At 53.1% G+C, this 115,343-nt stretch carries 90 protein-coding genes, 17 tRNA genes and 1 pseudogene (2 of these 108 cut by a window edge); 46 read left to right on the top strand and 62 right to left on the bottom strand.

All coding sequences use genetic code 11. From position 1 onward, the window contains the following. Positions 1-1,716, bottom strand: the 5' portion of a protein-coding gene (locus tag ACO0K9_RS10785; protein ID WP_422984638.1) for a sulfatase-like hydrolase/transferase. 78 nt of this gene lie to the left of the window's left edge; 1,716 of the gene's 1,794 nt are visible here — the first part of the coding sequence; the start codon lies at positions 1,714-1,716; its stop codon lies beyond the left edge, outside the window. Positions 1,717-1,842: 126 nt separating this feature from the next. Here ACO0K9_RS10785 and ACO0K9_RS10780 point away from each other — a divergent pair, with 126 nt between their 5' ends. The 4 genes and pseudogenes from ACO0K9_RS10780 to ACO0K9_RS10765 all read left to right on the top strand — a co-directional run. Next, positions 1,843-2,736: a LysR family transcriptional regulator gene (locus tag ACO0K9_RS10780; protein WP_422984636.1), complete on the top strand. Its 894-nt coding sequence runs from the start codon at positions 1,843-1,845 to the stop codon at positions 2,734-2,736. Between the two features lie 178 nt (positions 2,737-2,914). Beyond that, positions 2,915-4,090 (top strand): acetyl-CoA C-acetyltransferase, encoded by a 1,176-nt coding sequence (locus ACO0K9_RS10775; protein ID WP_422984634.1) that lies wholly within the window; start codon positions 2,915-2,917, stop codon positions 4,088-4,090. Between the two features lie 166 nt (positions 4,091-4,256). Next, positions 4,257-5,720, top strand: a complete 1,464-nt coding sequence (locus ACO0K9_RS10770; protein WP_422984632.1) for a serine hydrolase — start codon at positions 4,257-4,259, stop codon at positions 5,718-5,720. A gap of 180 nt (positions 5,721-5,900) precedes the next feature. Then, positions 5,901-6,455: pseudogene (locus ACO0K9_RS10765) on the top strand (acetyl-CoA C-acyltransferase); the annotation flags it as partial. A gap of 342 nt (positions 6,456-6,797) precedes the next feature. Here the strand turns inward: ACO0K9_RS10765 and ACO0K9_RS10760 are convergent. After that, the gene (locus ACO0K9_RS10760) at positions 6,798-7,331 is read right to left on the bottom strand and encodes a MarR family winged helix-turn-helix transcriptional regulator (protein ID WP_422984630.1); all 534 of its coding nucleotides are present in this window, start codon (positions 7,329-7,331) and stop codon (positions 6,798-6,800) included. Between the two features lie 161 nt (positions 7,332-7,492). Between ACO0K9_RS10760 and ACO0K9_RS10755 the strand changes: the two genes are divergently transcribed. The 5 genes from ACO0K9_RS10755 to ACO0K9_RS10735 all read left to right on the top strand — a co-directional run bounded on the left by ACO0K9_RS10755 (position 7,493) and on the right by ACO0K9_RS10735 (position 12,904). Then, positions 7,493-8,293, top strand: coding sequence for an SDR family NAD(P)-dependent oxidoreductase (locus ACO0K9_RS10755; RefSeq protein WP_422984628.1), 801 nt, complete (start codon positions 7,493-7,495; stop codon positions 8,291-8,293). A gap of 64 nt (positions 8,294-8,357) precedes the next feature. Beyond that, the gene (locus ACO0K9_RS10750) at positions 8,358-9,452 is read left to right on the top strand and encodes an alkene reductase (RefSeq protein ID WP_422984626.1); all 1,095 of its coding nucleotides are present in this window, start codon (positions 8,358-8,360) and stop codon (positions 9,450-9,452) included. 53 nt (positions 9,453-9,505) lie between these two features. Then, positions 9,506-10,390 (top strand): type 1 glutamine amidotransferase domain-containing protein, encoded by an 885-nt coding sequence (locus tag ACO0K9_RS10745; RefSeq protein WP_422984624.1) that lies wholly within the window; start codon positions 9,506-9,508, stop codon positions 10,388-10,390. Positions 10,391-10,570: 180 nt separating this feature from the next. Next, the gene (locus ACO0K9_RS10740; protein ID WP_422984622.1) at positions 10,571-11,227 is read left to right on the top strand and encodes a flavin reductase family protein; all 657 of its coding nucleotides are present in this window, start codon (positions 10,571-10,573) and stop codon (positions 11,225-11,227) included. A gap of 261 nt (positions 11,228-11,488) precedes the next feature. After that, entirely contained in the window at positions 11,489-12,904 is a 1,416-nt protein-coding gene (locus ACO0K9_RS10735) for an RtcB family protein (RefSeq protein WP_422984620.1), read from the top strand. A gap of 18 nt (positions 12,905-12,922) precedes the next feature. Here the strand turns inward: ACO0K9_RS10735 and ACO0K9_RS10730 are convergent, their stop codons facing one another. From ACO0K9_RS10730 to ACO0K9_RS10710, 5 genes are all read right to left on the bottom strand, one after another. Further along, positions 12,923-13,780 (bottom strand): ABC transporter ATP-binding protein, encoded by an 858-nt coding sequence (locus ACO0K9_RS10730; RefSeq protein ID WP_422984618.1) that lies wholly within the window; start codon positions 13,778-13,780, stop codon positions 12,923-12,925. Positions 13,781-13,804: 24 nt separating this feature from the next. After that, positions 13,805-14,590, bottom strand: a complete 786-nt coding sequence (locus tag ACO0K9_RS10725) for an ABC transporter permease (RefSeq protein WP_422984616.1) — start codon at positions 14,588-14,590, stop codon at positions 13,805-13,807. Positions 14,591-14,707: 117 nt separating this feature from the next. Beyond that, entirely contained in the window at positions 14,708-16,498 is a 1,791-nt protein-coding gene (locus ACO0K9_RS10720; protein WP_422984614.1) for an OmpA family protein, read from the bottom strand. Positions 16,499-16,618: 120 nt separating this feature from the next. Continuing rightward, on the bottom strand, positions 16,619-17,674 hold the full coding sequence (locus ACO0K9_RS10715) for a hypothetical protein (RefSeq protein WP_422984612.1): 1,056 nt from the start codon (positions 17,672-17,674) through the stop codon (positions 16,619-16,621). A 45-nt stretch (positions 17,675-17,719) separates the two neighbouring features. Next, positions 17,720-18,460, bottom strand: a complete 741-nt coding sequence (locus ACO0K9_RS10710; RefSeq protein ID WP_422984610.1) for a hypothetical protein — start codon at positions 18,458-18,460, stop codon at positions 17,720-17,722. 208 nt (positions 18,461-18,668) lie between these two features. Here ACO0K9_RS10710 and ACO0K9_RS10705 point away from each other — a divergent pair, with 208 nt between their 5' ends. Further along, the gene (locus ACO0K9_RS10705; RefSeq protein ID WP_422984608.1) at positions 18,669-20,963 is read left to right on the top strand and encodes an ATP-binding protein; all 2,295 of its coding nucleotides are present in this window, start codon (positions 18,669-18,671) and stop codon (positions 20,961-20,963) included. A gap of 31 nt (positions 20,964-20,994) precedes the next feature. Continuing rightward, on the top strand, positions 20,995-21,687 hold the full coding sequence (kdpE, locus tag ACO0K9_RS10700; protein WP_422984606.1) for a two-component system response regulator KdpE: 693 nt from the start codon (positions 20,995-20,997) through the stop codon (positions 21,685-21,687). A 56-nt stretch (positions 21,688-21,743) separates the two neighbouring features. On the opposite strand, the gene ACO0K9_RS10695 is transcribed toward kdpE, so the two are convergent. After that, on the bottom strand, positions 21,744-23,273 hold the full coding sequence (locus ACO0K9_RS10695; RefSeq protein ID WP_422984604.1) for a peptide MFS transporter: 1,530 nt from the start codon (positions 23,271-23,273) through the stop codon (positions 21,744-21,746). A gap of 549 nt (positions 23,274-23,822) precedes the next feature. On the opposite strand from ACO0K9_RS10695, the gene ACO0K9_RS10690 reads away from it, so the two are divergent. The 8 genes from ACO0K9_RS10690 (at position 23,823) to ACO0K9_RS10655 (ending at position 33,280) form a co-directional block, all read left to right on the top strand. After that, positions 23,823-25,160, top strand: coding sequence for a M16 family metallopeptidase (locus ACO0K9_RS10690; protein WP_422984602.1), 1,338 nt, complete (start codon positions 23,823-23,825; stop codon positions 25,158-25,160). 4 nt (positions 25,161-25,164) lie between these two features. Beyond that, positions 25,165-26,574, top strand: coding sequence for a M16 family metallopeptidase (locus ACO0K9_RS10685; RefSeq protein ID WP_422984600.1), 1,410 nt, complete (start codon positions 25,165-25,167; stop codon positions 26,572-26,574). A 174-nt stretch (positions 26,575-26,748) separates the two neighbouring features. Further along, a complete protein-coding gene (locus tag ACO0K9_RS10680) occupies positions 26,749-29,217 on the top strand; it encodes a S9 family peptidase (RefSeq protein WP_422984598.1) in 2,469 nt (822 codons plus the stop codon). A gap of 125 nt (positions 29,218-29,342) precedes the next feature. Then, positions 29,343-29,762 (top strand): ANTAR domain-containing response regulator, encoded by a 420-nt coding sequence (locus ACO0K9_RS10675; protein ID WP_422984596.1) that lies wholly within the window; start codon positions 29,343-29,345, stop codon positions 29,760-29,762. 110 nt (positions 29,763-29,872) lie between these two features. Then, the gene (locus ACO0K9_RS10670; RefSeq protein ID WP_422984594.1) at positions 29,873-31,252 is read left to right on the top strand and encodes a sensor histidine kinase; all 1,380 of its coding nucleotides are present in this window, start codon (positions 29,873-29,875) and stop codon (positions 31,250-31,252) included. Positions 31,253-31,272: 20 nt separating this feature from the next. Further along, a complete protein-coding gene (locus tag ACO0K9_RS10665) occupies positions 31,273-32,028 on the top strand; it encodes a LytR/AlgR family response regulator transcription factor (protein WP_422984592.1) in 756 nt (251 codons plus the stop codon). Positions 32,029-32,189: 161 nt separating this feature from the next. Next, entirely contained in the window at positions 32,190-32,492 is a 303-nt protein-coding gene (locus ACO0K9_RS10660) for a hypothetical protein (RefSeq protein WP_422984590.1), read from the top strand. Further along, on the top strand, positions 32,471-33,280 hold the full coding sequence (locus ACO0K9_RS10655) for a TatD family hydrolase (RefSeq protein WP_422984588.1): 810 nt from the start codon (positions 32,471-32,473) through the stop codon (positions 33,278-33,280). The genes ACO0K9_RS10660 and ACO0K9_RS10655 overlap by 22 nt, the downstream gene beginning before the upstream one ends. Here the strand turns inward: ACO0K9_RS10655 and ACO0K9_RS10650 are convergent. Then, entirely contained in the window at positions 33,277-33,882 is a 606-nt protein-coding gene (locus ACO0K9_RS10650) for a hypothetical protein (protein ID WP_422984586.1), read from the bottom strand. The two genes, ACO0K9_RS10655 and ACO0K9_RS10650, sit on opposite strands and share 4 nt — an antisense overlap. A 139-nt stretch (positions 33,883-34,021) precedes the next feature. Then, on the bottom strand, positions 34,022-35,752 hold the full coding sequence (locus ACO0K9_RS10645; RefSeq protein WP_422984584.1) for a rhamnogalacturonan lyase B N-terminal domain-containing protein: 1,731 nt from the start codon (positions 35,750-35,752) through the stop codon (positions 34,022-34,024). A gap of 613 nt (positions 35,753-36,365) precedes the next feature. On the opposite strand from ACO0K9_RS10645, the gene ACO0K9_RS10640 reads away from it, so the two are divergent. After that, positions 36,366-37,238, top strand: coding sequence for a DMT family transporter (locus ACO0K9_RS10640; protein WP_422984582.1), 873 nt, complete (start codon positions 36,366-36,368; stop codon positions 37,236-37,238). Between the two features lie 57 nt (positions 37,239-37,295). Here ACO0K9_RS10640 and ACO0K9_RS10635 read toward each other — a convergent pair whose 3' ends face one another. Continuing rightward, positions 37,296-39,317 (bottom strand): CocE/NonD family hydrolase, encoded by a 2,022-nt coding sequence (locus tag ACO0K9_RS10635; RefSeq protein WP_422984580.1) that lies wholly within the window; start codon positions 39,315-39,317, stop codon positions 37,296-37,298. An 82-nt stretch (positions 39,318-39,399) separates the two neighbouring features. Beyond that, positions 39,400-40,062, bottom strand: coding sequence for a GGDEF domain-containing protein (locus ACO0K9_RS10630; RefSeq protein WP_422984578.1), 663 nt, complete (start codon positions 40,060-40,062; stop codon positions 39,400-39,402). A gap of 112 nt (positions 40,063-40,174) precedes the next feature. On the opposite strand from ACO0K9_RS10630, the gene ACO0K9_RS10625 reads away from it, so the two are divergent. Together ACO0K9_RS10625 and ACO0K9_RS10620 are read left to right on the top strand one after the other, a co-directional pair. Continuing rightward, positions 40,175-41,038, top strand: coding sequence for a 1-aminocyclopropane-1-carboxylate deaminase/D-cysteine desulfhydrase (locus ACO0K9_RS10625; protein WP_422984576.1), 864 nt, complete (start codon positions 40,175-40,177; stop codon positions 41,036-41,038). 13 nt (positions 41,039-41,051) lie between these two features. Beyond that, entirely contained in the window at positions 41,052-41,873 is an 822-nt protein-coding gene (locus ACO0K9_RS10620; protein WP_422984574.1) for a substrate-binding periplasmic protein, read from the top strand. A gap of 549 nt (positions 41,874-42,422) precedes the next feature. Here ACO0K9_RS10620 and ACO0K9_RS10615 read toward each other — a convergent pair. The 6 genes from ACO0K9_RS10615 to ACO0K9_RS10590 form a co-directional block, all read right to left on the bottom strand. Then, the gene (locus ACO0K9_RS10615; protein ID WP_422984572.1) at positions 42,423-42,728 is read right to left on the bottom strand and encodes an NIPSNAP family protein; all 306 of its coding nucleotides are present in this window, start codon (positions 42,726-42,728) and stop codon (positions 42,423-42,425) included. A gap of 79 nt (positions 42,729-42,807) precedes the next feature. Further along, complete coding sequence (locus tag ACO0K9_RS10610; protein ID WP_422984570.1) at positions 42,808-43,917, bottom strand: HAF repeat-containing protein; 1,110 nt, start codon at positions 43,915-43,917, stop codon at positions 42,808-42,810. A gap of 168 nt (positions 43,918-44,085) precedes the next feature. After that, positions 44,086-45,144, bottom strand: coding sequence for a TIGR00266 family protein (locus tag ACO0K9_RS10605; RefSeq protein WP_422984568.1), 1,059 nt, complete (start codon positions 45,142-45,144; stop codon positions 44,086-44,088). 14 nt (positions 45,145-45,158) lie between these two features. Continuing rightward, positions 45,159-45,839, bottom strand: coding sequence for a TIGR00266 family protein (locus ACO0K9_RS10600; protein ID WP_422984566.1), 681 nt, complete (start codon positions 45,837-45,839; stop codon positions 45,159-45,161). Positions 45,840-45,851: 12 nt separating this feature from the next. Further along, entirely contained in the window at positions 45,852-46,511 is a 660-nt protein-coding gene (locus ACO0K9_RS10595; protein ID WP_422984564.1) for a TIGR00266 family protein, read from the bottom strand. 21 nt (positions 46,512-46,532) lie between these two features. Continuing rightward, positions 46,533-47,762, bottom strand: coding sequence for a M48 family metallopeptidase (locus ACO0K9_RS10590; RefSeq protein ID WP_422984562.1), 1,230 nt, complete (start codon positions 47,760-47,762; stop codon positions 46,533-46,535). A 462-nt stretch (positions 47,763-48,224) separates the two neighbouring features. Between ACO0K9_RS10590 and ACO0K9_RS10585 the strand changes: the two genes are divergently transcribed. After that, positions 48,225-50,582 (top strand): DEAD/DEAH box helicase, encoded by a 2,358-nt coding sequence (locus ACO0K9_RS10585; protein WP_422984560.1) that lies wholly within the window; start codon positions 48,225-48,227, stop codon positions 50,580-50,582. A gap of 75 nt (positions 50,583-50,657) precedes the next feature. On the opposite strand, the gene ACO0K9_RS10580 is transcribed toward ACO0K9_RS10585, so the two are convergent. Together ACO0K9_RS10580 and ACO0K9_RS10575 are read right to left on the bottom strand one after the other, a co-directional pair. After that, positions 50,658-52,844, bottom strand: coding sequence for a C1 family peptidase (locus ACO0K9_RS10580; protein ID WP_422984558.1), 2,187 nt, complete (start codon positions 52,842-52,844; stop codon positions 50,658-50,660). 232 nt (positions 52,845-53,076) lie between these two features. Next, positions 53,077-54,069 carry a peptidylprolyl isomerase gene (locus ACO0K9_RS10575; RefSeq protein ID WP_422984556.1) on the bottom strand — a complete coding sequence of 331 codons (993 nt, stop codon included), beginning with the start codon at positions 54,067-54,069 and terminating at the stop codon, positions 53,077-53,079. A gap of 440 nt (positions 54,070-54,509) precedes the next feature. Here ACO0K9_RS10575 and ACO0K9_RS10570 point away from each other — a divergent pair, with 440 nt between their 5' ends. From ACO0K9_RS10570 to ACO0K9_RS10560, 3 genes are all read left to right on the top strand, one after another. Further along, positions 54,510-56,180: a M20/M25/M40 family metallo-hydrolase gene (locus tag ACO0K9_RS10570; RefSeq protein WP_422984554.1), complete on the top strand. Its 1,671-nt coding sequence runs from the start codon at positions 54,510-54,512 to the stop codon at positions 56,178-56,180. 96 nt (positions 56,181-56,276) lie between these two features. Next, complete coding sequence (locus tag ACO0K9_RS10565; RefSeq protein WP_422984552.1) at positions 56,277-56,804, top strand: hypothetical protein; 528 nt, start codon at positions 56,277-56,279, stop codon at positions 56,802-56,804. Between the two features lie 22 nt (positions 56,805-56,826). Further along, entirely contained in the window at positions 56,827-57,579 is a 753-nt protein-coding gene (locus ACO0K9_RS10560) for a hypothetical protein (RefSeq protein WP_422984550.1), read from the top strand. A 20-nt stretch (positions 57,580-57,599) separates the two neighbouring features. On the opposite strand, the gene ACO0K9_RS10555 is transcribed toward ACO0K9_RS10560, so the two are convergent. Then, positions 57,600-58,856, bottom strand: coding sequence for a TonB family protein (locus ACO0K9_RS10555; RefSeq protein WP_422984548.1), 1,257 nt, complete (start codon positions 58,854-58,856; stop codon positions 57,600-57,602). A 376-nt stretch (positions 58,857-59,232) separates the two neighbouring features. On the opposite strand from ACO0K9_RS10555, the gene ACO0K9_RS10550 reads away from it, so the two are divergent. Then, positions 59,233-63,993 carry an NAD-glutamate dehydrogenase gene (locus tag ACO0K9_RS10550; protein WP_422984546.1) on the top strand — a complete coding sequence of 1,587 codons (4,761 nt, stop codon included), beginning with the start codon at positions 59,233-59,235 and terminating at the stop codon, positions 63,991-63,993. Positions 63,994-64,321: 328 nt separating this feature from the next. After that, entirely contained in the window at positions 64,322-66,400 is a 2,079-nt protein-coding gene (locus ACO0K9_RS10545; RefSeq protein WP_422984544.1) for a M13 family metallopeptidase, read from the top strand. 22 nt (positions 66,401-66,422) lie between these two features. Here ACO0K9_RS10545 and ACO0K9_RS10540 read toward each other — a convergent pair whose 3' ends face one another. Next, positions 66,423-67,277, bottom strand: a complete 855-nt coding sequence (locus ACO0K9_RS10540; protein WP_422984542.1) for a LytR/AlgR family response regulator transcription factor — start codon at positions 67,275-67,277, stop codon at positions 66,423-66,425. Continuing rightward, positions 67,274-68,473: a sensor histidine kinase gene (locus ACO0K9_RS10535; protein ID WP_422984540.1), complete on the bottom strand. Its 1,200-nt coding sequence runs from the start codon at positions 68,471-68,473 to the stop codon at positions 67,274-67,276. The genes ACO0K9_RS10540 and ACO0K9_RS10535 overlap by 4 nt, the downstream gene beginning before the upstream one ends. A 143-nt stretch (positions 68,474-68,616) precedes the next feature. On the opposite strand from ACO0K9_RS10535, the gene ACO0K9_RS10530 reads away from it, so the two are divergent. From ACO0K9_RS10530 to ACO0K9_RS10515, 4 genes are all read left to right on the top strand, one after another. After that, positions 68,617-69,096 (top strand): (2Fe-2S)-binding protein, encoded by a 480-nt coding sequence (locus ACO0K9_RS10530; protein ID WP_422984797.1) that lies wholly within the window; start codon positions 68,617-68,619, stop codon positions 69,094-69,096. Further along, positions 69,093-71,276 (top strand): molybdopterin cofactor-binding domain-containing protein, encoded by a 2,184-nt coding sequence (locus tag ACO0K9_RS10525; protein ID WP_422984538.1) that lies wholly within the window; start codon positions 69,093-69,095, stop codon positions 71,274-71,276. Before ACO0K9_RS10530 ends, ACO0K9_RS10525 begins: the two co-directional genes overlap by 4 nt. A gap of 22 nt (positions 71,277-71,298) precedes the next feature. Continuing rightward, positions 71,299-71,670, top strand: coding sequence for a hypothetical protein (locus tag ACO0K9_RS10520; RefSeq protein ID WP_422984536.1), 372 nt, complete (start codon positions 71,299-71,301; stop codon positions 71,668-71,670). A 198-nt stretch (positions 71,671-71,868) separates the two neighbouring features. After that, positions 71,869-72,261: an MAPEG family protein gene (locus ACO0K9_RS10515; protein WP_422984534.1), complete on the top strand. Its 393-nt coding sequence runs from the start codon at positions 71,869-71,871 to the stop codon at positions 72,259-72,261. Positions 72,262-72,270: 9 nt separating this feature from the next. Here ACO0K9_RS10515 and ACO0K9_RS10510 read toward each other — a convergent pair whose 3' ends face one another. Further along, on the bottom strand, positions 72,271-73,794 hold the full coding sequence (locus ACO0K9_RS10510; protein ID WP_422984532.1) for a tetratricopeptide repeat protein: 1,524 nt from the start codon (positions 73,792-73,794) through the stop codon (positions 72,271-72,273). A 58-nt stretch (positions 73,795-73,852) separates the two neighbouring features. Between ACO0K9_RS10510 and ACO0K9_RS10505 the strand changes: the two genes are divergently transcribed. Further along, the gene (locus tag ACO0K9_RS10505) at positions 73,853-74,110 is read left to right on the top strand and encodes a hypothetical protein (protein ID WP_422984530.1); all 258 of its coding nucleotides are present in this window, start codon (positions 73,853-73,855) and stop codon (positions 74,108-74,110) included. 31 nt (positions 74,111-74,141) lie between these two features. Here ACO0K9_RS10505 and ACO0K9_RS10500 read toward each other — a convergent pair whose 3' ends face one another. Next, positions 74,142-74,690, bottom strand: coding sequence for a GNAT family N-acetyltransferase (locus ACO0K9_RS10500; protein ID WP_422984528.1), 549 nt, complete (start codon positions 74,688-74,690; stop codon positions 74,142-74,144). 165 nt (positions 74,691-74,855) lie between these two features. Here ACO0K9_RS10500 and ACO0K9_RS10495 point away from each other — a divergent pair, with 165 nt between their 5' ends. From ACO0K9_RS10495 to ACO0K9_RS10475, 5 genes are all read left to right on the top strand, one after another. Beyond that, a complete protein-coding gene (locus ACO0K9_RS10495; RefSeq protein WP_422984526.1) occupies positions 74,856-75,356 on the top strand; it encodes a low molecular weight protein-tyrosine-phosphatase in 501 nt (166 codons plus the stop codon). Positions 75,357-75,372: 16 nt separating this feature from the next. After that, positions 75,373-75,600 carry a hypothetical protein gene (locus ACO0K9_RS10490; protein WP_422984524.1) on the top strand — a complete coding sequence of 76 codons (228 nt, stop codon included), beginning with the start codon at positions 75,373-75,375 and terminating at the stop codon, positions 75,598-75,600. Between the two features lie 12 nt (positions 75,601-75,612). Beyond that, entirely contained in the window at positions 75,613-76,569 is a 957-nt protein-coding gene (locus ACO0K9_RS10485) for a M23 family metallopeptidase (protein WP_422984522.1), read from the top strand. 420 nt (positions 76,570-76,989) lie between these two features. Beyond that, positions 76,990-78,162, top strand: coding sequence for an efflux RND transporter periplasmic adaptor subunit (locus ACO0K9_RS10480; protein ID WP_422984520.1), 1,173 nt, complete (start codon positions 76,990-76,992; stop codon positions 78,160-78,162). A 2-nt stretch (positions 78,163-78,164) separates the two neighbouring features. Continuing rightward, positions 78,165-81,404, top strand: a complete 3,240-nt coding sequence (locus tag ACO0K9_RS10475; protein ID WP_422984518.1) for an efflux RND transporter permease subunit — start codon at positions 78,165-78,167, stop codon at positions 81,402-81,404. A gap of 348 nt (positions 81,405-81,752) precedes the next feature. Here ACO0K9_RS10475 and ACO0K9_RS10470 read toward each other — a convergent pair whose 3' ends face one another. Together ACO0K9_RS10470 and ACO0K9_RS10465 are read right to left on the bottom strand one after the other, a co-directional pair. Next, positions 81,753-82,757, bottom strand: a complete 1,005-nt coding sequence (locus ACO0K9_RS10470; RefSeq protein ID WP_422984515.1) for an LLM class flavin-dependent oxidoreductase — start codon at positions 82,755-82,757, stop codon at positions 81,753-81,755. 111 nt (positions 82,758-82,868) lie between these two features. Then, a complete protein-coding gene (locus ACO0K9_RS10465; protein WP_422984513.1) occupies positions 82,869-83,681 on the bottom strand; it encodes a nucleotidyltransferase domain-containing protein in 813 nt (270 codons plus the stop codon). Positions 83,682-84,019: 338 nt separating this feature from the next. On the opposite strand from ACO0K9_RS10465, the gene ACO0K9_RS10460 reads away from it, so the two are divergent. After that, the gene (locus ACO0K9_RS10460) at positions 84,020-85,390 is read left to right on the top strand and encodes a hypothetical protein (protein WP_422984511.1); all 1,371 of its coding nucleotides are present in this window, start codon (positions 84,020-84,022) and stop codon (positions 85,388-85,390) included. 167 nt (positions 85,391-85,557) lie between these two features. Here ACO0K9_RS10460 and ACO0K9_RS10455 read toward each other — a convergent pair whose 3' ends face one another. From ACO0K9_RS10455 to ACO0K9_RS10355, 21 genes are all read right to left on the bottom strand, one after another. After that, positions 85,558-86,973, bottom strand: coding sequence for a family 43 glycosylhydrolase (locus ACO0K9_RS10455; RefSeq protein ID WP_422984509.1), 1,416 nt, complete (start codon positions 86,971-86,973; stop codon positions 85,558-85,560). Between the two features lie 16 nt (positions 86,974-86,989). After that, positions 86,990-88,039: a hypothetical protein gene (locus ACO0K9_RS10450; protein WP_422984507.1), complete on the bottom strand. Its 1,050-nt coding sequence runs from the start codon at positions 88,037-88,039 to the stop codon at positions 86,990-86,992. A gap of 9 nt (positions 88,040-88,048) precedes the next feature. Further along, the gene (locus tag ACO0K9_RS10445) at positions 88,049-89,077 is read right to left on the bottom strand and encodes an RNA ligase (ATP) (RefSeq protein ID WP_422984505.1); all 1,029 of its coding nucleotides are present in this window, start codon (positions 89,075-89,077) and stop codon (positions 88,049-88,051) included. A 126-nt stretch (positions 89,078-89,203) separates the two neighbouring features. After that, a tRNA-Val gene (locus ACO0K9_RS10440) sits at positions 89,204-89,279 on the bottom strand. Between the two features lie 74 nt (positions 89,280-89,353). Then, positions 89,354-89,422: transfer RNA gene (locus tag ACO0K9_RS10435), tRNA-Arg, on the bottom strand. A 4-nt stretch (positions 89,423-89,426) separates the two neighbouring features. Then, a tRNA-Ser gene (locus tag ACO0K9_RS10430) sits at positions 89,427-89,514 on the bottom strand. Positions 89,515-89,519: 5 nt separating this feature from the next. Next, positions 89,520-89,595: transfer RNA gene (locus tag ACO0K9_RS10425), tRNA-Thr, on the bottom strand. A 9-nt stretch (positions 89,596-89,604) separates the two neighbouring features. Further along, positions 89,605-89,679: transfer RNA gene (locus ACO0K9_RS10420), tRNA-Asp, on the bottom strand. Positions 89,680-89,684: 5 nt separating this feature from the next. Continuing rightward, a tRNA-Ser gene (locus tag ACO0K9_RS10415) sits at positions 89,685-89,774 on the bottom strand. A gap of 362 nt (positions 89,775-90,136) precedes the next feature. Then, a tRNA-Arg gene (locus ACO0K9_RS10410) sits at positions 90,137-90,212 on the bottom strand. Between the two features lie 7 nt (positions 90,213-90,219). Continuing rightward, positions 90,220-90,295, bottom strand: a tRNA-Trp gene (locus ACO0K9_RS10405). A gap of 57 nt (positions 90,296-90,352) precedes the next feature. After that, positions 90,353-90,429: transfer RNA gene (locus tag ACO0K9_RS10400), tRNA-Ile, on the bottom strand. Between the two features lie 10 nt (positions 90,430-90,439). Then, positions 90,440-90,514 (bottom strand) — tRNA-Ile (locus tag ACO0K9_RS10395). 10 nt (positions 90,515-90,524) lie between these two features. Then, positions 90,525-90,601, bottom strand: a tRNA-Gln gene (locus tag ACO0K9_RS10390). Positions 90,602-90,615: 14 nt separating this feature from the next. After that, a tRNA-Asn gene (locus ACO0K9_RS10385) sits at positions 90,616-90,691 on the bottom strand. 65 nt (positions 90,692-90,756) lie between these two features. Beyond that, a tRNA-Lys gene (locus tag ACO0K9_RS10380) sits at positions 90,757-90,830 on the bottom strand. A gap of 79 nt (positions 90,831-90,909) precedes the next feature. After that, positions 90,910-90,985, bottom strand: a tRNA-Ala gene (locus ACO0K9_RS10375). A 44-nt stretch (positions 90,986-91,029) separates the two neighbouring features. Continuing rightward, a tRNA-Phe gene (locus tag ACO0K9_RS10370) sits at positions 91,030-91,105 on the bottom strand. 6 nt (positions 91,106-91,111) lie between these two features. After that, a tRNA-Ala gene (locus tag ACO0K9_RS10365) sits at positions 91,112-91,187 on the bottom strand. Positions 91,188-91,204: 17 nt separating this feature from the next. Beyond that, positions 91,205-91,279: transfer RNA gene (locus ACO0K9_RS10360), tRNA-Glu, on the bottom strand. Positions 91,280-91,816: 537 nt separating this feature from the next. Next, positions 91,817-92,062 carry a hypothetical protein gene (locus tag ACO0K9_RS10355; RefSeq protein WP_422984503.1) on the bottom strand — a complete coding sequence of 82 codons (246 nt, stop codon included), beginning with the start codon at positions 92,060-92,062 and terminating at the stop codon, positions 91,817-91,819. A 175-nt stretch (positions 92,063-92,237) separates the two neighbouring features. On the opposite strand from ACO0K9_RS10355, the gene ACO0K9_RS10350 reads away from it, so the two are divergent. Next, positions 92,238-92,543 carry a helix-turn-helix domain-containing protein gene (locus ACO0K9_RS10350; RefSeq protein ID WP_422984501.1) on the top strand — a complete coding sequence of 102 codons (306 nt, stop codon included), beginning with the start codon at positions 92,238-92,240 and terminating at the stop codon, positions 92,541-92,543. Positions 92,544-92,629: 86 nt separating this feature from the next. Here ACO0K9_RS10350 and ACO0K9_RS10345 read toward each other — a convergent pair whose 3' ends face one another. The 5 genes from ACO0K9_RS10345 to ACO0K9_RS10325 all read right to left on the bottom strand — a co-directional run bounded on the left by ACO0K9_RS10345 (position 92,630) and on the right by ACO0K9_RS10325 (position 100,258). Then, a complete protein-coding gene (locus ACO0K9_RS10345) occupies positions 92,630-92,935 on the bottom strand; it encodes a high-potential iron-sulfur protein (protein ID WP_422984499.1) in 306 nt (101 codons plus the stop codon). Between the two features lie 71 nt (positions 92,936-93,006). Next, positions 93,007-94,314: a hypothetical protein gene (locus ACO0K9_RS10340; RefSeq protein ID WP_422984497.1), complete on the bottom strand. Its 1,308-nt coding sequence runs from the start codon at positions 94,312-94,314 to the stop codon at positions 93,007-93,009. Then, positions 94,311-94,913, bottom strand: a complete 603-nt coding sequence (locus tag ACO0K9_RS10335; protein WP_422984495.1) for a sigma-70 family RNA polymerase sigma factor — start codon at positions 94,911-94,913, stop codon at positions 94,311-94,313. Before ACO0K9_RS10335 ends, ACO0K9_RS10340 begins: the two co-directional genes overlap by 4 nt. Positions 94,914-95,056: 143 nt before the next feature. Next, on the bottom strand, positions 95,057-99,427 hold the full coding sequence (locus tag ACO0K9_RS10330; protein ID WP_422984493.1) for an MG2 domain-containing protein: 4,371 nt from the start codon (positions 99,425-99,427) through the stop codon (positions 95,057-95,059). Positions 99,428-99,484: 57 nt separating this feature from the next. Continuing rightward, complete coding sequence (locus ACO0K9_RS10325) at positions 99,485-100,258, bottom strand: hypothetical protein (RefSeq protein WP_422984491.1); 774 nt, start codon at positions 100,256-100,258, stop codon at positions 99,485-99,487. Positions 100,259-100,462: 204 nt separating this feature from the next. On the opposite strand from ACO0K9_RS10325, the gene ACO0K9_RS10320 reads away from it, so the two are divergent. Next, on the top strand, positions 100,463-101,164 hold the full coding sequence (locus ACO0K9_RS10320) for a YceH family protein (protein ID WP_422984489.1): 702 nt from the start codon (positions 100,463-100,465) through the stop codon (positions 101,162-101,164). 166 nt (positions 101,165-101,330) lie between these two features. Here ACO0K9_RS10320 and ACO0K9_RS10315 read toward each other — a convergent pair whose 3' ends face one another. The 3 genes from ACO0K9_RS10315 to ACO0K9_RS10305 all read right to left on the bottom strand — a co-directional run bounded on the left by ACO0K9_RS10315 (position 101,331) and on the right by ACO0K9_RS10305 (position 104,303). After that, the gene (locus ACO0K9_RS10315; RefSeq protein ID WP_422984487.1) at positions 101,331-102,413 is read right to left on the bottom strand and encodes a hypothetical protein; all 1,083 of its coding nucleotides are present in this window, start codon (positions 102,411-102,413) and stop codon (positions 101,331-101,333) included. Between the two features lie 74 nt (positions 102,414-102,487). Continuing rightward, positions 102,488-103,642, bottom strand: a complete 1,155-nt coding sequence (locus tag ACO0K9_RS10310; RefSeq protein WP_422984485.1) for an SPFH domain-containing protein — start codon at positions 103,640-103,642, stop codon at positions 102,488-102,490. Positions 103,643-103,847: 205 nt separating this feature from the next. Beyond that, entirely contained in the window at positions 103,848-104,303 is a 456-nt protein-coding gene (locus ACO0K9_RS10305) for a very short patch repair endonuclease (RefSeq protein WP_422984483.1), read from the bottom strand. A gap of 195 nt (positions 104,304-104,498) precedes the next feature. Here ACO0K9_RS10305 and dcm point away from each other — a divergent pair, with 195 nt between their 5' ends. From dcm to ACO0K9_RS10285, 4 genes are all read left to right on the top strand, one after another. After that, on the top strand, positions 104,499-105,740 hold the full coding sequence (gene dcm, locus ACO0K9_RS10300) for a DNA (cytosine-5-)-methyltransferase (protein ID WP_422984795.1): 1,242 nt from the start codon (positions 104,499-104,501) through the stop codon (positions 105,738-105,740). A gap of 11 nt (positions 105,741-105,751) precedes the next feature. Then, complete coding sequence (locus ACO0K9_RS10295) at positions 105,752-106,036, top strand: hypothetical protein (RefSeq protein WP_422984481.1); 285 nt, start codon at positions 105,752-105,754, stop codon at positions 106,034-106,036. 42 nt (positions 106,037-106,078) lie between these two features. Continuing rightward, positions 106,079-107,359, top strand: a complete 1,281-nt coding sequence (locus ACO0K9_RS10290) for a type II restriction endonuclease (RefSeq protein WP_422984479.1) — start codon at positions 106,079-106,081, stop codon at positions 107,357-107,359. 131 nt (positions 107,360-107,490) lie between these two features. Then, a complete protein-coding gene (locus ACO0K9_RS10285; RefSeq protein WP_422984477.1) occupies positions 107,491-108,231 on the top strand; it encodes an HNH endonuclease in 741 nt (246 codons plus the stop codon). Here the strand turns inward: ACO0K9_RS10285 and ACO0K9_RS10280 are convergent. The 4 genes from ACO0K9_RS10280 to ACO0K9_RS10265 all read right to left on the bottom strand — a co-directional run bounded on the left by ACO0K9_RS10280 (position 108,226) and on the right by ACO0K9_RS10265 (position 112,640). After that, entirely contained in the window at positions 108,226-109,479 is a 1,254-nt protein-coding gene (locus ACO0K9_RS10280; protein ID WP_422984475.1) for a type II toxin-antitoxin system HipA family toxin, read from the bottom strand. The two genes, ACO0K9_RS10285 and ACO0K9_RS10280, sit on opposite strands and share 6 nt — an antisense overlap. Then, complete coding sequence (locus ACO0K9_RS10275; protein ID WP_422984473.1) at positions 109,476-109,793, bottom strand: helix-turn-helix domain-containing protein; 318 nt, start codon at positions 109,791-109,793, stop codon at positions 109,476-109,478. The genes ACO0K9_RS10280 and ACO0K9_RS10275 overlap by 4 nt, the downstream gene beginning before the upstream one ends. A 134-nt stretch (positions 109,794-109,927) precedes the next feature. Continuing rightward, positions 109,928-110,977, bottom strand: a complete 1,050-nt coding sequence (locus ACO0K9_RS10270) for a hypothetical protein (protein WP_422984471.1) — start codon at positions 110,975-110,977, stop codon at positions 109,928-109,930. Positions 110,978-111,104: 127 nt separating this feature from the next. Next, complete coding sequence (locus tag ACO0K9_RS10265; RefSeq protein WP_422984469.1) at positions 111,105-112,640, bottom strand: glycine betaine ABC transporter substrate-binding protein; 1,536 nt, start codon at positions 112,638-112,640, stop codon at positions 111,105-111,107. A 222-nt stretch (positions 112,641-112,862) separates the two neighbouring features. On the opposite strand from ACO0K9_RS10265, the gene ACO0K9_RS10260 reads away from it, so the two are divergent. Next, complete coding sequence (locus tag ACO0K9_RS10260; RefSeq protein WP_422984793.1) at positions 112,863-113,696, top strand: dienelactone hydrolase family protein; 834 nt, start codon at positions 112,863-112,865, stop codon at positions 113,694-113,696. A 65-nt stretch (positions 113,697-113,761) separates the two neighbouring features. Here ACO0K9_RS10260 and ACO0K9_RS10255 read toward each other — a convergent pair whose 3' ends face one another. Beyond that, entirely contained in the window at positions 113,762-114,826 is a 1,065-nt protein-coding gene (locus tag ACO0K9_RS10255) for an alkene reductase (RefSeq protein ID WP_422984467.1), read from the bottom strand. A gap of 238 nt (positions 114,827-115,064) precedes the next feature. Continuing rightward, on the bottom strand, positions 115,065-115,343 hold the 3' portion of the coding sequence (locus ACO0K9_RS10250) for a TetR/AcrR family transcriptional regulator (protein WP_422984465.1). Its footprint extends 309 nt past the window's final position; the window shows 279 of its 588 coding nt (coding positions 310-588); the start codon falls outside the window, past its right edge — the gene reads right to left on this strand; the stop codon is at positions 115,065-115,067.

Here is a 115,343-nt window from a genome sequence, read left to right as displayed (position 1 = left end):
GATCAGTGTATTCAATCTGTGGTTCAAGTCCAATAGCAAATCTTTATGTTGTTCCGGCTTGGCTGCCAGGTTGGTGATTTCATTCGGGTCTGTATGCGTATCGTAAAGCTCCAGCTGATTGCGGGTGGTCAGATTGTGCCAGTCGCGTGGCTGGTGGTGATCGGCGGGTTTGAAATAGCGGGCAAATTTATAGCGGCCATCATGGATGCCGCGGAACAGGGCCGGATTTTCCAGGCTGGGTAAGAATTGTCCGCTTTGAAAACCGACGAACAGCGAGCTCAGCTTGCTATAGGTCTTGCCGGTTTTTGCCCCCTTGCGGGTGAATTCCGGGTCCATATACAGGGGCACGCCATAATTGAACAAGATACCTTTCCTGTCCCTTTCTGTGCTTGCGCCTGCCGTGGTGATGGCGGCGCTGATATCCATACCCTTCAGGTAAGGGTATTTTTCTGCCGTAGCACGGGCATCCACACCGGCCATGCCCAGAATGGTCGGGAGCAGGTCGATATGTGAACCCAGTGCATTGCTTATCCTGCCGCCTGCCACATCCGGGTGGCGTACGATGAAGGGCAGGCGCATGTTTTCCTTGTACATGAAGGGCCCTTTCTGGCGCAGCTTATGTGCACCGGCCATTTCGCCATGGTCTGAGGTATAGATGACGATGGTGTCCTTGTCCATTCCCAGTTTTTTCAATGCCTGTAATACGGTCAGGGCATGGCTGTCAACATCGCGCACGCAATTCAAGTAATAGCTTTGATAGGCACGCCAGGCGGCTTCATCGTTCGGGTCTATCTGGCCGTACAGCCAGTTGCACATCTCCATGTAGGAAGTCGTGGCCCAGGGTTTGTCGCTTAATTTGTCCTGGTAATAACTGTCTGGCAGCGGCAGATCCCAGTTTTTGTCATAGAAGCCACCGGTCGGCGGCGAGGACAGGGGTGACAGCATATTGCGCTGCTGCCGGCTGGCTACTTGTTTATCGCCGGTGCTGACGTACATGACATCATGCGGATTGACGAAATTCACAGCCAGAAACCAGGGCTGCTTGCCACGCATCTCGCGTCCCTTGCTGCCCAGCCATTGCACGGCATTGCTGGCGATCTGCCCGTCATAACGATAACCGGTCCAGGTCGAACCATGCGGGTCGCCATCGGCGTTATAGTCAGAAAAACCAAAAGGTTCCAGCGCGTTTTCGGTCGTCGGGTAAGGTCCGTACACCAGACCGGGGTCGGCGCGCAGATGGCTCAAGTGCCATTTGCCCTTGTAGGCAGTGTAGTAACCCTGTGCTCTTAACAAATGCCCAAGACTGGGCAAACCATCCGCCAGTTGCGGGAAGGACGGTGGCGCATCCACATTTGCCGTCATCTGCGTGTGCTGGGTATGCTGACCGAAATACATATTCGAGCGTGAAGGCGAGCAGGGCGTGGTATTCGCATGGAAATTCGTCATGCCTATGCCCTGCTCCAGCAGCATCTCATGTGCTGACAGACCCAGGCCAGACGGCAGGTCTTGCCAGTGGCGCAACTGGTCATTCACGATCAGCAAGATATTCGGTCGCCGCTGGCGCAGGCCTGCCGCAGACATCGCCCCTGGCACATTGGGTATGCTGCGCGGCCTCAGATGCTTGTCAGCCGCACCGCCTATGGCGGCCCCAAGACCCACGCCTGCCATCGCTGCCAGCACTTTTCTGCGACTGATCTTGCTTTCCTGGTTTGCCATAGGGTCTCCACCTGAGCTTGCAACTGCCATTGATACAGGCAGTGTGGGATACTTGGGTGCATACGTCCAATGCATTATAATTATTATCTCAATGCTTAAAAAGTATGGCGTGACCATGCACTTGCGATGAACCTGAACAAGCTCAAACATGCGGTTGTACTGGCAGAGCAAGGCAATTTTGCCCGCGCGGCAGACAAGCTCAATCTCAGCCAGCCAGCATTAAGCCGCAGTATTTCTGGTCTGGAAGATGAACTGGGCATGCGCCTGTTTGACCGCGACCAGGCGGGTGCCACGGTGACCGCTGCTGGCCGGCAACTGGTCACACGTGCGCGCGATTTGCTGCATGCCGCGAATAGCCTGAAGCAAGAGATGACACAACTGCGCGATTGCGAAAGTGGCCAGATCAGCTTCGGGGCCGGGCCTTTCCCGGCGGGCAGCTTTCTGCCAGCAGTGCTGACGGAGTTGGCGGTCACTTACCCACGGATGCGCACGGTGCTGGAAGTGAATAACAGCGATACCCTGATGGAACACCTGCTGGCCGAGAAGCTGGAATTTTTCATCGCCGATACCCGCACCCTGAACCCCAACAAGCGTGTCAAAACCCGGCACCTGACGCGTCAGTTTGGCGGCTTGTATTGTCGCAGTGGGCACCCACTGATAGCAAGAAATATGCTGAGCGTGCATGATCTGCAAAGTGCCAGCTATGCCAGCGTGTACCTGGCAGATATTTTCCTGCCACCCCTGCGCAAGGCACTGGGGCTGGAACCGGGTCAGGATCTGCCGCTGGTGACCACTTGCGACAATATCCATGTCTTGAAACAGGTGGTCATGCATAGCGATGCCATCCTCTTATGCACCCATGCAGCGGTGGCAAAAGAGCTGGAAAATGCTGAGCTGGTCGAGCTGAAAGTAGATGGCTGGCAAGCCATTCATGCCGAAATAGGTGTGGTCAGCCTGGAACGGCGCAGCCTGTCCCCGATGGCGGAATTGGTACTGGCCACAGTGGCGGAACATATATAAGAGCCGTTGTTCTGATACACATCAAGCCAGCTTCATGGCAAAACACCATCTTTTTTAAAGTGCGCCACCTCCTGCAAGCGCGAGCAATGGTAAGCTAGAGGATGTATTCTATAGGCAGGACTAGCAGCATTCGTTTGACCATCCCAATACCCTCAGAGGTAAAACCAGGAGAATTCACATGCAAGACGTGGTAATCGTAGCTGCAGGCCGTACTGCAGTAGGTAAATTTGGCGGCTCTTTGGCAAAAACGGCTGCTTCCGAACTGGGTGCCCATGTCATCAAGGCCTTGCTGGCAAAGACCGGCATCAGTGGCGATCTGATCAATGAAGTCATCCTCGGTCAGGTGTTGACTGCCGGTGTCGGCCAGAATGCGGCACGGCAGGCGGTCATCAAGGCGGGTTTGCCAGACATGGTGCCAGCCTTCACCATCAACAAGGTATGCGGCAGTGGTTTGAAAGCAACGCATCTGGCGGCGCAAGCCATCAAGGCCGGTGATGCCAACATCATCATCGCCGGTGGCCAGGAAAACATGAGTGCTTCCCCTCATGTATTGAACGGTTCCCGAGACGGTTTCCGTATGGGCGACGCCAAGCTGGTCGATACCATGATCGTCGACGGTCTGTGGGACGTGTATAACCAGTACCACATGGGTATCACTGCCGAAAACGTCGCCAAAAAATTTGGCGTCACCCGTGAAGAGCAAGACTTGTTTGCCTTGGCATCCCAAAACAAGGCAGAAGCTGCGCAAAAGGCCGGCAAGTTCAAGGATGAAATCATTCCTTTTGAACTGGTCAGCAAAAAAGGCACGACCGTATTTGACAGCGATGAATTCATCAAGCACGGCACCACGCTGGAATCGCTGGCTTCGCTGCGTCCGGCTTTCGACAAGAATGGCACGGTCACTGCCGGTAATGCATCCGGCCTCAACGATGGTGCTGCTGCCGTCATCATGATGTCCGCCAAACAAGCGGACGAGCTGGGTTTGCCAGTGCTGGCCCGCATCAAGGCCTATTCTTCTGCCGGTATTGATCCAACCATCATGGGCATGGGCCCGGTCCCTGCCGCCAAGTTGTGTCTGAAGAAAGCGGGCTGGACGCATCAGGACCTGGACCTGATGGAAATCAATGAAGCCTTTGCAGCACAAGCCATAGGCGTCAATAAGGAAATGGGCTGGGACACCAGCAAGATCAACGTCAACGGCGGTGCGATTGCGATTGGTCACCCTATCGGCGCATCGGGTGCCCGCATCCTGGTCAGCCTGATCCATGAAATGATACGTCGCGATGCCAAAAAAGGCCTGGCGAGTTTGTGTATCGGTGGTGGCATGGGCGTGGCGTTGGCGATAGAACGTTAAGCCAGACCGGCAGCGTCCACATATGAACCCCGCTGTATGTATTCAGCGGGGTTTTTTATCGCCTGCTCAAAGGAAGGCGGGCTTACTGTGTTGCTAGTCATGCATGACACGTGCTAGAGTCAGCCCGCTCCAGACCATGTCTGCCACGAACCGGGTTCATTAAAAAATGAAGAAAGTTGTTTTCCCTTTAGCCTGCCTGTCCTTGTTAATCTACGTAACACGGGCAGTTGCGGATGATACTGCCACGATAGCTGAACATATACGCCATGTAGAGAATGGCTTGCTGCCACAAGCCGTGATCAAGGGCAAGCCTGTGCAGCCCATGCGTTTATCCGATCGGATGGAAGCACTCAAGGTACCAGGCATCAGTATTGCACTCATCAATCACGGCAAAATTGAATGGGCGCGTGGCTACGGCTATGCCGACCTGGCCAGCAAACGGCCAGTGACTGTCGAAACCAGGTTCCAGGCCGCATCGATCAGTAAATCGGTGACAGCCATGGCGGCATTGGCTCTGGTTGAACGCGGCACGTTGAGTCTGGACGGGGATGTCAATCAGCAGTTGGTGTCATGGAAGCTGCCTGGTAATGCCTATACTGCCCAACAGGCAGTCACTCTGCGCGGGCTGTTAAGCCATACCGTCGGCGTGAATGTGCATGGTTTTCAGGGTTACGCATACAACCAAGACGTGCCAACTTTGCTGCAGATTCTGGACGGCAAAAAGCCGGCCAATTCAGCGGCTGTCAGGGTGACTGCCTTGCCTGGCAGTGCCTGGAGTTATTCTGGTGGCGGGTATTCCATAGTCCAGCTATTGATGACGGATACCACGCATGAAAGCTTTCCCGCCTTGATGAAAAAAACCGTGCTCGACAAGCTGGGCATGGAACACAGCAGCTTTGAGTTACCTGTACAGTGGCAGGCAATGACGGCTTCTACCTATGGGGCAGATGGCAAGCCTGTGCCTGGCAACTGGCACCGATATCCTGAACTGGCAGCAGCAGGCTTGTGGACCACGCCATCAGATCTGGCACGCTTTGCCATTGAGATACAGCAAAGTAGCGCAGGCACATCGAATAAAGTGCTGTCACAGAACATGACCAGGCAAATGCTGACGCGCAGCAAGCTCAGTGATTACGGTCTGGGCTTGTTTGTAGGGGCAGTCAAGGATGAACATGAGAGCTTTGGTCACTCTGGTGGCAACATGGGTATTCGCACCATGATGACTGCCTTCAACAGCACTGGCCAGGGCGCAACCCTGATGACGAATAGCGACAATGGCGCAGAACTGATACAAGAAGTTTTGCGTGCCATCTCGGTAGAATATGGCTGGACCGATTACCGGGCCATAGAAAAAGTGGCTGTCGCCGGCGATGCTGGAGAATATAAAAAATTTGCCGGTGAATATACCGTAGCCAGTTTTCCTGTTGTCGTCACTGCGGATGGTGATCGTCTGCACATCAAGGCTGACCCCCTGGGTGCTTTCCAGCAAGAGTTGTTTCTGGGTGCCAACGGTAACTACTTTATGCTGAATAATGACGTTACCGTGCATTTTGAAAAAGATGCCAGCGGAATCGTTACTGGCATGACCGTTCACGGAGAAAACAAATCAAGCGGCAAGAAGATCAAATGACGGCAAATCGAAGCCAGCTCAAGCGCAGGTCTTTGTAAAATAATCCCGGGTCAATGAGCCTGGGATTTTTTTATGCAGGTATCTGCATCAGAAATTTACCGTGTCCTCACAACAGATGCGTGATGTTTCCTTGCACCCGGACGAACAGGCATACCGGGTCTAGGAAATAAGACGCATATTAAAGGCACGACCGTATTTGATAGCGATGAATTCATCAAGCACGGCACCACGCTGGAATCGCTGGCTTCGTTGCGTCCGGCTTTCGACAAGAATGGCACGGTCACTGCCGGTAATGCATCCGGCCTCAACGATGGCGCTGCTGCCGTCATCATGATGTCCGCCAAAAAAGCGGATGAGCTGGGTTTGCCAGTGCTGGCCCGCATCAAAGCTTATTCATCTGCCGGTATCGACCCGACCATCATGGGCATGGGACCGGTTCCCGCCGCCCAGTTGTGCCTGAAAAAAGCTGGCTGGACACATCAGGATCTGGACCTGATGGAAATCAATGAAGCCTTTGCAGCACAGGCTATCGGCGTCAACAAGGAAATGGGCTGGGATACCAGCAAGATCAATGTCAACGGTGGTGCGATTGCGATTGGTCACCCTATCGGCGCATCTGGTGCCCGCATCCTGGTCAGCCTGATCCATGAAATGATACGTCGCGATGCCAAAAAAGGCCTGGCGAGTTTGTGTATCGGTGGTGGCATGGGTGTGGCGCTGGCGATAGAACGTTAAGCCAGGCCGATCAGCTTTAGCTTATCGACCCGACGCCGCTGGATTTATTCACCGGGGTTTTTATTTCAGCATGACCTTGGCACCGAATTTGGTTGCCGTTTGCTGGGGCTCACTGCAACGAGTTTCCTATCGAACAAGTGGTTTCACCCTATGCAGGTGCTTTTCGCAACCTGCTCCGCTGTTCCTTCATTTGACTCCCAGCCGACACCTGGAATTCTGGGCTGCGTTAGGAGCTGTCATGGCCAGGATCAAGCTCACCAAGTCCGCAGTTGATGAGGTGCCCCCCAAGGGCGCAGCCCGCTTCACAACATGTCGGTATCAGCCTGGACGACGCACTCAGATTCAGCTGGAGGTGGTCTCCGCTTTATAGGCAACTAGAAACGCGTCGGAAGCAACCTGATCGGCCAGTGCCCGCAAGCTTGCAGCTGATGCGGGGCCCAGAGCGACCTCTACCTGATCGTTTGCTACCGCCCAGCGCACCAATGCTTCGGAAAGCAGTGTCTTGCCAAGTGGGGTGAGAACGCCGTGTTTGGTCCGCCGGTCTTGGGTGTCCTGACGCAGTTCAACAATTCCATCGCGTACCAGCGGCCTGAGCGCATGGGTCAGAGCCGAAAGTTGGATAGCAAGCCGGGTCGCCAGATCCTGCAACGTTGGTCCTTGTTGATCGGCACCCGTGAGCTTGTCTATTTCTGAGATGAGTGCGAGCTGCGTGGCTTTGAGGTCCAAAGGTGCCAGTGCCTCGTCATACAGTTGCCCAAGTCTGCGCGCTGCAAGGCGCAGTGACGTGGCCGTGCAGACCCGCCCGACCAGGATTTCCTGCTCACTTGTGGCGGGCGAATCCGGACTGTTTTTCGTATCAATAAGATTTGAGGTCATACCCATAGTTTAAAAATTGTGGCTGCTGCACCATCGGCAAGCCATTTGCTGTCAAGTTTACACTTTAGCCCTCAATTATATTGCACTTGAGCCGTTTTTTGTATTATGCTTGAGCCCTCAATTATATTACTTGAGCCCTTAACCATAATAGAAAGCTATCAATGACAAATCCAAACTCTAAGAATGTCGCCCTTGTCACCGGGGCTTCCTCCGGTATCGGAGCCGTTTATGCGGATCGCCTCGCTGCGCGTGGATACGATCTCATTCTCGTCGCCCGGCGCGCTGATCGCCTGGAAGCCCTCTGCGCGCAACTCTCAAAGGCGCACGGTATCAAAGCCGAGGCAATCTCAGCCGATCTGACCAAAGACCAGGACCTGGCGCGGATCGAGACGCTTCTGGCCACCAATGGAGACGTGCGCGTCCTGGTGAACAACGCTGGCATTGCGCGACTGGGACCGGCTGCCCAGACGTCCGCGGACGACGCACAGTCCCAGATCGCCCTAAATATCACAGCCCTGACGCGCCTGACGCAAGCTGCGGTGCCCGCCTTTGTGGCAAGAAACCAGGGCCTGATCATCAATATCGCATCTGCCCTGGCCGTCCACTCACTGCCGATCAGCGCCATCTATAGCGGTACCAAGGCCTTTGTATTGCAATACAGTAGAGGGTTGCAGCAAGAACTTGCCGAAACCGGCGTAAAAGTTCAATTGGTCTTGCCCGCATCCACAGCCACTGAGCTCTGGGATCTGTCGGGCGTCCCGTTGGCGGCCCTCAACAAAAATACGCTGATGACGACCGAACACATGGTCGATGCAGCCCTCGCGGGCTTGGACCAGGGCGAAACCGTCACATGGCCATCGGTCGCCGATGCAACGCTGTGGGAGAAATACGACGCGGCCCGTTCCGAACTGTTCGCGAACACCCAAGCCGGAATGCCAGCTCCTCGTTACAAGATCGCTTGATTCCCGCTAACTGAGTGTCACTGCTCTTCTATTTTTCACCTTTTCCATTTTCCAAGGACAGCCCATGCTTTTCGAAGCCTTCTCCCTGCGTTCCACCCAGCTCAACAATCGCGCCGTGATGTCGCCGCTGACGCGCAGCCGCGCAAGCGACAACAACACGCCCAACAGCTTGATGGCAGCTTATTACGCCCAGCGTGCAAGCGCCGGCCTCATCATTACGGAAGGAACTTCACCGTCACCCAATGGCTTGGGTTATGCCCGCATCCCCGGCCTGTTCAATGACGCCCAGGTGCAAGGCTGGAAGCTCGTGACTGACGCAGTGCATGCCAAGGGCGGCAAGATCGTCGTGCAACTGATGCATACCGGCCGCGTGACCCACCAGGCCAACCTGCCCGCTGGCGCAGAAGTGCTGGGACCTTCAGCGGAGACCTGTCCTGGTGAGATGTGGACCGATACCCAAGGCAGCCAGCCACATACGCCGCCGCGCGCCATGACCGAGGCCGACATCCAGGCCGTGATCGGCGAATACACAAAGGCCGCGCGCCTTGCCATCCAGGCCGGCTTTGACGGCATCGAGTTACACGCCGCCAACGGCTACTTTCTCGAGCAATTCCTGAATGCCAACATCAACCGCCGCACGGATGGTTACGGCGGCACGGCCGAAGGACGCAACCGCTTGGTGTTGGAGGTTGCCCGTGCGACCGTGAAGGAGATTGGTGCTGAGCGAGTGGGCATCCGCTTGTCGCCCCATGGCGTGGTCAATGCTGCCGGCGCATACGAAGGCGTGGACGAACAGTACCTGGTGCTGGTCAAGCAACTCTCCGCGCTCGGCCTCATGTATGTTCACGTGCTGGATCATTCGGCGATGGGCGCGCCGCCTGTACCGGCCAAGCTGAAGGCCGATTTGAGGGCGGCGTTCGACGGCCCTTTCATCCTCGCCGGCGGACAGGACAAAGCCAGCGCACAACAGGCGCTGAGCGAAGGTCGCACGGACCTGGTAGCCATGGGCAGGCCTTTCATCGCCAACCCTGATCTGGTCGAGCGCATGCGCCAGGACGCGCCATTGAATGCGCCTGACCCGACCACGTTCTACACGCCCGGTGCCAAGGGTTACACCGACTATCCGACGCTCGCCAGTCAGGCATCAACCGTTCTCTGACTCTCGACCCACCTCAACCCACCTCAACCTCACGAATGACTAAAGGAACCAATATGACTTTCAATATGAATACTTTCAAAACCGCGCTCATGTCCATCGCGCTTGCGGCCACGGCCAGTCTCATGCCAGCTGGCGCCTCCGCCGCTACCAAGGGAAAGATCCTTGTAGTGATGTCGAGCGCCCATGAACTCGAACTCCGGGATGGCAAACAGTACAAAACGGGTTACTTCCTCAACGAGCTTGCTGTTCCACTGCGGATGCTGGTCGAAGCGGGGTACACGCCAGTGTTCGCCAATCCAAAAGGCGACACACCTGAAATGGATGCGAATTCGAACAACAAGAATTATTTCGGAGGAAACGATGTGAAGCGCGAAGACGCACTTTCTTTCGTGGCGAAGTTCGATTCGTTGAAGAAGCCCAAAACCTTGGCATCGGTTGCCACAGAAGGCGCCAGTGGCTATGCAGCGGTGTTCATTCCGGGCGGCCACGCACCGATGCAAGACTTGCTGAAGGATCAGTCGCTCGGTACCATCCTGAAGAACTTCCACGCGGCCGCGAAGCCTACAGCGATCATTTGCCACGGCCCGATCGCTCTTTTGGCCACCCTACCTGAGGCAGCCAAGTTTCAGTCTGCCCTCATCGCTGGCGATACCGCTACGGTCAAGAGCCTGTCGCAGGGATGGACGTATGCGGGTTACAAGCTGAGTGTCTTTGCAACATCCGAAGAAAAGCAGATAGAAGGTAACGCGCAACTCGGTGGTCAGGTCCTCTTCTATCCGGACGCAGCTTTGACCGCAGCCGGCGCCATTGTTCAGAATGCTGCAGATTGGCAACCCAACGTCGTAGTTGACCGGGAATTGATCACCGGCCAACAGCCTCTGTCGGCCGATGTCTTCGGCCAGGCTTTGATGGCGAAGTTGGCCGCACAAGCCAAATAAAGGGAGTGAATCTGTGCCGGCCAGCACAGGTTCAGCCGCACTTCGCACAAAAAAACGGCTGCAAACTGATCCGCACGCGATCCAGTTCGCAGCTTTCTTTGCACTCGTGAAGGTGGGACAGGTATTACCGCTGATCGAGTTACCTTAATAGCGCGATGCACATCGCAGAAAACCGCCAGAATGATCACACGAGACTTCCACTACTACGAACCCTCCAAGGGTCATGGGCTGAATCATAACCCACTGAATGCGCTAATCGCCCCACGTCCAATCGGCTGGATATCGACGCGGGACGCGCAGGGGCGAGTCAATCTGGCTCCCTACAGTTTTTTCAACGCGTTCAACTACGATCCGCCTATCATCGGGTTCTCTTCGATCACCTGGAAGGACAGTGTGCAGAACGCATCCGAAACACGCGAGTTCGTCTGGAATTTGGTGACACGAGAGTTGGGCGACCAGATGAACCAAACCGCCACCCCACTTGCGCATGGCGAGGACGAGTTTTCCTTCGCAGGCCTCTCAGCCGTGCCGGGTCGTGTGGTCAACGTGCCCCGCGTGGGGGAAAGCCGTGCCGCGATGGAGTGTAAGGTCATCGATATCGTCCAGTTTCGAAACACGGATGGCGAGAAGGTGAACAGCTGGCTGGTCCTCGGCGAGGTGGTGGCCGTGCATATCGACAAATTACTCTTGAAGGACGGCGTGTACCAGACCGCGCAAGCCTATCCGATCTTGCGTTCCGGGGGCTTGAACGACTACGTTCAGGTCTTACCTGAGAACGTCTTCCAGGTTTCCCGGCCTGCAGGTGCCAGCGACGCGGCTGCTCACGGCAAGGAATAGCGGCTTTTCCATATTGGCTGGCCGCGACCCAACTGAGGTCGAGCGCCTGGCGCGCTTGAAACCGGCCGGGGAAGCTGTGGGGGCGACGGTGTTCTTTCGGTGGCCGGCATCAAGTCCGACATGTCGCTCCCTGCATAGCAATATTTGCAATTGCAGCAAATTTGTTTATACTGACGATTCTCCTCTTGGCGCTGCTGCTAGAGGTACAAATGCCCCCGGATCGCCGGAGGCGCACCTGTACTTCAAATTTTGGTAGCCGTCATGACTTCTATTCTCCGTTCCTCACCTCCGTCTTTTCCCCGTCTCCAATCGGCGCTGCAAAGACAGGGCATCCATGTTGAACATGCCAACGGCATATTTCAACTCCACAATGAACATGCGCAGGCTTCAGTGTTACTGCCAGACTCGCTTCCGCTGGAAGAAAAGGCGGTCAAGCAATTGCTGGCTTTTGCCGCAGTCAAATCACCGGATAACAGTCATGGGGTTTGCAAGGCCTGTGCCACACCGGATTTTCATCCCGGCAGCATTGCGCCGGTAGGCTCCATCGTCGCCACCGATGCCGACTTCGTGATTCCGGCCGCCATCGGTACAGATATCAATTGCGGCATGCGCTTGTTGACGACAGGTTTCAACCTGACACAGGCCAGCATGCATAAAGATGCGCTGATCAGGCAATTGCAGAGAGTCTTGCTGGAAAATGCCAGGGATGTCCCCGCACATGCCCAGGCCTTTGCCGCGCTGTGCGATGCTGGCCCGGCAGCTTTTCTGGATAGCTTGCCAGATAGCGGCATCTGGGCAGCAGCAGACCGCGACAGGTTGCAGCAAGAACTTGCTGTCTGCATAGGTCTGCATGAATTTGGCGGTGCAAGTCGCTATGCGCCCGAAGCCTGGTTTAATCGCAGCGGCATAATGCGCGACCCCAGTCTGGGGACCACCGGCGGTGGCAATCACTTTGTTGAATTGCAGATAGTTGACGCTGTATTCGACCGCCATCTGGCTTATCGCGCAGGTCTGGCAAAAGACGATATGGTGGTCATGATACATAGTGGCTCGCGCGATGTCGGCTTTTATGTCGGCCAGCGCTGGATGGACAGGGCCAGATCAGAATGGCCAGCCAGTTTGAAACATCCTGACAGTGCGCTGTACGGTCTCAGTGGTGAACTGGCCGGGGAATACCTGCACGCCATGGGTGTGGCAGCACGCTATGCCTGGGCCAATCGCATGGTGCTGGCTGAACTGGTCAGGCAGCAGTTGCAAGCCGTGCTGGGTGAGGCCGGGTCGAAACTGATCGTGGATGTCCCGCATAACGTGATTTTGCGTGAGCATGGCATGAACATACACAGAAAAGGTGCCACACCGGCACGCGATGGTGACCTGGCGCTGATACCTGGTTCCATGGGTGACGCCAGTTACCTGGTACAGGGGCTGGGTAATCCTGACTGGTTATGGTCTTGCAGCCATGGTGCTGGCAGACGTGTCCGGCGGCAAGATGTACGACGCCTGCGCCACGACAATGCAGAGGCAAGCTGGCAATGTGTGACCCTGCGTGAAGAACGTCGTATCGAAGAAGCACCGCAAGCCTATAAACCCATAGGCCCGGTAATCGAAGCGCAGGAAGAAGCCGGGTTGATCAGAGCAGCAGTCAGGCTCAGGCCGTGGATTACGTTTAAGGCATAGACCAGGACAGTACTCCTTTTAAAGCTCTGTAAAACGTCGCCTGATTTCCTTGCGCAGTTCCTGGAATTCTGAGGTGTCTTCCATATTCCCGCGCCAGGCCAGGCCGCGTTCTATCAGGTCGTAGCGGTACTTGATACGTGCTCCTGAAACCGGATTGCCGGCCTGGTCATCATCGCGCCCCAACAGCCAGATGGTATCGGCAATGGCGATGGACGCATCAATATCGTGGCTGACGACGATGATGGTATTGAGTTCATCCAGGGTTGATATCTTGAGTATGGTGTCGCAGACCTTGGCCTTGGCCAGTGGATCAAGGCCGGAGAAAGGTTCATCCATCAGCAGGAAGTGATCACTGCATAAGGATTGCTGGGCGATGGCAATACGCTGACGCTGCCCGCCAGACAGGGCGGCAGGGTAGCAATGGGCCTTGTCTGCCAGATCAAATTCTTCCAGCAGGGCGATGACTTTTGCTTGTGCCTGAGCATGGTCGGCGATTTTGCGTTTGGCTGCCACCAGCAAATTGCCAAGTACCGTGCGGTGCGCCAGCAAAGGGTAATGCTGCGCCACCACGCCCACTTCGCCGGGTGTGACCGGGGTCTTCTTGCCGTTCAGGTAGACCCCGCCTGAACTGGGTTTTTGCAAGCCGGCGATGCAGCGGAACAATTGCGTCTTGCCTATGCCGGATGGACCCAGCAGGCAGACCACCTGGCCTTGCTCCACACCGTCGCGTGTCAGGTTGTCGATATGGGCACTGACATTGGTCAGCACTGGTTGGCCATAGCTGACGCATAGCTGTTCTATGCTCAATAGCCGCTCGCCCACCTGATAGGGCAAGGGCGCTGGCTGGGTAGGTAAAGTGGTCGTCGCGGTATTCATGCTGCATTCTCGTTATTTGTGTATTTAGCTTGTTCTGGTGTAAGGGCAGAGTGTCTGTCTCAATCGAGCCAGCAGGTAATCTTGCGCCACGCCATACGACAGGATGCTGATCTGTATGGCGAATACGCCGCTGAGTTGAAAGTAACGGTTCTGGTTCAATAGCAGCGCGCCTATGCCGCCTTCCGAACGGGTCAGGCCTTCCACCATAGTCAGCAAGGTCCAGCCTATGGCGGCGTTTTGCCTGACCAGGTCAAGCAGGGTATCGGCCTTGCCGAGTATCACCAGTTCATAGGTGATGCGCCAGTTGCGCATACCCAGGGTCTGGCAGTGGTCGATGGCATCTTGCGGGATGGCCTGTACTTCTGCCATCAGGGCGGTCACCATCATGACACTGGTGCCAAAGGTCAGCAGGGCCAACTTCAATTCATAGCCGTCACTGGTCAGCAGCATGAACAGATAACTGAGGCCGGCAAAACCAAGAAAGCGCAACACCGACGCAAAGCGCGCCAGCGGCAGGAAGATGGGGGCGGTACTGGCCGCAGCGATCAGCAGCGCAATGCCGGTCGACATCAGCAGGGACAGCAGCAAGACCTTGACGCTGGCCCACAATTCCAGCAACAAGCCTTGTTCATTGAACAGCTTGAGCCAGGCCAGGCCGATTTCTGCCGGGGATGGCAATACCCTGGTGCTGTGCAGACTCCACAAGGTGAATGCAATAATCACCTGCACCAGCAGCAAGCTGCGTGCCGCATGGAAGGGTGAATACGGCAGGAAGATATTTTGTATACCTGGATGCAAGCGTAGGGACATGATGATCGATTCTAGTGCTAAAACTTGGCGGAAGAGCGTGGTGCAGTTGAATAGCTCACTGCACCACTTCGTTACTCTGCTGATGTATTTCTGGAATGTTCAGCCCAAACAGTTTGCTTACTCATTGCTGGTCTTGATCAGCGCGACTTCTACCCGGCGGTTATGGGCACGGCCTTCGGCAGTGCTGTTATCCGCCACAGGCTGGCTGTCACCAAAGGCACGCACACGGATGCGTCCTTCCGGGAATTCAGATGCTGCATTCGCCTGCAACCAGCTACGTACTGCGTCCGCACGTTTTCTCGACAAGATCAGGTTGGCGTCTGCGCTGCCAGCCTTATCGGTATGGCCATTGATTTGTATCGCCAGGCCGGACACAGCAACCTGATTCAGCAAAGCTTCCAGCGTTTCCGTAGCCGCTGGTTTAAAGCTGGCCTTGCCGGTTTCAAATTCAATCGCCCAGCCACGTTTGGCAAAGGTAGATACGGCGGGTGCATTCTGGTCAAAACGTGGCGTATCTGCACGGGCTGTCATGCTCTTCGCACTGGCTGCCAAGGCCTGCAGATAGCTGGTGTTGACTACCTTGTCGTAGCTGATGATTTCTGGCATGTCGGCCGGGTAGTATTGCTTTGCAATGCCACCAAAGACGTTATAGACACGCTGGTACAAATTGTCATTACCGTTCAGGCCAAACAGGAACAGGTTGTCCGCCAGGTTGCTGGAGGTCGAACCGCCCAGGCGTATGTCCAGACCTTTACGGTCTTTCTCTACCACGCCCTTGTAGTACTTCATCCACCATTGTGCATTTTCTTCTTTGGCGACTTTGGCAACGACTGCGCTGGCTTTCAGCAATTCTGTGTCGTTGCTGCGAATGGCGTCGGTGGCTTCAAAGGCGGCAGCCAGCATGTTTTTGACATACTCAGGGTTTTGCGCCATCCATTGGCGGTTACCAATGATGGTGGCCGGCATCTGCCACATGTATTCACGGGTGGAAGCAACGGCGGCCAGGCCACCGACTTCGCGCGCCACCTTGACATCACCTGGGGTCCAGGTGGCGGTACCGTTCTGGCAAACTTTACGGCGTTCACTGGTGGTCTTGCCATTCCGTATCACCGGGCGGGTTTCGCAAGCACCCTGGTTGGCGGCTGCTATCAGTTTTTCATCCGATTCAGCAAATGAAGCGACACTGACAAAATTGATGGCATCCGGGTCATAGGTTTTAACGTCAGGATTGACCGGGATTTTATTGTCGGCCGCATACTTCATGCAGATGTTCCAGTCGCCGTCACGCAAGACGGCACCGATCAGTGAACCGCGTGCCTTTTGCGGATCAGTAGCGACTTCGGCCGGCAACATGCATTTGTCTTCACCGCGTGAATAGCCAAGTGAAGCTATCACTTCAATCTGCTGGCCCAGTTTGCTCATGCTTTCCTGCGCCGCAGCGAAATAGCCGGGGCCACCGTCACCCATGATGACGACAAAGGCAGCGCCTTTACCTGGGTAAGCCACACCTTTGGCAACTTCACCGGCAAAGATGGCTTGTTCGGCGATCATTTGTGCATAGTCGTCCTGACGTTCCAGTTGCAGGTGGACGCCGTGTTTATCCATCAGGCTGCCGCGTGCGGTTGTCGCATCACCGTTGGCATAATGGATGGATGCTTCGGCATTCCATGGCAAGACCAGCATGCGTGCCTGGTAGTCAAGCGTGGACGGTGCCAGCGTAAATGCGGCAGTAATGTTGTTTTGGCTTTGGGCATTGGCCTGGACCGGGATTTCCATCGCCGTCGGTACCGCTGTTTTTGCGCTCCAGAATTTCAGGCCATTGCTGCTTTTTACATAGGTATTCAAGCCGTAGATGCCGGCACCGACAACGGTGGCAATCAGCAACAGACGGGGTAAGGGCTTAAGCATGTTTTTCTCCTTGTGTATGCTTGTTTACTCGTTACGTTACGTTTCACTTCACTTCACTTCACTTCACTTCATTTGCATCAGACATCAGGCGTCAGCCATCAGATGCATGACGCTTCCAAATCATTTGTGGTCAAACCAGTTTTTCTGTGCACTGCCATCCGCTGGCGTATTACCGGGTGCGGTGGATGCATCAGTCTTGCTGGCCGTGGTTGTGTTACCGGCATAGCTGCCTTCTATCATCAGGCGCTTCTGGTCTGCGCCCAGCAGGATGGAATCACCACGTTTTTCCCATTCTTCTATCATCTTCATGGCGCTGGCCTCATACATACCATTCTGTAAATCGATGGTGCTGACGAAAGAATCCGACATGCGTACAAAGTCTTCGATCTCACCTATCTTCATTGCATAGTCATTGGCCAGGTATTCATTCGCCATATCAAACATGGCACGTGCGTCGGGATCACCATTGATGATGCTGCGGGCTGATTTAATGGCGGAATAGGCAGCATCTGTCATTTTTTTACGACGCTGCTTGACGTCAATCTCACGCTTGATGTCCTTGATCAGGAACAGCGAAATCTCCTGGTATTTCACCAGCACCGCATACAGCAACTGCATCTTGGTCAACAAATCCTGATAAGTGATATTGGCTTCCTGCATGCGACCAGCCTGGCGTGATTCTTCTGCAATCACGATGGTCTTGCCGGCCCTGCTGGCTTCTTTCACCATCATCAAAGACTTGTTGCGTATGCTTTCATTGCTGCGTATTTCTTCCTGGCAGGCACGTATCATGCCGGCCAGGCTGGCGATGCGGCCATTCATGTTGCCCAGTTTTTTCTCCAGCTCAGAGACATAGGTCTGCATGATGCCTATCGGGTCAATTTCGACGAACAGACGGGTAATTGCCCGCATAGCATTTTGGTACAGGTAAGAACCCAGCCGCCAGAAACGCCTGTCGGTCGCGACGTAGGCAAAGGCGATGGCCGTTACACCCAGCACGCCTGCATACAAAGTGTTTTCCAGCAACGTGATAATTTTAGGCAGGCATTCATACAAGACATATCCGACACCAGCTAGCGCACTGACGGCAACGATTTGCCCGGTCACGCCTTCTGGTTTTTCCCAGAAAGACTTGGGTTTGAAATTGGAGGGGACTCCAGGTATATGTTCACTCATGATTGTTCTCTTGGTTTTTTCAAATACAGCGTTGTACTACCCGCCTCAGGCATTAGTGGCTGAGGTGGCAAGGTGCTGGCTGATACGCAACTGATCTGCCTCCAGCCTGGCCTTGACGGTGTTTGCCGCCAGGGTAAAGTCTTGTACGGTTTTTTCTATTGCTTTCTTTCGCATATCGGCTTCGCGTTCCAGTTCGGCGGCACGCAGCTGTTTACGTTCCAGGTCTTCCTGTACTTTGCTGATGCGCTGTTCGGTCTCGTTGCGCAATTGTTCTATCTGTTGCCTGCCTTGCGTGATGGCACTACCGAGTGCCTTGACTTCTTGCAGGCGGGCATGGATTTCAGCTTCTTCAGCCGCATGTGACTGACTGGAAAAACGGCTTTGTTCTGCCACCAGCACATCCATATGGGTGGTAATGGCTTGCATCACCTGTTCCACCGTGCGCTGCTGGGTTTTCCTGAGTACAGCAAAGGCAGAGCGATAACGGGTTGCTTCATCCAGGGGCAGTTCTGCCAACGCAGCGATGGCTTCAGCCAGGGCTGAATACGCGGTTGGTCTTTCCATCACCAGGGCAAATAATTCTTTGCTCATTCCTGTTTCAGGAATCTCGTCGACATGTTGCGTAACAGCTCTGGTGGCAGTGAGCATGGCCGGGCTTTCTGTCGCAGCCTCTGCATTGACCATAGCTGATTGGCGATTGCTGCGCACGGGGGCATCGTCTTGCCAGACCAAGTCTTTGGCGCTGTGAAAAAGGCGTGTTGCCAGGCCGGTTTTGGTGTCGTTCATTGTTTTCTCCATGACTGAATTGCGATGAAGACAGCTTAGCAATGAAGGCGTAAATGCTGCGTAACGAGTTTGAAAACCGGCGTAAACATAAAGTAAACATGCCGTGGTAATTGATGCGGGAATTTACCGTTGCTGTTATCGTGCGCAAGACGAATACTCACACTGCGCTATCAGATCAATCAGATCAATCTGGTTTATACTCACTTCGATGAACGCGAACACACATCCGGCCATGCCGGAATCTCAGGGCAGCTTGCGTATTTACTTTGGTGCCGTGAATGGTGTCGGTAAAACCTATGCCATGCTCAACGCTGCCCGCCAGCAATTGGCACTGGGGCGAAAAATCCTGATCCATCTGTCCGTGAATCAGCCAACTGACGTAGTGGCTTTGCAGGCTGAACTGCAGTCATTGGCCGGTCCGGGTTGCATGCTGTTGCGTCATGGTGAATTCGACCTGGCCGCTGCGCTCGACTTCCAGCCTGAACTTTTGCTCTTGGATGAACTGGCGCATTTGAATGTGACTGATGATAGCCATGTCATGCGGAATGACACACGCTGGCAAGACGTGCGCGATATGCTGGCAGCGGGAACGGATGTGTACACCACAGTCAATGTACAAGACCTGGAAGGACTGCATGGCGCAGTCAGCGCGATTACCAAGGTAGCCCGGACCCCGAATCAAACCCGGATCCAGACCATACCGGACAGCGTCTTCGACAATGCCGATGAAGTGATTTTGCTGGATGTACCTGTCGATGAATTGATTGCACGTTTTGAACATGGACAATTGCGGCGTGCAGGTGTTGATGCCAGCGAGCCCTGGTATCGCAAAGGCCATTTGATGGCTTTGCGCAATCTGGCAATACGTCGCAATGCCGACCGCATCAAAGGAGAAGGGCAAGTCAGCAAACCAGACCCGGCAACACGTAAGCGGCAAAGCACAGGCCGTGTGGAATATTTCATGCCGGTGGCCAGGACGCTGACGCGCCAGCCTTACCTGCGCGCGACAGCGATCAGTTTGTTGACAGTGCTGGTGGTCTGGCCCTGGCAATCCTATATAGAGCCTGCCAATATTGCCCTGATCCTGTTATTTTTTGTGATGGCCGTGGCGATGCGCATGGGGCGTGGCCCGGCTTTGCTGGCCAGTGTACTGACTACCTTGTGTTTCGATTTCTTTTTTGTCGAACCACGTTTTTCTTTCTGGATCAATGACTGGCAATATGCACTGACGATGGTGCTGATCCTGCTGTTGGGTGGCATGGCCGCCAAGCTCATTGCGGATGTTAGCGCGCAAAGCCGGGTGGCCGAATACCGGGCCTTGCGGGCAAGCGCCATCAATGAATTTGCGCGTGCCCTGTCAGCCGCGTTGCAGACGGAGCAGATCAGCGACATTTGCCGCAATTTCATAGAAGATGCCTTTCAGGCCAGGGCCAGCCTGCTATTGCCGAACGCTGACGGGCGCTTGCAGTATCCAGCCGAGTTTGGACCGGAATATGGCAATGCCCTGAATATGAGTGCATTGGATATGCAAACGGCACAAACCGCATTTGAGCGTGCAGAATTAATCTGCCCCGAAGCAGGCGGCAGCATATGGTATCTGCCGCTGGTGGCGCCCATGCGCACCCGTGGTGTACTGGTGGTGCAGGCAGGCGACAGTAAATGGATGCACGTCATTGAGCAACGCAAACATCTGGATACCTTTGCTACGCTGGTGGCGATTGCGCTGGAACGGGTGCACTATGTCGAGGTGGCGCAAGATGCCTTGGTGACGATGGAATCAGAGCGCTTGCGCAATTCTTTGTTGTCCGCCTTGTCGCATGATTTGCGTACACCGCTGACTTCGCTGGTCGGTTTGTCTGAAACCCTGTCGTTGACCAAGCCGGATTTGAGCAGTCAGCAACATGAGCTGGCCTTGGCCTTGCGTGATGAAGCCCTGCGCATGAGTCGCCTGGTGAATAATCTGCTCGACATGGCGCGTATAGAAAGCGGCCAGGTGCGTTTGAATTTGCAATGGCAAGCCATACAGGAAGTGATAGGCAGTGCAGTCCGTGCCTGCAAGTTTTCATTGAGCAGGCATCAGGTACGGGTCAGCATGGGGAATGCCATCCCGCTGGTGCGGTATGATGCCTTGCTGCTGGAAAGAGTACTGTGCAATCTGCTGGAAAATGCCGGCAAATACACAGCGCCCGGCAGCATGATCACCATCGCCGCCGAGCGTCGCGATGATATGTTGCTGGTCAGTGTGTCGGATAATGGTCCCGGCTTGCCGGCCGGTAAAGAGGAAGCGATTTTTGAAAAATTTACCCGTGGTGAACGCGAATCGGCACAGCCTGGCATGGGTTTGGGGCTGTCCATCTGTCGCGCCGTGATAGAAGCCCACGGTGGTAAGATAGCTGCGCGCCCGGCCAGCCAGGGCGGTGCCTGTTTTGAGTTCCAGCTGGCACTCGGTAACCAGCAGGACATCAGCGCGCTGGATGAATTGGATGAGATGGAAATGGAATGAGTTCTAGTTCCAGTTTTAGAATGGAATACCCATGAGTGAACCTTGCAATATCGCCCTGCTGGTGGAAGATGAACCTCAGATACGTCGCTTTGTCAGGATGTCGCTGGAAGCCGAGGGCTGGCAGGTATTCATGGCCGAGACCATGATGCGTGGCCTGATCGATGCCGGTACACGCAAACCCAATCTCATCGTCCTTGATCTTGGTTTGCCTGATGGCGATGGCCTCGATTTCATTCGTGATATTCGCAAATGGTCACAAGTACCCGTGATAGTGCTGTCGGCCCGTGATGATGAAAACATCAAGGTCAAGGCACTGGATGCGGGGGCAGATGATTATCTGACCAAACCTTTTGGCGTGGCGGAACTGATGGCCAGGGTCAGGGTGGCAATGCGCCGCCAGCGTCCTAGCGAGGGGGATGGCCTGATGCAGTTTGGCGATATCAAGATAGATTTGAAAGCCAAGCTGGTCAGCAAGGCCGGGCAAGTCGTGCACTTGACGCCGACAGAATATCGCTTGCTGGCCGTATTGGCGTCCAATCCGGGCCGGGTGGTCAGCAATCCACAATTATTGCGTGAAGTATGGGGACCATCGAATGCAGAGAATGGCCATTACCTGCGGATTTTCATGGGGCGTCTGCGGCAAAAACTGGAAGATGAACCGAATCTGCCCGTGTATTTATTGACGGAGACGGCGGTCGGTTATCGTCTGCTGACGACGGTTTAGCAAAAAAATCCCCGCGCGATGGAGCATCGTGCGGGGATTTTTTAAGCGAACGCAACTTAGTGGATACCGTGCATTTTCTTTTTCATCCATTTATCCAGCAACATCAGTACCACGCCTGCTGCGATCGGGATCAGGGTGAAGATCAGGAAGAAGATGGACATGGAATAATGCTTGGAAATATCGTCGATATAACTGCCGCTGAAGCCAGCCAGTTTGTTGGCAATCGCGGTGTTCAGGAACCAGACGCCAAACATCAGGCCGAGCAGACGTGGCGGTGCCAGCTTGCTGATATACGACAGACCAACTGGTGATACGCAGAGTTCTCCCATGGTATGGAAGAAGTAGGCGGCGATCAGGAAGATCATGCTGACGCCCGCGGTTTTGGCACCGGCAGGGATGCTGGCAGAACCGTAGGACAGCGCCGCAAAACCCAGGCCCAGCAAGATCAGGCCCACACCAAATTTGACGGGGCCGCTAGGGTTCCAGTATTTTTCCCACATTTTGGAAAACATCGGTGCCAGGATCACCAGGAAGAAAGAATTCAATACACCAAACCAGGTGGCAGGTACGCTGGACTGGTCGAGTGCAAATTCACGGCGCAGCATCCAGATCACCAGCGCCCAGATCAAGCCTATACAAATGACCAGCAAGGCATTCGATAGCAGATAGCGCTTTGCGGTACCGGCAAACAGCTTGAGCAGCAGCCACGACAGGATGATGGTCGGGATCACCGTCATCAGGCTGTTGACGATTTTAAATGCCATGCCGCTGGTACCGACCAGAGCACGGTCCGTGTAATCAGCTGCAAAAATCGTCATTGAACCACCGGCCTGCTCAAACGCAAACCAGAAAAAGATGGTGAAGAAAGAGAACACGCAAATGGCGATCAGACGGTCAGCAACGATGTGCGGTGCGGCTTCTTCAGCCACCACGACATCGCCTTTTTGCTGTGACTTGGCGAGGCCAATATCACCAAAGATACCCTGACCAAAATAGAACTGTATCGCACCCAGCAACATGAAGACACCGGCCAGGCCAAAGCCCATGGGCCAGGATATTTTTTCGCCGATATAGCCGCACAACAGGATACCGAAGAAGGCACCAGAGTTGACGCCCATGTAAAACAGGGTGTAACCGCCATCACGACCACCTTCATTGTCCTTGGTATACAACTGACCAACGATGGCAGAGATATTCGGTTTGAACAAGCCGGTACCAGCAACTACCAGGCTCAGGCCGGTATAGAAAGTCGCAGGGGTATCCAGCAGCAGGCAGGCATGACCGGCAGCGATGATGAAGCCACCCAGCACAACGGAACGACGGCTACCGAGCAACTGATCGGCAATATAACCACCGAGGATAGGGGTCAAATATACCAGGCCGGTATACCAGCCATACAAGCTGGCGGCATCCGCACGGCTCCAACCCCAGCCGCCTTTGTCGACGGTGGTGACCAGAAACAGCACCAGCAAGGCACGCATGCCGTAATAAGAAAACCGTTCCCACATTTCTGTGAAGAACAACACAAACAGGCTATCCGGATGTCCCAGGATGGTGTGTGCGGCTGGCGTTTGAATTGTGTTCAAAGTGCTCTCCAGTGTTTATTTGGTATTAAAAGTAATTTGTGTCGCAAAATTTTTTTCATTGTGTATCATTAAATGATATGAATTGATTCAATTCGGCGCGTAGCTTACCACGACAAAAAGGCCAAATAAAAAGACATATTGCGCACCGCAGCAAAAATTGCTGCACAAACATTGTGCAGATATCGTCGCCCGGATATGGCATCATTCATCATATTTCACTTACATTTGCTTACATGCACTTGCAAGATGAGTGTCAAAAGAATAATGAATATGTGTTTTGTTGACACGGGTTGCGGAGACCACAGCAGAGGAAATGCAGAGGAAATACAGAGGAAATACAGCGTCAATGCGCAGAGATGCGCCGTTGCCTTGACGGGACTGCCTTGTGCTGGAATCGGCGCAGACGCCGGGCAGGGTGATCTTGAATCTTGTCGCGGTAGCATGAAATGAACCAGTCCGCAGCTATGCAGTCTGAACAGCTTGCAACAGATTTGTTGGAATTCGTCCACGAACAAAACACAAACAAACACGAACACAAGGGAGAGAACAATGAAGTGGAAAAATCTGGTTGCCGCTGGCAGCTTGTGGTGTGGTGTGGCGGGCATGGCGGGTATGGCAGGCATCGCACAGGCGGTGACAGTAGAGCAGGTGAAAACCTTCACGCTGTCCAATGGCATGAAGTTTCTGGTATTGGAGAACACCACCATTCCCAATGCGAATATGTATACCTACTGGAAAGTCGGTTCCCGTAATGAAGTCGCGGGCATCACCGGGCTGTCGCATTTTTTTGAACACATGATGTTCAATGGTTCCAAAAAATTTGGCCCCAAGCAGTTTGACCGCACCATGGAAGCCAGTGGCGGTGCCAATAATGCCTATACCAGCAATGACGTGACGGTCTACCAGGACTGGTTTCCAGCGGTGTCGCTGCCGACCATCTTTGATCTGGAGAGTGATCGCATCGCCAATCTGAGCATCGATCCCAAGATGGTGGAAAGCGAACGTGGCGTGGTCTTGTCGGAACGCAGCACCGGGCTGGAAAATTCCAATTTGCGCGCTTTGTGGGGCGAGGTATATGCATCGGCTTTCCGCGCCCATCCGTATTCGGTACCGACTATCGGCCATGAATCCGATATCAAGGCCTGGACCCAGGATGACCTGCAAAAGTATTTCAATGTGTATTACTCGCCGAATAATGCCGTGGCTGTCATCGTCGGTGATGTCAAGGCAGATGAAGTGAAACGCCTGGCCGAGCAGTATTTTGCACATGTGCCCCAGCGTGCCTTGCCACCGGCAGTACGCACTGTGGAACCGGAACAAAAAGGTGAGCGACGCGTGTTTGTGCGCAAGGAATCGGCCACCGCTGCCAACCTGATGATTTCTTACAAAGTGCCTGCTACCAATCACCCTGATTACTATGCACTGAATGTGATCTCCAGCATTCTGACTGACGGCAATACCTCGCGTCTGTATCAGGCACTGGTGGATAAGCGTCTGGCAACACAGGTCGGTTCGGACCAGGGCAAGGCGCTCGACCCTGGCCTGTTCAATTTCTTTGCGGTGGCGGCCAACAAGGTGCCGGCAGCAAAGGTGGAAGAAGCCTTGCTGGCAGAAATAGACCGTCTGATCAAGGATGGCATCAGCGAAGAAGAATTGCAGAAAGTGAAGAACCAGAAGCTGCTGAATTTTTACCGCACGCAAGAAACCATCAACGGCAAAGCTGCGCAACTGGGTGAATACGAAGTGTTTTTCGGTGACTATAAAAAATTATTTGATGCGCCCGATGCTTACCGCAAGCTGACGGTGGCAGACATCAAAACCGTGGCCGCAAAATATTTCAAGAAATCACAACGTACTGTCGGCGTACTTGCCGCAGTGGAGGAATAAGAAGATGATCAGTAAAAAAATTCTTGCGTACAGCCTGGCCAGCGTCAGTCTGGGCTTGTCTGCCGTCAGCAGCCAGGCTGCCGAATTTCGTCTGCCTGCGTTTGAAACTGCCACATTGTCGAATGGTCTGACCGTGTATCTGATGGAACGTCATGATGTGCCGCTGATTGCCATGCGTGCCGTGGTCAAGGCCGGGGCCGTCAATGATGGCAGCCAGTCCGGCTTATCCAATCTGACTGGTGACACACTGCTGCTGGGTAGCAGCAAATATGACAAAAAGACCTTGGACCAGAGTTTTGATTTTCGAGGTGGCAAGATATCCAGTACTACCAGTGCTGAAGCTACTGCCCTGACAGCAGAATTTGCCAAAGACGATGCCAGCACCTTAATGCCCATCATTGCCGATGTCTTGCAGCACCCCTCCTTCAATGAAGAAGAATTTGGCAAACTGCGTGCCCGTACTGTCGATGGCTTGAAACAGGCCAAGGAAAGTCCGCGTAACGTGGTGCAAAATTATTACCGTAGCATGCTGTTTGGGAATGGGGCGTATGCCAATCCGGTGGCGGGTTCCGTCAACAGTGTGACAGCCTTGCAGACCCAGGATGCCCGCAGTTTCCATCAAAATTATTATCGTCCGGATAATGCTGCCCTGGTCGTGGTGGGGGATTTCAAACCTGCCGCCATGCGTATCCAGTTGGAAGCCCTGTTTGGTAAATGGCAGTCGGCAGGGGTTTTGCCAGCACCGGCAGTCAAAGGCAAGGTGCAGGCTGACAAGGCCAGGGTCTGGTTGGTGAACAAGTCTGATGCCGCTGAAACCACTTTCCTGTTTGGTGGTGCAGGGATTGCCCGCAATGACCCGGACTACGTGCCTTTGCAGGTAATCAACACCATACTCGGCGGGCGCTTTACATCCTGGCTGAATGATGAACTACGTGTCAATTCTGGCCTGACCTATGGTGCCAGCAGCAGCTTTTTCACGCTGACGGACACGGGTACCTTTGCCGTATCCAGTTTTACCGCTACTCCCAAAACCGAAGCGGCACTGGCATTGGCGACCAAGACCTATCAGCGTTTATGGAGCAAGGGTATTGATGCCGCCACCCTGGAATCGGCCAAGGCTTACGTCAAGGGACAATTCCCGCCGCGCTTTGAAACCAATCTGCAACTGGCCGGTTTGTTAAGTGATATGTATGTTTCCAAAGTAGGTCGTGAACAGATTGATCATTTCACGCGGGATGTTGATGGTTTGAACCCGGAAAAGGCAAAACAATTAGTGGACAAACATTTTCCACGCGATAAACTGCAAATCTTACTGATAGGTAAAGCAGAAACCATACGCGGCATCGCTGCCACCTATGGTGAAGTCAGTGAGCTGGATATTACGGCGAATGGTTTTGCCCCTGTCGCCAAATGAATTGCCGCCTTATTTGTCTTACCATTTGTCTTACCATTTTTCTAGAACCATGTTGTAAACCAAGTAAGTGAAAATTGCCGCCCCTGTATAAGGGGCGGTCGTTTTTTTAAGAGCTCAAAACATGTCTTCATGTTAAGGCTACAGAACCAAAATCAGAGACCAGGACCGTTTTCTATGTTGCGTTTCAAACCCTTGTTTTTCTTTGCCACTCTCAGTCTGGTGGCCGCTTCTTCCAGTCAGGTAATTGCCGGTACTGCCACTGCCACTGAATCAGGATATCAGTTACCACCGCCAGAATTGCAGGCGGTCGTGGATGCACCCAGGGGGCCGGTGTTCCGCCTTGGGCCACAGCGTAAGACGGCCCTGTTGCTGACTTTGCCGGGCTTGCCCAGTATTGCCGACGTGTCCCAGCCAGAATTGAAGCTGGCCGGCCTGCGCATCAATCCACGTACCCGTGCCGCCAGCAATTTTGATTTTGGCAATGGCATGAGCCTGCTGGATATCAGCAGTGGCAAGCTGCGTGACGTCACCGGCTTGCCGGCCAAGGTCAAGATCGCCGAAACCTCCTGGTCGCCTGACGAGCGCTGGCTGGCTTTCAGCATATGGGTAGATAACGGTGTCGAACTGTGGTTGATGGATGTCAAGACGGCGGCAGTGCGTCGTTTGATGGCCGACAAACTCAATGCCGTCACAGGGCCGGGCTTTTCCTGGATAGAAGGCTCGGACAAATTACTGGTCAGGCTTTTACCTTTGCACCAGAAAGAGTTGCCACCCGCCAGTTTCGTTCCGACCGGACCCAATACGCAAGAAAGCAAGGGCGGCAAGGCCAGCCAGAATCGTACTTATCCGGATATGCTGAAGACCTCGCGTGACAGCGATGTGCTGGACTGGCAATTGCAAACCCAGCTTGGTTTCGTCAGCGTCAGGGGTGAACTGCATCGCATAGGCAATGCCATGACGCTGACCAAATCCCTGGCCTCGCCCGATGGCAAACTGATTTTGACCACGCAATTGCGTCGCCCGTATTCAACCATGTTGCCCATGGATCGCTTTGGCCAGTTGATAGAACTCTGGGACAACCAGGGCAAGAAAGTCAAGACCGTAGCTGAACGCCCCATGCGCGAGCGCTTGCCAACCGGGATGGATGCGGTGCAGGCAGGTCCACGTGATTTCGGTTGGCGCAATGACAAACCGGCCACCCTGTATTGGCTGGAAGCGCAAGCCGGCGGTGACCCGGAAGTGAATAGCAAGGTACATGACGCCTTGTTCCAGCAAGCGGCACCTTTCGATAGCCCGGCCCAGAAAATCATGGACATGGGCTGGCGTTTTGCCAGTGTGCAATGGGGTAGCGATAACCTGGCGCTGGTCACCGAAAACTGGGTGAAGACCAAGGATACCCGTACCTGGCGGGTACAACCCGGGCTGCCGGACAGCAAGCCGGAGCTCTTGTTTAGCCGTAAATACGAAGATCAGTATGCCAATCCGGGTGTGCCGGTGATGGCGCAAAATGCCCTCGGTCGCCAAGTATTGCGCACGACGCCGGATGGCAAGGCCTTCTTCCTGACAGGCACGGGTGCCAGCCCTGAAGGTGACCGGCCTTTCCTGGATAAATTCGATCTTGCCAGCAAACAGGCAACCCGTCTGTGGCGCTCGCAAGCACCGTATTATGAAGAAGTGATGGCTTTGCTGAATGACAAGGGCAGCAGTTTTGTCACCAGCCGTGAATCGAATGAAGAAAGGCCGAATTTCTACCTGTATGACTTGAGCAGCAATGCCGGACCACGTGCGCTGACCCAGTTCCCGCATCCGATGCCGCAGTTCAAGGGTGTGAAAAGGCAGCAGATCCGGTATGAACGTGAAGATGGTGTTGAGCTGACTGCAACGCTTTACCTGCCACCGGGTTATGACCCGAAACGTGACGGCCCGCGCCCGATGATCATGTGGGCTTATCCGCGCGAATTCAAAACCGCAGAGGCCGCCAGCCAGGTCATCGGTTCACCCCACAAGTTCAATCGCATTTCCTACACTGGGCCACATGCCATGCTGGCACGCGGTTATACTGTGCTGGATGGTCCGACCATGCCTATCATCGGCGAAGGCAAGAAAGAGCCGAATGACACTTATCTGGAACAACTGAAGATGGATGCCGAGGCAGCAGTCGACGAAGTAGTGCGCCTGGGCGTGGCCGACCGTAACCGCATTGCCATCGGTGGCCATAGCTATGGTGCCTTCATGACTGCCAACCTGCTGGCGCATACCCGTTTGTTCCGCGCCGGTATTGCCCGTTCTGGTGCCTATAACCGCAGCCTGACGCCGTTTGGCTTCCAGTCCGAAGACCGGAATTACTGGAAAGCCAACAAGGTTTACCAGGACATGTCACCGTTCAATTTCGCCAACCAGTTCAAGGACCCCATCCTCTTCATCCATGGTGAGCAGGATAATAATCCCGGCACTTTCCCCATGCAAAGTGAACGCATGTATCAGGCCATACAAGGCTTGGGTGGCGTGACGCGCCTGTCAATGCTGCCGAATGAAAGCCATAGCTACCGCGCGCGGGAATCCATACTCCATATGCTGTGGGAGCAGGATCGCTGGCTGGAAACCTATGTCAAGAATGCCAAGCCGGACAGTAGCAAGGATTAAGCGGCAAGCCTGAATTGGAAACTTAAATGTTAAAAAAGGTAGCAGATTCGCAAGATTTGCTGCCTTTTGTACATGAGCTTAAAGTTTTGCATTAGTATGCAGACATACTATGTAATCGGTTGCCCATGCTTAAAGCCGTCATTCTCGACGCTAATGCCGTCGCCCGCAATTTACTCACCTCCGTTTTGGTCAACGGTGGCCATGAGGTGGTGGGAGACGCCAACCTCAGCCCGGCCAGCCTGGCGCGCATCATCAAGCTCAAACCCCAGGTCGTTTGTGTCGATGTCGGCGAGGCTGATACCGAAGGTCTGGCTCTGCTGGACAAGCTGCGGGCCGAATTGCCTAAATCCCTGTTATTCCTGGTGTCCTCCAAAATTGATGCAGCCACCTTGCAGGCAGCCCAGCAACGCGGGGTACATGGTTTTATCGTCAAACCTTTCAATTCGGTCGCGGTCCTGACTTCCATACGCAATACCATACTGCGCATTGCCAAGCAGCAAAGAGCTGCCGTGGCTGAAGACCAGGGTGAAGCGGGCGGCGATTGAGTTCATCCCGGTAAAATCAGGTTTTATCCCCTGTCTGCGGGTTTTATCGCATCATTACTATTCCATGTTCTCCGGTATCAGACTAAGCAAAACTTGACCGGAGAATTGCCATGTCTCTTTCTAATGCCATGTCCAAACAATTGCATACTTCAGAACAACTGCTGCCATCCGAAGTGACGGCGCGCAGCGAGACCTGGCTGACCCGCGCTCGCAACTATCCGGTTTTTTCCCGTATCTGGTTCCGTTACCGTGCCCAGGCCTGGATAGGCTTTTTTGCCATCATTGATGTACTGGTATTGTTGGTCGGCTGGGTGGCCGACGCCAATATGCGCAAGACCGCGGCAGTTTTCATTCCCCTGACGCTGGGAGCTACCACCCTGCATCTGCTGGGGCCAGCCATGGCAGTCTGGGTCAGGAACCAGGCGTATGCCGGCAAGAAGGAGGTGATTGCTCTGTTGTCGGCCTTATTGCTGGGGGCGGCCTGTAGTTATGGTGTGCTTACTGGCGCCAGCTATGCAACCAAATACCTGGTGCTGGGCAGCGGCGATGTGGAATTGGCCGTCGCCGGTTCGATAGACGCCAGACCAAAGAGTACCAAGGATACGAAGGATACAAAGGATGCAGTGGGCAAGCCAGCCAGTGCGGTCACCCCACAGGCGAGTGTTGCTGAAATTGCTGAAAAGCCCGCTGAAAGCAAGGAAATTTCCAGCAAATTGGAACACACACCAGCACTGAAAATGATCCTGGAGGGATTTTCTCTGTTCGTCACCTCAAGTCTGATTATTTATACTGGTGGTGCCGTGGACTTCTGGTATTTTTTCCGCCAGAAAAAACGCATGCTTGAAGTCATGCACCAGCAGGAACTGCAGCAGGCACAAGATGCACGTCGCGAAGCAGAACTGCGCTTGTCGGTGCTGGCGGCCCAGGTAGAACCGCATTTCCTGTTCAATACCCTGGCGGGTGTGCGCTCTGCCATCCTGACCGAGCCGCAACGTGCTACGGCAATTGTCGATCACCTGGTCGATTACCTGCGTGCAACCATACCGCAAATGCGCAATGATGGCAGTTCGGCCCAGGCCAGGCTGAAGCAACAACTGGAAGCCGCCAACGCCTATCTGGGTTTGATGCATGCGCGCATTCCCCGTCTCAGTTACAGCGTGGACTGTGAAGTAAGCGATGCCGCCTTGCCGCCACTGATGTTGATTTCCCTGGTTGAAAATGCCGTCAAGCATGGGGTGGAACCAAAGATAGGGCCGGTACATATCGCCATCCGTGCCAGGCGCATGGAGCAGGATGGCACGGCCATGCTGGAACTGACAGTGGCGGATGACGGTGTCGGCTTTGCTGGCAGCAGTTCCGGCTCTGGCATAGGGCTGGCGAATATCCATGAGCGCCTGGCTTCTACATATGGTGAACGTGCCAGCCTGGTATTGAAAGCCAGGGCAGAGGGCGGTGTTGCTGCGACCATCCTGTTACCTCTGGAAGCCTGATTAAAATAAGGAAACAACTCATGACGACAGCCATCATCGCCGATGACGAAGATTTGCCACGCAAGGAATTGCGCCGCATGTTGGCCAAGGTATGGCCAGAACTGGAAATACTGGCCGAATGTGAACACGGTGCCGAAGCCCTCGAAGCCATACACCATGAAGCACCGGATATCGCTTTTCTGGATATCCGCATGCCCGGCATGACCGGGCTGGATGTGGCACATGCCGTCAAGGGCCGCTGTCATGCGGTGTTTACCACGGCCTATGACAGCCATGCCATCGATGCCTTTGCTGCCGGGGCGGTTGATTATTTGCTGAAACCGATATCCGAGCTGCGCCTGCAAGAAGCGGTAGCGCGTCTGAAAGAACGTATCGCCACCAAGCAACCGGTGACCGATGTCAGTCAGTTGATGTCAGAACTGGACAAGCGCCTGCGCAGCAATGCCGTCGAACGCATACGCTGGATCAGCGCCAGCGTGGGCGATACCATCAAGATGTTCCCGGTAGAAAAAATCCTGTTTTTTAGTTCGGATGAAAAATACACCAGAGTGGTCTGTGCTGATGACGAAGCACATGTGCGCAAACCCTTGAAAGAATTGATGGATGGCCTGGACCCGGACCTGTTCTGGCAAATTCACCGTGGTGTGGTGGTACGCGCCGACGCCATCACCCGCGCCCACAGAGATGAGTTGGGAAAATACACGGTAGAAATCCGTGGCTCACAAGAAAAACTCAAGGTTAGTCAGGCCTATGCCTGGCGTTTCAAACCCATGTAAGTTAGGACTTACGTAAAAACGCCCCAGCTGCGTTGCAGCTCCTCTCCTAGGAGCCGCGTACTAAAGTACTGTCTTCGTCGCTACGGTGAAGTCGGGGTTTCAGACAACATGTTGTCTGCCGACGAAACGAATCTCCCCTGCAAGGGAGATTTCCTAAAGCAATGGCCTTGCTGGGACGATTTTACGTAAGTCCTAAAAGCGTGGGAAAAATCTGGTCTTTGGGTTTGCAAAAATCCCACAGCCGGCAAGGAATGGCTTGGCTTTTTCGAGCAAGCAGATTTATGATGGCGCTGGCGTTACAAGCTACGCCATCATTTTTTAATAAAAAGATTTGGATTAATCCAGACGATTTCTCTCCCGCAGTTTCTGCTTCAGAATATCCTCAGTCCTCATTGATTGAGCGAGCCGGTAGTCCAGATAAAAACAATAACAGGAATTTCAAATGCAACAAAAAAATACACTGATCGATATCGGTGCCAATCTCGCACACCGTCGTTTTCATGCTGATCTGGATGCCGTGATTCAAAGGGCCAAACAGGCTGGTGTGGAACACATCATCGTTACCGGCACATCAGAGCATGCCAGCCGTGATGCCCATGCGCTGACACACACTTATGCCGGCTACCTGAGCAGTACCGCAGGCGTCCATCCCCATGAAGCCAAAAACTGGAATGCCGCTTGTGCAGCCAGCATAGAACAACTGGCGGCCAGGTCTGGTGTGGTTGCTATCGGTGAATGTGGCCTCGACTATAACCGCATGTTTTCGACTGAAGTGCAGCAACTGGCTTGCTTTGAAGCGCAATTGCAATTGGCCGTGCGTGTGCAAAAGCCAGTGTTCCTGCATGAGCGTGAAGCGCATGATGCATTTTTTGCGTTGCTCAAGCAATACCGCCCACAACTGAAGGGCGCAGTGGTGCACTGCTTTACCGGCAACACGGCAGAAATCCGCGAATACCTGGATCTGGATTGCCATATCGGTGTGACCGGCTGGGTGTGCGATGAACGTCGTGGTGACGACTTGCGTCAGGCGCTCAAGTTCTTGCCGAAAGAAAAGCTGATGATAGAAACGGATGCACCCTTCCTGTTACCGCGCAACTTGCCCGTAAAACCGCAAGAGGGCCGGAATGAACCCATGTATTTGCCGGTCGTGCTGGAAGCGGTGGCTGGCATTCTGGGTATATCAGCCATAGCACTGGCCCGTCAGGTGCGATTGAATACCGGGCAGTTTTTTAATCTGCCCTTAGCGGGCTAAGACGGTAAGCCTGCCTGTGATGGTTTGTCAGCGTCTTCAGCAATCTCTGCTGTCAAAATGGGTGTTGCTGCGGGTATTGCAGTGGGTGTTGTCGTCCGCAAGCTGCGCGACCAGCGCAACAGGCCGACGGCATAGCTAATGTAGTAGGCCGCCAGCATGCCAAACAGGAACAGGGTCAACGGACTACCGTAAAAATCACCAGGTGGTGTGGTGAATGATTGTGTCGTGAAATACAGGCTTCCCATACGCCAGGCAATACGACCCAGCAACAGCAGTGACAGCGCAATCCCGAGATGGGCATTCGGCGTATAGAATTTTCCTGCCGGACTGTTTTCAAATTTGGTCAGACGATGCCCATACACACCCAGGCCGCTACCGACAGCCAGGCCACCCAGCATGATCAGGGCATTGCCTTCATGGTTCAGCGCACCCAACATGACCAGGGCTATCAGCACCGGGAAAATGCATACGGTGATCGCGGCACGTATGCCAGAATATTTTTGCCTGCCTACCATGCGCCGGATACGCGACACAATACGCCAGAGAATAAACGCACCGACGGCAACGCCGATCAGCATGGATGAAGGATTGGCAGTGGCCATGATGGACTTTTGTCTCGTGTGCAGATGGGACTTGAAAGTCTAACATGTCCCTAAATTTGCCTGTACCAGAATGTATCAGGCCAGCGAAAATTTCGCTGGCCTGAAAGACATCTTCAATTACAAAAAGGGATTACGAGGTTTATTGCAAGAGATCCACCGCATCATATGAATAACCTGGGCTCAGATAAGTTGTGCCGCTGGAGCCACTGATCGCAGTCAGGGTCAGGATATTCTCACCCACCACGAATGCACTGGCAGGAATAGCGAAGCTGTACATGGTGTTGTTACCGCGATAGCTGCCTACCGTCAGGGTACGGCTGGATGGCTGGGTCGATGCTGCCGGGTTGGCAGATACCCAGGCATTCATCTGCGCCTTCGGACGTCCCCCTGCATAGGCGGTAGTGATACCTACCCGCAGCGTGTGGTCGGCAATCTGGCTGGCCGTCAGGTTGAACTTGATGGTGTAGGTGCCGTTGACTGCTTTCCACTGGTAAGCCGGGAAGTTGGCTGCCGCAGTTGAAGTGCCAACCACGAAGGTACCGGGTACCCATGAACTCATGCGTACATCGGACGGATGCATGGTGGTTACTTTGTCGCCATTCAGGAACTCGGCAGGTGAACCATCCCAGTCACCGATACGCCACAGTGCGGTGCTGCTGCTGGGGTCGCCGGCAATGGTAATGGCACCCGCATTATAGGTGTTGCCAGCACTGACGGTGACGGTACTGGTATCAACAGCCAGCTCATTTTTATAGATCTTCATGGTGTAAGTACCAGGGATCATGTTCGGGCTATTGAATGAACCATCGCTGGCATTTGCTGTGGTCCAGTACTGGGCCGTGGCGTTTGAAAACCCGACTGTGTAGCCAAAGTTGGTATCGCGGCCAAAGATGGCTGTACCAGCAACGGCACCACGTGCCGATGCCGGGACATAAGCAGTCATGCCCATGTCGGCAAACCAGGAAGTATCCAGTGTGCCTGGCGCTGATCCATTGGTGAATACCAGCGTATAAGTATTCAGGATGCCGGGGCGATATGCTTCGGTCTGGTTTTCTCCATAGTTGACGATATAGGTGATTTCCTGATCAGTCGACGTGATTTGGTTCAGCAGGCTACGGAAGAACGGGCCGCCAGAACCACCTTCATTATTGTCCCTGACCATCCACAGACCGACGCTGCTGCTGGTGCCGCCTATGTAAGACCAGTCTTTCAAGCGCATATTTGAATAATGCTTGGAACGTGTCTCGCCATTGGCCATGCCGAAGATGTCGCTGGATTCGATGGCACCGGTGGTGTTGCGCAAATCCGATGGCCCCGGGCCAAAAGGCAGCGCTCCTACCGGTACCCGCACGATGTAGCGCACCAGGTTGAGGGTGTTGGGTTCGCTGGTGAAATAGGTTCCCATATAGATATGTGGGCTGCCATTCTTTGCCAGGTAATAATGGGTCAGGTTACCAGCCTGCACCGTGATGCGGATATAGTCGGTATTGATGACATCGGCATTCACGGTCACTGCAGATATACCGGTGTATAGATAATCAAAGCCGCTATTCACCTGTGAACCACGCGACTGGTCCTGATATTGCACACCGTTATAGATCAGCGAGGCAATGTCACCTGCCGATTGCGTGCTGACACCGTTATCGAGACGGCGAATTTTAAACACCAGACCGGCACCGGTATCCACGGTGTAGAAATTGGTATCAGAGCTCAAGCCAAAAGTGCTGGCCGGTGCTGCCTGTGGCGGAACCGCCGACGGCACCGTGCTTCCTGTTTGCGCGCTTTTGCCACTGTCGCTGCCGCCACAGCCTGCCAGCAAGCTGAGTAGCAGGCAGCTTAACCAAAAGCTGCATAATTTTCTTGTATTCAATTTTTGTCTCCTGTTTTATTTATGAATCTTGTCTTGATATTTTTTTGTGATATTTTGTGACCTTGTCCCTGAGTAGCGGTGGTGTTTTCTCCTTTTCCTATAAAATAATCAGACGGTCTTGCTACACACAATGTGCGGCAAGCTGAAACTGCATTCCGGATGAAACTTGTGACGATGCGACCTGTGTTTTCATTGGTGATGCACACCAGCGTAAAATCTTGTAAAACAATGGGATGCAGCCTACCCACTGGCATCAGCAAGATGCCAGGCAAGGTAAAAATCGATACTGCCTGATGCGCTTAGTCTGTTACAGACGACCTCCCGGTCACCTTCAGACTTTGTATTGAATGCTGGAAAGCGGTTTTGCTTGCGGCGAGACAGCGGGCTGCTGCACAAGTCTTTTATAATGATTTCAGTATTATTTTCTACGTTCCGCGTGTCAATTCAATACGGCAACACTTGAAGAAAATATTGCAATAAATCATTTTCTTGAGCGGTGAAAATGCAGGCTTTTTGCTGCTGCACTGCACCAGATTACCTGCCATGTCCGAAAGCTGCCAGCAACTTTCTTCACAGTTTGTTAAGCTGCTCCCCTGATTGCTATGGAGTGCTTATGCGCAGTGCTGATGTATTACGTTTGATTTCCCTGGCGGCCATCTGGGGTGCGTCTTTCCTGTTCATGCGGGTGCTGGCACCAGTGGTCGGGGTGCTGTGGAGTGCCGAAGTCAGGGTAGGCCTGGCAGGCATGGCCTTGCTGGCCATGATGCTTGTTACCGGCAGGGCGATGAATTTTCGTGGTAACTGGAAATCTTTCCTGATACTGGGGACGATCAATTCTGCCCTGCCTTTTGCTTTGTATTCGTATGCAGCACTCAGTATCCCCGCCGGTTATTCGGCGATCGTGAATGCCACCAGCCCTTTATGGGGCGCGTTGATGGGGGCGGCTTTCCTGGGTGAACAACTGACCCTGCGCAAGATGGCGGGCATGGCGACAGGGGTGCTCGGCGTCGCTTTCCTGGTGCGTCTGGGGCCAGTGGAATTCAATAGCAAGCTGGTGCTGGCAGTCATGGCCTGTGTCGGTGCAACGCTTTGTTATGCCCTGGTCGGCATTTATACCAAGAAAAAACTCACAGGCATGACGGCCATGCAAATGGCCACCGGTTCACAAGTAGGGGCCGCATTTGTGTTATTGCCCTTCCTGCCGCTGGCACCGGTAAGGGGCGAGATTACATCAACGATAGTGATGGTGGCTATTGCCCTGGCGCTCTTGTGCAGTGCGGTTGCCTACCTGATTTATTTCCGCCTGATGGCGGACCTGGGGCCGACCAAGGCGCTGACGGTGACTTTCCTGATCCCGCTGTTTGCCTTGCTATGGGGTTATCTGTTCCTGCAGGAAAGCATTACGCTGAATACGACGATAGGTTGTGCGGGCGTGGTGCTGGCGACCTGGCTGGTGGTGTTCCAGCCAGTCAAGAAAGTGGAGTAGGGTTTGGTTCAAATTGAAAATGCCGGTCATACCTGTTCAGGGTATGACCGGCATTTTTTATTGGTCCAGCGCCGGCAAGACTTTCACATGCAGGGCACTAGGCTGGCTGCTGCTGTGATACACCTTGTGTGTGGCCTTGATGAAGTCGCTGTCTTTGGCTTCATAGATATTCGGCACAAAGCTTTGCGGGTTACGGTCTATGAAAGGAAACCAGCTGGACTGCACCTGTACCATGATGCGGTGACCACGCTGGAAGGTGTGGAACACATCATTGATACCAAACTTCACTTTGGTGACCTGGTTCGGTACCAGGGGTTTTGCGGTTTCGAAGCCATCGCGGAAACGGGCGCGGAAAGGCTCACCCCTGACCAGGGTTTGCTGGTTGCCGCGATTGGTTTGTGGATCGGTCTCCAGATTGGCTGGATTGACGTCGATGAGTTTGACTACAAAGTCGGCATCCGTGCCGGTGACGCTGACAAACAGATCGGCGCTTAGTGGGCCTGCCAGGGTCACGTCTTTTTCCAGTACCTCGCTTTGCCAGCTCAGTACATCCGGACGGCGGGTAGCGAAACGCTGGTCGGCAGCCACGTATTGCTTGTTCCAGCGTGTGCCTATCTCGGTGGTATAGGGTACCGGTTTGGCGGGGTCACTGATGTATTCATCAAACTGTGCATCCTGGTTGGCCGGTGCCTTGAAACTGAGTTTACCATCGGCCTGGAAATACAACGCCTGATCCTGGCTTTCTTTCGGTGGCCACTGCTCAAAACCGCGCCAGCGATTGGCCCCGGTTTCAAACATCCAGGCTTCCGGCAGTGCCGGTTTGTCGCCAGTTTTCAGGTGGTGTTTGAAAAACGCCAGTTCTATGGGTTGATAGGTTTCCACGGTGCGGTAACCAAAATTCGCGTCACCCACTTTGTCACCATCTGTGCGGAACCAGCCGCCATGCGTCCATGGGCCGATGACCAGGGTATTTTGTATACCCGGATTCTGTTTTTCTATGGATTTGTAGGTGTTCAGCGGGCCATACAGATCTTCGGTGTCATACCAGCCACCCACGGTCAGCACGGCTGCCTTGATGTTTTTCAGGTGCGGCAAAATGTTCCTGCTTTGCCAGAACTGGTCATAGTTGGGATGCGCGACAATGTCATTCCAGAACGGGATAGCATTTTTGAAATGGCGGGTATTCGCATTCGCGATGGAGCCCAGGTCCAGGAAGAACTGATAACCATCTGGTGTACCGAAATTAAAATCCTTCCAGCCCGCACTGGAAACAGGCAGTGGCCGTGGTTGGCCGAAGCTGTAGAAAAAAACAAATGCCATTTGCAGGTTGAAGGCACCATTTCTATGCATGTCGTCACCACGGAACCAGTCGGCAATCGGTGCTTGTGGTGAGATCGCTTTCAGGGCCGGGTGGCCGTCTATGGCCCCGGCCGAGGTATAGAAGCCGGGGTAAGAATTACCCCATTGCCCGACCTTGCCATTATTGTTGGGCAAATGCCTGGTCATCCATTCTATGCTGTCATAGGTATCTGAACTTTCATCGATATCGCTCACCGCTTTTTTCTGGTCTATGTGCGGGCGCATATTGACGAATTCGCCTTCCGACATATAGGTGCCACGTACATCCTGATAGGCAAAGATGAAGCCTTCCTTTTCATATTCAGCGGTCGGCCCCAACTGGGTCTTGTACTGGTCCGCACCGTAAGGCGCGACCGAATACGGGGTGCGGTTCAGCAGGATAGGATAACGTTTGTTGTTATTGGCATCATTCGGCACATACACGACGGTGAACAGCAACTTGCCGTCGCGCATGGGGATGCGGTATTCAAACTTGCAATAATTCTTGCGGATATAGTCGGCACGCTGTTTGATCTGGTCTGATTTGTCGTCGGCAAGATTGGCTGCCGTAGTGACGTTGGTGGTGGATGCGGTGGTAGCGGCGGTGGCAGCGGCAGTCACAGTGGACGTGACAGCAGTAGCGGCCAGTGCGGGACCAGCCACGCAGCCCAGCATGACGCTTAGCAATAGGGGGATGAGCGCATGCGTGGGCCGCATGCGCTGCAAATCAGACTGGATCATGGTTTTCCCTGGAATTATAAGAATATGAATAGCTTGGTGCGTTTTTAAGCGAACAAGTTCCCTATTCAATTGCTAACAGGTATTAATTCTCCGCATTGGGGTCATAATCTGGCAGGGGAGGCTCAATTTCTGAAATCTGATTGGCACCCAGTCCACGGGCTGTCACCAGCGCAGAACCGACTCTTTTCAGCATGCTTTCGGCAGTGTCTTTGTGGGCATTGGTCGTCAGTCCGGTGGAAAAGCTGACTTTCAACCCCGGTGCCAGGCTTTCCCAGTCCACCTGTTCGACCCGCAGCTTCAGGCGGGCGATCGCTTTGCGGCTGGCTTCCAGCCAGGTGGTCGGCATGACGATGGCAAATTCATTGGCGGCGACGCGACCAAAGGAATCCAGGGTACGCAACATGGTCAGGGCTTCTTTGGATACCCTTTGCAAGACCTGGCGTGCCACCGCCTGGCCATGCTGTTCCAGTATCTGTTCCAGCCCGTCTATGGCGATGGATGCCAGCGTGAAGGTGTGGCCGGTACGAAAGGAGCGTGCCAGTTCGTTTTCCAGCATCCCCATCAATGAGCGGCGGTTCAAGGCGTTGGTCAGATGGTCGTGTCTGGCCATGCTGTCGAGTTGTGTCAGTACCGTTTCCAGCGCAGGCAACAAGTCGGCTTGCTGGCCTTCGTTACGAATTTGCTTGATCAATTGATCCAGTTGCTGTCGTGCATTCAATAAAATTTGCGTGTTGTCCGTCGGCATGTCCTCTCCAGCGATGATGGTTAGCGCCAGGCGCTACAATGGCACTTTACCATTGACCACCGTATTTCTGCCAAGAATGTTGCCCTCAAATCAAGTCTCACCCTGTCAACGTGTGGAAAGCAGACATTTCCCCGGCATGCATTTATGGATCAAGCGCGACGACCTGCTGCATCCACAGGTGTCGGGCAACAAGTTCCGCAAGCTCAAATATCCTTTGCAGGCGGTGCAGGGCAAGGCGGTGCACATGGTGTCCATGGGCGGTATTTGGTCAAATCATTTGCATGCGCTGGCACATGCCTGCGCCATGGCCGGTGTGCCCGCTACGGCGCTGGTGCGCGGGGCGGAAGGCATGCAAAGCGCCATGCTGGATGATGTCCGCCTGCTAGGTATGCAGGTAAAGTTTATTACGCGTGACGCTTACCGGCGCTTGCGTAATGAGCCAGACGCCTGGCGTCTTCATTTGCCTATGCCGGACCAGGACGTGCTGTGGCTACCAGAAGGCGGCAGCAGTGCGCAGGCCTTGCGTGGCGTGGCCGAACTGGTGACCGAATTACCCTTCATCCCCTCGCATACGATACTGGCCTGCGGTACCGGTGCGACCCTGGCTGGGGTGCTGGCGGGCCTGGCCGGTCGTTCCCAGGTCATAGGCGTGGCTGCCATCAGCAATGCGGGCTATCTGAAAGATGAGATCGCGCGCCTGCTGGCCGAGGCTGGCTATCCTGATTATCAAAATTATCAATTGTTGACTGAATTTCATCTCGGTGGCTATGCCCGTGTCACGCCAGAACTGATAGCGTTTTGTACCGAGTTTGAAAACGAAACCGGTATTCCTCTAGAGCCTGTCTATACCGGGAAAATGCTGTTTGCGCTGCGTCAGTTGTGGCATGATGGCTGTTTGGCGGCAGATGCCAGCGTGCTTGCCATACATACCGGTGGCTTGCAGGGCCGGCGTGGGTTTGCAGGCATGAATACCTGAAGGCACAATAAAGATGAGACAACAGCAGGACCAGTACTGGCCAGGCAGCGCCAGACCCGACCGCAAACACCATCTGCGTCTGGCCAGCGCATTGCTGTTTCTTTGCCTGGGCGGCCTGTCTGTTGCCTGCCAGGCGGTGGATGCCCATTTGCGCGTTGCCGTGTATGAAAATCTGGATTATCCACTCAACATTTTCGACAAAAATCACCAATTGATTGGCGGTCTGCAAAAAGAATTTACTGACCTGCTGGCAAAGAAAATATCCGCGCGCGCCAGTTATGTCGCCTATTCACGACGCCGCATTGAACATGCCGTGATACAGGGTGACGCTGACCTGATGTGTTATTCCAGCCCCGGCTGGTTTGATTTGCCGAAAGAAGTCAATTGGTCCTTACCGACTTTCCCGCAGGTGGAGAGAGTAGTGGTGATGGCAGACAAACCCGGTCTGGAAATTTTGCCGCAGCAACTGGAAGGTAAAAGGCTGGCAGTGCAACTTGGTTACCATTATCCACAGATAGGTGCGCAACTGGCAGAAGGAAAAATCAAGCGCGTGGACCTGACGGATGTGCCGGGCATGTTTCGCATGCTGAGTCTGAGCGGGGCCGATGCCATGATCAGTTCGGACAGTGAAATCGAAGGTTATTTCAAAAATTACCCTGACAAACGCGCTTTGTACAAGGTATCAAAAACCGCTTTTTCGATTGTGCACACGCAGTGCGCGCTATCCCACAAATCGGGCTGGAAGATAGAACAGATCAATGCCGCCATCCAGAGCATGCAGGACAATGGTGATATGGAAAAGATCATGCACCGCTATGGGCTTTCATCGCGCTAGTGCAGCACTACTCGCGTTTGGAATGACGCCACCACTCCGAACCTGTTTACGATCTGTAGCGAACGTGCGTGTATCAGCGGGGTCAGGGTAACAAAAGAGCAGCGCAAAAAGCGGAATGGTCTGAAGACCGTGCGCATTTTGAGCAGCGCATGAGCCCCGCGTGGACTCCGATTGCGCCCGCGCTTAAGATCGCAAACAGGTTCTCAGGATTAAGTTTGAAATTGCCTTGCCATTAGCGGTATCCTGCTGCCTTTACTATTTTCAACCATAGACGAGAAATCATTCCTGACCGCTGTGCTGATTTCGCTGGTCGGTAGCTTTCAATGCCGCCTATGAAAAAGCCCGCCTGATGCCGAATGGCCCAGAACGCCAGAAAGTATTCAACGCCATTGAAAGATTGCTGGAAGCCGATACCGTACACAGCCTGGAACTCTGGCGTGTGCGCAAAGGCTGATGATACAAGCCTGGGTCAAGGGTTATAAGACCCACCCCATCATGCGTGGGGACTGGCGTTTTCTGGATGTGGAAAAGAGCAAATAAGTCGTCAGCTTATCCAAACACAGGTTTGAAAAAACTGCGTTCATAACTGACGATGCATTTGTTTTCTTCGGCAAATTTGAACGCAGCCTGGCATTCTGCATCGTCCATCATCTGTATGCGGTATTGTTCATACGTCGCCAGACTGGGAAAGCTAAATAGCGCCAGCGCGACATTATTCGCACCTTCAGAAGGCAGGAAATAACCGTGGTGCTGGCCACCAAATTTGGTAACTAACGGTATCCAGAGTTTGCCGTAATGTTCAAACTCTTTCAGTTTGGTGGGATCGATGATATAGCGGATATAGCAGGTGATCATGATATGGCTTGGCAGCTTGAAAGATGTTGGTGCCTGCCAGGGGAACGTGGCAACGGTCCCCTGGCAGGTGTTGACCGGTTCAGGCCCCAAAAAACAATCTGCTCTCAAAAAACAAACCCTTGAGGCGTTTGCGGAATATGGCGAGGGCAAGGGCCAGTAATACCACCAGCACGTTAAAACCGAGTATCCTGGTGCCGCCCAGATCAACAAAGGGGAGGGCATTGGAAGGCATGGTGGCAGCGTACAAACCACGATCGTAACTGGCACCTATCACCTGTCCGGCGTTGTTGATGGCATTCGTCAGATACAGGCTTTTGCCTGCCGGGTGCAAGACCATCTTGTTGTCACGCCAGACGAAGGATAAGCGCATATCCAGCGTATCCACCACACCGACCACATGGCCTTCATTGTTGATGCCAGTGGCGAAGCTGTCACCGTAACCTATCTTGTCGCCCAGGTCTGTCATTTTGCCGCCGTCATACACAAAGGCATGCCAGCGCCGGTCTTTGGTTTCCGATGCACCGACCACCACACCCTTGTCATTAATGGCCGTCGCCGAACTGTAGCGGCCGCCTATGGTGCCCAGGTCTACCATGCCTTTGGTGCTGTCATACAAAAAAGCATGGCGTGAACCATCGGCTATCATGGCCGTGCCAGCCACCTGGCCCAGGTTATTGATGCTGCTGGCATAGCTGACCTTGCCGCCCAGGGTACCCAGGTCTTTCAGTGGTTCGCCGGGTGTGTACAGGAAGGCGTGCCAGTCACGGCTGGGGGTATCGGCAAAGCCCACTGCCAGGCCAGCGTTGTTGAGTGCCGTACCATAGCTGCTGGGTCCACCCAGGGTGCCCAGGTCTTGCGTGCCATGGTCGCGGCTGCGGATGAATGCTCTCCAGGACTGGTCTTTTTTTGAAGAACCGACCACCGCCCCTTTGTCATTGATGCGCTTGGCTTCACTTTCGGTTTCGCCCGGCATTTCAAGCTTGATCAGCTTGCCGTTTTCAAAAAAAATGGCATGGGGCGTGCCATCTTTTTCCTTGATCACGGCAGCAACCTGGCCTGCTGCATTCATGTCATAGGCGATCGATTCACCATACTGTTTTCGTTCTATACCCAGGGAATGGCTGGTGGCAGCGGCTTCGCCACCAATCAGCGCCAACAGCAACAAACCACTACGCAATGCATGAGGCATACGAGCATCCTTTCTGAAGGAGTTTTGTGCGGGAGAATTGCTGACGAATATACAGATTTATTGCTTGGTGATAAAGATAAATTATTACCTCTGTCCGCACTGGCTGTTTTATCATCAATTGGCTATCGCGTTGATTTTTTTGCTGCGTGATGGCCAATTGTGCCTGTCTTATTCCTTGGTCGGGCGATACTTGCGTGCCCAGCTTGCAAAGGCACCGACGCTGCGGGTCTGTATCCACAACTTGCCTTCCCCCTTGAAGCGGCAGACGAAGCCTTCGCCAGAGAAGAACAGGGATTTGTAGCCGCCAACTTTGCTGATGCTATATTCCAGGCCATCGGTAAAGGCGACGATGTTGCCGGAGTCGACGACATAACCCTCTTTGACGTCGATTTCTATGATGGCACCGTAGCTATTAAACCACAGGTCACCTTCACCGGAGGCACGGATCAGGAACAGGCTTTCGCCTGAAAAGAAGCCCTTGGTGAAACCCTGCCATTTGGTTTCTATGGTGATGCCAGGGGTACTGGCGACAAAGGCACCGCTTTGCAGGTACAGGGTTTCGCCGCGCAGATAGCGGTGGATCAGGTCACCTGGCGTGGCAGGGGCGATGCCGATTTCGCCAGGGCCGTTTTCAGCGGTGAATTCATTGAGGAACAGGTTTTCACCTGACAGCATGCGCGAGATGCCGCCTTTCATCTTGGTTTTCATGACCAGGTTGGTGTCCATGGTGGCCATGGCGCTGGCTTCGACTTTCAGTGTTTTTCCGGCCGGTATATCGACAGTCAGAAAACCAAAATCCGGGCGGCCATCGATCTTAAATTTCAGGCCATCAAACGTGACAGCTGCGGCAGGCTTGGCTGGCTCAATCGCGGCGCGGGTGACCGGCGGCGCTTGTCTGGCAAGTGCCGGTGGGGCAGTCTCAGGGACAGGAGCAGGTGTCGACACCGGTACCGACGCAGGGGCAGTGTCGGTGCCGGGTGTGCTGGCTTCTTCTGCCTGGTCTTTCAGTATCACTTTCAAACCGGCGTTTTCTATGGTCAGGCGATATTTTTCTGCGGTCGCCGCATCCAGTCCACGTTTGATAATACGTGGTGCGGTGTCGAGCAATTGTTTAGCCTGTTCACCGGGTAACTTGAACAGTTTTTCTACCGTTGCGCAAGCTTGCTCGAAGCTGACGCCTTCTGCCAGTTCACCGGTGAGGACGATATCTATATTGGTATTATTCATGGCTGTCCTTATCGTTAGCTGCCTGGCTTGAGGTCGGGGCCGAGCAGGCTGCCGAAACTGTTTTCATTGTGGGACTGGCACCAGACCGTGCCACGGCCAGAAAATTTACACACCAGACCTTCACCACCGAGTATGGATTGCAACCAGCTCTTGCCAGCCTTAGTGATAGAGAATTGCAGGGTCTCGCTGAAGGCCACGATATGGCCGGTATCGACGATGTAATCACCATCGATTTCTATTGGATAAATGGCACCGAAAGAAGACAGGACGGCAGTTCCCTTGCCTTTCAGCTTGAGCCAGAAAATGCTTTCACCTGACAGCAGCGATTTGAAACCCTGCCAGCCCAGGTCGATTTCTATGCCTTCGTCGCAAGCGAGGAAAGCACCGCCCTGCACGATCAGATTGTCGTTGTTCAAAGGCAGCACCACCATGTCACCCGCCAGGTCGGTACCCAGCCAGACTTCACCCGGCGTACTTTGCGGTTCAAAATGATTCAGGAACAGGGATTCACCACCCAGCAAACGCTTGGCTGCTTTCAACAGCGAGCCGCCTTGTTTTTTATGGGTGGTGGTAGTGATTTGCATATTGCTGCTCATGGCCAGCATGGTACCGGATTCGGCGGTACATACTTCACCAGGACGCAGGCTGACTTTGGCGGCGGTATTGCCAGGCTGACTGACTAATTCTACTTGCATGATCGCGTCCTCTTATAATTTGGGATTGAGCCAACCAGCCAGGCTGGAAATGCTGCGGGTTTGTATGATGATCTTGCCTTTGCCACTGACGCGTGTCACCAGGCCTTCGCCACCGAAGAAGCTGGAAAACAGGCCGCCCGCCAGTTGCAGGTTCAGGCGCAGGGATGGCTCATAGGCCACCAGGTGACTGGTATTGACGATGTATTCGCCATTCACTTCTTTTTCCAGTAAGGCGCCATAGGCACCAAACCAGACTTTGCCGTTACCGCTGACCTTGATGCGGAACAAGCCCTCACGCGCGACCCAGGATGCAAAACCGGCAAAACCCAGACCAATTTTTACACCCTCTTCACAAGCCAGGAAAGCACCGGGCTGCAGGTAATAGAGTTCGTCGTTCAATTCCTTGCACAGGATTTCACCTGGCGTAGGCTGGACGATGGTGATGCAGCGTGCTGCGCCAGTGGCGTTCTTGAAACGGCTGATGAACAGTGATTCGTCACCCAGGTATTTACGCAACAGGCCCTGGATCAGGCCGCCATTGAAATGCGCTGTCAAATCCAGGCTGGCATCCATGCTGGACATGGCATCGGGTTCAGTCAACAGGCTTTCACCAGGTTCGAGTTCTATCTCGACATAGGAAAAAGCATGTCCTCCCTTGATATTTGCTTTCACTGCGACACTCCTTTTGATGGGTCAGGATGCTGATACTGACGGTTTTTCTAGTGTTGTTTCCGATTTTTTGGGTTCTGCTTCTGACGACGTGGCGACAAATTTCTTGACGGCTTCCTGCAAGTCCCTGAAGGCGGCTTCCTGATTCAGGTATTGTCCCTTGGATTGACCGATCAGACTACGCAAATTTGTCAAGCGCTTCTCGCTGGCGGGATGGGTGCTGAGCAAGCCCATGGCATTTTTGTAGGCTTCCCGTGCCTGTTTGTTATCGATTTTTTCCATGGCGGCTTTTTCTTCTGCAATCATGCGTTCAAAAAAGCGTGGCAAACCCTCGGGATTGATATGCGCGCGTTGTAGCAGGATCACTGCTTTTTCATCGGCGTCGGTTTCAAATTGACGTGAATATTGCTGGCTGAGCAGCATGGGTGCTGCATTGCCCACTGTGGCCAGCAAGCCGCTGACATCGCCGAATACCGCGCTGGCTACCAGGTAGATGCTGGCATTGCTGATGATGCTGCGCATGCCATGTCTTTGTTCGACATGGCTGATCTCATGTGCCAGCACACCCAACAATTCTTCTGCACTGCCCGCCTTCAGGATCAGGCCGGAATTGATGGTGACATAGCCACCCGGCAGCGCAAAGGCATTGGTGCTGCTGTCATTGGCGATGACGATGGTGTAGTGGTAAGGTGAATCTTGCAGGGCCTGCAGCAAGGGCGCAGTCAGTGGCTTGAGCAAAACTTCGGTTTCCGCCTTGGGCATGTGCTTGTTTTCCAGCGCCTGTTCGGCGGCAACACCCGCGCCCAGCTTTTCTTCCCATTGCACCGGTATTTTCCTGGCCGCATAGTCAGAGAAACTACCCATTTGCCATAGCAGGCCGAGAGGCAGTGCTAGCAGCAGCAAGCTCAACCCCAGCAGTATGCCCCAGCCCTGCGCACGCTTGCGGCGGGCCACGCCTATCTGGCGCGAGCACTCGGGGTGGGCGCGCAAAACGGGGTTGTCCAGTATGCCCAGATCACTGGTGTACAGTACCAGATCAGGTTTATCCAGGTGCTTGATGAAGATCAGTTTGTTGGCGGCCCCGCCCAATGTTAATTCCAGCCTGGCAAACGGCAGGGTGCCGACCAGTGATGCCACTTGATAGCTCAGCCCCGTTTGCGTCAGTTGCAGTTCACCCGTATCGCGGCCACCGGGCAGGGATGCATGAAAGGCATGACATGGATAAGTGGTGGAGATGAGCGCCGCTGCGTCCATGAATGTCCTGTGTGATGATGAAAAGAAACTGCATATTGCCTGATGTTGACGCATGTTTGAACAAATTGGCCAAATGCCGGCTGAATTATAAATCAGGCATTCTCTCTTTTTGATACTGTTTTCGTCATGTACATCATGCGTGGATAGCATATAGACAGGCAGCGGCGTCGCGCTGCCTGTCCTTCAAGTTCTCATAATGGCCGCAGCTTGTTGCCGGATTTTTTATGGGTTTGACCCATGCTGCCAGATCATACCCGGCTGTAACAGGTTCTAAGCTGTTACCAAGCCAGTGCCGCCAGCAGTCACAATAATAACAAAAAAATAATAATATTTAGTGAGCTTCATAGCAGGCAGGATGTCCTGACAGGCAGGAAATTTCCCTCAGTTCAAGCCATGAGAGTAAACTACGGCCATTAATATCTTGTCGCATCCTGCGATACGAGCGAACGAGCGAGCATCGCCATGTCTGAAACCAAACCCCCGATTACTTTTGAAGACCTGCTATTGAGTGCGCCCATCATGCGCGCCTTGCAGGATGTAGGCTATGAAACACCGTCGCCGATACAGGCGGCCACCATCCCGATTTTGCTGTCCAACCGCGACGTATTGGGCCAGGCCCAGACCGGTACCGGCAAAACCGCCGCTTTTGCCCTGCCCATCCTGTCGCGCATCGATATCCGCCAGACTACGCCGCAAGCGCTGGTGCTGGCCCCGACACGTGAATTGGCAATACAGGTTGCCGAAGCTTTCCAGACTTATGCGCGGCATATTCCAGGTTTTCATGTGCTGCCTATCTATGGCGGCCAGAGCTACGGCCCGCAACTGTCGGCATTGCGCCGTGGCGTGCATGTGGTGGTGGGTACACCGGGTCGTGTCATCGACCATCTGGACAAGGGCACGCTGGATTTATCTGCCCTGAAAACCCTGGTGCTGGATGAAGCCGATGAAATGTTGCGCATGGGCTTTATTGATGATGTAGAACGCATCCTGCAAGAAACGCCGGAGAATCGTCAGACTGCGCTGTTCTCGGCCACCATGCCTTCTGCCATCAAGCGTATTGCCCAGACTTACCTGAACAAACCGGCAGAAGTGACTGTCGCTGCCAAGACCGGCACTGCCGACAATATCCGCCAGCGTTATTGGCTGGTCAGCGGCATGCACAAGCTTGATGCGCTGACACGCATACTGGAAGCCGAGACTTTCGACGGCATGATCATTTTTGCCCGCACCAAGTTGGGTACCGAAGAACTGGCCGCCAGACTGGATGCAAGAGGCTTCTCGGTTGCCGCCATCAATGGCGACATCAACCAGCAACAGCGCGAACGCACTATCCAGCAATTGAAAGACGGCAAGATCGATATCCTGGTGGCGACCGATGTTGCTGCCCGTGGTCTGGACGTGGAACGCATCAGCCATGTCATCAATTATGACGTACCGTATGACCCGGAAAGCTATACCCATCGCATAGGCCGTACCGGTCGTGCTGGTCGTAGTGGCGAAGCCATCCTGTTCATCACCCCGCGTGAAAAGAACCTGTTGAAGGCGATAGAAAGAGCCACCCGCCAGCCCGTATCACCACTGGAATTGCCGACCATACAGACGGTCAATGATGTCCGTATCGCCCGCTTCAAGGACCAGATTTCAGCCACCCTGGCACTCGGTGGCCTGGAACAGTTCACGTCCCTGATCGAAGATTTTGAACGTGAGCAAAATATCCCCGCAGTGGAAATTGCTGCTGCCTTGGCCAAAATGGCGCGCGGTGATGAACCTTTGCTGCTGGATAAAAACCGCAAAGAAACCAAGACTGACGATAGTTGGCGTGATGAGCGTCCGGCGCGCTCTGAACGTGGTGACCGTGGCGATAGAGGTGATAGAGGTGATAGAGGTGATAGAGGTGACCGGGGCGATCGTTTTGAACGTGCACCGCGTGAAGACCGTAGCGCACGCCGTGAACACAGCCCGCGCACACCAGAACCTGGCATGCAGACTTTCCGCATCGCAGTTGGGCATGACCACGGCGTCAAGCCCGGCAATATCGTTGGTGCGATTGCCAATGAAGCGAATATAGAATCCAAGTTCATTGGCCGTATCGATATCTATGATGACTACACCATCCTTGATTTGCCAGACAATCTGCCTGGCGACATGATGGAACATCTGAGTTCGGTACGTGTTGCCGGTCAGGCTTTGCGCATCAGTGCAGAAAAAGGCAATGGTAGTGTTGCATCATCCCGCCCGGCACCACGTGCTGCTCGTGAAGAAGCACCTCGCGAACGTGCACCCCGTGCCTCTAGTGCCCCTAGTGTCGCTGAGATAGCACCCGCCAGCAAGCTGAACCAGGTAGTGGATCGTGCCGCCCGCGCACCTATGGATGAAGAGCGTCCAGCCAAGTCGAAAAAAGACAAAGCTGATGGCAAGGGCAAAGTCAGTATCCCCATGCAGACTTACCGTATCGAAGTCGGCAAGGCAGATGCCGTTACCCCCAGCAATATCGTTGGTGCGATTGCCAATGAAGCCGGTCTGGAAGCCAAGCACATAGGCCGTATCGATATTTTCGACAGCTATAGCACACTGGATTTACCAGACGGCATGCCCAAGGAATTGCTGAAACAGTTGAAGGCAGTCTGGGTCGCCGGCAAGCAAATCCAGATCAGCCCGGTGGGTGATGACCATGTGCGTAAGCCTGTGCCAGCAAACCAGCCATCACCTTTCGGCCCCAAGAAAGCTGGTGGTGATCGCCGCGTGACAGAAAAAGCCAAGGGTTATGGGTCAGGCAAACCGGCAGCAGCCAAGCCACATCGCAAGGGCCCTAAAGCTTGAGTATGCCAGCTGTGCCTGGTTTGATGTGGGGAAGGTATTGCTCAAGTAACAGGACTTATTTACTGGATCACCTGCTTATTTGACATCCGCGACATCCGCGATATCCGACACCGGCACTGCCAGCCGGTCCGGGTTGCTGATACCGGCAATCCGGGTCAGGGTTTGGGTTAGCACAGCCACATCCTGATCGAAGGCAGTATGCGCCGACGGTATGCTGTGTTTGCCGTCATGCATGTATTTGTCGTGAATGATGTGCAGGGTGGCGGCCTGTTTTTTGTTCAGACCCGCACCGCTGCTGGCAAAGCCTGAGGGTATTTTCCTGGTCCAGTAAAACTGGTTCCAGCTTTGCAGGCTGCGCATGCTGGCATGGTTCCATTGGCCGTTTTGCTGGTTCTTGCCAGCAAAGTTGTCCGCATCGAAACTGGCTGCCATGCCCAGCAAGGGCGTCTTGTGCTGGCTTTCAAGCGCCCTTGCGATCAGATACAGCATGGATTTTTGATAGATGCCGCCGACATTGTCATCCTGTTCGCGCGTGTCTGACAGCAGATGGATATGAAAGCTTGGTCGCGGCAACAGGCCGGACCGTATGGCCGGGCGATAAGTGCTGTCAGCGAAAGCAATACTGCAGGCTGGTGCATACAGGCTGCAGGTGTTGACCGGCAGCTTGTGCTGGTGCAGCAGGCCCAGCAAATGCCCATGCAGGATGGCACCGGCAGAATGGCCTATCAAGTGGATTTCCAGCCTATCCTGGCCGATGGCATGCCGCAGTTCTTGCAAATATTTTGCCAGCACATACAGCCCGCGTGGCGGGTCGCCATCTTCTGCCGCTTGCGCGGCATTCATCTTCATCTGCACCCACAACCCCTTGGCACCCGATGATTCGCAGGCAGCTTCCAGGGTGCGGTCCAGTGCTTCCTGTGCGGCCTTGTTGATGCCTTGTGCATGGTCCTGCATCTTGTCTTGCAGTATGTTGTCGAGGGCAGAGCCAAGGCCAGTCTTCCAACTGATGAATAGCGGGTAAATGCCATTTGCCAGAAAATACGGGGCCAGGGCAGCACTGCGTTGCAGGCTGGCTGCTTCGCTATCCATGCCGGCCTGGGCATACAGCACCAGCTTCAATTTTTTATTGCTGCCCAGATTCGCCAGCCAGGCTTGTGGCGCATGCAGTACCACCTGCTCTGCCGCTGCCAGGGCATCGGCGGCACCCAGCAGGCGTTGTATCAGTCCGCCATCATTGCCAAGCACCAGCGTCAGGCCATAGGCCTGGTCTGGGCTCAGGCTGGGTGGCCCGGCCTTGCCGGTGGCATGCTGTGCATGTGGCCGGACTGCGGAACCACTGCTACGGTATGCCGGTAAAGCCGGTAATGTGGTCAGCCTGGCGGCACGTGGATTGCTGCTATGCCAGTGATGAACAACAGCGGGGCGTTCGATTGCCACCCCCAGCGATATTGCCCAGGCATCGCCGCCATAGGTGATCCAGTCATCATAGGTGAGTATCGCAAAACCCTGATGGCCCCAGTCTTTACCCCAGGAATTTTGCACGATGAAACCCTGGTCGGTGTAACCGAGTATGGCGTAGGCATGCCCGCTGGTGGGCCCGCTGTCAAAGGGGATGACCGGCAACTGTGTAAAGTTGGCTGCGGCATTGGCTTTGTTGTCCTGCTCCAGCGCCCAGCCCGGATGTACCCTGCCAGACACATAAATGGCACCGATTTCCAGCAGGGCCGCCTGCATGTCAGTGACCGAATCCTTATCGATGCGGTAATACACACCCAGTGGTCGTTGCAAGGCTTCTTGCGCCCAGCCTTCGCGCGGTGCTTCAAAGGCAGGGGCCTTGTCGTTTCTATTCACGGTGTAGGGCCATAAATCGCGTCGGCATACCCCGTGTTTGTGCCAGCCCTTGAGCGCGCCACGACAACTGGAGCCGGTATAGTCTTCGCCTGCCCATTCGTCATAAAACTTGGCCAGGTGATACAGCATGCGCGGGCTGCATTGCGGGCTTTCAGGGTCGCGCAGCCAGAACAGATAATTGATGATGGCGGCCAGGCCAAATCCTGTACATGCACCATCGCTGCCTTGGTTCAATATCATGCCGGCTTTGACATACTCGGGGAACACACTGCTGATGGTCGCCGCAGGCGGATGGCAGGGCGGCAGATTGCTGATGCGTGGTGTGTACAGACGGTCACGGATGTCGAGCCGATCCGGACGTGCATCCAGCGACAGTGTGGCGGTATTGAACCGGAATGGACTGGTAGGCATGCGGTTTCCTGGCGATGTTGACTCTGACGTGAATTACTTGAATTGCTTAATTTGCAATCGCAAAGTGTCGCAGGAAAGTCGCCGCTTGGCAATACCGGACAAGGGGAGGTGGGAGATAAGGAAAGGGAGTGTTGCTAAAGAGACTGGCAGCCCGTTGATGCATGGCTGCCAGTCTTCTGCATTCGCCAGACCATGCTGGCGAATGCGGCTGATGCGTGTTACTTGCTAATGATTACTTCTTCACTTCGGCAGAAGCCGATGCGGAAGCAGCAGCGGGGGCAGCGGCGGAAGCAGAAGCCGAGGCAGAAGCGGTCGGCGTAACCGTCAGCGCGCCTGGGGCGGCAGCAGCGGAAGCAGGTGCTGGTGCATTACCCTTGATTTCTATCTTGGCTTTTGCTTTCAGATCATCCAGCATGGCTTTCAGGTTTTGCTGTTGCAATTGCTGAGTCAGGCCAGCTTTGACATCTTCCAGTGTCGGTGGTGTCAGTGGACGGCTGTCGTCAAGGATGATGACGTGATAGCCGAACTGGGATTTCACTGGTTCCTCAGTGAACTTGCCTTTTTCCAGTTTGGCGACTGCAGCGCCAAATTCCGGCACCATGCCACGTGGGTTGAACCAGCCCAGATCGCCACCTTTGTCTTTGGAGCCAGGATCTTTGGATTTGGATTTTGCCAGGCCGTCAAAAAGTTTGACGTCTTTCTTGATCTTGGCGATGATGTCTTTGGCTTCATCTTCCTTGGCGACCAGGATGTGGCGGGCCTTGTATTCATTGCCGCCGGCTGTAGCCTTGAATTTTTCGTATTCGGCCTTCAGCGCATCGTCACTGACGGCGGCTGTCTTGATATAGTCTTTGACATAGGCATTGGCCAGGATAGACTGCTTGGTCATTTCCAGTTGGTCAGCCACTTCTGGTGATTTGTCCAGGCCCTTGGTGACCGCCAGTTGGGCCACCAGGATTTGCATGGACAGGTTATCAATCACCATCTTGCGTGTTTCTGGTGTATCAGGCATGCCCTGGCCGGCCTGTTGCTGCATGATCTGGTCAAGCTGCTTCTTGCTGATGGGGGTACCATTCACGGTCGCTGCTACTTCTGAACTACTGGCTGCAGCAGCAGAGGCGGATGCCGGTGCCGACGCTGTTTTTGCAGCATCTTTATCATTACAGGCGCTAAGTACCAGCAGGGCAAGCGCGCTACCCAGAACAACGCGGGATTTAATTGACATACGAATTCCTTCAATATTGAGCTGAATCACAGCACGGATCATGAGCACATGTAGCGAAACCTGCATGCGACGAATAAAAAATGACGGTGAATTTTACTCGTGATTATGCTTGTTTTGCCAGAAATTCATTTTTACTTACCAATTAATGAGCATATTAATGAGCAACTATCCCAGTGCTGATCCGGCGTGTTGGCCTGTATTGACCATCAGTCATCTTCATTTTTCAGATAAATTTCCTGTAAATGCTGGAAAATTTGCTGAATTCACCTGAAAACAAGGAACAAAAGCGCAATTATTGACTCCAAGCAATGCTTATCAAGTGCTTTCTTACCAAGTGCTTTATGCAATAGGTCATACAAGCCGAACGATCCGGCCCCGGCTTTGCCACCACGTAATGTCGCCATCACCGACACCTTCAAATTTCCTACAGGAGACCAGCAATGCGCATGTTTCAGGTTTTATTGGGTACCGCCATCGTCGCCAGCAGTTTTACCGCAGGCACCAGCTATGCCGCTGCGACGAATGAAGAGAAAGTCGATCTTGAACTCATCACCCGGCTGCGTGATGAAGCCATGAACCGCTCCAAAGCCCAGGAGATTTTTGGTGTACTGACTGATGAAATCGGGCCACGTCTGACCGGCTCCCCCGCTTTGCGCAAGGCCAGTGACTGGACCCGTTCAAAACTCAGTGAATGGGGTTTGCAAAATGTGCACAGTGAAAGCTTCGCCCCATTTGGTCGTGGCTGGACACTGGAAAAAACCACCTTGCGCATGGTCTCGCCATCCCAGTTTGACGTGTATGCCATCCCCAAGGCCTGGACCCCGGGTACCGATGGCATGCAGCGCGGCAAGCTGATGATTGCAAAAATGCTGGTCGATGAAGACCTGGTCAAATGGAAAGGCAAGCTGGCCGGTGCCATTGTGTTGCTGGATGAACCCCTGCCCATCAAGCCCCATATGAAGGCCGATGCGCATCGTTATTCGCATGAAGAACTGGATGAACTGACTAAAATCGATTTTAAAGCCGCGCCTTCGCGTCGCGGTGATTTACCAACCTATATCAAGCAACTGGCTTTCCGCAAAAAACTGCGCACTTTCCTGACCGAAGAAAAAGTGCTGGCGGCGCTGAACGTCACGCGGGGTGAAGACGGCACCATTTTTGTCCAGGATGGTGGTTCTTACAAAAAAGATGAAGCCACCGGCCCGGCCAACCTGGTCGTTGCCAGCGAAACCTATAATCGCCTGTATCGTCTGGTAGAAAAGAAAAAAGACGTGGAGCTGGAAATCGATATCAAGGCCAGTTTCAATGACGAAGACCCGGAAGCCGTCGTCAATGTGTTGGCAGAAATCCCAGGCTCCGACAAGAAGGATGAAATCGTCATGCTGGGTGCCCATCTGGATTCCTGGCACGGCGGCACCGGTGCCACCGACAACGCAGCTGGTGTTGCCATGGTGATGGAAGCGGTACGTTTGCTGAAAGTGAGCGGCTTCAAGCCACGTCGCACCATACGCATCGCCCTCTGGAGCGGGGAGGAGCAGGGGCTGCTGGGTTCACGCGCCTATGTCAATAAATGGATAGCCTCGCGTCCCGAGCCGACCGATCCCAAGGAGCTGGAATTGCCTTCGTTTGCCCGCAAGTTGACCGGCCCCATGAGCGTCAAACCCATGCATGGCAAGATTTCCGCATATTTCAACCTGGACAATGGTGGCGGCAAGATCCGTGGCGTCTATGCGGAAAACAATGCCGCAGTCAAACCGATTTTTGATGCCTGGCTGGCCCCTTTCAATGATGTCGGTGCCACCACCACCACCCTGCGCAGTACCGGCAGCACGGACCATGTCAGTTTTGACCGCGTTGGCGTACCTGGTTTCCAGTTCGTCCAGGACGACATGGATTATTTCAGCCGCACCCATCATTCCAGCATGGATTTGTATGACAAGGTACAAAAAAGTGACCTGACCCAGGCTTCCATGGTATTGGCCAGTTTTGTCGCTCATGCCGCTAACCGTAATGACATGCTGCCGCGCAAGCCTCTGCCTAAAGATCCACCGGCAGAAGAAAAAAGGGAAGACAGCAAGGAAACAACAGGAACAGCTGACGGCAAGAAATAAACCTGCTGATATAGTTGCTCCAGAGGGGTAGTTCTGTATTGCATTCTTGAACCAGAATACAATACAGGCTGCCCCTTTTTTATTGATGCATAGACGATGAGCGATCCTTTGCAAGACAGCCTACCCGCCAGCCTGGCAGATATGTTGCCGGTAGGCATGATTGCTGGCGGCGGACTGGCCGCAGCAGCCATGGCGGTCGTGGCGCAGCGCAAGCAGCAACAAAGTGGCTGGGAAGCTTTTCATTACGAAAGAATGTCATCTGCCGAGTTCGAAATTACTGGCGGTATTGCCGTCAGCAGTGGCGGTACGAAAAAATTCCAAGGCGCGCATGACAGTGTCATCATCAGCGAAGCCGAGATATTGGCAGAAATGCGCCGCCAGCAGGGCGAAGTCACGCCAGTCGCCCCAACTGCCCCAGTTACTTCAATTTCACTATCCTCATTCGTCCCGCTAGCAGTCACAGCCACTTCTGGCACACCGCTCTTGAAAGTGGTGTTCAGCCTGCCCGCAGATGAAGCCGGGCAACAGCGCATTTTGCGGGCATTTCAATTGCAGGCTGACTTTTTTGGAGCCAAGGTCCAGTCCTGTTCCCTGCATGATGCCAGTCTGTTGAAACTGGACTGAGTCACAGCATGGCGGACCGTTCATGATCAGAACCGCGCTACGCTGGCTGGTATTCTTCAGCGTCTGGCTGCTGGTAATTTCCATCTGGCGGCGCGATATATTGCCGCCGACGTCAGAATTGAATTCAGTCTTGCTGAATGAGCCGGTACAAACAGAAATTACGCAAAAGGCATTCCAGACCACCAGGGGCGGTGTCACCTATACGGTACAGCCGCTATATGACTACGACCTGGTGGGTCTGGTCGTCAGCAAGCATGATGCGAATGCCTGGTGGGATTATTTGCACCGCGAATGGAACGATAACCTGAACGTGGTAGATTTGTGCGTGGTCTGGGGCAAGAACGTGAAAACAGGTGCGTATGGCGACTTGAACTTTTCCAGCGGTCAGTTCACCTGCAATTACGGTAGCAATTCGATGGAGGCCTTTGCGGCTTTCGATGAAACCGCGATTTCGAATAATCATTTGCTGACCGATCAGACCAGGCTTGCCAAGATCATGCAAAAGGTAAGGGTAGGTGACCAGATCCATTTCCGTGGTCGCCTGTCTGAATATTCACATCGTCATAAAGGCATGGCCTTCAAGCGCGGCACCAGCATAGTCCGCACCGATACCGGTAATGGTGCCTGCGAAACCGTGTTTGTCGAGAGTTTCGAGATCATCAAAAGCGGCGGCCAACCCTGGCGCAGCCTGGTGTGGGTTGCCGCCATCATGCTGGTAGCCAGTATTGTGGGCTGGTTCATGCAGCCGGTGCGGTTTAATAACTTAAAAAATTGAATCTGCTGCCTTACGCGACATTACTTTACATCTGATTTTCGAGCGAAACGGACGACACCAGAATTGCCTACCTGTGCCCCGTTTACCACCGTAGGTTTAAATTCACAGCGTCCAAGCAAAGCGACAATATCGCTGTCGACAGCGGTATCTTTGCTGCTATCTTCTATCTTGATACCGAAGGTTTTTCCTTGAGGATCAATCAGGAAGCGCAAGCGGACCAGCCATTGCTTGGCGTCCTGAACCACGACCTTATATTTGTCTGATAGGCAACTGCCTGTCAATAATTCTGCTGGCGGGAGATCAGGCTCCTGATTTCCAGAAGTCCATATATATTGGTAAGTTAGCCAGCTTGCTTCGGGTTTATTATTGAATGTTGCCGGTTCAAACTGGCATTGAGACAGGGCACTAAACGTGCTGTCATCAAGAATCTGCCAACCACTGCTTTTTAAGATGTACTTTGCAAAAATTTTGCCATCGTCGCTAATCAGAAAGCGAAAATGCGAGGTTCCTTGCAATTTGTAAGCCACAGCATCGCTTGGATACACGGGTTTTTGACATGAATCTGCCTTGAGGACGGGGCTTTTGTAATTTCCTACCCGGCTCATGGCCGAAATTGTTGGCACGCCTAGCTTTGTGCTTTTCTTAAACTTGCTTTCAATTTCGATCGCTAACTCGTTGCGATTTGTGTTGCGGTAGACGGTCGCTAAATTTTGTATCAAGGAGTCTCGCATATAACGTCCCGAAGGTTCTCGTTTTTCGTTAAGTGCGATGGCACGCTTAAGAACCACTTCTGCCTGCTCCCAATTCTTTCGCTTCATATAAATCTCACCCAGACTTTCATATCGAAATTCAAGATTAGCGTCGTTGTTACCGGGAGTCGTTTGAAGTATGTCTATGACGCGCAACATTGTTTCTTCGGCGGCTTGATCATTATCTTGTTGCAGATAGAGTTTAGCTAGCCAGGAAAGCGCATTTGCAAGGTCCATTGCAACACGGGTTGGGTTTTTTTCCGCAATGGCGAGCATTTTCAGAACAGTTTCTTGCTCTTGTTTGATTTGTTTTAAGTCAGAATAAAAAGAAGCTTGTTGTGAGAGGGCTGCTACCTGTTCAGGTGAATTTAATTCTTTTTCTGCCTCAAGTAAGGCTTGTTTATTGAATGTCCAGGCAAGATCCATGCGCTTTTGTTGATAAAACAGGTTGTGTGCTTCATTTCTGAGCAATCTCAAATTTTCTGCTGTGTTTGCGTAGCAAGTCCCGTAAATACTCAGGGCCATCATGGGAAGTGAAATTGCTCTTTTTATCATTTTAAGAGGTTCGCGACAGTGATTTTGGATAAATTACATTATCCAACAAAGCAATAACTTTTTATTGAATACGCAACAGTTGTGCTCAATTTTATTCACACACAGTCCTTGCAAACAAGCATCTCGCTTATAAAACCAACTACATGCTTCTATTTCACGTCATTTCTCACGCATCTGAAATTATTGGTTTATTGCGGACAACATCAATTTTGTTGGGCATGCAAACAATTTGACCACGCTTAAGAATCTCATTTGTTTCCTTATGCATAATGGAGGATACTTGCACCACTAGATTGCATGCACCGCTGCAAACTCACCTCTCGTTATCTTCCAATCAGAAGGAGAACGTATGACCTCTTCCCACTTCGCTGAGCTGATCGCTTATGCGCAAGCGCACACAGGACCTGCTACCGAGCGCCAGGGCCATTTTATTACCGCATATTTTGAAAATACCGATCCGGATGAAATCATCACCCGCGGGCCGGCGACCCTGTTTGCACAGGCAAATGCCCACTGGCGTTTGCTGGATGCACCGCGCACGGCACATACACCGAAGATACGGGTGTTTAACCCAACCTTGGCCGAAGATGGCTTTGTCAGTGATCACACGGTAGTGCAGATCGTGAATGACAATATGCCTTTCCTGGTGGATTCGGTAACGATGGCGATCAATCGCAGTGGCCGCACGGCGCACTGGATTGTGCATCCCCTGATGAGTGTGGCGCGTGATGCCAGCGGCAGCGTGACTTCGGTCAGCACGGTGGCGGCGGCCAAGGCTGCGGGGCAGACAGATCCGGTCGAATCCCTGATCCTGGTTGAATGTGACCGCATCGTTGATCCGGCAGCACAACAGGCACTGGTGGAAGACTTGAAAAGTGTCTTGTCCGATGTACGTGGGGCCGTGGTCGACTGGCAACCCATGCTGGCACGAGTACGTGAAGTGCGCGCAGCCTGTGAAAAATTTACCCAGTCACCAGAAAAACGTGATGAAGCAATTGCCTTCCTGGCCTGGCTGGAAGACCGCCATTTCACCTTCCTTGGTGTGCGTGACTATGATTTGAAGCGCGAGGGCGACAACGTCAGCCTGGTGGCGATAGCCGATTCTGGCCTGGGCATCTTGCGCGGGCCCGTCAAAACAGCAGAAACCCGCTTGCCGCCAGAAGTGGTGGCCTTGATGGATTCCACGGAAATGGTCATGGTCACCAAGGCCATGACACGCGCGACCGTGCACCGGCCAGCATGGCTGGACTACATCGCCGTCAAGCGTTTTGATGATGCCGGCAATGTTATTGGTGAATCCCGCTACCTGGGTTTGTACACGTCTACGGCGTATTCTGAACCGGTAGGCAATATCCCGCTGGTGCGCCAGCGTGTAGTGAATGTCATGAACACGTCTGGCGTCGTGCCGGAAAGTCATGCGGCCAAATCCCTGCAAGCCATCCTCGATGATTATCCGCGTGATGAATTATTCCAGATCGATGCGGCTACACTGGCTGAGCATGCGATAGGTATCCTCCGTCTGCAAGAACGCCAGCGTACTCGCCTGTTCCTGCGCCGTGATCCTTTTGGCCGCTTCACCTCGGCCCAGGCGTTTGTACCGCGTGATCGTTACAACACGGAGTTGCGCGTCAAGATTGGCAATGAATTGATGATGGCATTGAATGGTCAGTCCATCGAGTTCACGCCCATGCTGACCGACAGCCCACTGGCGCGCATACATTACCTGGTCAGGGCCAAGGACGTGGCGCCGCAAAACCTTAATCTGGCCATGCTGGAAGCACGCATCGCCAAACTCGCGCAACGCTGGGAAGATGATTGCACGACAGAGCTATTGCGCTCGCATGGCGAGGGCGCGGGCCTGAGCCTGGCAAACCGCTTTGCCAATGCTTTCCCAACGGCTTACCGCGAAGATTTTTCTGCACTGGTCGGTGCCGAAGATGCAGACATGCTGTCCAGCCTGAATCCTGCTTCACCGATGATGGTCAGGTTATACCGGCCACTCGATGCCGGGCCGGGCATGTTGCGCTTCAAGATTTATAACACTGCCAAGGTGGCGCTGTCTGATTCCTTGCCTGTGCTGGAACACATGGGGGCCAGGGTACTGGATGAGCATCCCTATGCCATCGTCAGCGGTGCAGAAACTTTGTGGATACATGACCTGGGCTTGCAATTGCCTGTCGACACCGATTTATCCGCCGTCAAACTGCGCTTTGAAAACCTGTTTTCGCAAGCCTGGGGTGGCGAAGTTGAAAGCGATGACCTGAATCGCCTGGTACTCAATACCGCGCTGGATGCACGCTCTATCGCTGTCTTGCGTGCCTGCTCGCGTTACTTCAAGCAACTGGGTTTTGCCTATAGCCAGAACTATATAGAAGCAGCCCTGAACAAGAACGCTGCCATCACGCAGTTGATTGCCGAATTGTTCGGTGCCCGCTTCAAGCCCGATTATGTCGGCGACCGTGAACAGGCGCAAAAACATATACGCGAGCAGCTGGAAACCCAGATGAGTCATGTAGCGAGTCTGGATGAAGACCGCATCTTGCGCCAGTTCATTGCCACCATCGTTGCTACCTTGCGTACCAATCTGTGGCAAACCACGGCTAGCGGCGCATTCAAGCCCTATATGAGCTTCAAGCTTAATCCGCGTGAGGTGCCGGGTGTGCCAGAACCCAAACCCCTGTTTGAAATATGGGTGTATTCGCCCCGTGTCGAAGGTGTGCATCTGCGCGGTGGCAAAGTGGCCCGTGGCGGCTTGCGCTGGTCTGACAGGCGTGAAGATTTTCGCACCGAAATCCTGGGCCTGGTGAAAGCCCAGCAAGTCAAGAATACGGTGATTGTCCCGGTTGGCTCCAAAGGCGGTTTTGTATTGAAGAATGCACCACCGACGACAGACCGTGAAGCCTATCAGGCGGAAGGCGTGGCCTGCTATAAAATCTTCCTGTCCGGTTTGCTGGACCTGACCGATAACATCGTCAAAGGCGCGGTGGTGCCGCCCAAGCTGGTCATCCGTCATGATATCGATGACCCTTACCTGGTGGTGGCGGCAGACAAGGGTACGGCCACCTTTTCGGATATCGCCAATGGCGTGTCAGCGGATTATGGCTTCTGGCTCGGCGATGCGTTTGCGTCCGGCGGCTCGGTCGGCTATGACCACAAGAAAATGGGGATCACCGCCCGTGGTGCCTGGGAATCCGTCAAGCGTCACTTCCGTTCGGTGGGTGTGAATACACAAGATACTGAATTCACGGTGGCCGGTATCGGTGACATGTCGGGTGACGTGTTTGGGAATGGCATGTTGCTGTCACAGCATATCAAGCTGGTGGCCGCATTTGATCACCGCCATATCTTCATCGATCCGTCGCCGGATGTAGCGGCTTCATTTGCCGAACGTCAGCGCCTGTTCAACCTGCCGCGCTCCAGTTGGGATGATTATGACAAGAGCCTGATTTCTGCCGGTGGCGGGGTCTATCCACGTTCGGCAAAATCCATCAGCCTCAGCCCTGAAGCGCGTGCCGTGCTGGGTATAGAAACTGCCGAACTGGCACCGGTAGAATTGCTGCGTGCCGTGCTGCAGGCCCCGGTAGATTTGTTGTACAACGGTGGCATCGGCACCTATGTCAAAGCCAAGTACGAAACCCATGCACAAGTCGGTGACAAGGCCGGCGACGCTTTCCGCGTCAATGGCAATGACTTGCGCTGCAAGGTATTGGCCGAAGGCGGTAATTTGGGTTGCACCCAGAATGGCCGTATAGAATTCGCGCAAAAAGGTGGCCGTATCTATACCGATGCGATAGACAATTCTGCCGGCGTCGATTGCTCTGACCATGAAGTGAATATCAAGATCCTGTTGGGTAGCATTGTCGAAGCTGGTGACCTGACGCTCAAGCAGCGCAATGACTTGCTGGCTTCGATGACGGATGAAGTTGGTCACCTGGTATTGACCGACAATTATTATCAAAGCCAGGCGCTGGATATTGCCGCACATCGCCCACTGTATGTGCTGGAGGGGCAGCAAAGACTGATGCAGTCACTGGAAAAACAGGGCCGCCTGAACCGTGCCATTGAATACCTGCCCAGCGATGATGAAATCTTCCATCGCAAGGCCTTGAAGCAGGGCCTGACTGCACCCGAAGGTGCGGTGGTGCTGGCCTATGCCAAGATGTCGGTGTTTGATGAACTGGTGGCCAGCAATTTGCCGGATGATCCTTTCTTCAGTCGCGCATTGAAAGCGTATTTCCCGCAAGTCTTGTCCGAGCGTTTTGCCGAAGCGATTACCCATCATCCGCTGAAACGCGAAATCATCGCCACCTTCATTACCAATACCGTGGTGAACCGTGCTGGTGCGACTTTCGTCAACTTCATCGCCTCTGAAGCGGGGGCGACGGCGGCCGACGTGATTCGCGCCTTCACCCTGGCGCGCGAGATTTTTGATCTGGAAACTTTGTGGGATCAGATCGATGCGCTCGATTATGTGGTTGATTCCAAGCTGCAACTCGACCTTCTGTCCAAGCTGATTGCGATTGCCCAAAGGGCCTCGCGCTGGATGTTGCGCATACGTTCGCAAAGCACCGATCTGCCGACGCTGATACAGCGTTACCAGCCCGCCGCGCGCGAAATGCGCTGGCAACTCGACGACTGGCTGCCCGCCAATGCCCACGCCAATTGGCAAAAAGAGGCAGAAGCATTGACACAGGCCGGTGTCGAGGCGACGTTGGCACAAAACCTGACTGCACTGGAATACATCTTCCCGGCACTGGACCTGGTTGACCTGGCACAAAGCACCAGCAGCGGCCTGGAACAGGCGGCGCGAGCCTACTTCGGTATTGATGATGAACTGGGCCTGACCGGCTGGCGCAGTCAGATCAACCGCCTGCCCACCGACACACTGTGGCAGACCCAGGCACGTGGCAGTGCACGGGATGATGTGTATTCCATCGCCAGCCAGATTACCCGTGGGCTATTGTCACGCCAGGAAGACGTCAGCACCTGGCATGTCCAGCATGCGCCAGCCATAGACAGGCTGACTGCCTTGCTGACCACCATTAGCGCACAGGGGCCGGATCTGGCACCGGTGTCGGTGGCGCTGCGGGAATTGCGTCATCTGGCCTGAAGTATTGTCCGAAGTATTGCCGGAAGTATTACCCGAAGTATTGCCCGACGAAGCCGGCCTGTGATCACTGACAGGCCGGTTTTTTTTGCGCTCTTAATTTTTGCTGGCGGGCTTGCAACTGGCAGCCTGTGCTTGGGCGATATACACTTTTTATGAAGTTTTGCACGCAGATGTTGAACGTATTCCGGTTTTCTTACTCAAAATAAGGCGCTGCAACGCAAAGCGGCTGTTTTGCGTAAGTCTTAGCTTACTGTTTAATCGTGATTTGATCAGGTAACCTTACTAGTGGACTATAACAGTGGTCAAAACCCAAACAAGAAAGAAAATAATGAATCAGAAAAAATTTAAATTAAAGCCCATCGCGCACGTTTGCCTGCAAGTCATGCTGACTCTGCCGCTGATGCAGGTTCAGGCACAGGCTGCTGATGCGCCTGCTGCAAAAACAGCAACGGCGACAAAGAAAGACAGCGGCATGGATGCCACCGTCGCGCCGGGTGATGACTTTAATCGTTATGCCAATGGCGGCTGGGAAAAGACCGCAGTCATCCCTGATCATAAAGTCGCGGTAGGTATTTTTGATGTGCTGGTAGAAGAATCCGACGCCAAGGTCTTGAAGCTGATAGAACAGGCTACCAGGGCAGAGGCTGGCAGTACGACCCGCAAGATAGGTGATTTCTATACTTCTTACCTGAATACCGATGCCATCAATCAACGTGGCCTGGCGCCTTTACAGGGCGAGATGCAAAGCATTGCAGACCTGAAAGACAAAACTGCCCTGGCAAGCTACTTGGGCAAGCACCTGCGTGCCGATGTCGATCCTATCAATGCCACCAATGTGTTTACCGAAAACCTGTTTGGCCTGTGGGTGTCGCAAGGTTTCCACGACCATAGCAAATACATGCCTTATCTGCTGCAGGGTGGCCTGGGTTTGCCAGACCGTGAATACTATCTGTCAGCCAGCCCCAAGATGGCTGAACTGAGGAAAAATTATCTGGCGCATATCGCTGCTAGCCTGAAGCTGGCAAATGTGCCGGATGCAGAGCAGGCGGCCAGGCGTGTATTTGATCTGGAAATGCTGATCGCCAAAGGCAATGCAAACCGTGAAGCAACATCGGATGTCTTGAAGGCCGATAACACCTGGACTCTGGCCGACTTCAACAAGAAAGCCCGTGGCCTGGACTGGGCTGCCTATTTCAAGGCAGCCAGCCTGGATGGACAAAGTAAATTCATTATCTGGCATCCGGGTGCCTTGAAAGCTTCGTCTGCATTGGTGGCGAATACCCCGCTGGCCAACTGGCAGGATTATTTGCGCTTTCACGCCATCAACCAGCGTTCCAATGTATTGCCACAAGCCTTCTTTGATCAGCGCTTCAAGTTTTACAGCGCCTTAAGCGGTGCCAAAGCACCGCAACCACGCTGGAAATATGCGGTGGCAGCCACCAATAATGCCCTCGGTGAAGAAGTTGGCAAGCTGTATGTGGCCGAGAATTTTTCGCCAGAATCCAAGACCCGCATCAATGGCATGGTGAATAATCTGCTGGTCGCATTTGGCGAGCGGGTGCAGGCACTGAAATGGATGACGCCGGCCACCAAGCAGGAAGCCCTGGCAAAAATCAAATCCACCTATGTCGGCGTGGGTTACCCGGACAAGTGGCGTGACTATTCCGGCCTGGCTGTGGATGCGAATGACGCCTTTGGCAACCGTGAACGTTCGCAAGAATTTGAATACCGTCGCGCATTGGCAAAATTTAGCCAGCCTGTGGATGTCACCGAGTGGTGCATGAACCCGCAATTGGTGAATGCGGTCAACATGCCGCTGCAAAATGCCATCAACTTCCCGGCTGCTTACCTGCAATCACCCAACTTTGATTTGAATGCCAGCGATGCCAGCAATTACGGTGCACTGGGTGCCACCATAGGCCATGAGATCAGCCATAGCTTTGATAATTCCGGCGCCATGTTTGATGCGAAAGGTGAGTTACGTAACTGGTGGAGCAAGGCTGACCTGGCGCATTTCCAGGCATCTTCCAAGGCGCTGATTGCTCAATTTAACCAGTACAAACCCTTCCCTGATCTGGCTGTGAATGGCGCGCAGACCCTCGGTGAAAATATTGCCGACCTGGCTGGTCTGATGGCTGCTTACGATGCTTTTCACGCTTCGATGAAACAAAAAGGGCAGGCCATCACCAAAGACGATGACCAGGAATTTTTCCTGGCCTATGCGCGCAGCTGGCGTGGCAAAATGCGCGACGAAACCTTGCGTACAGTCGTCATTACCAACGAACATGCGCCAGGACAATACCGTGTATTGACGGTGCGTAACCTGGATGCCTGGTACGATGCCTTTGCCGTGCAACCTGGCCAAAAACTTTATCTCGCTCAGAAAGATAGGGTAAAGGTCTGGTAAAGATCTGGAAAAGCATGGAAGCTCAGGCAGGTCGCAAGCCATCGTGCATGCGCCGCCTGACTTCAGCAACATAACGCTCGCTGACGGCGACCTTGTCGCGGTTGGTGAGCACCAATTGATACACCCCATCGCCCAGCACATCAAGCTGGGTGAGCTGGTCGCAACGAACGATGGCGCTGCGGTGTACGCGCATAAAGCGGGCCGGGTCCAGATGTTTTTCCAACTGACTCAGTGAGACCCTGTGCAATACCTGGCGCTGGATTTGGTGCTGACTTGGGTTCTGACTTTGGTTCTGTATTTGGCTTTGTTCCAGATGCAATTGCATATAATTACCTGCCGCCTCTATCCATAACACATCATCCAGTTGTATGCATTCTATGCGGCCTATGGAGCGCACGCTGATCTGTTGCCAGTAAGCTGGCGTGGCATTCTTTGCTTCATCTTCTGCTTTTACATAATTGCCCAGCGCTTGTGCGTAGCTGGCTTGCTGGCGCAGCTTCAACATGGCGGCTGCACGTTCCAGAGCTTGTGTCAGGCGCTGGTCATCAAAGGGTTTCAGCAGATAGTCGAGTGCATGTAGTTCAAAGGCTTCTATTGCGTGGGCATTGAATGCTGTGACAAAGATGATCAGTGGCGGTGTTGTGGCCGTGGTCAGGCTCAGACTCAGGCTGCGTGCCAATGCCAGGCCGGTTTCGCGCGGCATCTGTATATCCAGGAAAATGACATCGACCGCCTGTTGTTCCAGCACTTCACGGGCCGTGGCGACGCTGGCGCATTCTGCCACGATCTGCCAGTCAGGATGATCTTGCAAGGCAAAGCGCAGATTGATGCGTCCTGGTTCTTCATCATCGACAATCAGTGCACGTATGCTGCTCATGATGTTGCACTTTCAGGCATATGCAGGGGCATGCGGATTTCAACTTCAAAACGGCTGTGCTCCGCATCCGATACTTTGCCACTATGCATGCTGGCGCGTCCGGCGTAGATCAGTTCCAGCCTGGCGCGGGTTTGTGGCAGGCCCAGCCCCAGACCGGGGTTGGCGGCTACCCCATCGGTCACGGTATTGCTGACCTTGATGCTGAGTTCTTCGCCATTCTGGCTGAACTGCATGCGGATATCGCTGCTGCCTTCATGACAATCAAGATCATGACGCAGAGCATTTTCCAACAAGGGCTGCAGCAGCAGCGGTGGGCAATCGCCGGCCAGCACGGTGGCGGTGTCGCCGTCGATGCGGATGTGCAGTCGTTCACCATAGCGTAGCCTTTGTAATTCCAGGTAATCACGGATGAACATCATCTCGTCTTCCAGACGTACCCAGTCCTTGCTGCTGGCTGTCAAGGCATAGCGCAATAAATCACTGAGCCGGTTCAGACCGGTCAGGGCGATACGCTTGTCATCACTTCTTACCAGGGCGCTAATGGCATTCAGGCAGTTGAAGATGAAATGGGGTTCCAGTTGACCGCGCAGGGTATTCAGTTTCTGTTCTTCCAGATCCAGTCGCAAGCGCAGTATGTCGTTCACGGATTGTTGCAGTACCTGTTCACGCACACGCGCCTGACGCCAGGTGCAGATGGCCAGCACCGCGATGAAGGTGCCGGTGGACCATGCAAATTCCAGAAAGACACCAAAGCCGCCAAGATCAAATATACCTTGCCGTAATTGCGGTAAGCCCAATGCCTGATTTTTTCTTAACAGATACAAGATATCGACATAAACGATTTCCAGGGGGAGAAAACACACTAACATCAAGCCATAGGCAAAGACGATGCCGCGTGTAGTGCTCAGAAATTTTTGACTACGCATGAAGATGATATACAGGCCAGTGCTGTATACCATCATCAAGCTATGACTACTGACCCAGCGCTCCAAAATATCAGTATACGTAGTTTGCATGTCCCGTTGTAGCTGATCGCCATAACTTCCCAATGCACCCATGGCACACATGCTGGTCCATATCAGGATGTTGGTGAGTAAAAGCTTGAGCAAACCGGCTACGGTGTTGGCCGCAGTCCGGGGTTTAAGCGTATTGTCAGAACTCAGGTTTTCCATACGGCACAGTATAGCAGCCGGCAAAGCGCCATTCCGCTATGGACAGGCGAGGTGGTAACAGGGTTTCGGGTTTTCATCACAAGCGCGTGCGCTGCTTTGCTCATTGCCAGATAATCCGCATTGCTGCTATCAATATCGATGGCGATCAATAGGGGAATGCTATGGATGTGAACCTGAAAGTCAATGGGCAGGCCCGCCAGTGCCAGGCCGATGGTGATACCCCGCTACTATGGATATTGCGTGAAGACCTAGGCCTGACCGGCACCAAATTCGCTTGTGGCGCTGGCCAGTGCGGTGCCTGCACCGTACACCTGGATGGACAGGCAATGCGCAGTTGCGTCATGCCGGTGCAGGCTTTGAATGGTCGCAGCGTCACCACCATAGAAGGCTTGTCAGCCGATCGCAGCCATGTCTTGCAACAAGCCTGGATAGAACACCAGGTGCCACAATGTGGTTATTGCCAGTCCGGTATGTTGATGGCTGCTGCCGCCTTATTGAAAACCACGCCCCGGCCCACAGACAGGCAAATCGATGCCGCCATCACCAACCTGTGTCGCTGCGGTACTTACCCACGCGTCAGGGCGGCGATCCACACGGCTGCCGCCAGGCTGAAACCGCAAGCTGGCAAGAAGGCGGCCAAGCCATGACAAGCATCGTTTCGCCCGCCCGCAGGAGTTTCCTGAAATCTTCCCTGGTCGCCGGTGCCTGGGTAGTGGGCAGTAGCGCGCTACCCATGCTGGACAGCCTGGCCGCAGATGAAAAAAACCAGACGGTTTCGCCATTCGATTTCTGGCTCAGCATGGATGCTGGCGGGCTGGTGACTGCCTACACCACCGTCACCAATCTAGGCCAGGGCACCCATGCAGCAATCGCCCAGATCGTCGCCGAAGAACTGGAAATGCCCTTGACAAAAGTACGCATAGAGCATGCGCCCGTCATCCAACAGTTTCATCAGAAATGGCCGCCAGGCATAACCACCTTCGCCAGTGCCGGTTTTAATTCTGCGCAAGCGACAGTAGCCCCGGCATGCGCGGCGGCCAGGCATATGCTGATACAGGCTGCGGCCCTGCAATGGCAAGTCGAGGCCAAAGACTGCATGGCTGCCAATGCACAAGTCCACCACCTTGCCAGCAAGCGCAGTCTGCCGTATACCGATTTGATCAAGGCAGCGGCGTTGTTGACGCCGCCAGAAAAGCCGACCGTCAAATCCCCCAAAGACTGGAAGCTGCTGGGACAATCAGCACCACGCCCCGATATCCCGGCACGGGTGGATGGCAGTGCCGTATTTGGTATTGATGTGCAGCGTCCCGGCATGCTGGTAGCGGCGGTATTACACGCGCCGCGTTTTGGCAGCACACTGTCAAGCGTCGATGATAGTGCGGCCCTGGCTGTCAAAGGTGTGCGCCAGGTGGTGCGGCTGGTAAATGCTGTTGCCGTGGTGGCGGATCGCTACTGGATTGCCAACAAGGCCGTGCAATTGTTAAAGCCAGTCTGGCAAGATGGCGCCCACGCACACATCAATACAGCAAGCATGCGTGACAGCCTGTTGACGGCTGTCGCAGCAGGACAGGGCAAGCCTGTGGCCAGTGCGCGGATACAGCATGCCGAGGCTACACAGAAGGCCATGGAAGCGGCAAAGACGCTTATCGATACGACCTATGATGTGCCATTTTTGGCCCATGCAACGATGGAGCCACTGAATGCAACGGTGGAAGTCACTGCCGATGGTGCGCAGGTCTGGCTTTCTACACAAAGCCAGACTGATACGCAAAAAGGAATTGCCAAAGCTTTGGGACTGCAGCCTGAGCAGGTGCACATCCATACCCAAAACGCGGGCGGTGGCTTTGGCCGCAGGCTGGAACATGATTTTGCCGTCGAAGCTGCCCTGATCGCCAAGGCGGCGGGTGTGCCGGTAAAAACCATATGGTCGCGTGAAAATGATATGCGGGCTGGGTATTACCGCCCCATCACCGCATCACGCGTGCGTCTGGCACTGGATCAGGATGATATGCCGCTGGCCTTGCGCCACGATACGGCGGGACCTTCGCTGCTGGAATATACCGGGGTAACGAATAGTCCGGCGGAAGATGGCTTTGACTGGACCTATCTCATGGGCTGGTTTAGCAGCAGTTATCGTTTCCCCTTGTTTGATACACGCTGGACCAGGGTGGATTTTGGCGTGCCCTGTTCTTACTGGCGTTCGGTAGGGAATTCGCAAAACTGCTTCTTCCTTGAACATACGCTGGAACAGGCGGCACGCAGCGCGGGTATGGATAGCCTGGAATACCGGCGGCGTCTATTGAAACACAATCCCAAGGCTATCAGTTTTATCAATGCCCTGGCAGAACGCGCAGGCTGGAACAAGCCGCTGGCAAAAAACCATTATCGTGGCTTTGCCATGAATGGCCTTGGCGATATACAGTTCAGTGGCCATATCGTTGAAATTGCCGTGGTCAAGCCGGGGCAATTCCGTCTGCTCAACATTACGGCAGCAATCAATCCTGGCTTGGTTGCCAATCCCAAGGCGGTCGAAGCGCAAATGATGGGCGGTACCTTGTTTGGTTTGTCGGCGGCTCTGTTTGGTGAAATCAGCTTCAAGGATGGCCAGGTTGAACAGGGTAATTTTGATACCTATCGCCTGGTCAGCCTGGCGCAGACACCGGAACTGGATGTGCTGGTCATCAGCACGGGAGAAAAAACCAAAGGAGTAGGTGAAGAAGGCCCGCCATCCATAGGGCCGGCAATCGCCAATGCCTTGCTGGCGGCCAGTGGCAAGCCTGTTACCCGCTTACCCTTGACGCAGGCAGGCTGGCAACTGGTGACTTGACACGATACTTGTTCACGAGTCCATGCAAGATATAGGTGTTGAAAATAAAATCGGCGCAATCTGCGCCGATTTTATTCTTACCTACTGCTTTGCCAGCAAGCTAAAGCTTGTCAATTATTTTGCGGGTGCTGCTTTTACTTCTTCGGTTTTTGCTGCCTTTTTTGCTTTGACATGTTTCACATGTTTCACAGCTTTTTTCTCAACTGCTGGGGCAGGTGCTGGTGCGGCAGCAGATGCCGATGCGCTGGCAGAGGCTACTGGTGGAACCGCAGTTTTTGCTGGCTCAGCAGGAGTTTTAGCGAACGCTGTACCCATGGCGAAGGTAGCAGCAACGAGAGTGGCGATCAGCTTGTTCATATTGAATCCTGTTCTGTGGTTGATTTCTTTGACGTAGTCAGTCTACGTAAGCCAAGAACGCGAGCGGGAGCAATTGTGTTGACAAAGAATGTGTTGCGAATTGTTACCTGGACACATTTCATCGATAGACATCTCACCCCTGTTGATGAAATAAGTTCTGCGGAATCGCCACGTGGTATTGTGCAGGCTTGGCACTATCATTGCCATCAACATTGGACCATTGGAGGAGAAAAAAATGAGCATAGCAAACTGGTGCGTACTGGCAGCATGTGTATTACCCGTGATCAGTGTCGGTCTGGCCAAGGGCGGATCGGCAAGGAAGAATGGCCAGAACCAGGTCTATGATAATCAGGCACCGCGCGAATGGGCAAAAGGTTTGAGTGGCTGGCAGCAAAGAGCCCATGCGGCACAACAAAACGGTTTTGAAGCCTTGCCCTTATTTATTGCTGCCGTGGTTCTGGCGCAGCAGTCCCATGCCGATCAGGTACGCATAGACCAACTGGCGCTACTGTTCGTCGCCATCCGGATTGTGTACATCATCACCTATCTGGCGAATCAGGCTGCATTGCGCTCATTGGTCTGGTTTGCCGGTGTCGTTACGTCGGTGGCGATACTTGCCATGGCCTGAATCTGCGCGTCAGATTTTTTGCATGAGCATGATGTGAATGGCGATATCTTCGCCATGATCGCGGCGTGCAAATTCCTGCTGTGTTTCCATGATGATGAAACCATGTTGCTGTGCCAGTAGCTGCAGGTAATGTGCAGCATGCGCATAGCGATGTGAAGGCCGCAGGCAAAAATTGGCTGTTTCACCTGCTGTTTTACCTACTGTATCGGCGGCCTCGGCTGAAAACGCAAACAGGCCGCCATGACGCAGCACGCGACTGACTTCGGCAAATACCTGTTGCAAGTCGCCGATATACACAAATACGTCGGCAGCGACGATCAGGTCATAGTCTGCTGCGGTGGCAGTCAGCAGGAAGCTGGTAATGTCGGCGCAATGCAAGCTATCGTACAGCCCGGTATTTCTTGCCTTTGCCAGCATTTTTTCTGACAGGTCGACACCCACCAGCCTGTTTGAAAAGTGGCGCAATGAAGGTGCACACAAACCCGTACCGCAACCCAGATCCAGGCTGCTGTAGCTTGCAGGGCCACGGTGCCGCTGTATGGCGGCGGCTAGCAAATCAGGTACGGTGTAGCCGAGTACATCCAGCAAATGGCGGTCAAAATGATCGGCATACTGGTCAAACAATTCTGCCACATAGCCTGGTGGTGCGGCTGCCGGTGTATCACCTGTCCCCAATGCGGCCAGGGCGTAGCGAATCTGCTCTGCATTGGCACCCTGCGCCAGTGCGTTCTGATAGGCGGTAATGGCTTCATCATTGCGTTGTAGCAGGCGCAGGCAATGGCCGCGCTGCTGATGTGCTTTGGCGAAATCGGCCTTGCCTGCCAGTGCCTGGTCGATACTATGCAAAGCAGCTTCGTATTGCTGCAGGTTTTGCAGCAGCATGCCACGGTTGCACCAGGCTTCACTATGCCTGGGGTTTTGTTGCAGCAGGTGGTCGTAGTCTTGCAAGGCTTCTTCATGGGCATGCAGGTATTGCAGGCTGACAGCGCGGGCGAACAGGGCTTCGGAATAATGGTTTCGCAAGGCCAGGGCATCATCAAAGTCGGGCAATGCAGATTCGTGTTCAGCCAGTTCCTGCAACAGCAGGCCACGGTTCAACAATGCTTCTGGATAGGCGGGTGTGATCTGCAAAGCCTGGTCATAGCTGGCCAGTGCCTGCTCCGTCTGGCCCAGGCTACGCAGGGCATTGCCACGGTTATTGCAGGCCATGGCGTAATCCGGTTTCAACAGCAAGGCCCGGTCATAACTGGCCACCGCCTCTTGCGAGCGCCCCAGGTCTTGCAGGGCTGCTCCCAGATTACAATGGGCGATCGCTTGCTGCGGGTTGACGGCAATAGCCTGTTGCAGGCGCTTGACGGCTGTCTCTGCATCACCGCGCTGGCGCGCCAGCACCCCCAGCAGTTGCAGGGCGTCAAACTGGGCCGGTTGCAGTTGCAGCACTTGCAGATACAATGCTTCTGCCTGCTCAGACTGGCCCTGTTGATGGTGGGCGAGCGCCTGTTCCAGCAGGGCCGGTATATTTACTGTTTTCATGGATGAAACTGGAATAGCCTCTTATACTGCAACATGCACGCCATTTTAAAGGTCACTCATGCTGGATGAACAGGAACTCACCACCTTATTGTTAAGCTTGTTGCCCAGCCCTGCGTTTCTTTACGGTGCCCTCATTTTTGGCATACTGGGCATGGCGGCCTATGCCTATGGCAGGAGAAAAGCCAGCACCCGCATTAAATGGCTGGCCATATGCCTGATGTTTTATCCCTATCTGGTAGGCAATGAAACCTGGGCGCTTTACTTGATAGGTGTGGCCTTGTGCGGAGCAATCTATTTTTATCACGACAAATCCTGATTCCTGATCAGGAATGTGCAAGCCCCTGGAGTCAGGACAGGATTTTTTCCATTTCTTCAAACTGCAGGTTTTCTACCAGCATCTGTTCCTTGCCATTGTCTGAAGGGAAGGGCTTGAGGCGACCTGTGCGTACATAGCCACGGCGTTGGTAGTAAGCAATCAGTTCTTTCCTGACGCTGATGACAGTCATCCAGATTTTGTCTATGCCCCATAATTCTTGTGCATGCTGTTCAGCCATCTGCATGAAATGCTTGCCGATGCCGTTTCCTTGCAGCACTGGGCGCACTACAAACATGCCCAGGTAAGCAGCGCCTTCCGTTTTCTCCAGATTGACACAGCCTATGATGTCTTCATCTTGCACGCATAGCAGGATGACTGAACCGGGCGTGGCGATCAACTTGCGTACTTCAGGCGCAAGTATGCGTGAACCCTGTAATAAATCGGCTTCCGTAGTCCAGCCCTGGCGGCTGCTGTCGCCACGGTAGGCGCTATTGACCAGGTCAGCGATCACTTCGGCGTCAGCATCAACAGCGGGGCGAAAACTGATGGTTGTTGTATCGGTTGAAATGGTTTTTGTCATACGTGGCTATATGAAATGAGTTCTGGTTGGGGCTGAAATAATAGCATGTGTTTCCCCCACGCCAGAATCTGGCTTTGCTGCTGCTAAAACCACGTGTTAGCATGTCATGACGCAAGCAAGATTTAGATTTTTCTCAAGAATTTCCTGATATTTTCTGATTTAGCGATGAAAAACTCCACCACCAGGGCGGTTTTGTTTGTCTGCATGGGCAATATTTGCCGTTCGCCCAGTGCCGAAGGAGTATTCCGCGCCCATGCTGCAGCCGCGCGGCTGGATGTGCATATCGATTCTGCCGGTACCCATGCTTATCACATCGGCGAGCCACCGGACCCACGTTCGCAGGAATTTGCTGCCCGCCGGGGTTTCGATTTGTCCCGGCAAAGAGCGCGCAAGCTCAGTACCGATGATTTTGAAAAATTTGATTTGTTGCTGGCCATGGACAAAGACAATCTGGCGAGAATGAAAGCGGCCTGCCCGGCGGTGCATCAGCACAAGTTGAAGCTGATGATGGAGTATGCCAGCCAAAGTGACAGCGATATTGTGCCCGACCCCTACTATGGCGGCCCGGATGGCTTTGATCTGGTGCTGGATTACCTGGAAGATGCCAGCGCTGGCCTGATCCGCGTCATGCAGCAGACACTCAGCAAAATACCCAGCAAAACCTAAAGAGAGGAGAAGGATGATGCAGGCACAAGACCTGGAATTTGTCACGAATGCCATACGCGACTATGTGCGGCAGCGCCCAAACAGTGCCGATACCGCCGAAGGTATTGCCAATTTCTGGATAAACTGGCCGGGTGAAGTATTGCCCATGTCGGTGGTATTACCGATACTTGAGAGCATGCGCCATGCCGGTGAACTTGAAAGCATGGCGGTAGGCGGTCGCACTATCTGGCGTGCCGCTCGCTAAGGTTTGCGCTAAATGTCTATATCAGTGGGACGGAATTTTTTTATCGTCATCTCTTTTTGTCTTCTGTCCTGGTGCCAGTTTTCATTCGCCTATGCCGGTAATGAACTGGTGAAGATAGAAACAGTCAAAAAAGCCGGTTCAGATACCGTGATTGCCACCAATAACAGCCGCATGCCGGTGATGGTGACGCTGCAACTCAGCAGTTCCAGTAACCTGGCGTCGAGTCGCAACTGGCCCATACAAGTGCAACTGGCGGGTGGACAAAGCATGGAACTGGTAGAAGTATCCGCTGCCAACAAGCAGTTTGGTTACACGTTTTATTACAGTAGCCAGTTCGTTCAGGGTGACGCCTGGGCGCGGCATGATGCGGGTGTCAGCTACCGCATCCCCTTTCTTGCCGGCCAGGCTTTTCAGATTCTGCAATCGGCCGATGGGCCCTTGTTCACGCATACCACGGTGGCGACACGCTATGCGGTGGATATCAATATGCCTGTCGGTACCACAGTCATCGCGGCACGGGCCGGCATCGTGGTGGAAGTGGTGCGTCAGTTTGCTGACAATGGCAAAGCGGAAGCCGAATTCTTTGACAAGGCCAACTATGTGCGCGTCCTGCATGACGATGGCAGCTGGGCTGACTATGTCCACCTGATGCAAAACTCCACGCAGGTGCAGCCTGGCCAGCGGGTGGAGGTCGGGAATCTGCTGGGCCTGTCTGGCAATAGCGGCTTTTCGACTACGCCGCACCTGCATTTTCATGTGCAGGTGAACCAGAACGGCACCATCATTTCCCTGCCATTTCGCTTTCGCAATGCGCATGACGGGGTCTTTACCCCGCTCTACCAGACCTGGCTCATTCCCGATGCGCAAAACCTGACAGCTAGCAAGACAAAAACCAGAAAGACCTTGCGCGAATGCCTGCCAACAGGCAAGGCGATTGATGATGCCGTGATACGCTGTCTGTCGTCCTAGAACCTGTTTAGATATAAGCGCACGCTTGATCGTTTTTGTTACTGGCTATCACGTGTATGCTATTGATGCATTTGAACTACATGCGCTGGATGGAACTGCATCCTGACAAGAGCGTGGCATTTCATTGCATGCGCCTGGGTCAACTGGAAGAATAACTGGACCCATCCTTATTTTCACCGTTTATCATCTGGACCTGACGAAAATAGCAGCGACCTGGCATACCCGGATTGGAACTTATCAGGCGTATTTGGGTCTGACCCGACACAAATCCAGTATGGCCAAATGCATTTCAACCCGCGAAAACTGCATTTCATCCATAAAAAAGAGCAATTCAAAACCTGGGGTATTGAACTGGACAAGCCCTCGGTGAATACTCTCTCATCCAATTTTCCCAATAACAAATAGCGACAGGGATTCATCATGTTACGTAAAACACTCCTCGTTCTTGCCATTGCATCCGCCCTGGCAGCCTGCAGCAAAGACAAAGCCACGGCCAGTGCAAGTTCCAGCGCCAGTGCCACAGCAGACAAGAGTGGGGCCGCGGACAAAAAACCACCGGTCAAGCTGGTGATTGCGCCAGAAGACATCATGACCGTGCAAAGCAATGCCCTGGCATCTGGGCCTGTCGTTACCGGCTCGATACAGCCTGAACGCAAGGCAGACCTGCGTGCCGAGGTCGGTGCCGTGGTGCTGCAAGTGTTGAAAGAAAACGGTGATGTCGTCAAACGTGGCGATATCCTGGTGAAGCTGGATGAAACCTCGATCCGCGACAACCTCAATTCAGCCGAAGACAATGCCCGTAGTGCCGCCATGGCCCTGGACCAGTCCGACCGTGCCCTGCAAAGGCTGAAAACCTTGCGCGCATCCGGCATGACATCCTTGCAGGCGCTGGATGATGCCGAAGTGCGTCGCAACAGTGCCCAGAGCGAACTGTCGGCTTCCCGCGCCCGTGCGGTGGTGGCACGCCAGCAATTGCAGCGTACCGTCGTACGTGCCCCGTTTGACGGCGTCGTCAGCGAGCGCAAGGTGTCGGCTGGTGATACTGCCTCGATAGGCAAGGAACTGGTCAAGGTCATCGACCCGACCAGTATGCGTTTTGCCGGTCACGTATCCACCGACAAGATTGCCCTGGTCAAAGTCGGTCAGCCGGTAGGCTTTCGTATCAATGGCTATGCCGGGCAGGAATTCCGTGGCAAGGTGACCCGGGTAGACCCGGCAGCCAATGATGTGACACGCCAGGTGGAAGTGCTGGTGGCGTTTGCCGACAGCAACCAGCCACGGGTATCCGGCCTGTATGCCGAAGGCAATATTGAAGCCGCCACCGTCAGCGCCCTGATGTTGCCGGAAGCGGCAGTCGTCAAGGCCGGTGACAAGGCCTATGCCTGGAAAGTGGCGGGCAAGACCCTGAGCCGGGTGGATTTGCAGATCGGCAAACGTGACCAGCGTACCGGCAATTATGAAATTCGCAGCGGGCTGGCGGCGGGTGACGTGATCATGCGCAGCCCCAGCTCCAGCTTCAAGGATGGTCAGAACATAGAAATGGCAGCGGCCAAAGTGGCCGTGGCTGACGCCACTCCAGCGCAAGGGAAATAATCATGTTCTTATCCGATTTCAGTATCAAAAAGCCGACCGCGACGATCGTACTGATCATCGCCCTGATGGCTTTGGGTTTGCTGGCCCTCAGCAAACTGAGGGTGAACCAGAATCCGGATGTTGAAGTGCCGGGCCTGTCTGTCGTCATGCCTTATCCCGGTGCATCACCGGATACGGTGGAACGCGAAATCATCAACCGTGTTGAAAAATCCTTGCAGGCAGTATCCGGTGCGCAGGAAGTCTGGGCAACGGCAGCAGAAAACAGTGGCCGTTTCGATATCCGCTTCACCTTCAAGAAAAACATGATCGAGGCTTCGGATGAAGTCCGGAATGTGATTTCCACCTTGCGCTATAAATTACCGACAGAAATGCGCGAACCTGTCATACAGCGCTGGGATCCGGGTGCACAGCCTATCCTGAACATGGCACTGTCATCCAGCAAGCAAACGCATGCCGAGATTTCACGCCTGGCCGAAGATAGCCTGGCCGACAAGCTGCGTAGTATCAATGGCGTGGCCACGGTGGAAGTCACCGGTTCTTTGAAGCGTGAACTGTCAGTATTGCTGCGTGCAGAAAAATTGCGTGAATTTAATGTTTCGGTTGGTGATGTCGTGAGCGCCCTGCGCAATCAGAACACCAATGCCCCGGTCGGCAAGATACGCGGCAACCTGGATGAAGAAAGCATACGCTTGGTAGGCCGTATTGAATCGCCAGAAGAATTCCAGAACATCGTTGTCAAACGAAACGGCGAGCAGATCGTCCGTCTGGCGCAGGTGGCCACTATCAATGACAGCTTTGCCGACGTGAACGGCCTCAGCATACGCAGCGGCAAGCCAAATGTGGGTATTTATGTGACCCGTGCCCGTGATGCCAGTACCGTTAGCGTGGCGCAGGCGGTGCGCGACAAGGTCAAGGAAATCAACAAGGACCTGGAAAAGAACCTGCCAGGTACCAAGCTTGAAATCACCCGTGACGGTGGTGAAGACGCCCAGCGCAGCCTGAACAACGTGATCGAATCACTGATACTGGGTGCAGGCCTGACCATCTTCGTGGTGTATGCCTTCCTGAATTCATGGCGCTCGACCCTGATCACTGCGCTGAGCTTGCCGACTTCGGTCATCGCCGCCTTCATTGCGGTATGGCTGTGTGGTTTTACCCTGAACTTCATGACCTTGCTGGGCCTGTCGCTGGCGATAGGCGTATTGATCGATGATGCGATTGTGGTGCGGGAAAATATTGTGCGCCATATGCAAAACGGTTCTGACCGTCGCACTGCGGCGCTGGAAGGTACAGCTGAAATTGGCATGGCCGTGGCAGCAACCACGTTTTCCATCATTGCGGTGTTTATCCCTGTGGCTTTCATGCCTGGCATGCCGGGTGAATGGTTCCGCCCGTTTGCGCTGACGGTGGCCTGTTCGGTGCTGGTCAGCCTGGGTATTTCCTTCACGCTTGACCCTATGTTGTCGGCATACTGGGGTGATCCACCAGACCATCATACTGCACCAAAAACAGGTATCAGCAAGGTATTGGCACGTTTCAATGACTGGTTTGATCATCAGTCTGACCGTTACAGCAAAGTGATTGCCTGGGCCCTGCATCACAGGCGCTGGATGAGTGCGATTGCCTTGACCAGCCTGGTGGCTGCGCTGGGTGTACAGATGAAGTGGGGCGGCACCAGCTTTTTGCCAACCGCAGATTCCGGCAACCTGATGATCACCGTGCGGACACCGGCTTCGTCATCCGTAGAATATGCACGCCTGAAAATGGAAAGAGCCGCAGAAATTGCGCGTGGTATTCCAGAAACCAAGGACACCAATAGCAATATCACGGCAGCCGGTGGTCGCATTTATGTGGATATAGGCAAGCGTACCCAGCGCAAACGCAGCGCCAAGGAAATCGCAGTTGAATTGCGCGAAAAAGTAAGAGCCCTGGTGGGTGCCGAATATGTAGTGCTGGACGATTTGAACAACGGCGCACAAAAACCGGTGCAGATAGAATTTACCGGCCCGGATTCACGCAAGTTGCTGGAAATCACCAGTGCTTACATGGACAAATTGCGCCAGGTTCCAGGTGCAGTCGATGTTGGCCTGTCTGAACAAGATCCTAAAAAGGAATTGAAGATAGAACTGAATCGCGGCCTTGCCAATTCCATGGGCATTTCCTCGAACGATGCCGCGCAGGCCTTGCGTGTCGCCTTTGCCGGTATCGAAGTCGGTGACTGGGTTGACCCTACCGGTGAAACCCGTGATGTGGCAGTGCGCCTGCATCCGGATGACCGTGTCAGCAAAGAAAACATAGAACGCCTGCCTATCGCTGTATCTGGCACCAGCCAGATGGTACCGCTTGATCAGATCGCCACTGTCACCATGGGCAAAGGACCCTCCGGGATTGAGCATGCGAATGGCAAACGTACCATTACCGTGTCTGCCAATGCGCAAGGACGCTCCAACGGTGAAGTCATTGCTGACGCCATGAAACTGGCACAGTCCTTTGATTACCCGCCAGGCTATGGCCTGTCACTGGGTGGTTCTGGCCAGGATCAGCAAGAAGTGTTCGGTGCCATGCTGATTGCCTTGTTGTCAGGTATCGGTTTGATGTACCTGATACTGGTGATACAGTTCGGTTCCTTCACGGCCCCGCTGGGCGTGATGTTGTCGCTGCCCTTGTCTTTGATTGGTGTGGTACTGGCCTTGCTGATTACCGGCAGTACCCTGAACCTGATGAGTTTTATCGGCATCATCATGCTCATGGGTCTGGTGGCAAAGAATGCGATTTTGTTGCTGGATGCAGCCCGCAAACGCGAATCAGAAGGTTATGACCGTGAAGATGCACTCATGCATGCAGGTCGCGTGCGTCTGCGTCCTATCCTGATGACAACCTTTGCATTGATTGCCGGCATGATGCCTGTTGCGCTGGGCTTGGGTGAAGGGGGCGAGTTTTATCGTCCGCTGGCAATCGCGATTATCGGCGGCACCATCACTTCCACCATCCTGACACTGCTGGTTGTGCCTACCTTCTATGACAGTATAGAAATTGCACGCGACCGCATGATGGCAAAAATGCGCAGGCGCATGGCAGAACGCAACCCGCTGCTGGGCTTTTGCATGACCATGCTGGAAGCGATATTTACTTTGTTGTTCATACGCTTGATATATCGCACTTTGATGAAACTTATTGGCATGCTCACTGGTCGAAATCCTAAAGCAGCAAGCCCGCTGACGATCAAGCCAGAAAATGCATGAGCTAGAACAATAAACAAAAACAATGGAATGAATTGAAGTAGTAACACTTCCCTCTTGCTGATAGACCGTTGTTATCTGGTCAGCAATTTCAAAGCCTGTGCAACGAAGTGTGCACAGGCTTTTTTTTGTGAGGACATCCACAAAATCGCCCCAAAGCGTTGCTGCTCCCGCTTTTCATTTTAAGTTTGTACTAAAGTACTGTCTTCGTCGTCGCGGTGTAGTTGGGGTTTCAAACAATATATTGTCTGCCAACGAAACGAACCTCCCTTGCAAGGGAGGTTTCCTAAAAGCGATAAGCCTTGTTGGGACAATTTTGTGAATGTCCTCTTTTATGTTTTTAAGTACTGTTTATGAGTTTGGTGCGGCAGCCTGTAACTGGCTGGCAATTTGTGCTGCAATTTCATACGAATGCAGGCGTGCAGCGTGGTTGTGGATTTGTGATGTCAGCATCAATTCGTCTGCGCCTGTGTTGTTGATGAAGGCCTGCATTTTTTCAGCCACGCTATCTGCAGCACCTATGGCCGAGCAAGACAAAATCTGATCCAGCAGCGCATGCTCTTGCGAGCCCACCTGTTGCAGGAAATCACGCACCGGCAGCGGCAGTTTGGCCGGGCGACCACTGCGCAAATTGATGAAGGCTTGCTGGGCAGAACTGGCCAGGTAATGTGCTTCATCATCCGCATCAGCAGCAAACACATTGAAACCCAGCATCACATAGGGTTTGGCCAATTGCGCAGAAGGGCGAAAGGTGGCGCGATAGATATCAATTGCCTGCATCATCTGCTGAGGCGCAAAATGCGAGGCAAAGGCGTAGGGCAAGCCCATGGCCGCAGCAAGCTGGGCACCAAACAGACTGGAACCCAATATCCAGACAGGGATAGACAAGCCGGCACCAGGCACCGCCCGCACATAGCGCGCATCACCTTCAAAATACGCGATCAGTTCTTCCACGTCTTGCGGAAATTCATCCGCATCGCTGGACAGATTGCGGCGCAAGGCCCGCGCCGTACGCTGATCCGAGCCGGGTGCACGCCCCAATCCTAAATCGATGCGGCCAGGGAAGAGGGATTCCAGCGTACCAAACTGCTCGGCAATCACCAGTGGTGAATGATTGGGCAGCATGACGCCACCGGCACCCACGCGTATGCTGTTGGTACCGGCAGCGATATAGCCTATCAGCACAGACGTGGCGGCACTGGCAATGCCGGGCATGCCATGATGTTCTGCCAGCCAGTAACGTTTATAACCCCAGTTTTCGCCATGTTGGGCCAGGCTGAGGGAATTACGGAAGGATTGTGCAGCGTCGCTGCCTTCTGCTATCGGTGACAGATCGAGTATGGATAAGGGATACATGAGCCTGCAATTTCAAATGACAAGAAAATCATTATGGGTGAAATTGTCAATTCTTGTTGGCAGGCTCAAAAATGCTGTTAAAAGGTAATTTTCTCTTAAGTCATGTTCCCATCACGATCCCATCACGGTATCGCGCAGCAGGCGGTCCAGGACAGAAAAATCCATATCTTCCGTGGCATGTTGTTTGACGTTTTCCAGCCTGCCCAATTCAGTTTCAATAAAGTGGTTGATGACAGGCATGGCCGGTGCCAGCTCTGATTCTTTGGCGCGTCGTTTGATGACCAGTAATTCTGCGATGGCTGCCTTCAAAATATCATCACTGATCAGTGCATCGACCAGATCCTGAAAACGCATCGGTACTGTACCCAGATTTTTTTCTATCCATAAACTGGCCAGCAGGGGGCGCAGTACATACAGGTATTTTTTCAGCTTGACGATATCGCCACTCAAATGCTCACGGTAGTTTTTTGCCGCCATGTGCAGGTAATGGTAGTAAGAGCGTTCCGGCCTGTGTACTGCTTTGGTCGCTGATTGGATTGCCTGCAGAAAAACGGGATCAGCCGCGTACACCACCGGTGAAGACAACCACTCGATCAGCGTTGCATTGCCCATGCGCAGCAGGCCCAGTGCCTTGCGTACATCCCAGCCGCTGACATCATAAATTTCATTGACGGGCAATTCGATGACATCCCGGCCCGGGACCACCGTCAGATACCAGTCAGGCCGGTTCACATAGATAAAGCGCACGTCATAATCGCTGTCAGGCGAGGCAAAGCCCCAGCCACGACTGCCTGATTCACAGGCAAACAAGACCCTGACATCATGCGTCTGCTCTATGCGAAGCAGAGTGGCATTGATTTCTGTGCGTATTACAGGGTCTATTGGATGTTCTTGTTCTTCAAATGCCAGGTGATTGTCATGCATGTCAAATATCCTCTATTGTTTTATTGCAGCCATGTGTGGTCGCATGACTAATTGTCTTGTTGAAAATCATACCTTACCTTAGAACCTGTTTACGATCTTACTGCGCGAGCGTGATCGGGGCTCATGCGCTGCTCAAAATGCTCATGTACTTAAGTACATTCCGCTTTTTGCGCTGCTCTTCACTCCCGCTGACGCACGCTCGCTACAGATCGTAAACACGTTCTTACAGATAATTTGTAAGAAAATGCAATTCACATTGTCTGCATGCCAGATCGGCACTAGGCTGGAAGCCCACCTGCCCACCTGCCCACCTGCCTAACGCCGGAAGTAAAACCATCATGCGACGTCCTGTTCAACGACTATCTGTCATCACCCTCATGCTTGCGCTGGCTGCCTGCGGCGGTGGAGGTGCCGGTGTTACCAGTGGCACAGGCAGTACCGGCAGTAATACAGGCACAACTGGTACAACGGGCACCACCGGTTCTACCGGCAACAGCACTGCCACCGCACCAGTGATTAACAGCTTTGTCGCCACTCCAGCCAGCATCAGTTCGGGTCAAAGCACACAGTTGAGCTGGAATATCAGCGGGGCCACCAGTGTCACTGTCAATGGTGCTGCCGTGACGGGTAGCAGCCTTACTGTCAGCCCAGCCGCCACCACGACCTATATCCTGCTTGCCAGCAATGCTGGCTGCAGTACCGCATGTAATACATCCGCCTCGGTCACGGTTACAGTTAATCCTGCTGGCACTGGCAGCACGGGCGGCAACACCGCTGGCAATGCTATTTATGGCGACTTGCGCAAGGCTGATCTGGGAGCAGGGGCTAACCTGAACGGGACAGTACCTTTCCCGGCAAATAATGCCTGGAATACGGATATTTCTGGCGCAGCTGTCGACCCCTTATCGGATGCGCTGATCAGCAGCATAGGTCTGGGCACCGGCCTGCATCCTGATTTTGGTGCCGGTTTGTATGATGGTGCGCCCATAGGCATACCGTATGTGGTGGTGGCCGGTAGCCAGCCCAAGGTTGCCGTGCAATTTACCGACTATGGTGATGAAAGCGACCCTGGCCCTTACCCGATACCGGCCAATGCACCTATAGAAGGACAACAGGCCAGCGGCATCACCTTTGGCGGTGACCGCCATGTGCTCGTCATAGACCGCGACGCCAATCGCCTGTATGAAGTCGGCAACGCCTATCCACAAACAGGTGGCAGCTGGAAAGTCAGTGGCGGTGCCATCTTTGACCTGACATCCAACACGGTAAGGCCCGGTGGCAAGCCCGGCTGGACCAGCGCTGACGCTGCCGGCCTGCCCATCTTCCCGGGTCTGGTACGGTATGAAGAAGCCACTAACGGTGCGATACGCCATGCCTTGCGCTTTACCGTCAGCCGCAGCCGTCGCGCCTATGTAGCACCGGCTACCCACTGGGCATCATCGAATACCAGCAATACCCTGCCGCCCATGGGCATGCGCGTGCGCCTGAAAGCCAGTTACCAGATACCGGCCAATTTCTCGAATGAGAGCAAGGCTATTTTGCAAGCCATGAAAACCTACGGCATGCTGGTGGCGGACAATGGTTCCAACTGGTACATCAGCGGTGCACCGGATGCCCGCTGGAACAATGACAAACTGGTGTCAGAACTGGGCAGCGTCAAAGGCAGCAATTTTGAAGTGGTGAGGATGGATGGCGTGGTAACGCCTTAGAACCTGTTTACGATCTTAAGCGCGAGCGCAATGTGAGTCCACGCGGGGCTCATGCGCTGCTCAAAATGCTCATGTACTTAGAGTACATTCCGCTTTTTGCGCTGCGTTTTTGTTACCCCGACCCCGCTGACGCTCGCTCGCTACAGATCGTAAACAGGTTCTTAGTTTTAATCACTGACGACCATCTTTTCAAGCGAAACGGCGTATCCGCTACTGCCGGATACGATTTTTTTCTTGCTGGTCCAACTCCAGTGTTCGCGTAAAACAGAGACGGTCAATGTATAGCTGTCCTTGGGAATAAGCGGGCTCATGAACTTCAGCGTAGACACCGGGTATTTACTGTACATGTCAACGATGGATGACAATACAGTTTCACCTTTGCTGTTGCGTAGGCTCACGCGGGCATAACCACCGTCGGGCGTCGCCAGGCTATACACACCGATTTGCCTACCGCTAAATTTCACAGAAAAAGCAGCATCCTTCACATCTGAAATGCTTTGTGCAAAGGGTGTCGTTTCATGTTGCCATGTGCCGGTGTACACAATGCTTTTATCGGTATTGCTGATGAAGTGTTTTCCACCCACTACAGGTGTGGTAGTGCCGGTCTTACTATCGATTTGCCATGCCTGCTGGTAGTGGGGAATCGAGATGGATGCACCATCGACAGTCAGCGCCTGCCAGACATAAGTAGCAGCAGATGCCTGTCTTGGAAATGACCAGCGATCACCCATGAACATATACGTAGTGCCTTGTGATCCTTCAATCGGCAACACAAAAGTGACTTGCGAGTTCCAGGTCAATGTACCTTCTGGTGCAATGAAGCCTCTGCGCGTCCACGGTCCCTTTAAGGACGTGGCGGTAAAATAATAATTGTCATTGCGTTCCCAGCCAGTCAGGTCCGAACCAAGAAAATAATACATATCGTCTTTTCTGAACAGGGCAGGGGATTCAAAACCCGGCGTCATGGCTTGATTGACCTGCTCACTGACACTGGTATAGTCGTCCGTCAGTTTGTAAATATCACCACCGTGCAGCAGCACGTATCCCGCGCCATCCTTATCCTGGAAGCTGCCCATATCCCATTTCTTGATAGGCTTGCCCTGATTCAGCAAGGGCCCGCGATAGGTATACGGGCCGGTAATGTTTTTTGACGTGGCGTAGCCGACAAACTGATTCTTGTAATCAAGCGCATCCACATGCATAAACATGACGTACTCACCCGTGCTGGGTGATTTCATGACTTTGGGACGTTCCCCCACCGTATCCAGGCCTAAATCGCCGGCGGCTTGAACTGGCAGGGCAATGCTCTCGAATCTCCAGTTGTATAAATCTTTCGATGAATAACAATTGAAACCTGCAAACGCATTGCCTGCATCCGTATGGGCTTCGCCAAACAGGTAATAGGTATCTTTATCCTTGACGATATTGGCACCGTGGGCGCTGACGACTAGCCCCCGGTTATCAAACCAGGGGATACCCGAATGAATGGCATGGTAACGGGCCGGTGTCTGCGCCACTGAAAAATGAGAAATGACCATCAGGATGATGAACAATGGCCAATCGCGGATCAGTGTGCGTTTCATTTTTCCAGACGTAACATCAGGGTTGCGTAGCCGCTTCCTGCAAAAACTTCGCCTTGATGGTTTCAGGGCTGGCTTCTATAAAAAAGTTTTCAAAACTGGTTTCATCAGCAAATGAATTGCGTACGCGAGCCATCAGTTCCCCCAGTTCCTTACCAAATAAGCCAGTAATCTCAGCAGCCAGGCCACCGTTGAATTGGCGCTTCACCTGCTTTTTGCGCGCATAGTCTGCCAGTGCAGCATGATAGGCTAGCCTGAAATCGGGGAACTGCGCAAACGTTGTATCGAGAAACTCATTTTTCTGATTGTTACGTTCTACCGTGCCAGCCTCGGCCCAGGGGTAAGCTGGCAATTCCACTTCGTCCTGGGTATCCAGCCAGGTCAGAAAGGCGTTGTAGGTCGCTCTTTTGGCATCCCGTATGCGGGCTTTATGGTTCCTGTTATCGAGCAGGTAAATTTCCCGGTTGACATAGGGCGATGCCACGACATAAAGAAAGATATCATTCAGGGTTCTGAACTGCCCATTGGTACGCATGGTTTCGTAAAGCGCGGCATCGTAGCCCAGCAAGCTCAGGGCTTCGCCAAAATCCGTCGTAATACACACTTCGGCAATCAGGTGGCTGCTGTTATCCGGATCGCGTATCGGGTAAAGCAAGCCAAGATGACCAAATTTGGCACCAAACTTGTGGGCAATGCGACCCACCAGGTTGCCAAAGTCGTTCAGGCCAAAATAGCGCGAGGCAAAATCAAATGATGCCGACGCTGTCCGTATCAGATCGACCTGGAACACCCCTTCTGCTATCGCCAGGCCCATGCTGGTGACATCGCCGTTAAAGACCACTTCGGTCGCCTGCAATGCCTGCGCCAGCTGGGCAGCATCATAATCCTGGCCAGCTTCGACCAGGATATCCAGATCACCAAAATCTGCCTTGTCGGCATACGCGATGACAGCCTCAATACGGCGTTGCGGAAAACACCGCTGCAATGTGGTCACCACATGCAGTTCCACTTCACGATATCTTGATGCTGACAATCGAACTGATTCAGCCTGCAGTGCATTTCCACCCATGACATTTCCTTATCTGTCGCTATGTTTTAACAAATAGCTGTTTGAAATAGCCTTGAATGACATGCTGCCATCCAGACGTTTGAATACCACGCCTTCTCTCGATGTTGCCGGGTTCAATGAGCCACCTTCAGCATACTCCAGTACTTTGGCAACATCGGCTTGAAAACGCTCCAGTGTCGTATTTTCCAGCCATGGTATCTCATTGACACTGGCACCCAGTGCACGCAGATCAGCCACAACTTGCTGGCGTTCTGCCCTGCCCAGATATTGACGAGTATCGCTGTTGAACACGTCAAACAGATAAAATTCCTGACCGCGCAGTTTTTCTGGATTACCCTGAATACCTTCGCCTATGATTTCACCTTGCAATGCAAGATTGCGACCGTAGGCAGCCAGCGCAGTCAGTAGTTTATTTTGTTTTGCTACCTTCCACAGGCTGTTGCTTTCCGATTCCCTGATCCACCAGTTTCTGCCGCACACACCAGATACAGCATCGTGGTGGAAGACCGTCATGCTGGAACCATCCAGTTTGATGGTGACTTCAAATTCCGTTTTTGCATCGGTGGTCAATACTTCTGTCAAATTTTGGATGCGTTCCTGGTCGGTCTTGCTGATGAAGTCCGGAAATGGGCCTTCCACTTCGCCAGAAAGCGACGCGGGGATAGCAGGTTCCCATTTTTCTATTCCAAGCAGCGCCCCAAGATCAACATCATCGGTCGCAGCATGTGTAACCAGTTCCGGGAATTCGCTCAAAGGCAGAATCAGGCCCTGTGAAAGTTGGCCACGCAATCTGATGCTGCGCAGACGCACGCCAACTTTATCGTTCCAGTTGATCTTGTTTTTTTCCAGAAAAGAAAAACGCACATCTGTCAAAGGCAAAAACGAATCTATCTCGAAATACACGCAGGCATCACCAATCTGAAATTCGTTTTTCTTGACCACGACAGACCAGCCATCCACGCTTGCGCATGCTATGGCATCTGCGCCAGGGATGGGCCTGATGTTGCTGACTTGTCTGATGGTGACTAATTTTCTCATTGTTGATTCCTTTTTATTCTTATGGTTTTCGTTGCCGCGCCCTGCGCGACAAAATGCTGATTGTATGTGATTAGATGTGAAATAGGGATGGTAAGCAGGGAATGGGAAGTATGAGTTTTGTTGAAATGGTCGAGATTGCTGGATTTGAACCAGCGACCGGTCGCATGTGAAGCGAATGCTCTACCAACTGAGCTAAATCTCGAATATAAACTTGAATGGAGGATGACCGCCACGAATCGGCAATGCCGAAACGGGTCTGTGTGTGGCGATCAAAGATGGCGCGTCAGGCAGTGTTGCAACAGTCGGTGTAGAAGACCGGGGCTCTATCCTTTGAGCTACTGACGCAATATGGAGGAAGCGGTGAGATTCGAACTCACGGACCTTTTCAGGCCTCCTGTTTTCAAGACAAGTGCGATAGGCCACTCTGCCACGCTTCCATAACTGGTGCCGGTTGCAGGATTTGAACCCACGACCCACTGATTACAAATCAGTTGCTCTACCAACTGAGCTAAACCGGCAAAAAAAATTGGCGCCCTATAGCGGAATCGAACCGCTGGCAACCCGCTAGACAGGCGGGAACTCTACCATTGAGTTAATAGGGCAGAACTGGCGGAAGATGTGCGATTCGAACGCACATAGGCCCGGGGAGAGCCCGCCGGGTTAGCAACCCGGTGCAATACCATTATGCGAATCTTCCGAAGAACTCATTTCATCAATAGGGATGAGTGCGAGCAAGGCGATTCGGGAGGCAGTGCAAGGCGTCAAGGGTGACACTTGCAGCTAAGGCTAGTGCCTTAGCAAGCGTGATGTAACAACCTCGCGCTGCAATGTGCCCGAATCGTCAGCTCCCGGAGGGTTTGCCTCATAACGCGTGCTGGACTGCGTTGGACTCGTTGTCAATAGACCCGCTATTGACTGCCTCGTCCGCCTTGCCAGCCCGCGTTATGAGACAAACGCATCTCACCCCTATTGATGAAATGAGTTCAAAAAAACATCGTGCATGTGCGTTACACATCCTGCTGGTGAGGTAGCAGTGATCACCTGATCACACGATAAAACTGGACCCGCCTGCAGGGATCAAACCTGCGACCTCAACATTCGTATTGTTGCGCTCTTCCAACTGAGCTAAGGCGAGAAAAAAATGGCATCCCAGACAGGACTTGAACCTATAACCTTCGGTTTTGGAGACCGCGACTCTGCCAATTGAGCTACTGAGATAAATGGGACTGACGAAGAACTGTGCAAAGATTTTTTCGTAAGCCCTGTTGAGGGCATTGGTACTTGCAGATGGAATTGAACCACCAGCCTCTGCCTTATCAAGGCAGCGCTCTGACCAATTGAGCTATGCAAGTAAAGAAGTGTTGGTGTCCCTTGCTGGCTTTGAACCAGCGACCGACCGGTTATGAGCCGGTTGCTCTACCCCTGAGCTAAAGGAACGCGTTAATAATGGAAGGGGATCAAGGATTCGAACCTTGGAATGCCTGGATCAAAACCAGGTGCCTTAGGCCGCTAGGCGAATCCCCTAAAGTGGAAAAAATTGGCTCCTCGACCTGGATTCGAACCAGGGACATGCGCATTAACAGTGCGCCACTCTACCGACTGAGTTATCGAGAAATTGAAATTTTTGGTTTGTACAAAACGCCGATTAAAACGATTGCGCTTTAATCGAAATTCTGTGGTGGTCGGGATAGAGAGAATTGAACTCTCGCCGTTCGGTTAAAAGCCGAATGCTCTACCTTTGAGCTACATCCCGTGCGGTTTTTTGATGTGGCATCTTGCGACGCATGGTCTTTCGTTTCATGAGATGCTCCGATGATGACAATGTTGAAAATTGGTGGAAGTGGACGGAATCGAACCGACGACATTCTGCGTGCAAAGCAGGTGCTCTCCCAACTGAGCTACACCCCCGTATTGGTTTCGTTACTTCATAAATTTACCGTACTGATATTGTTTGGTGCGTCCCCGTGGTAACGATCCACGCTCCCCGGTTTTTCAAACCGGTGCTTTCACCTGTTTAGCTTGAGACACAAAAAATGGTGGAGGTGGCCGGAATTGAACCGGCGACATTCTGCATGCAAAGCAGGCGCTCTACCAACTGAGCTACACCCCCGTATTGGTTTCAAAAATTGGAGTCCTTGAGCGGAATCGAACCGCCATTAGCTGATAGAAAGTCAGCTGTTCTAACCTTTAGACGACAAAGACATCGTTAGGACTTACGCAAAACCGCCCTGCCTGCGTTGCAGCTCCTCTCCTAGGAGCCGCGTACTAAAGTACTGTCGTCGTCGCTGTCGGTGCAGTCGGGGTTTCAGACAATAAATTGTCTGCCGACGTAACGAACGTCCCTTGCAAGGGACGTTTCCTAAAGCGATAGCCTTGCCAGGACGACTTTGCGTAAGTCCTAATCATGAAAAAAACCTCGAAATCACTTGATTGCAAAGTCACTTTCATCATGAAGCGGACGTAGGGATTTTTACCCTTGTGAACTGTCAAAGTTCGTACGTCCTGGTATTCACTCTCATTCCACAGGCACATGAGGATGCCTGTGGAATGAGTTTGAATAATACTTCCCAAATTGTTAAAGAATTTCCATGATCCGGTGTTGTCCGGTCACGACCGCTTGCACGGGTTTGACTGCTGTGATCGGCGTTGTGCCGATCAAAAAAACAAAAAACAAAAACAAAAAAGCCCGGAGCTGTTGAAGGCATCCGGGCTTTTCAGCGCTGGGGTCGGGGAGCGGGCTTAACTTGCTCCTGTGACCTCAAGGGTTGCCCCTCGTATGCTTGTTTGTATAAACCATGTATCTTGCAGATTCATGGGGTTGACATCATTGAACATTTCACTATCGGCGTGTTCTGGCGATGTAAAGAATGGAATCGTATTGCGGGCAGCTTTCTTCGCCGCGGCTTTGCTGGCCGTGGCCGATACCCGGGCTTGCGCATTAAAGCGCAGGCTTGATATCAGTTGTTGGAGCAAAGTTGTTTTCACGATCATTCCTAAAAGAGTGGGTGTTGCTTAGTCGATGGATGTATCTTGCCATAGCTTTTTGAATAAAACAAGCATGGCATGACGAATTTAACGAAATATTTGATGTATTTTTGCGACAGGTGCAATATTTCTTCATTTATTGCTATGATGCGCGCCTTCGAAGTGAGGTTCGGACATGCACACCATATCAGCAGTTTTACCGGAAATAGCCCCAGCCCATCAACGTATCCGGGTCGTATTACGATTACGCGAACTCATGGCGGAACACAAAATTCGTTCTGTCTCTGCCCTGCATCGCATACTGATCAGCAAGAAAGTGACCGTATCGCATTCACAGTTATTGCGCATCGTCGACAACAAGGCAGATCACTGGAAGGTGGAATTTCTGTCAGCCTTTATTGAGGTGTTTCAATGTAGTGAAAGCGAGCTGTTCAAGATTGAACGCTATATTGAAACAGAAGAGATTACTGCCAGCACGTAAGTGCAGCACGAAGCCTGGTGTGGCCTTGAACAGGTTTGTCCGGGTAAGGAGATCGGGCAGTAAGCCCCAGACATCAACCCCAGGCATCAACCCCAGACATCACACCAGCCTTCTTCCTTCACCAGTTTTCCTGGGAAGATGCCGCATGCACCCCAGCCGTTGTGTTTGTCTTCATAGAGCTGGCAACTGCCGCATTTTTGCGTATTCTTGAATTCGGGGAAGCGCTTCACATCGACCTTGGCGGCATTTTCCACATAGGCATGCTGTTTGGCTTCTTTTTCATCTTCTTTTAATGGCACTTCATTGGCAGCGCGGCCAGGCAGGGCGCATAGAGCAAGGCCAGCGCCAGCCAGGCGCATGATAAATACTCTGCGTTGTTGGTTTGAGTTCATTGTTGCGCCTTTCGTCAGAGACATTGTGTTGGTCAGTGTACTGCTGTTTATCAATTCAATTGCGCCCGGGCTTATTTTTGCAAATTCTCAATCTGCTTTTGCAGGGACTTGTCCACCACATAATCCGGATAGGCAATGCGGAACCTGTTCCATTCTTCCAGCGCTTCTTTGTTTTGTTTTGCCTTGATCAGTTTGTCTATTTTGGCCAATCGCCACTGGGCGTCTGGAACCGTTATTGCAGCTGGCGGTGCCTGGACCATGGGCGGTGCAGCAGCTACTGGCAGTGGTATTCCAATACGGCTGTTTTCTGTCAAGTGTGCTTCCAGCGATGGCTTGATGGCTGCCAAAGGGGGCACGTTGACCGGTGCTGCACTTTTCGCCATGCGCATATCCATGCTTGCTGGTGGTGCGGCTGGTCTGGCCTCGGCTGCATTCGCTCTGGCATATTGTAGTGCTTCTTCTTTCATCGCGACGGAACCAGTGGCGAATACGCGTGCCCGGTCAGCAGCCCGCCCACCAGCCGCCTGTTTGTCATCTGATGCTGCATTTGCTGCCATTTTGGCGATGGTCGATATGTCAGCAGCAGATACGGTAGTAGATGCCGTAGTAGATCCGGCAGCTAACGATGCAGGCGGGGCGGCCGCAATCACGGCGGCAGGTGGTGCAGCTGCAACGATCACTTGTTCTGTCGCAACTGGTGCAGCGGCAACAGCAGCGGCAGGAGCAGCAGCGGGAGCAGGTACCGGGGCAACTGCCTCAGGCCGGTTCATGGCGACTATCGTGCTGGTGCTGTCCTTGTCTGCCAGACGTGGCCGGGCTTTGTTACTGCTTGTGGGTTTGCGCGGCGATTGTGCCGGGATGTTTGCTGCCACACTATCCATGTCGGCGGCCGGCGCTGCTGCCACGGCCTTGCGTTCTTCAGGCATGTGTAATGGCAGCTCATTTTTTGCAAGCTGCGGGTAGGCATCCTGTGGATGTTTTTGCAGCATGACCAAGGGCACCGCCAGTAAAACACTGGCGGCCAAACCCAGAGGCAGCTTCCAGCGTGATAAAAATGCAGGCCGCTGTGACGATGCATCAGGGTTTTGGCCATCGTTGGCTGCTGTCGATGGCAACGGAGCTTGCTGCGGCTGCTGAGACAGCTGCGGCGCTTGGCCAGCAGGCTGGATCATGGGTGCTTCAGCCGCAGCCAGTCTCATGTGTGGGACCAGGGCTGCGTCGGCGTCCGCCAGTATTGCTGCATCCAGCGCGGCCGAAGGGGCATCTTGTGGCAGTTCTTGCAGCAAGTCAGCAAGCGCGCCTTGACCTTGCAAGAACTCCTCAAATTCGGTGTCCTGCACAGCGGTGATATTGTTGATATTGGTATCTTTGGAAGTCATGCTGGCTCACCTTGCTTCGTCTGGCTATGCAATTGGGAGCGCAATTTTTGCATGGCATAGCGTAATCTGCTTTTGACAGTCTCCACAGGCACTGCAGTGATGGCCGCAATTTCTTCGAGACTGAGTCCATTAAACTGTTGCAAGACCAGTGCCTCTTTCTGGTCATTCGGTAAAACCCGTATGGCTGCGTGCAGCCTGTCGGCTTGCTGTTTTTTTTCCAGTGCGGCTTCCGGCGACTGTGCTTCATGACTGGCATGCGCGGTATTGTCGAGTGCAGTACTGTCGACAACATCGGTCTGTTCGCCGTCATCGAGCAGAAAAATTTCTTTTTGCCGCAACAGGTCAATCAGGCGGTTGCGTGCAATCTGGTACAGATAGGTACGAAAACCCGCCAGCGGTGTGTAGTGCGCGCGGGCGGCATGCAATGCTGCCCAGCTGTCCTGCACAATTTCATCCACCCATTCACGGCGTGGCGAACGCCAGCTGATAAACCGGTACAAGCCATTGCTGTGACGCTGATACAGCTCGCGAAAGGCTTGCAGATCGCCCTCGCAGTACAGCAGCATCAGGGTTTCGTCAGTTTGTGGGGTGGGAATCATGCCGCCTAGTTTAACGGATATTCCCCGGCTTATCGCGGATTTTGTATCGCCTGCAATCGAAAATACCGCGCTTTTATGCGCGAGTTTACCCGCTATCTGACACCACTTTTGTGATGTCAGATAGCGGGGCCTGCTGCATCGCGTCAAGGCGTGATGTGTATGCTCATGGGAGCTGTCCACGTTTTATCCGTATCGTTGTAATACAGGTAGGCGGATGAGGCCGGGCCGGTATAAGTGCCCGGTACGGTTGCCACCAGATCAATCGCCAGCTTTCGCACTTCGCCAGGCTTCATGTCACGGAAGTACAGTATCACTTCACGCGCACGGGTTTCAAAGAAGGCGATCTGGCCTTTTTCGCGCATTTCCTTCAACTGCCAGTTCTGGAAAGTCAGGCCGCCGGGCAAGCCCAGACGCACCAGGCTCATGGGTTGGCCAATCTGCGTTGTATTACTGACGATGGCATCCATACGCACGGTTTCGCCCATCTTCATGTCAGCTTTTGCCAGGCTGGTATTCAGATGGATGACCGCTTCTTTCGACGACGCAGGCTCGGTACTGCGGTATTCAACAGCGATCGAATAGGGCAGGGCATCTGGGCTTTTTGATTGCAGGCTGATGCTGTGTTTACCCGGTGTCAGCAAATCATCAATATCGGTGAACATGACGGCTTCACGTCTGCCAGCTTCGTAGCTTTGTTCACGCACCACGACGCCATCAATCAACAGACTGATCTTGCCGGCTTTGGGCGCAATGCGGGTGGCATTGTCAAAGGCGATCATTGCTTTCAGTGCCAGTACGGTGGCCTGCGTGGCACCCCATTGCCCAAAGCCACTGCGATTGTTTTGCAGCCAGTCTATGCCCTTGCGTGCCTGTTCCAGATGGCCGCCCGCCTTCAACATGCTCAATATCGCCAGCGAGGTGGTTTCTATCTGCAAATTGCTGCCACCACTGCGGGTGATGGAATGATCTGCATTGGTCCATGCGCCAGATGCCGACTGCATGGCCGTCAGTTTATCCACCGCAGCCTGACGTGCCTTGTCAGTGACGGCAGACGCGCTGCCTTTTTCCAGCATGGCGCCGGTGGCAAGTGCCAGCTGATAGGCATCTTGCGTGCTTTCTGCCAGTTTGGCCGAGCGGGCAATTTCTTTGTCCAGCCCGGTTTCACCTGCCGACACCAGCGCCCAGGTGATATAGGCGTCGGTGACTGCTGGTGCGGCACTGCCAAAACTGTCCAGGGCCTTGGCATCGCGCTGGTAGCCACCATTGCCATCACGTCGGGATTTCAACCATGCCGCAGTGCGTTCCAGCATGGCCCGGTCAACTGAACCGTAGATGGGTTTCATGTCGGCAAATTCCAGCAGGCCATAGGCGGTCAGGGCTTCATGTCCGGGGTCGCCACCAAACCATTCGTAACCTTTTTTCGGTGATTCAAAACCGGCCAGCTTTTTATAGCCACTGTCGAGCAACTTGCCGGTGCGTTCCAGCAAGGCAGTGTCAGCCACATCATGCTGCTTCAGGTATTGCATGATCATCACATTGGGATAATTGGTGGATGAGGTCTGCTCAAAACAGCCACTCGGTTCACGCAGCATGCCTTCCAGACCCGATATCATGGTAGACAGGGAAGATGTATAGACCTTGATGGTCGCCTGCACACTACCCTTGCTGGCCTTGCTCAGGTCAAGTTCATGGCTGGCCTGTCCTTTGATTTGCCCCGACTTTTGGAACAATTGTGGAAAGCCAGGTGCCACCACCGGGATGCTGCGCAAGATTTCATCCTTCAGTCCCGCTGCGGTGGCAGACAGACGTACTTCAGATTGCCCACGTACCCCAGTCACCTCCACCGGTATGAACAGGCTCTTGCGCTGACCAGCCGCCAGCACTTCGGACAACTTGCCGTTGCCGGACTTGGCTGTTTCCTTCAGCATGGCACCAAAACTGCTGTCCATGGATACCGGCATCGATTGCTCGCTTTCATTGGTCAGCGTTACCGGTATCAATGGATGATCACCGGCAGATATTTCCAGCGGCAGTTTGGCGGACAAAGAAAACGGCAGTGACGACTTGATGACAGTCTCATTGCGCCCTGCCAGCCCGGTAGCAGACTGGCCGCTGGCCGAACCCACGCCTTCAGCAGAAACACGGAAAGAAGTCACCGCATCCGATAAGAAAAATTTCAGATTGGCCTTGCCCTGTTTATCGGTTTTGATGGATGGTGCCCACATGATGGTTTCGCGGTAATCGTCGCGCGGGCCATCATGGCTGGCCTGGTTTGCCGGATTGGATTGATAAGCTGGTACCGGGAACACGCGTACCGGTGCCAGGGCCAGCGGTTCTTCCTCGAAGCGAAATTCCACTTTTGCGGCTGCCCGTGCAAAGTCCTTGTCGACCAGTTCTTTCGCCATCACATTACCCGCTACTGCTCTTTCTTCCGGAATCATGATCATGACGGGCGCATTTGCCGGTCTTACGTCTGCGGCAACCGCAGCGCGTGGCGCTTGCAGATGCTGGACTATCTGGGCCATCTGGGCTTCTGCCTTGATGGCGTTCGGCCTTTGTGCAACCTGCATGAATGGTTTGCCTTCCGCTACTTTTTTCATATCAGGCGGTGGTGCCATCACAATAGGTTGGATGGGGGCAGGGACCGGCATCGGTACTTCAAGCATTCTCATCATCACCGGATTGGCAAATCCACCTCTGGCGACACCCATGGGCACCCTGCGTGGATATTCAGAATTGACGACGGGCACCCAATCAAAGCGGCGATAACCCCGTGTACCCATCAGCATATCCAGTGCCAATGCACTTTTCTCTTCACCCAGGTCCATATAAAAGTTGGGCTCTTCCACCTTGCCGGGCAATTCGGATTCCAGCAACAGACGCGACAGCAAGTGTGCGCTCTTGTCGTCAGCAAAAGACAATACCGTATCATCGACTACTGCCAGTGCCAGTTCGGCAGGCATGGGTTTGCCGCTGATATCTCTGGTGGTGATGGACAGCGCCACCTGGCCGCGTGGTGCATAGCTTTTCTTGTCCGCTTCCACCTTGATATCCAGCCGGTTGCGGCGATTGCGAAACACCAGTCTTTCTGCCAGCGGATTCAAAGCCTGGTCAAACACCGTGACCCGTGCAATGCCAGCTGCATTGCGGATAGCCGCGTCACCGGCCCGCAAGTAAATGACGGCAGGCTTGTCGGGGCCAGCGTCGATGGCCCCGGCGTCAAACAGGTTTTCACGCACTGTTGCTGCGACCACCACTTTTTGTTTTTCTGAACATTGCACGGCGATGCGCAAGTCCTTTTCCTGGCCATCCAAGTCATCATAGCTGCGCAACACGCAGCCGCTTTCTTCGGCCAGTGGCAGGGTATAGGTTTCTGTCACCGTATCGGGTTTGCTGATTTCGGCATGATAACTGCGACCGGTGGCCGGGGTAAAGGCAATGCGGCCCAGCCCGTTTTTATACGTTGCAAAGCGGGCTACGATATTGCCCTGGTCGTCCACCAGACGACCTTCGACATCGGCAGGTTTGCCCAATCTGTTCTTGGCTTCAAAATACAAACGGGTAGGCAGACCGGCCACCATTTTCCCGCCTTCGGGAAAGAAAGATAGCGCCAGTTTTTTCTGCAATATCGGTATGGATTTTGAAATCGATTCAGTAATGCCGCCGTCTTCCACCAGTATCGTCAACAAGCCGTCGCCCGTATCTATTTTCTTCGGCAGGTCAAACTTGACCAGAGCATCACCTTCGCTATTGGTCGTGGCCTTGACGCGTGGCAGCTCCACGCCATCTACGGTGATGATGGCAGTGATCGGTTTGTTTGCCAGCACCTCGCCAGTGGGACGTTTAACTTCTACCGTGGCGCTGACCTGTTCACCGGCACCATACGATTTTTTGATAAATTCCAGCTTCTTTTTCATGCGCGGCGCTTCATACGCCGACACAATGATGGCACGCGCTACCGTTTGCCCATCTGCACTGGTGGTACGCAAGGTGTATTCACCACCCTGCGCATCTGGGGGAATTTCAAAATCATTGCTCGCCGTGCCAGCCACCATGGCCACAGTCTTTTTCAAGACCGTGGCACCCTTGGGGGAAATCAGTTCCACCCGGGTTTGAGATTGGTCGCTGCCAGTCAGCGTGCGCACCTTTAAATCCCAGGTTTTAAACCAGATGGTTTCGCCCGGTTTGTACAAAGGCTTGTCCACCTGCATATACATGCGATGACCGACCTGGTATTCAAAATAGCTGTTGATCAGTTCTGGCAGGGCTTTGCTGCGTATTGTATTGTCGCGTTTGGCTGCATCCGGTGCTGCTTCTGCTACCAACGCAGGAAGCACGTCCTTTTTTATTTTGGCGGCCTTGCTGTCCTGGCCATTCTGGTCGGTACTCGCCTGCAAGTCCTTGTCTGTTTTTGCGGCATCTGGTTGTGCATGTTCAGCAGTCTGGTCCGTCATATTGGTCAATTGGCAGCCGCCAAGTATCAGGGCTAATATAAGTGTGCTGGGCTTTTTCACGATGGGTATCCTTCTGTGGAATGGGATTTTTTTGTAAGCAGATGGTATGCAGCGTAATTACTCAGGATCAGGCACAAAGCCGCCGGGGAAAGGATTGGGCTGGTCATGACGGATGCGTGGAATGATGCCGCGTGCCACCAGATGGGCATAAGTGTCGTATTGAATGCTGATGATTTCATTCGCCATGGGTGTGGCACGCCGAAAATCCGTAGACCTGACGGCGCTGGGCAGACGTTCTCCGTGGCCGGTGCCTATCCTGGAATCAGCCAGTTCTGCAGCTTCGGCACGTTTTGCCATGCTGCCTGTGATAGGAGGGACAGGGGCTGGTACTTGTGTTGCAGCGGCGGAATTGCGCGAATATTCTTCTTGCCTGACGAGGGCAGGTTCCACATATTCACGAAACAGGGCAATGCCTATCACGCCTACATTGTCGGGGCGGCCAGTACGGGCTGCATACGAATCAGGCAATTGCGAGAAATAAAACGCCGCCACTTCATCCATATTCTTGCGCCAGCCTTTCACCTCCATGGTTTGCCAGGTGTTGAGCACATAGCCCGCCTGTGTTGGCGAGGCGTTGCTGCCGGTCAGTACGTTGATGCCATCGACGGACAGTACAGACAAAATCCTTTCATCCGTCTTGTTCCTGATTTCTATCGCATAGCGGTCACCGGGCCTGCCCGCGATATAGTTCACCCCTTGATGGCGCCATATCGGCAGGCGTTCGCCCGTGGCTTGATTGATGATGCTGACAGCAGCCAGTTGCCCGGCACTGGCCACGGGGGCCAGCAGGGTCATGATCAGCGTTGCTACGATGGATATCCAGGTTTTCATGTTCACTCCAAAAAATGAGGGTCTTATTCATTAAACGGAGCAGCAAAAGAAACGGGGTTAAGGTTTTTAAAAAATATTTGCAAGAGGCAAAAATTCGGCTTTATTGCAATCCAATGTCCAATTTTCAATTTTTAAGGATAATATGAAGCCAATAAGACGAATGCGGCATATGCGTCCGCCGCAGTAATAACAACAGGAAGAACCATGAGCACAGAAAATACCGTCGAACCAGGCAGTCAGACCGCAGCAGATACCCAATTTTTAGATGAAGTCGAAGTGCGCGTACTGGGCGCATTGGCTGAAAAAGAAGCGGCCACGCCTGACAATTACCCGCTGTCCCTGAATGCAATGGTGAATGCCTGTAACCAGCTCACCAGCCGCGACCCGGTCATGTCTGTGACTGAAGCCGAAGTGCTGGAAGCCATAGACAGGCTGGCCGCCAAAAAACTGGTCAACGCCATCCACCAGGCTGGTGCCCGCGTCGCCAAGTATGAACACCGCATGCGTATCAAATGGATGCTGGACCAACCCAAAGTGGCCGTACTGAGCATCCTTATGTTGCGCGGCTTCCAGACCGCAGGCGAAATCCGCAGCCGCGTCGGCCGCCTGCATGAATTTGCTACTGTGGCTGAAGTGGAAAAATGCCTTGATTACCTCATCGACAAATACCCACCCCTGGTCGCCCGCCTGAACCTGACGCCGGGTACCAAGGAACCGCGCTACGCGCACCTGTTGTCCTGCGATGAAGAAAGCCTGGACCAGGCAGAAGCCAACCACCCAGTCAGTGGCGGCAGTGGATCAAAAGGCGACAGGCTTGGTCAGTTGGAAGCAGAAGTCACGCAATTGAAGCAGCAGTTCAGCGATTTGAGCCTGCAATTTGCGGAGTTTAAGAAACAGTTTGAATAGATATAGCTACAAGACCAAAAAACTCACCACAGAGGCACCGAGACACAGAGGGGGCACAGAGAGCAAAGAGAGCACAGAGGAAATTCGCTGCTGAATGGACTTCTCTCTGTGCCCCTCTGTGCTTCCTCCGTGTCTCTGTGTTGAGAGGTCTTCCCGCCTGGTTACCTTACTTATGCCCGAGCATAATCAACACCCCAACCACAATCACACCCAGCAACACCGCCCCGGCAATCTTCCATGCTGAATACGGACGTTCACCCTGTACTTCACCCGTTTGGCCATTCACCAAAAAGCGGTAGGTCTTGTCACCGTATTTGTACGAAGACAGCCAGATAGGCAGCAGGATGTGCTTGAAGCTGATATTGGAATAGCGCGGTTGCATGGCGATGATGCGCTGGTGGTCACCGCCGATGTCGCGGCAGATGGCATTGCGGATTTCGTCTTCCATCTTGCCTTGGGCATCGACAAAGCCGGGTTCCAGCCCGACCTGGTACGCTTCTACCGTGAAGCCGGATACATAGTCGTCACGATAGCCCTGCAATTTATCCAGACGCCACGGTGCCAGGTTTTCTGCATACGAAGTAGGCAGGGTTTTTGAACCTACCACCAGGACATCATCAAACGACACCTGCACCGCGCCCACGGCGGGGTACCAGTTGGTTCGGGTGACTTGCCGGCTCTTGGTTTCACCGTTTTCAGTATAGTTTTCTGTCACCGTGTAATCGACACCGCGCTGGCCCTGATAGGTAGTGTCGCTGTCGGCATCATAGGTCCAGTAAGGGGTGTAGATGCCTTTGAGTCCGCGCGCGGCTCTATACGCCTGCTTCAGCGCATTCGGGGCAAACCACAAGCCTGTCACCCAGTTGGTAAATTTTGAACGCGCTTCCGATTCCTTGATATCAAACGGTGCAATCGCCTTTGGCCTGATCTTGCGCGCTGCATAGGCGTTAGCGGCTATCAACGGCACCGAGCAAAACGGGCACCGGTCAGACACCAGATTGGCTGCCAGTTGCGATTCTGCCCCACAACCCGTGCACTTCACATTCTGGCTGGCAAGCATGGGTTCATTGCCCGCCTGGTTGGCCAGATAAGACTGGTAATCCAGCTCTTCTACCGCCGCAACGGTGGCTTCCTGGTCTTCAGGGATGGCGTTCTTGCTGCCGCAATACGGGCATTGCAGGGCGTGCTGGCCAGGCGCATATTCCAGCTTGGCACCGCATGAATTACAGGGGTAGGTTTTTGTCGTCACGTGTGATGGTTCCAGAACAAAACAGAAATGGCGTCGCCCCCAGCCGGGTGCGACGCCGCATCATAAAGCAGGTTTTATTGTGGTGGCAGTGGCGGCGGGATGGCAGCAAACAGGCCAGACAAATCAGCCTGTTCACCCGCCTTGCCCCAGGCTGCCATACCCTGGCGCCACACCAGGCTGTCACGCGTCAGGCTGCCACCGGCAACATGTGATTGCAGCACAGGCAAATCAAACGGGCCAGTCTGCGCACCGTTTTGGGCGACAAAGTATTGTGCTGCCGTTGGCAACGGTGGTGGCATGCCACCGCCCGCCGCAGGTGCAGATACTGGCGCTGCAGCAGGCGCTGCTGCCGGTTGTGGGTTATTACCAAACATCGTACCCATGCTCTGGCTTAACATGCCGCCTACACCCACGCCCATCATGGCACCTGCCATGCCGGGGTTTTGTGCGGCATCGCGCAAAGCCTGCGCGCCCTGGTACTGGGCAAACTGATTCATGTTGCCTATCACGCGCATGGCACCTTGCTGGTCAATGGCTTTTTCGACTTCTTCCGGCAAGCCTATGTCCTGCACCTGCACTTCACACAGTTCCAGACCATATTGCACAAAGTCAGCAGCGATCTTTTCCTGTATGCGCTTGCCCACTTCGGTGACCTTGGCTTCCAGATCTATCACTGGCACGCCAATTTCAGGCATCACTTCCTTGATGCGCATGCCTATCTTACCGCGCAGGTTTTCTTCGATATCCTGCGTGGTAAAGTCAGCCTTGGTGCCCACCAGCTCAGACAGCATGGCCTTGGCATCGACAATGCGTATGCCATAGATACCAAAGGCAGTCACACGCACTACGCCAAATTCTGGGTCGCGCATGGTGGCCGGGCCAGCCGTACCCCATTTCAGGTTGGTGAAGCGGGTGGTCTTGAAGAAATAGACCTCTGCCTTGAAAGGGCTGTTAAAGCCATACTTCCAACCCTTGAGCGTACTCAGCAAAGGCATGTTTTCAGTCGACAGGTCATACATGCCAGGCATGAAGACATCCGCCACCTGGCCCTTGCCCATCTGGCCTTCATTGACCATCACGGCAATCTGCCCCTCGCGCACCGTCAGCTTGGCACCCATCTTGATTTCGTTCTGATAGCGCTCAAAGCGATGCACCATCACATCGGGACTGTCATCCAGCCATTCGACAATATCGATAAATTCATTGCTGAGCTTATTCCACAGACCCATAGTCTTCTCCAAAAACAAAATTCTTGCAGGATGCTGGCAGGCAATTCCATTGATAGCGGCCAGCAGCTATTCGGCGAATACATACGCATTCGGCGTAGGCGAAGTATTGCTGAATTGGTACATTATCACAAGGGCGGAGAGTTGAATTTTAAGAATAGATTGTTACAGGCTTTTACTTAGGTGCAAATGGAATGAAAGTGCGATATTACTTCCCTGATAATTCGATACTTTTTGATTTGCTATCTCTTAACCAATTAATCAGTTCGCTGAGTAAATAATCTGAATCGAGTTTCATTTTCCCCTTAATTGCACATTCCCAAATCACAGCAACGCGCCAATTTGATTCCATTAGTTGCTGGTGTTTAGTGTTATCGCGGGACATATTGGCCGAAATCTTAGTAAGCCAGAATTCCGTACGGGTTTTTGGTGTCTTCGACAGATGGCAGCGGTGGCCGTGCCAGAAGCAGCCGTGCACAAATATTACTGCCTTATATTTGGGCAGAACCAGGTCAGGGCTGCCGGGTAAATTTGTTGTGTGTAAGCGATAACGAAATCCCGATGCGTGCAAAGCTTTACGAATAATGACTTCTGGTCCGGTATCTTTTGATCTGATGGCCCGCATGTTTTTTGATCGTATAGCTTGATTATGTACATCAGTCATATTGGGCCTGTGTGAGAGGAATTTGGTATTTTGAACAATAAGTATGTGGCTGGAAAATCAAAAGCGAAGAACTGTATCTTTAATCAGTAAAAAATATTGACGGCGAATAAAATAGGACGTATTGTCCTGTTTTATTCCCTTTTTAGAGCGTTCAAAATGGTTACGGTTCTCCATACAGCAGGGCACGACGAAGCAATGTCTTATCTTACATTGGCTCGCGAACGTTTTTCTCAAAGTGATATTGCTAAAAAGTTAAATGTTGATCCACGCACTATTCGTCGCTGGGAGGCGCGCCAGTCTTCACCAGCACCGTACGTTGTCGCAGCACTTAAACAACTGATTTTGCCGCTTGAGAGGCCGTCAGAGGCTGATGCGGAATTTCGGTTTATAGATTTGTTTGCCGGTGTTGGGGGAATACGTGCAGGATTCCAGCAAATTGGAGGGCGTTGTGTATTTACAAGCGAATGGGACAGTTATGCGCAAAAAACATATGCCGAAAATTTCCCAGCAGAACATATGATCAATGGTGATATTACCCAAATTGATGCATATGACGTGCCTGATCATGACGTATTGTTAGCAGGATTCCCTTGTCAACCGTTTTCAATTGCGGGTGTATCAAAGAAAAATTCCCTTGGCCGTGCCCATGGGTTTGCTGATGCAACTCAGGGAACATTATTTTTTGATGTAGCAAGAATTCTTCAAGCGAAAAGGCCGCGTGCTTTTTTGCTTGAAAATGTCAAAAACCTGATGTCTCACGATAAGGGAAGAACATTCGATGTCATTAAACGTACATTGACAGAAGAGTTGGGTTATCACATCCACTGCAAGGTAATTGATGGAGCTCATTTCGTTCCTCAACATCGTGAACGTATCATCATTGTTGGCTTTCGTGAGCCGGTGGCCTTTGACTGGAGTATCTTGAATTTGCCAGAAAAAAATCAAGTCAAATTAGCCAGTATTTTGCATAAAACTGATGGTACAGAACCAGTTTTGGCCTGGGATGACAACAAATATTTCGATCACGCCAATCAATGCGTTCCTGCTAAATATACGTTGACTAATAACCTTTGGATTTATCTGCAAAATTATGCGGCGAAACATAGAGAAAAGGGTAATGGTTTCGGATTCGGGTTGGTTACTGGTGAATCGGTAACCCGCACTTTGTCTGCGCGTTACCATAAAGACGGATCAGAAATATTGGTCTATCAAGGCGAGGATAAAAATCCCCGTCGTCTTACGCCGCGTGAATGCGCTCGCTTGATGGGATATCCTGATACCTTCAAAATTCCAGTATCCGATACACGTGGATACAAACAATTTGGTAATTCAGTCGTTGTAAACGTGATGGCGGAAGTCGCACGCGTCATGAAGCCGTTTATTTGTGAAGATGAAATGCAGTATCCCGAGTTTCCGGAAATGGTAGTTAATTTTTAGGAGTTATGACGATGATCTCCCGCATCCCGCTTTTGAAAAGTAATGATTTACATGGTCTGCAGTTATGGTTCGCCGAAATGGAACAAAGAGGCATTCTTTTTCATCCTGACGATGATCCAGCCGACATGGTCGTAATTAAAACTGGTGAATCAATGTTTACTGATTTTGAGTGCGGGCAACTGAAATCACTGATAGATATAATGTTTCAAATGCACGGTGATCAGGTATATGAAGTTGCCTACCCCGTATTTATGACTACCTTCAAACCAGAAGGCCGTGCTCAACATCAGATCTAAGACAACATCAAATATTTTAAAAAGGCGAGTCCTGTGATTCACGTGCATCAGCAAGAAATTCAAAATTGGATAAGCAAAAGCGAAAAACTTTTTGTCAAGAAATTATCCAGGAATGATTGTTTGTGGGCAGATAGCCACGAATACGGACATCAGAATGGTGTCTATATTCCACGTGAAATCAGAGAGGCTGATTTTTTCCCAAAATTACGCAATATAAATGCAGCAAAGCCACATATTTTTGAAACACCGTTTGCAACGCTTTGGCCCGCAACAGGAGAATATAAAGCTTCGAATTTAAAGCACTATTCGAACAAGGGCCCTGAAATGCATTTTACGGGTGTCCCGAAAGAGCATTTTGCCGGGGTAACACCTGCTTCGCTGATGTTGGGAGGAATCTTGCGAGAGTCGCAAGGCGACGCACATCATTGGTTCATGGTCATTGACTCTGGGTGCGAAGAGGCAGAGCTTCTTGAGTCACTTTTTGATTTGCCTGCCGATTTCCATTTTGGCCTATTTGATCCCCAAAAATTTATCAGTGTTCCGCAAAATGAAACAGACGCTCTGATTGAAGAATTAAGCCACAGCTTTAACGCAGGCACCCTGGCAGCGTTTATCGCAGCAGTTTCTAAATTACCCTCACCGCAGTTACTTGCCGCGCAAGCGCAAACAGCATATATGCAAGAACACGGGCTTGAGAGTTTGAATCCATTTGCTATGTCGAATCCGGGAGATGCACTAATGCACATAAGTCGGGATATCGAATATAAGTTATATAAACGCGCAGAGCTGCGTCATCGAGCTGCAGAGGTCGTGCGAATCATCACCACTAGCGGATCAAATATTGTTCAATCAGTAGTCCGTGGATTTCCGCAACTTGACGCTACTTTTTTAAGTGCTAGTCAGCATAGGAAGTCGCGTGCAGGCAGGTCATTTGAACAGCACATCGCCCGCCTCTTAACGGATGGGAAAATATTATTTGAAGAACAGGCCGTCACAGGTGGACGTAGGCCAGATTTTGTTTTACCCAATTTAATTACGTTAAATGACGTGAATAGAGATTTTGGCGATGCGCTTATCTTGTCGGCAAAGACTACGCTTCGTGAACGCTGGAAGCAAATCGCCATGGAAAAATTTAACTGTGCCATATTTTTGGCGACTGTGGATGATCGTGTTTCTGCTGATGCTATTGACGATATGCAGCGTCAGGAAATATGCCTTGTGGTGCCTGAGTCGTTGAAAAAAGCAAAAGAGTCCTGCTACAAAGATAAAATAAATGTGATTACTTTTAAAGCATTTTTTGATGAAAAAATAGATGTGAAGTGATAAAATTTAGAGTGTCATTTCATTAAATTTATGCTTCGAGAGAAATGGCCGATGAAGAAAAATCGGATGTAATAGGATCTGTTTTTTGACGAAATCTCGGTGTAATTGGACTCTTATTTGGAGAATTAATTTTGAGTTTGAAACAACTATTCGATAACTCGGGGTGCAAGAAGGTATCATTTACCGATAAGGAAAAACATGCATATGTCCCCAATCAGGAGCAAAAAAGAACACTGGAAGCCGCTGGTATTTTTCCTTCGGTAAATTCTCCTCATCGTCTAATTGCGATTAAGATTCTGAATGAAAGTGGTAGAACTGTTAGCATGTCCTACTATAACTCGCTTCGCCTTACGGATCCTAATAGACCGCCGGAAGCAAGGATAGGACTAGCGTTCATTACGGAGTGGTTAAATGAAGGCGACAATGTTTTAATTGGCAATATTGGGAATGAGATTTTTGCCATGAAGTTAGATAATTCTGGCACTGATTCTGAACTGGTTGAAAAACAAATTGCCAGTTGCGCAGATGCAAACACTATTTTTAATAAAGCTAAACTCGCCAGAGGGACGCCAAAGCGCAAACGAATCGAAAGATTAGATTTTGTCAGAAATCCATATGTTGTCAGAGCTGCTCTCTTACGAGCAAACGGGCAATGTGAAATGCCCTCGTGTAGAGAGGTCCCATTTCATAGAGATGACAATAGTATTTACTTAGAGGTGCATCATATCGTTTCTCTTTCTGAAGAAGGAAATGACAGCTTAGATAATGTCGCAGCTCTTTGTCCTAATTGTCACCGCGAACTCCACTTTGGGATAAATAGAATCATAAAGAAAAATGAGATATTGGATTACTTAAATATCCTTCGCTTATAACTCAACTGGGAAACGGAGTCTTGACCGATTCACCTCAACAGCCTTACCCACCATGCTCAATGTTTTCTTTGAGACAGGCAAATCCCGTGCAGCATTCTTGAAATCAGCCGCAGTAATTAAATCCAGCACTTCATCCATCATATGCTGCGCCTCTTTGTCTTTCAGGGCGCCGTCTTGCGCCACTTTCAAAATATGTGCCCGCGTTGGTGATTTGCCTTCGCCAGCAACGTCCATGAAATGTTCACCCTGGTAGCCGCGACAATAGGTCAGGTCGTAAGGTGGGGCGAGTTCCCATTCCTGATTTTTATTGAGCAGGTAGGACAGGTTTTTTGCATGGTCGTCGCGGTTGTTCATCAATACGTTGAAGACGCAGCGTTGGAATGCTTTTTTTAGTTCCCTGGCATCGCGTGTCAGCCTGCGCGTTGCGCGCATGAATTCGCTGTAGCCCAGGGCGGGTATTTGATAGTTGACATGCAATAAGCCAGCTAATGAATGCACGTGGATCCGTTGTCCATGCTCACGGTCAAAACGTTTGGTGCCAAATGCTGTCAGGCCATCGGGCAATTCAAAGAATTGCGTGTCGCCCATGCCCAAGCCACATTTTCGTGCCAGACGTGCATACAGTTCTTCCAGTGCGCAACTATCCTTGGCATCTTCTTTTGCAGGAAATTTCATCAGCCAGGCTTCTGCGTTGGGCATATATTCAGTGCTCACCTGTCCCGTTGCAGGTTTGTAATAGACCAGGGCCTTGGGGCGTGCGCCGCCGGGTGAGCTAGCTGCTTTAGCCAGTTCGGCCAAGACCTTGTGGCGATCATCTGTCTCCACTGCCCGCACTTCTTTTGCAAGGTCAATTAATGCAAGGTCTGTGACTTCCGGATTGCATTCGCTGGCAGGTTCAAATGTTAAGGCTCCCATGGTGTTGTTACCAAGATAGGCGAGTCTGTCCAGAACTGAAATTTTGTCAGTGTCTATCCCTTTGGCTTTCATGCGACGATTCATCAACTGGAAACCCCAACTGTCAGGCAAGGAATCGTAGATCAATCCAGGCACGCGCCTGATGGTCAGGTAATTCATCTGTTTGTCAGGATAGGCGTTTGGTCGTAGTGGCAGGCGTATAGGGGAAAGTTCGAGGCCACGTGCAATTGCGACTGGCGAATACTGGAACAAGATGTTACGACCGTCGTCGCCCAGTGTCCCCAGCCACAGTGAGACGCCACGCGCGTTGTAGTTGACTTTAAGCTCTTTCATGATGAGCTTTTGCTTTTGCGATAAGCCCGTTGCCTGACTTGCACTACGGACTTTGCCCGCATATCTTCTATGCTATGGGTTTGGGGTACCAGCATTGTTTGTAAATCTGGCGTCGAATTCAAGGACTCCAGTAGGCGGACAAAGTTAGTCAGCGTACATTTGCCTGTACGTTCAAAACTGCTGACTGTTTGTGCCGAGGCACCTGTGCGTTGCGCCAACTCTTCTACGCTGACGTTCAGCAGCAAACGCCGCTCACGCGCCCGTTCACCGCGTTTTACGCAAATTTCATCAGGCAAGAGTAAAGAGAAATCCATTGGTTTTCTATAGATTAAACTTGGTTAATCTAACTTTCCAATGAAATTATACTAGTTACGGTCGTGTATAAGGCAGGTTTTTAGGTCGGATTGATAGCCATAAATTTGCATTTTGATTCATCATTGTGCCTGGATTAAGCTACCCGCATTTCACCAAAACTCCGCGCAAATTCATTCAGGTAATGTTGATACGGCCCCAGGTCTACGGCCCGCATTTTGTTCAGCAAAGCTTGCCCTTCCTTGTTGCGGCGCAGTTGCTGGTAGGCGCGCAGCAGGTTCAGGCCGGCCATGGGGTCGTGGCGCTCTGGCTGGTAGACGGGGGCGATCAGTTCGATGATATTGGTGATATGGCCGTGGCTGCCTAGCGCGCCAGAAATACTGGCCAGTGCGCTGGCGTCAAACAGCTTTGCGTGCAGCACCTTTTGGTACAGGTTGACGGCGGTTTCCGGGTGGTTTTGTTCAAGATAGTATTGCGCCAGCACCAGTTGTGCACGCCAGGTCTGCGGCAGGGTGCAGACGGTGTGCAGGGCTTCCAGGTAGGCGACGTCGCCATGTTGTTCACGTTCTATGGCCAACCACCACATCAGGCTGTTTTCCAGGTTCGGGGCGGCTTGTATGGCTTGCCAGAGTATGTCTTTGGCTGCGGCTTGGTCACCGGCTTCCCAGATGACCTTGGCCAGATTGGTCAGCAGGGTGCCGGTGGCGCCGATTTTTTGCATGCCGGCTTTCAGCGTTGCTTCGGCTTCTGGCAATCTGCCGTTTTCCAGCAAGACGATACCGTGTACGGTGTAACCGCGTTCGGCGATGGTGTCGATGGCTAGCAGGCGTTCTGCTGCTGGCACCAGGTCTTTGGCAAAGCCATCATTCAGCGCAGTCATGATGATGTTGTACAGGGCATCGGGATCATTCGATTTTTCTGCGATGCTGGGCAACAAAACTTTTTCACGCCATTCATTACGTGGCACCATGACCTGGCGGCCTTGCGCATCATAGGCCGTGATGGGTTCGCCGTTTTCGATCTCGGCTGGGGTAGCTGCTTTGGTGCTGGTGGTCGCTGATATCACTGTGGGTGTGACAGATGGGCTTGCGGGGGCTGCCGGGGTTGCTGGTTTTGGTGTGGATGCCGGCGCGGTTTTGCCGGATGATTTGTTACTGCTAAACACAGACAGAAGGCGTTTGAACATGGTAATGAACTATTCAATGTTGACAGTTCATTATGCCCGTCCGATATTTTGGTGCAAGAAATTATGTGTCAATAAATTACCGAAGTTGTAACAATTTCTGCCCGCAAATTATTTGTGGCGATGTGCGTCAGCCCTGTTTATGCGCGGTATCCGCGGTTTTCACTACCAGTCTCTCCAGGAAATCAAAGCCCCATTGCGTCAATAAAGCCAGCGCAGCAGCAGGCAGGGCACCGGCCAGCAGCATCTGGTTGTCATTCAGGGCCAGGCCTATGGCGATGCGTTCGCCATAACCACCAGCACCGATGAAGGCGGCGATGGTGGCCGTGCCCACGCTCATGACGGCTGCGATCTTGATGCCCGCCAAAATGGTCGGCAGTGCCAGTGGCAAATCGATGTGCAGCAAGCGGTCACGTGTTGACAGACCCAGTGCATGTGCTGCCAGGCGCAAGCCTGCCGGTACCTGGGCTATGCCAACGCTGGTATTGCGTACGATGGGCAGCAAGGCATACAGCGACAGGGCAATCAGGGCCGGCGTAAAACCTATCATCCCCAATAGTGGTATCAGCATCGCCAGCAAAGCCAATGAAGGTATGGTTTGCAAAATGCCGACCATGCTCATGACCACTTCACGCAGGCGCGGACTAAAAGCGGCGACGATGCCAAGTGGTATGCCCAACACACTGGCCACAGCAATCGCCAGCAGTACCAGCAACAGGTGTTGCGATGTCAGACGAATAAAATCCGGGCCAAACAACTTGTGCATAAAACTTTCTCGCGCCGCTGGCGTGCCAGGGGCTTTCGCCACAAATTGCTGCGCCACCTGGGCAAAACTTTGGCCGTCGATTTCCACCGCCGCATTCATGGCAATCATTTGCGCATTATTGATCTTGCCTTCCAGTTGCTGAATCGCCGCCCATGCTTGCGGGAAGCGTGCCGGCATGTCCAGCCTGTACAGCAACACGGCGTCATAGCGGGGGAAGTAATTCGCATCATCGGTCAGCACACGCAAGCCCAGTTGCCTGATCTTGGCGTCTGTAGAATAAATATCGATGACATCGACCTGGCCCGCAGCCAGGGCTTCATACGCAATGCCGTGGTCCAGCCCGGTTGCCTGTTGTGGCAGGTGATAGCGCCTGACCAGGCCCGGCCAGCCATCGGCGCGCCCTAAAAATTCATGCGACAGGCCAAAGCGCAAGCCGGGCTGCGCCGCCAGGTCTGTCAGTGTTGTTGGTGATGTGTTGGCATCCTTGGGCAGCATCGCCAGCGCATAGGTATTATTAAAACCCAGCGGCACGGCTACACCCAGGCCTTGCAAAGCCAGTTCAGCCTGCATTTGCGGCAGGCTTAATGTGCTGTCGTGCTTGAGGATTTCGGTATTGATGGTGCCCATGTATTCCGGGTAGATATCAATGCTGCCGGTCTTCAGCGCATTAAACACGATTGCCGTATTACCCAAGCCCTGCTGATGGCGCACAGAGGCATGGGGCGCAGCGGTCTGCGTCAATACTTCACCTAACACATACGATTCGGTAAAGCGTTTGGAACCCACATTCAGCATATCTGCTGCCAGCGCTGGTACCGTCACGGCACAGAATAGAACAAGTACCCGCGTCAGCGCTATAGAGTGATTAGAGTGATATTGCAGCCTGCATTTGTTAAGCATCGTGTTTGCTCCGCTAAACTGCCATGGGTAGAATTCCTGCGTATTCTACATGCACTGCATGTATGGCCAATTCAGCCCTGATATTGGCCAAACCCCCGCTACCCGTGCCTGGTATGCAGACTTACACTGCAAGCTCCACATCAGACAGGAGCATCCATGTCCATCCCCATCAAAGATATCAGCACGCAAGGCATCAATAAACAAGACATCAATAAACAAGACATGCGTGCCGATGACCCCTTGTCCGATTTTACGCCGCGCGAAATAACACTCAATGATGTCAGCAAACGTGTGTACCTTACGGATAGTGGCAGTAGCAATGGCAGCGGGCCCGCCGTCATCGTCATGACAGAAATGCCTGGCATCAGCCCGCATGTGGCACGCTTTGCGCGCTGGGTGCGCGATGCGGGTTTTACCGTCTACATGCCTTCCTTGTTTGGTCGTGATGGTGTGGTGGCGACGGCAGAAGAGGGCGCCGCCGTATTCCAGAAAGCCTGCGTCAATGCAGAATTTCGCGCCTTTGCCGGCAAGGGTTCCAGCCCGGTCACCTTGTGGTTAAGGGCATTGGCAAAACTGGCGCATGCTGAATGTGGAGGCCCTGGCGTGGGTGCCATAGGCATGTGCTTTACCGGCAATTTTGCCTTGTCGATGATGCTGGAACCGGCAGTGCTTGCCCCCGTGGTGTCGCAACCGTCGCTGCCCATGGATGACCCGGCAGGTACCGGCCTGGATACGGCAGAGCTGCAAGTCATACGGCAACGACTGGAAGACGAAGACCTGACTGTCATGGCATACCGTTTTGAAGGTGATGCCTTTTGCCGTGCCCAGCGCTTTGCTGCATTTGCAGAAGCACTGGGTGAACGCTTCATCTCGCGTGTCTTACCAGACAGCGCAGCGAATCAGGACACCGCCCCGTTCTTCAAACGTTACGTGACCACACCACACAGCGTCGTCACCGCGCATTTGATTGATGAAGCAGGTCAGCCAACGCTGGCAGCACGGGATGAGATACTGGCGTTTTTCCGCAGCAGGCTGGTGCATGCTGACTCAAATTGAGCAGACATAAAAAATGCCCGGACAGGTCCGGGCATTTTCATCGCAACGAGTTTGACTGCGTTCAATTACGCAGCTTGCAGGCTAGGGTAATCGGTATAACCCTTGGCACCTGGGGAATAGAAAGTCGACGCATCAGGCGCATTCAATGCTGCACCTTGTTTGATACGTGCTGGCAGATCAGGGTTGGCCAGGAAACTGGTGCCAAAAGCAATCGCGTCCAGCTTGCCGCTGCTGATAGCCTGGTTGGCTTCTTCGGCGTTGTAACCCATATTGCCGATCAACACGCCTTTGTAGTTTTCGCGGGCAACGGTCAGGACATCGCCAGTTTGTGCCTGGAAGAAATCAGAACGCATCAGGTGCAGATAAGCCAGTTTGAAATCATTCAGACGGGTAGTCAGGTAAGAAATCAAAGCCAGCGGATCGTTGTCCTTCATGCTGTTATAGCTATTGAGAGGGGACAGGCGCAGACCAACCTTGTCAGAGCCGATGGCGGCGTTGACTGCAGTCAGTACTTCAAACAGGAAACGTGCGCGGTTTTCGATAGAGCCGCCATAGTTGTCTGTACGTTGATTGGCGCTGTCACGCAAGAACTGGTCGATCAGGTAACCATTGGCACCATGTACTTCAACACCGTCAAAGCCGGCAGCAATCGCATTTTTTGCACCTTGCACATAAGCGGCCACCAGTGCAGGGATTTCATCCAGACGCAATGCGCGTGGAACAGCATTGGGGATCTTGCCGTTCGGCGTTTGCACTTCCGAATCAATGGCGATGGCGCTTGGCGCTACGTTTTCTATACCGTTATTGAATGCAGGCACAGCGGCGCGACCGGCGTGCCAGATCTGCATAAAAATCTTGCCGCCTTTGGCATGCACGGCATCCGTCACGACTTTCCAGGCAGCGACTTGTTCAGCGTTGTAAATGCCTGGTTCAGCATAGAAGGCGGAGGTGTTTTCAGCCACCATCGTGCATTCAGTAACGATCAGGCCGGCACTGGCGCGCTGGCTATAGTATTCCGCCATCAGGGCGTTAGGCATGTGGCCGGCGTCAGCACGTGCACGTGTCAGTGGTGCCATCAGGATACGGTTAGGCAGTGAAACAGAACCAGTTTGCAGAGGGTTGAATAACATTTCTTTTTCCTTTATCGGGGTGTGTGGGGTAGCAAAAAGCAAACAGAAAAACTTAAAAATCAAGGCTTAAAAATCAAGGCAGATCAGCCACAATTGAAATGCTACGTGTAGCTTAATTAAGATACTTCAAGATAAAAATTAGACTGGTCGTCTATAAAAAACTTGCAAAGATAAATCGTTTATATTCATATCAACTTCAGGAAATTCGTTTTGGGTTTTAGCGACTTTTACAACTGAATTACAACTGAAGCATCTTGCGGGTGGCTTGCATCGCATTCTCCAGCGAACTCATGTCACGCCGTATCTTGGCCAGCAAAGCCGCACCCAGCCACATCGGATACAGGGTCTGGGCGCAATGGGCCGCATCCAGATCTGCAGGCAGCGAGCCATCGGCAATGCCTTCGCGCATGCAGTCGGCCAGACGGGCAATAATGCTGTCCGTGCCATGTTGCAAGGCCAGTCGCATGGCTTCAGACAAATCGGATACTTCGCCACCCAGTTTCGTCGCCAGACACTG

It is taken from the genome of Undibacterium sp. Ji50W, from assembly GCF_049340445.1.
Classification (GTDB): domain Bacteria; phylum Pseudomonadota; class Gammaproteobacteria; order Burkholderiales; family Burkholderiaceae_D; genus Undibacterium.
This window is presented reverse-complemented; position numbering and strand designations above follow the sequence as displayed.

Bases quoted from the DNA above. Each gene is read 5' to 3' on its own strand.
- ACO0K9_RS10725 (WP_422984616.1), bottom strand. From the start codon at position 14,590: ATGTCCCTACGCTTGCATCCAGGTATACAAAATATCTTCCTGCCGTAT.
- ACO0K9_RS10545 (WP_422984544.1), top strand. From the start codon at position 64,322: ATGAATCAGAAAAAATTTAAATTAAAGCCCATCGCGCACGTTTGCCTG.
- ACO0K9_RS10500 (WP_422984528.1), bottom strand. From the start codon at position 74,690: ATGACAAAAACCATTTCAACCGATACAACAACCATCAGTTTTCGCCCC.
- ACO0K9_RS10505 (WP_422984530.1), top strand. From the start codon at position 73,853: ATGCTGGATGAACAGGAACTCACCACCTTATTGTTAAGCTTGTTGCCC.
- ACO0K9_RS10295 (WP_422984481.1), top strand. From the start codon at position 105,752: ATGATCTCCCGCATCCCGCTTTTGAAAAGTAATGATTTACATGGTCTG.
- ACO0K9_RS10465 (WP_422984513.1), bottom strand. From the start codon at position 83,681: ATGCATGACAATCACCTGGCATTTGAAGAACAAGAACATCCAATAGAC.
- ACO0K9_RS10755 (WP_422984628.1), top strand. From the start codon at position 7,493: ATGACAAATCCAAACTCTAAGAATGTCGCCCTTGTCACCGGGGCTTCC.
- ACO0K9_RS10680 (WP_422984598.1), top strand. From the start codon at position 26,749: ATGTTGCGTTTCAAACCCTTGTTTTTCTTTGCCACTCTCAGTCTGGTG.
- ACO0K9_RS10270 (WP_422984471.1), bottom strand. From the start codon at position 110,977: ATGTTCAAACGCCTTCTGTCTGTGTTTAGCAGTAACAAATCATCCGGC.
- ACO0K9_RS10775 (WP_422984634.1), top strand. From the start codon at position 2,915: ATGCAAGACGTGGTAATCGTAGCTGCAGGCCGTACTGCAGTAGGTAAA.
- ACO0K9_RS10665 (WP_422984592.1), top strand. From the start codon at position 31,273: ATGACGACAGCCATCATCGCCGATGACGAAGATTTGCCACGCAAGGAA.
- ACO0K9_RS10730 (WP_422984618.1), bottom strand. From the start codon at position 13,780: ATGAATACCGCGACGACCACTTTACCTACCCAGCCAGCGCCCTTGCCC.
- ACO0K9_RS10685 (WP_422984600.1), top strand. From the start codon at position 25,165: ATGATCAGTAAAAAAATTCTTGCGTACAGCCTGGCCAGCGTCAGTCTG.
- ACO0K9_RS10525 (WP_422984538.1), top strand. From the start codon at position 69,093: ATGACAAGCATCGTTTCGCCCGCCCGCAGGAGTTTCCTGAAATCTTCC.
- ACO0K9_RS10470 (WP_422984515.1), bottom strand. From the start codon at position 82,757: ATGTATCCCTTATCCATACTCGATCTGTCACCGATAGCAGAAGGCAGC.
- ACO0K9_RS10780 (WP_422984636.1), top strand. From the start codon at position 1,843: ATGAACCTGAACAAGCTCAAACATGCGGTTGTACTGGCAGAGCAAGGC.
- ACO0K9_RS10710 (WP_422984610.1), bottom strand. From the start codon at position 18,460: ATGAACGACACCAAAACCGGCCTGGCAACACGCCTTTTTCACAGCGCC.
- ACO0K9_RS10760 (WP_422984630.1), bottom strand. From the start codon at position 7,331: ATGACCTCAAATCTTATTGATACGAAAAACAGTCCGGATTCGCCCGCC.
- ACO0K9_RS10635 (WP_422984580.1), bottom strand. From the start codon at position 39,317: ATGATCCAGTCTGATTTGCAGCGCATGCGGCCCACGCATGCGCTCATC.
- kdpE (WP_422984606.1), top strand. From the start codon at position 20,995: ATGAGTGAACCTTGCAATATCGCCCTGCTGGTGGAAGATGAACCTCAG.
- ACO0K9_RS10630 (WP_422984578.1), bottom strand. From the start codon at position 40,062: ATGCCGACGGACAACACGCAAATTTTATTGAATGCACGACAGCAACTG.
- ACO0K9_RS10705 (WP_422984608.1), top strand. From the start codon at position 18,669: ATGAACGCGAACACACATCCGGCCATGCCGGAATCTCAGGGCAGCTTG.
- ACO0K9_RS10475 (WP_422984518.1), top strand. From the start codon at position 78,165: ATGTTCTTATCCGATTTCAGTATCAAAAAGCCGACCGCGACGATCGTA.
- ACO0K9_RS10515 (WP_422984534.1), top strand. From the start codon at position 71,869: ATGAGCATAGCAAACTGGTGCGTACTGGCAGCATGTGTATTACCCGTG.
- ACO0K9_RS10720 (WP_422984614.1), bottom strand. From the start codon at position 16,498: ATGCTTAAGCCCTTACCCCGTCTGTTGCTGATTGCCACCGTTGTCGGT.
- ACO0K9_RS10540 (WP_422984542.1), bottom strand. From the start codon at position 67,277: ATGAGCAGCATACGTGCACTGATTGTCGATGATGAAGAACCAGGACGC.
- ACO0K9_RS10580 (WP_422984558.1), bottom strand. From the start codon at position 52,844: ATGCCTACCAGTCCATTCCGGTTCAATACCGCCACACTGTCGCTGGAT.
- ACO0K9_RS10460 (WP_422984511.1), top strand. From the start codon at position 84,020: ATGCGACGTCCTGTTCAACGACTATCTGTCATCACCCTCATGCTTGCG.
- ACO0K9_RS10550 (WP_422984546.1), top strand. From the start codon at position 59,233: ATGACCTCTTCCCACTTCGCTGAGCTGATCGCTTATGCGCAAGCGCAC.
- ACO0K9_RS10735 (WP_422984620.1), top strand. From the start codon at position 11,489: ATGACTTCTATTCTCCGTTCCTCACCTCCGTCTTTTCCCCGTCTCCAA.
- ACO0K9_RS10485 (WP_422984522.1), top strand. From the start codon at position 75,613: ATGTCTATATCAGTGGGACGGAATTTTTTTATCGTCATCTCTTTTTGT.
- ACO0K9_RS10255 (WP_422984467.1), bottom strand. From the start codon at position 114,826: ATGTTATTCAACCCTCTGCAAACTGGTTCTGTTTCACTGCCTAACCGT.
- ACO0K9_RS10280 (WP_422984475.1), bottom strand. From the start codon at position 109,479: ATGAAAGAGCTTAAAGTCAACTACAACGCGCGTGGCGTCTCACTGTGG.
- ACO0K9_RS10745 (WP_422984624.1), top strand. From the start codon at position 9,506: ATGACTTTCAATATGAATACTTTCAAAACCGCGCTCATGTCCATCGCG.
- ACO0K9_RS10560 (WP_422984550.1), top strand. From the start codon at position 56,827: ATGATCAGAACCGCGCTACGCTGGCTGGTATTCTTCAGCGTCTGGCTG.
- ACO0K9_RS10590 (WP_422984562.1), bottom strand. From the start codon at position 47,762: ATGGACGCAGCGGCGCTCATCTCCACCACTTATCCATGTCATGCCTTT.
- dcm (WP_422984795.1), top strand. From the start codon at position 104,499: ATGTCTTATCTTACATTGGCTCGCGAACGTTTTTCTCAAAGTGATATT.
- ACO0K9_RS10340 (WP_422984497.1), bottom strand. From the start codon at position 94,314: ATGACTTCCAAAGATACCAATATCAACAATATCACCGCTGTGCAGGAC.
- ACO0K9_RS10565 (WP_422984552.1), top strand. From the start codon at position 56,277: ATGAGCGATCCTTTGCAAGACAGCCTACCCGCCAGCCTGGCAGATATG.
- ACO0K9_RS10650 (WP_422984586.1), bottom strand. From the start codon at position 33,882: ATGGCCACTGCCAATCCTTCATCCATGCTGATCGGCGTTGCCGTCGGT.
- ACO0K9_RS10455 (WP_422984509.1), bottom strand. From the start codon at position 86,973: ATGAAACGCACACTGATCCGCGATTGGCCATTGTTCATCATCCTGATG.
- ACO0K9_RS10305 (WP_422984483.1), bottom strand. From the start codon at position 104,303: ATGACTGATGTACATAATCAAGCTATACGATCAAAAAACATGCGGGCC.
- ACO0K9_RS10260 (WP_422984793.1), top strand. From the start codon at position 112,863: ATGCGTGCCGATGACCCCTTGTCCGATTTTACGCCGCGCGAAATAACA.
- ACO0K9_RS10445 (WP_422984505.1), bottom strand. From the start codon at position 89,077: ATGAGAAAATTAGTCACCATCAGACAAGTCAGCAACATCAGGCCCATC.
- ACO0K9_RS10495 (WP_422984526.1), top strand. From the start codon at position 74,856: ATGAAAAACTCCACCACCAGGGCGGTTTTGTTTGTCTGCATGGGCAAT.
- ACO0K9_RS10480 (WP_422984520.1), top strand. From the start codon at position 76,990: ATGTTACGTAAAACACTCCTCGTTCTTGCCATTGCATCCGCCCTGGCA.
- ACO0K9_RS10310 (WP_422984485.1), bottom strand. From the start codon at position 103,642: ATGGGTCTGTGGAATAAGCTCAGCAATGAATTTATCGATATTGTCGAA.
- ACO0K9_RS10520 (WP_422984536.1), top strand. From the start codon at position 71,299: ATGCAAGATATAGGTGTTGAAAATAAAATCGGCGCAATCTGCGCCGAT.
- ACO0K9_RS10510 (WP_422984532.1), bottom strand. From the start codon at position 73,794: ATGAAAACAGTAAATATACCGGCCCTGCTGGAACAGGCGCTCGCCCAC.
- ACO0K9_RS10620 (WP_422984574.1), top strand. From the start codon at position 41,052: ATGAGACAACAGCAGGACCAGTACTGGCCAGGCAGCGCCAGACCCGAC.
- ACO0K9_RS10570 (WP_422984554.1), top strand. From the start codon at position 54,510: ATGCGCATGTTTCAGGTTTTATTGGGTACCGCCATCGTCGCCAGCAGT.
- ACO0K9_RS10750 (WP_422984626.1), top strand. From the start codon at position 8,358: ATGCTTTTCGAAGCCTTCTCCCTGCGTTCCACCCAGCTCAACAATCGC.
- ACO0K9_RS10610 (WP_422984570.1), bottom strand. From the start codon at position 43,917: ATGCCTCATGCATTGCGTAGTGGTTTGTTGCTGTTGGCGCTGATTGGT.
- ACO0K9_RS10275 (WP_422984473.1), bottom strand. From the start codon at position 109,793: ATGGATTTCTCTTTACTCTTGCCTGATGAAATTTGCGTAAAACGCGGT.
- ACO0K9_RS10675 (WP_422984596.1), top strand. From the start codon at position 29,343: ATGCTTAAAGCCGTCATTCTCGACGCTAATGCCGTCGCCCGCAATTTA.
- ACO0K9_RS10740 (WP_422984622.1), top strand. From the start codon at position 10,571: ATGATCACACGAGACTTCCACTACTACGAACCCTCCAAGGGTCATGGG.
- ACO0K9_RS10715 (WP_422984612.1), bottom strand. From the start codon at position 17,674: ATGAGTGAACATATACCTGGAGTCCCCTCCAATTTCAAACCCAAGTCT.
- ACO0K9_RS10575 (WP_422984556.1), bottom strand. From the start codon at position 54,069: ATGTCAATTAAATCCCGCGTTGTTCTGGGTAGCGCGCTTGCCCTGCTG.
- ACO0K9_RS10690 (WP_422984602.1), top strand. From the start codon at position 23,823: ATGAAGTGGAAAAATCTGGTTGCCGCTGGCAGCTTGTGGTGTGGTGTG.
- ACO0K9_RS10615 (WP_422984572.1), bottom strand. From the start codon at position 42,728: ATGATCACCTGCTATATCCGCTATATCATCGATCCCACCAAACTGAAA.
- ACO0K9_RS10670 (WP_422984594.1), top strand. From the start codon at position 29,873: ATGTCTCTTTCTAATGCCATGTCCAAACAATTGCATACTTCAGAACAA.
- ACO0K9_RS10605 (WP_422984568.1), bottom strand. From the start codon at position 45,144: ATGAATAATACCAATATAGATATCGTCCTCACCGGTGAACTGGCAGAA.
- ACO0K9_RS10585 (WP_422984560.1), top strand. From the start codon at position 48,225: ATGTCTGAAACCAAACCCCCGATTACTTTTGAAGACCTGCTATTGAGT.
- ACO0K9_RS10600 (WP_422984566.1), bottom strand. From the start codon at position 45,839: ATGCAAGTAGAATTAGTCAGTCAGCCTGGCAATACCGCCGCCAAAGTC.
- ACO0K9_RS10265 (WP_422984469.1), bottom strand. From the start codon at position 112,640: ATGCTTAACAAATGCAGGCTGCAATATCACTCTAATCACTCTATAGCG.
- ACO0K9_RS10555 (WP_422984548.1), bottom strand. From the start codon at position 58,856: ATGATGGCCCTGAGTATTTACGGGACTTGCTACGCAAACACAGCAGAA.
- ACO0K9_RS10320 (WP_422984489.1), top strand. From the start codon at position 100,463: ATGAGCACAGAAAATACCGTCGAACCAGGCAGTCAGACCGCAGCAGAT.
- ACO0K9_RS10490 (WP_422984524.1), top strand. From the start codon at position 75,373: ATGCAGGCACAAGACCTGGAATTTGTCACGAATGCCATACGCGACTAT.
- ACO0K9_RS10450 (WP_422984507.1), bottom strand. From the start codon at position 88,039: ATGGGTGGAAATGCACTGCAGGCTGAATCAGTTCGATTGTCAGCATCA.
- ACO0K9_RS10770 (WP_422984632.1), top strand. From the start codon at position 4,257: ATGAAGAAAGTTGTTTTCCCTTTAGCCTGCCTGTCCTTGTTAATCTAC.
- ACO0K9_RS10350 (WP_422984501.1), top strand. From the start codon at position 92,238: ATGCACACCATATCAGCAGTTTTACCGGAAATAGCCCCAGCCCATCAA.
- ACO0K9_RS10655 (WP_422984588.1), top strand. From the start codon at position 32,471: ATGCAACAAAAAAATACACTGATCGATATCGGTGCCAATCTCGCACAC.
- ACO0K9_RS10335 (WP_422984495.1), bottom strand. From the start codon at position 94,913: ATGATTCCCACCCCACAAACTGACGAAACCCTGATGCTGCTGTACTGC.
- ACO0K9_RS10660 (WP_422984590.1), top strand. From the start codon at position 32,190: ATGGCCTTGCTGGGACGATTTTACGTAAGTCCTAAAAGCGTGGGAAAA.
- ACO0K9_RS10345 (WP_422984499.1), bottom strand. From the start codon at position 92,935: ATGAACTCAAACCAACAACGCAGAGTATTTATCATGCGCCTGGCTGGC.
- ACO0K9_RS10640 (WP_422984582.1), top strand. From the start codon at position 36,366: ATGCGCAGTGCTGATGTATTACGTTTGATTTCCCTGGCGGCCATCTGG.
- ACO0K9_RS10325 (WP_422984491.1), bottom strand. From the start codon at position 100,258: ATGAAAACCTGGATATCCATCGTAGCAACGCTGATCATGACCCTGCTG.